At 60.3% G+C, this 86,315-nt stretch carries 69 protein-coding genes and 3 tRNA genes; 50 read left to right on the forward strand and 22 right to left on the reverse strand.

Features of this window, described 5'->3' with window-relative positions; all coding sequences use genetic code 11:
• Window positions 1-298: 298 nt before the first annotated feature.
• The 8 genes from M6G53_RS16210 to recD all read left to right on the forward strand — a co-directional run bounded on the left by M6G53_RS16210 (window position 299) and on the right by recD (window position 14,082).
• Window positions 299-802: a prepilin peptidase-dependent protein gene (locus M6G53_RS16210; protein WP_070913906.1), complete on the forward strand. Its 504-nt coding sequence runs from the start codon at window positions 299-301 to the stop codon at window positions 800-802.
• Window positions 796-1,374, forward strand: coding sequence for a prepilin peptidase-dependent protein (locus tag M6G53_RS16215; RefSeq protein ID WP_253332963.1), 579 nt, complete (start codon window positions 796-798; stop codon window positions 1,372-1,374). Before M6G53_RS16210 ends, M6G53_RS16215 begins: the two co-directional genes overlap by 7 nt.
• Window positions 1,371-1,817 (forward strand): YgdB family protein, encoded by a 447-nt coding sequence (locus M6G53_RS16220; protein WP_253332965.1) that lies wholly within the window; start codon window positions 1,371-1,373, stop codon window positions 1,815-1,817. Before M6G53_RS16215 ends, M6G53_RS16220 begins: the two co-directional genes overlap by 4 nt.
• Complete coding sequence (locus M6G53_RS16225; RefSeq protein WP_253332967.1) at window positions 1,807-2,163, forward strand: prepilin-type N-terminal cleavage/methylation domain-containing protein; 357 nt, start codon at window positions 1,807-1,809, stop codon at window positions 2,161-2,163. Before M6G53_RS16220 ends, M6G53_RS16225 begins: the two co-directional genes overlap by 11 nt.
• 32 nt (window positions 2,164-2,195) lie before the next feature.
• Complete coding sequence (recC, locus tag M6G53_RS16230; RefSeq protein ID WP_253332969.1) at window positions 2,196-5,567, forward strand: exodeoxyribonuclease V subunit gamma; 3,372 nt, start codon at window positions 2,196-2,198, stop codon at window positions 5,565-5,567.
• Window positions 5,568-5,798: 231 nt separating this feature from the next.
• Entirely contained in the window at window positions 5,799-8,687 is a 2,889-nt protein-coding gene (gene ptrA, locus M6G53_RS16235) for a pitrilysin (RefSeq protein WP_253333042.1), read from the forward strand.
• On the forward strand, window positions 8,684-12,235 hold the full coding sequence (recB, locus tag M6G53_RS16240) for an exodeoxyribonuclease V subunit beta (RefSeq protein WP_253332971.1): 3,552 nt from the start codon (window positions 8,684-8,686) through the stop codon (window positions 12,233-12,235). The genes ptrA and recB overlap by 4 nt, the downstream gene beginning before the upstream one ends.
• On the forward strand, window positions 12,232-14,082 hold the full coding sequence (gene recD, locus M6G53_RS16245) for an exodeoxyribonuclease V subunit alpha (protein ID WP_253332973.1): 1,851 nt from the start codon (window positions 12,232-12,234) through the stop codon (window positions 14,080-14,082). The genes recB and recD overlap by 4 nt, the downstream gene beginning before the upstream one ends.
• 38 nt (window positions 14,083-14,120) lie before the next feature.
• On the opposite strand, the gene argA is transcribed toward recD, so the two are convergent.
• Window positions 14,121-15,464, reverse strand: a complete 1,344-nt coding sequence (gene argA / locus M6G53_RS16250; RefSeq protein ID WP_253332975.1) for an amino-acid N-acetyltransferase — start codon at window positions 15,462-15,464, stop codon at window positions 14,121-14,123.
• Between the two features lie 221 nt (window positions 15,465-15,685).
• On the opposite strand from argA, the gene amiC reads away from it, so the two are divergent.
• Window positions 15,686-16,939: an N-acetylmuramoyl-L-alanine amidase AmiC gene (gene amiC, locus M6G53_RS16255; protein ID WP_253332977.1), complete on the forward strand. Its 1,254-nt coding sequence runs from the start codon at window positions 15,686-15,688 to the stop codon at window positions 16,937-16,939.
• Window positions 16,940-17,036: 97 nt separating this feature from the next.
• Here amiC and M6G53_RS16260 read toward each other — a convergent pair.
• The 3 genes from M6G53_RS16260 to M6G53_RS16270 form a co-directional block, all read right to left on the reverse strand.
• Window positions 17,037-17,113: transfer RNA gene (locus M6G53_RS16260), tRNA-Met, on the reverse strand.
• A 65-nt stretch (window positions 17,114-17,178) separates the two neighbouring features.
• A tRNA-Met gene (locus M6G53_RS16265) sits at window positions 17,179-17,255 on the reverse strand.
• Between the two features lie 58 nt (window positions 17,256-17,313).
• Window positions 17,314-17,390: transfer RNA gene (locus M6G53_RS16270), tRNA-Met, on the reverse strand.
• A gap of 216 nt (window positions 17,391-17,606) precedes the next feature.
• Between M6G53_RS16270 and mltA the strand changes: the two genes are divergently transcribed.
• Window positions 17,607-18,743, forward strand: coding sequence for a murein transglycosylase A (gene mltA / locus M6G53_RS16275; protein WP_253332979.1), 1,137 nt, complete (start codon window positions 17,607-17,609; stop codon window positions 18,741-18,743).
• An 84-nt stretch (window positions 18,744-18,827) separates the two neighbouring features.
• On the forward strand, window positions 18,828-19,634 hold the full coding sequence (gene tcdA / locus M6G53_RS16280) for a tRNA cyclic N6-threonylcarbamoyladenosine(37) synthase TcdA (RefSeq protein ID WP_253332981.1): 807 nt from the start codon (window positions 18,828-18,830) through the stop codon (window positions 19,632-19,634).
• On the opposite strand, the gene csdE is transcribed toward tcdA, so the two are convergent.
• Both csdE and csdA read right to left on the reverse strand, forming a co-directional pair.
• The gene (csdE, locus tag M6G53_RS16285) at window positions 19,625-20,059 is read right to left on the reverse strand and encodes a cysteine desulfurase sulfur acceptor subunit CsdE (RefSeq protein WP_253332983.1); all 435 of its coding nucleotides are present in this window, start codon (window positions 20,057-20,059) and stop codon (window positions 19,625-19,627) included. The two genes, tcdA and csdE, sit on opposite strands and share 10 nt — an antisense overlap.
• Before the next feature lie 19 nt (window positions 20,060-20,078).
• Window positions 20,079-21,284 carry a cysteine desulfurase CsdA gene (gene csdA / locus M6G53_RS16290; RefSeq protein WP_253332984.1) on the reverse strand — a complete coding sequence of 402 codons (1,206 nt, stop codon included), beginning with the start codon at window positions 21,282-21,284 and terminating at the stop codon, window positions 20,079-20,081.
• A gap of 195 nt (window positions 21,285-21,479) precedes the next feature.
• Between csdA and M6G53_RS16295 the strand changes: the two genes are divergently transcribed.
• The 4 genes from M6G53_RS16295 to rlmM all read left to right on the forward strand — a co-directional run bounded on the left by M6G53_RS16295 (window position 21,480) and on the right by rlmM (window position 24,550).
• Entirely contained in the window at window positions 21,480-21,704 is a 225-nt protein-coding gene (locus M6G53_RS16295; RefSeq protein WP_253332986.1) for a YgdI/YgdR family lipoprotein, read from the forward strand.
• A 385-nt stretch (window positions 21,705-22,089) separates the two neighbouring features.
• A complete protein-coding gene (locus M6G53_RS16300; RefSeq protein ID WP_025304049.1) occupies window positions 22,090-23,007 on the forward strand; it encodes a transcriptional regulator GcvA in 918 nt (305 codons plus the stop codon).
• A 51-nt stretch (window positions 23,008-23,058) separates the two neighbouring features.
• On the forward strand, window positions 23,059-23,454 hold the full coding sequence (locus M6G53_RS16305; protein ID WP_004931896.1) for a DUF423 domain-containing protein: 396 nt from the start codon (window positions 23,059-23,061) through the stop codon (window positions 23,452-23,454).
• On the forward strand, window positions 23,447-24,550 hold the full coding sequence (gene rlmM / locus M6G53_RS16310; RefSeq protein WP_253332987.1) for a 23S rRNA (cytidine(2498)-2'-O)-methyltransferase RlmM: 1,104 nt from the start codon (window positions 23,447-23,449) through the stop codon (window positions 24,548-24,550). The genes M6G53_RS16305 and rlmM overlap by 8 nt, the downstream gene beginning before the upstream one ends.
• A gap of 39 nt (window positions 24,551-24,589) precedes the next feature.
• Here rlmM and xni read toward each other — a convergent pair whose 3' ends face one another.
• The 3 genes from xni to queF all read right to left on the reverse strand — a co-directional run bounded on the left by xni (window position 24,590) and on the right by queF (window position 27,805).
• Complete coding sequence (gene xni, locus M6G53_RS16315) at window positions 24,590-25,348, reverse strand: flap endonuclease Xni (protein WP_253332990.1); 759 nt, start codon at window positions 25,346-25,348, stop codon at window positions 24,590-24,592.
• Between the two features lie 54 nt (window positions 25,349-25,402).
• Window positions 25,403-26,767, reverse strand: a complete 1,365-nt coding sequence (gene ppnN / locus M6G53_RS16320) for a nucleotide 5'-monophosphate nucleosidase PpnN (RefSeq protein ID WP_038878760.1) — start codon at window positions 26,765-26,767, stop codon at window positions 25,403-25,405.
• 192 nt (window positions 26,768-26,959) lie between these two features.
• The gene (queF, locus tag M6G53_RS16325) at window positions 26,960-27,805 is read right to left on the reverse strand and encodes an NADPH-dependent 7-cyano-7-deazaguanine reductase QueF (protein WP_253332991.1); all 846 of its coding nucleotides are present in this window, start codon (window positions 27,803-27,805) and stop codon (window positions 26,960-26,962) included.
• A gap of 63 nt (window positions 27,806-27,868) precedes the next feature.
• On the opposite strand from queF, the gene syd reads away from it, so the two are divergent.
• A complete protein-coding gene (syd, locus tag M6G53_RS16330; protein WP_253332993.1) occupies window positions 27,869-28,417 on the forward strand; it encodes a SecY-interacting protein in 549 nt (182 codons plus the stop codon).
• A 608-nt stretch (window positions 28,418-29,025) separates the two neighbouring features.
• On the opposite strand, the gene M6G53_RS16335 is transcribed toward syd, so the two are convergent.
• Window positions 29,026-30,264, reverse strand: coding sequence for an MFS transporter (locus M6G53_RS16335; protein WP_253332995.1), 1,239 nt, complete (start codon window positions 30,262-30,264; stop codon window positions 29,026-29,028).
• 178 nt (window positions 30,265-30,442) lie between these two features.
• Between M6G53_RS16335 and M6G53_RS16340 the strand changes: the two genes are divergently transcribed.
• The 5 genes from M6G53_RS16340 to M6G53_RS16360 all read left to right on the forward strand — a co-directional run bounded on the left by M6G53_RS16340 (window position 30,443) and on the right by M6G53_RS16360 (window position 40,605).
• The gene (locus tag M6G53_RS16340; RefSeq protein WP_028127529.1) at window positions 30,443-30,769 is read left to right on the forward strand and encodes a YqcC family protein; all 327 of its coding nucleotides are present in this window, start codon (window positions 30,443-30,445) and stop codon (window positions 30,767-30,769) included.
• Between the two features lie 146 nt (window positions 30,770-30,915).
• Entirely contained in the window at window positions 30,916-36,891 is a 5,976-nt protein-coding gene (locus M6G53_RS16345; RefSeq protein ID WP_253332997.1) for an alpha-2-macroglobulin, read from the forward strand.
• 49 nt (window positions 36,892-36,940) lie between these two features.
• Window positions 36,941-39,289: a penicillin-binding protein 1C gene (gene pbpC / locus M6G53_RS16350; RefSeq protein WP_253332999.1), complete on the forward strand. Its 2,349-nt coding sequence runs from the start codon at window positions 36,941-36,943 to the stop codon at window positions 39,287-39,289.
• A 60-nt stretch (window positions 39,290-39,349) separates the two neighbouring features.
• Window positions 39,350-40,120 carry a tRNA pseudouridine(65) synthase TruC gene (gene truC, locus M6G53_RS16355; RefSeq protein WP_253333001.1) on the forward strand — a complete coding sequence of 257 codons (771 nt, stop codon included), beginning with the start codon at window positions 39,350-39,352 and terminating at the stop codon, window positions 40,118-40,120.
• Between the two features lie 32 nt (window positions 40,121-40,152).
• Complete coding sequence (locus M6G53_RS16360) at window positions 40,153-40,605, forward strand: flavodoxin (RefSeq protein ID WP_047729983.1); 453 nt, start codon at window positions 40,153-40,155, stop codon at window positions 40,603-40,605.
• A 57-nt stretch (window positions 40,606-40,662) separates the two neighbouring features.
• Here M6G53_RS16360 and M6G53_RS16365 read toward each other — a convergent pair whose 3' ends face one another.
• From M6G53_RS16365 to map, 4 genes are all read right to left on the reverse strand, one after another.
• Complete coding sequence (locus M6G53_RS16365) at window positions 40,663-41,052, reverse strand: DUF3461 family protein (RefSeq protein ID WP_004931929.1); 390 nt, start codon at window positions 41,050-41,052, stop codon at window positions 40,663-40,665.
• Between the two features lie 129 nt (window positions 41,053-41,181).
• A complete protein-coding gene (dapD, locus tag M6G53_RS16370; protein ID WP_004931932.1) occupies window positions 41,182-42,006 on the reverse strand; it encodes a 2,3,4,5-tetrahydropyridine-2,6-dicarboxylate N-succinyltransferase in 825 nt (274 codons plus the stop codon).
• 42 nt (window positions 42,007-42,048) lie between these two features.
• Window positions 42,049-44,712, reverse strand: a complete 2,664-nt coding sequence (gene glnD / locus M6G53_RS16375; protein ID WP_253333003.1) for a bifunctional uridylyltransferase/uridylyl-removing protein GlnD — start codon at window positions 44,710-44,712, stop codon at window positions 42,049-42,051.
• A gap of 73 nt (window positions 44,713-44,785) precedes the next feature.
• Window positions 44,786-45,580 carry a type I methionyl aminopeptidase gene (gene map / locus M6G53_RS16380; RefSeq protein WP_004931936.1) on the reverse strand — a complete coding sequence of 265 codons (795 nt, stop codon included), beginning with the start codon at window positions 45,578-45,580 and terminating at the stop codon, window positions 44,786-44,788.
• Window positions 45,581-45,925: 345 nt separating this feature from the next.
• Between map and rpsB the strand changes: the two genes are divergently transcribed.
• From rpsB to M6G53_RS16505, 25 genes are all read left to right on the forward strand, one after another.
• On the forward strand, window positions 45,926-46,651 hold the full coding sequence (gene rpsB / locus M6G53_RS16385) for a 30S ribosomal protein S2 (protein WP_004931937.1): 726 nt from the start codon (window positions 45,926-45,928) through the stop codon (window positions 46,649-46,651).
• Window positions 46,652-46,780: 129 nt separating this feature from the next.
• On the forward strand, window positions 46,781-47,632 hold the full coding sequence (tsf, locus tag M6G53_RS16390; RefSeq protein ID WP_033644872.1) for a translation elongation factor Ts: 852 nt from the start codon (window positions 46,781-46,783) through the stop codon (window positions 47,630-47,632).
• Between the two features lie 151 nt (window positions 47,633-47,783).
• Window positions 47,784-48,509 (forward strand): UMP kinase, encoded by a 726-nt coding sequence (gene pyrH / locus M6G53_RS16395; protein WP_004931940.1) that lies wholly within the window; start codon window positions 47,784-47,786, stop codon window positions 48,507-48,509.
• 118 nt (window positions 48,510-48,627) lie between these two features.
• Window positions 48,628-49,185, forward strand: coding sequence for a ribosome recycling factor (gene frr, locus M6G53_RS16400; RefSeq protein ID WP_004931943.1), 558 nt, complete (start codon window positions 48,628-48,630; stop codon window positions 49,183-49,185).
• Window positions 49,186-49,342: 157 nt separating this feature from the next.
• A complete protein-coding gene (gene ispC / locus M6G53_RS16405) occupies window positions 49,343-50,539 on the forward strand; it encodes a 1-deoxy-D-xylulose-5-phosphate reductoisomerase (RefSeq protein ID WP_253333005.1) in 1,197 nt (398 codons plus the stop codon).
• A 279-nt stretch (window positions 50,540-50,818) separates the two neighbouring features.
• A complete protein-coding gene (gene ispU, locus M6G53_RS16410; RefSeq protein ID WP_253333007.1) occupies window positions 50,819-51,577 on the forward strand; it encodes a (2E,6E)-farnesyl-diphosphate-specific ditrans,polycis-undecaprenyl-diphosphate synthase in 759 nt (252 codons plus the stop codon).
• A gap of 9 nt (window positions 51,578-51,586) precedes the next feature.
• A complete protein-coding gene (gene cdsA / locus M6G53_RS16415) occupies window positions 51,587-52,429 on the forward strand; it encodes a phosphatidate cytidylyltransferase (protein ID WP_253333009.1) in 843 nt (280 codons plus the stop codon).
• A gap of 27 nt (window positions 52,430-52,456) precedes the next feature.
• Window positions 52,457-53,812 (forward strand): sigma E protease regulator RseP, encoded by a 1,356-nt coding sequence (rseP, locus tag M6G53_RS16420; RefSeq protein WP_253333044.1) that lies wholly within the window; start codon window positions 52,457-52,459, stop codon window positions 53,810-53,812.
• Between the two features lie 35 nt (window positions 53,813-53,847).
• A complete protein-coding gene (gene bamA, locus M6G53_RS16425; RefSeq protein ID WP_253333010.1) occupies window positions 53,848-56,274 on the forward strand; it encodes an outer membrane protein assembly factor BamA in 2,427 nt (808 codons plus the stop codon).
• A 154-nt stretch (window positions 56,275-56,428) separates the two neighbouring features.
• The gene (gene skp / locus M6G53_RS16430; protein WP_004931958.1) at window positions 56,429-56,926 is read left to right on the forward strand and encodes a molecular chaperone Skp; all 498 of its coding nucleotides are present in this window, start codon (window positions 56,429-56,431) and stop codon (window positions 56,924-56,926) included.
• A gap of 3 nt (window positions 56,927-56,929) precedes the next feature.
• The gene (gene lpxD, locus M6G53_RS16435) at window positions 56,930-57,952 is read left to right on the forward strand and encodes a UDP-3-O-(3-hydroxymyristoyl)glucosamine N-acyltransferase (protein ID WP_060441358.1); all 1,023 of its coding nucleotides are present in this window, start codon (window positions 56,930-56,932) and stop codon (window positions 57,950-57,952) included.
• 164 nt (window positions 57,953-58,116) lie between these two features.
• Complete coding sequence (gene fabZ / locus M6G53_RS16440; RefSeq protein WP_004931962.1) at window positions 58,117-58,572, forward strand: 3-hydroxyacyl-ACP dehydratase FabZ; 456 nt, start codon at window positions 58,117-58,119, stop codon at window positions 58,570-58,572.
• A gap of 3 nt (window positions 58,573-58,575) precedes the next feature.
• On the forward strand, window positions 58,576-59,364 hold the full coding sequence (gene lpxA, locus M6G53_RS16445) for an acyl-ACP--UDP-N-acetylglucosamine O-acyltransferase (protein ID WP_253333012.1): 789 nt from the start codon (window positions 58,576-58,578) through the stop codon (window positions 59,362-59,364).
• Window positions 59,365-59,367: 3 nt separating this feature from the next.
• The gene (gene lpxB / locus M6G53_RS16450) at window positions 59,368-60,516 is read left to right on the forward strand and encodes a lipid-A-disaccharide synthase (protein ID WP_253333014.1); all 1,149 of its coding nucleotides are present in this window, start codon (window positions 59,368-59,370) and stop codon (window positions 60,514-60,516) included.
• On the forward strand, window positions 60,513-61,106 hold the full coding sequence (rnhB, locus tag M6G53_RS16455; RefSeq protein WP_025304028.1) for a ribonuclease HII: 594 nt from the start codon (window positions 60,513-60,515) through the stop codon (window positions 61,104-61,106). Before lpxB ends, rnhB begins: the two co-directional genes overlap by 4 nt.
• Window positions 61,107-61,188: 82 nt before the next feature.
• Window positions 61,189-64,677 (forward strand): DNA polymerase III subunit alpha, encoded by a 3,489-nt coding sequence (gene dnaE, locus M6G53_RS16460; RefSeq protein ID WP_253333017.1) that lies wholly within the window; start codon window positions 61,189-61,191, stop codon window positions 64,675-64,677.
• 12 nt (window positions 64,678-64,689) lie between these two features.
• On the forward strand, window positions 64,690-65,649 hold the full coding sequence (gene accA / locus M6G53_RS16465; RefSeq protein ID WP_004931972.1) for an acetyl-CoA carboxylase carboxyl transferase subunit alpha: 960 nt from the start codon (window positions 64,690-64,692) through the stop codon (window positions 65,647-65,649).
• 111 nt (window positions 65,650-65,760) lie between these two features.
• A complete protein-coding gene (locus M6G53_RS16470) occupies window positions 65,761-67,905 on the forward strand; it encodes a lysine decarboxylase LdcC (RefSeq protein ID WP_253333019.1) in 2,145 nt (714 codons plus the stop codon).
• Window positions 67,906-68,010: 105 nt separating this feature from the next.
• Window positions 68,011-68,400: a VOC family protein gene (locus M6G53_RS16475; protein ID WP_253333021.1), complete on the forward strand. Its 390-nt coding sequence runs from the start codon at window positions 68,011-68,013 to the stop codon at window positions 68,398-68,400.
• 89 nt (window positions 68,401-68,489) lie between these two features.
• Entirely contained in the window at window positions 68,490-70,043 is a 1,554-nt protein-coding gene (cadC, locus tag M6G53_RS16480; protein WP_253333023.1) for a lysine decarboxylation/transport transcriptional activator CadC, read from the forward strand.
• Between the two features lie 369 nt (window positions 70,044-70,412).
• Window positions 70,413-71,756, forward strand: coding sequence for a cadaverine/lysine antiporter (gene cadB, locus M6G53_RS16485; RefSeq protein ID WP_253333025.1), 1,344 nt, complete (start codon window positions 70,413-70,415; stop codon window positions 71,754-71,756).
• Window positions 71,757-71,851: 95 nt separating this feature from the next.
• Entirely contained in the window at window positions 71,852-73,990 is a 2,139-nt protein-coding gene (cadA, locus tag M6G53_RS16490; protein ID WP_194572711.1) for a lysine decarboxylase CadA, read from the forward strand.
• 68 nt (window positions 73,991-74,058) lie between these two features.
• The gene (dtpD, locus tag M6G53_RS16495) at window positions 74,059-75,510 is read left to right on the forward strand and encodes a dipeptide permease DtpD (RefSeq protein WP_253333027.1); all 1,452 of its coding nucleotides are present in this window, start codon (window positions 74,059-74,061) and stop codon (window positions 75,508-75,510) included.
• A gap of 56 nt (window positions 75,511-75,566) precedes the next feature.
• Complete coding sequence (gene tilS / locus M6G53_RS16500; RefSeq protein ID WP_253333029.1) at window positions 75,567-76,898, forward strand: tRNA lysidine(34) synthetase TilS; 1,332 nt, start codon at window positions 75,567-75,569, stop codon at window positions 76,896-76,898.
• A complete protein-coding gene (locus M6G53_RS16505) occupies window positions 76,898-77,212 on the forward strand; it encodes a c-type cytochrome (protein ID WP_253333046.1) in 315 nt (104 codons plus the stop codon). The genes tilS and M6G53_RS16505 overlap by 1 nt, the downstream gene beginning before the upstream one ends.
• 50 nt (window positions 77,213-77,262) lie before the next feature.
• Here the strand turns inward: M6G53_RS16505 and rof are convergent, their stop codons facing one another.
• Window positions 77,263-77,526 carry a Rho-binding antiterminator gene (rof, locus tag M6G53_RS16510; RefSeq protein ID WP_004931991.1) on the reverse strand — a complete coding sequence of 88 codons (264 nt, stop codon included), beginning with the start codon at window positions 77,524-77,526 and terminating at the stop codon, window positions 77,263-77,265.
• A complete protein-coding gene (locus tag M6G53_RS16515; RefSeq protein WP_004931993.1) occupies window positions 77,513-77,713 on the reverse strand; it encodes a YaeP family protein in 201 nt (66 codons plus the stop codon). Before M6G53_RS16515 ends, rof begins: the two co-directional genes overlap by 14 nt.
• 214 nt (window positions 77,714-77,927) lie before the next feature.
• Between M6G53_RS16515 and M6G53_RS16520 the strand changes: the two genes are divergently transcribed.
• The 3 genes from M6G53_RS16520 to nlpE are packed head-to-tail and all read left to right on the forward strand — an operon-like array spanning window position 77,928 to window position 79,606.
• On the forward strand, window positions 77,928-78,476 hold the full coding sequence (locus M6G53_RS16520; protein ID WP_253333032.1) for a YaeQ family protein: 549 nt from the start codon (window positions 77,928-77,930) through the stop codon (window positions 78,474-78,476).
• Between the two features lie 3 nt (window positions 78,477-78,479).
• Complete coding sequence (arfB, locus tag M6G53_RS16525) at window positions 78,480-78,893, forward strand: alternative ribosome rescue aminoacyl-tRNA hydrolase ArfB (RefSeq protein WP_253333034.1); 414 nt, start codon at window positions 78,480-78,482, stop codon at window positions 78,891-78,893.
• A 29-nt stretch (window positions 78,894-78,922) separates the two neighbouring features.
• Window positions 78,923-79,606, forward strand: coding sequence for an envelope stress response activation lipoprotein NlpE (nlpE, locus tag M6G53_RS16530; protein ID WP_033649820.1), 684 nt, complete (start codon window positions 78,923-78,925; stop codon window positions 79,604-79,606).
• Window positions 79,607-79,666: 60 nt separating this feature from the next.
• On the opposite strand, the gene proS is transcribed toward nlpE, so the two are convergent.
• The 6 genes from proS to metN all read right to left on the reverse strand — a co-directional run bounded on the left by proS (window position 79,667) and on the right by metN (window position 85,261).
• Window positions 79,667-81,385 (reverse strand): proline--tRNA ligase, encoded by a 1,719-nt coding sequence (proS, locus tag M6G53_RS16535; RefSeq protein ID WP_253333036.1) that lies wholly within the window; start codon window positions 81,383-81,385, stop codon window positions 79,667-79,669.
• 120 nt (window positions 81,386-81,505) lie between these two features.
• Window positions 81,506-82,213, reverse strand: a complete 708-nt coding sequence (tsaA, locus tag M6G53_RS16540) for a tRNA (N6-threonylcarbamoyladenosine(37)-N6)-methyltransferase TrmO (RefSeq protein ID WP_253333038.1) — start codon at window positions 82,211-82,213, stop codon at window positions 81,506-81,508.
• The gene (gene rcsF / locus M6G53_RS16545; protein WP_073533757.1) at window positions 82,210-82,614 is read right to left on the reverse strand and encodes an Rcs stress response system protein RcsF; all 405 of its coding nucleotides are present in this window, start codon (window positions 82,612-82,614) and stop codon (window positions 82,210-82,212) included. The genes tsaA and rcsF overlap by 4 nt, the downstream gene beginning before the upstream one ends.
• A 114-nt stretch (window positions 82,615-82,728) precedes the next feature.
• On the reverse strand, window positions 82,729-83,544 hold the full coding sequence (locus tag M6G53_RS16550; protein ID WP_253333040.1) for a MetQ/NlpA family lipoprotein: 816 nt from the start codon (window positions 83,542-83,544) through the stop codon (window positions 82,729-82,731).
• A gap of 39 nt (window positions 83,545-83,583) precedes the next feature.
• On the reverse strand, window positions 83,584-84,237 hold the full coding sequence (locus tag M6G53_RS16555) for a methionine ABC transporter permease MetI (RefSeq protein ID WP_004932010.1): 654 nt from the start codon (window positions 84,235-84,237) through the stop codon (window positions 83,584-83,586).
• Window positions 84,230-85,261 (reverse strand): methionine ABC transporter ATP-binding protein MetN, encoded by a 1,032-nt coding sequence (metN, locus tag M6G53_RS16560; RefSeq protein WP_019455782.1) that lies wholly within the window; start codon window positions 85,259-85,261, stop codon window positions 84,230-84,232. The genes M6G53_RS16555 and metN overlap by 8 nt, the downstream gene beginning before the upstream one ends.
• A gap of 188 nt (window positions 85,262-85,449) precedes the next feature.
• Here metN and gmhB point away from each other — a divergent pair, with 188 nt between their 5' ends.
• The gene (gene gmhB / locus M6G53_RS16565) at window positions 85,450-86,013 is read left to right on the forward strand and encodes a D-glycero-beta-D-manno-heptose 1,7-bisphosphate 7-phosphatase (RefSeq protein ID WP_038874480.1); all 564 of its coding nucleotides are present in this window, start codon (window positions 85,450-85,452) and stop codon (window positions 86,011-86,013) included.
• Window positions 86,014-86,315: the final 302 nt, after the last annotated feature.

Here is an 86,315-nt window from a genome sequence, read left to right on the forward strand (position 1 = left end):
CGACCTGTTCGACAACGGCTAATTTAAAGGATAGAGAATAATCGCGTTGTGTGCGTTTAACATACTGGTTCATCACATTTTCCTCTGTGCGTGAGTAAAATGTGTCAACGCTATTTAGGACGGGTCACGTCCAACTTATGGGGGGCAGTTCACGATTGCGCCCCTTTTTTTATCCGCATTGCGCACCGCGCCGCATTTTTTTGTCGCCGTCTGCCGTCGTAGAGGAAACATTGCGCAGCTTGCCGCAGCGCTTGCGCATGCGGCTTTACCGCGTTGTTACGGCCCTTACACTGGCGGCATGAACGACAATACTCTCTCGAACATCGATGATCGCCAGCGTGGCATGACGTTGATTGAGCTGTTGGCGGCGATATTGATCGCCGCCATGCTGACCGGCTGGGGCGTCGGGCAATGGCGCTATCATCAGCAAGCGTTGCGGCTGGAACACACGGCCCAACAGCTGCTGGCGTTTCTGCTGCGCTTGCAGGCGGACGCCAACTGGCGTAACCGCACGACGCTGCTGTGGTTCAAGAACGGCACGCCCTGGTGTCTGGGCGGTGGCGTGCCGCCGCCGGATTGCGCTTCCGCCGAAGGCTCTGTCTTCTCGCCGTCTTATCGCGACGTTGCGCTGAGCGGCTACACCGGCAAAGAGATTGGGTTTTACGGTTTGCGCAATACCGCACAGGCGGGGCACATCCTTCTCAGCAACGACGCAGGCAGCCTGCGGTTGGTGCTGTCCGCCCGTGGGCGGCTGCGTTTGTGCAGCGAAGGGCAGCGGCTCAGGGGCATGGCGCTATGTTGACTTTAGAACGCGGCTTTACCTTGCCGGAGGTGATGTTGGCGTTGGTCTTCGGCAGTATAATCGCGCTCGGCGCGGTGAAAACTTACCCGCTGTTGCGCCAGCAAAGCGTGGCCGTCGGCCAGCACTTTCGGCTGGAGTCAACGCTGCGGCAGTTGGCGTTCGGTATTGAGAAAGATCTGCGCCGCGCCGGTTTTTGCGCCGGGCAGTGCGCCGGCCGCCCGCTGCTGATCGGCCAGGCTGCGGGAGAAGCGGCGGGCAGCTGCGTTATCGTCGCCTACGATATTGCTCGCAGCGGGCAATGGCTCACTTCGGGTGAGGATGCCGGCTATTTCGGCTATCGGCTGCGCAATGGCGGGCTGGAAGGGCAGCGCGGCGTAAGCCAATGCGACGGCGGCGGCTGGGAGCGGCTGCTCGATCATGACGAAGTGCGCATTGAGCGGTTTCATGTGGCGATAGCGCGGGGCAATCACGGCGCGACCTTGGCTCGCCTGACGCTGGCGGGGCGCTCCGCCAGCGATGCACGCATCAGGCGCAGCCTGAGCGGGAGCGTCGAAATGGCGGCGCTGCCATGAATCGGCAAACCCAGCGAGGCGGTAGCACCCTGGCGGCGGTGATGTTGCTGTTGGCGCTGGGGCTGATGTTGCTTAACGCTCAGCATCGGCAGTTGGATAACGCGCTGTTACTGGCTGCCGATCAGCAGCGTTACCTTCAGGCTTACAATCAGGCCGCTTCGGCGCTGAGTTGGGGCATGAGCCAGCGCTGGCCACGTGCCGAGCTGAGTGCGGCGGCCTGGTTATGCCGGCAGCGCGCGGAGCTGACGGCCTGCGCCCGGTTGTCTGCCAGAGCAGGCGTTGTGACGGTACGCGGCCTTGGCGAGATGCGCGGCGGTGAACCGCTATGGTTGTATCAATGGGGCACCTTTAACGGCGCGGAGGCCGCTGGCAAGGTGCAACCACAGCCGGGCGGCCGGCTGGATTTTTGCCCCGAGAAAAGGCTGGCCGACTGTGACGGCTAACGCTCGGGCTGGGCGGATATCCCGCAACGGCTTCAGCCTGCCGGAAGTGTTGGTGGCGGCCTTGCTGTTCTCGGTGTCGCTGATTGGCTTGTTACAGTATCATCAGGTGCTGTTGCAGTCGTTTCAGCGCCAGTGGCACTACCGGCAAGCCTGGGCGCTGGCGCATCAGCAGTTGGAGGCGTACGCCGTCACCGGGCGGCTCGAGGCCGAACTGCCGCCGGAAGGCTGGCGACGCGAAACCGCGCTCGACGATGCGGAGAGTGATTGCCGCCGATTGACGGTCAGGATCCAAACGCCGCAGCGGCAGTGGGCAACGCTGAGCCGCTGGTATTGTCCCCGTTTTTGAGCCGGCACGAATCTTGTTTTAAAGGAGCCTTGATGTTCACGGTTTATCATTCCAATCAGCTGGATTTGTTGAAAACGCTGACCAGCGCGCTGATAGCCAGAGATCCGTTGGCCGATCCTTTTCAACAGGAAGTGGTGCTGGTGCAGAGCCCTGGCATGGCGCAATGGCTGCAGATGCAGTTGGCGGAACAGTTTGGCATCGCTGCCAATGTCGCATTTCCGCTGCCGGCGACCTTCATTTGGGACATGTTCACCCGGGTGTTGCCGGATATCCCGAAAGAGAGCGCCTTCAGCAAGGACGCCATGACCTGGAAGCTGATGTGGTTGCTGCCGGAGATGCTGAGCGAGCCGGCGTTTGCGCCGTTGCAGCACTATCTGACCGATGACGGCGACAAGCGCAAAATCCACCAGTTAGCCGGCCGGGTCGCCGACCTGTTCGACCAATATTTGGTTTACCGCCCGCAGTGGCTGGAGAGTTGGCAGCGCGGTGAGCGCATCGACGATCTGGCAGAGGCTCAACAATGGCAGGCGCCGCTCTGGGCGCGGTTAGTGGAGTACACGCGCGAGCTGGGTCAGCCGGAATGGCACCGCGCCAATCTGTACAGCCGCTTTATCCACGCGCTGGAGCAGGCAAAAGCCTGCCCGCCCGGCTTGCCGCCGCGGGTGTTTATCTGCGGTATCTCAGCGTTGCCGCCGGTTTATCTGGAGGCGCTGCAGGCACTGGGGCGGCATATCGATATCCACCTGATGTTCACCAATCCCTGCCGCTACTATTGGGGCGATATCCAGGATTACGCCTTTTTGGCCCGTTTGCAGAGCCGCAAGCGCCGCCACTTCCATCAGGCGCGCGAGCAGGGGCTGTTCCGCGAGCCGGATGACGCGGCGCGCCTGTTTGACGCCGAAGGGCAGCAGCAGCTCAGCAACCCGCTGTTGGCCTCTTGGGGCAAGCTGGGGCGCGATCACCTCTATCTGCTGTCGCAGATGGAAGGGGCGCAAGAGGTCGACGCCTTTGTCGATATCCCGGCCGATACCATGCTGCACGCCGTTCAGCGCGATATGTTGGAGCTGGAAGATCACGCGGTGATCGGCATTACCGCGGAAACGCTGGAAAGCAGTTTCAGCAAACGTCCGCTGGATGAGAACGACCGATCTCTCAGCCTGCACGCCTGTCACAGCCCGCAGCGGGAAGTGGAGGTGCTGCACGATCAACTGCTGGCCATGCTGGAGGAGGATCCGTCGTTGACGCCGCGCGACATCATCGTGATGGTGGCGGATATCGACAGTTACACGCCTTACATTCAGGCGGTGTTCGGCAACGCCCCCGCCGAACGCTACCTGCCGTTCGCCATTTCCGACCGTAAAGCGCGCCAGGCGCATCCGGCGCTGCAGGCGTTCATTTCACTGCTCGATCTGCCGCAAAGCCGCTTTACCTCGGAACAGGTGTTGGCGCTGCTGGAGGTGCCGGCGCTGGCGGCCCGCTTCGCCATTGGCGAAGAGGGGCTGCGTCTGCTGCGTCACTGGGTCGGTGAGTCCGGCGTACGTTGGGGGCTGGATGACGATAACGTGCGCGAACTGGATCTGCCCGCGACCGGCCAGCATACCTGGCGTTTCGGGATTACGCGCATGCTGCTTGGTTACGCGATGGACAGCAATGCTGGCGATTGGCAGGGCATTTTACCTTACGACGAATCGAGCGGATTGGTCGCCGAGTTGGCGGGGCAGTTGGCGCAGCTGCTGGCGCAACTGAGCCACTGGCGGCAAATTTTGAGCGAAGCGCGCTCGCTCGACGCGTGGCTGCCGCTGTGCCGGCAACTGCTGGATGCCTTCTTCGACGCTGACAGCGACACCGACGTGGTGCTGGCACTGATCGAACAGCAGTGGCAGCAGGCCATCAATTTTGGCCTGGCGGCGCGCTATCCCGACGAGGTGCCGTTGACCATTCTGCGCGACGATCTGGCAGCGCGACTCGATCAGGAGCGCATCAGCCAGCGCTTCCTCGCCGGGCAAATCAACTTCTGTACGCTGATGCCGATGCGTTCCATTCCGTTCAAGGTGGTGTGCCTGCTGGGCATGAACGACGGCGTGTATCCGCGCACGCTGCCGCCGCTGGGGTTCGATCTGATGGCGCAGCAGGTCAAACGCGGCGACCGCAGCCGTCGCGATGACGACCGCTATCTGTTCCTGGAGGCGATTTTGTCCGCTCAGCAGCGGCTGTATATCAGCTTCATCGGCCGTTCCATTCAGGACAACAGCCCGCGCTACCCTTCGGTGCTGGTTACCGAGCTGCTGGAGTACCTGGAGCAAAGCTATTGCCTGCCGGGAGACGAGAAACTCAGCGCAGACGACAGCGCCCGGCGGGTTGGTGAGCACCTGCTGAAGTGGCACGCGCGCATGCCGTTCGCCGCCGAGAATTTTTTGCCGGGCTCGGAAGAGCAAAGCTACGCCGCCGAGTGGCTGCCCGCCGCCGATGGGCGCGGGGCGGCGCATCCGGCGTTCAATCAGCCGTTGCCCGCCGAAGCGCTGCAGCAGATATCGTTGGATGAGCTGCTGCGGTTTTATCGCCATCCGATTCGCGCCTTCTTCCAGCTGCGGCTGGGCGTCAGCTTTATCCTGGAAGAGACCGAGTTGCCGGACGAAGAACCCTTCACGCTGGATAACCTCAGCCGCTATCAGTTCAACAGCCAACTGCTGAATACGCTGATCGACGGCGACGATCCCGAACGGCTGTTCCAGCGGGTGCGCGCCGCCGGCGGCTTGCCCTATGGCGCCTTCGGCGAAATCTATTGGCAAAAGCAGCAGGAAGAGATGAGCGAACTGGCCGAGCAGGTGCGTGCGGAACGCGCTGAGAGCCATAGCCTGGAGCTGGATATCGATATCGCCGGCGTGCGCCTCAGCGGCTGGCTGCATCAGGTGCAGGATGACGGCCTGTTGCGCTGGCGGCCCGCTACGCTGTCGGCGGTGGACGGCATATTGCTGTGGCTGGAACACCTGGTGTACTGCTGCGCCGGCGGCACCGGCGAGAGCCGCATCTACGGCCGCAAGAATTCCGCCTGGCGCTTTGCCGCGCTGGCGCCAGAAGAGGCACAGGCACAGCTGGCGGAACTGCTGGCGGGCTATCAGCGCGGTCTTTGTCAGCCGCTGCTGTTGCTGAACAAGAGCGGCTGGGCGTGGCTAAGTCAGTGCTATCTGCCGGAAACGCAGGAAATCGACTGGGAGGAAGAAGCGCAAACCAAGGCCCGTGCCAAACTGCTGCAGGCCTGGCAGGGCGATCAGCGCATTCCCGGAGAAGGGGAAGATCCCTACGTGCAGCGAGTGTTCCGCCAATTGGACAACGACTACTTGGCGCAAATACTGGCCGAAACAGCGCGTTATCTGCTGCCGGTGGCGCGGCATAACCTGGGGTAACAATCCCCCGGTGGTGCTGTGTGGCGGGAGGTGGTAAAAATAACGCAGGTTATATTCAACCATTGGGGTAATTCCCGGTCTTACATAACGCACAGGTATATACCCGCCGTTTTTCGCCTGCCGCATTGGCGGAGGACCCAGCGAGTAAAGATTTGGTTATGTGGTTTTGATGCACGTTGTCAACGTCAGGGAACGGGCGTAGCGACGTCAGAATAGGGGTTTATTTTGGATATGCGCAGACAGTTGGCCCGTATCACCGGGCTGTTATTCCTGGCCCTATGTTGGGCGCCGTTGAGTTGGGCCGCGCAAGGATGGCAACCGCTGGCGGAGAAGATCAACAAGAGCGAACACGATCCGCGTCAGTATGAGGCGATCAAGTTGGCTAACGGCATGACGGTGTTGCTGGTGTCCGATGTTCAGGCACCGAAATCGCTGGCGGCGCTGGCATTGCCGGTCGGCTCGCTCGAAGATCCGAACAGCCAACTGGGGCTGGCGCACTATCTGGAACATATGGTGCTGATGGGCTCCAAACGCTATCCAGAGCCGGAGAACCTGTCTGAATTCCTGAAAAAGCACGGTGGCAGCCACAATGCCAGCACGGCCTCGTATCGCACCGCCTTCTATCTGGAAGTGGAAAATGATGCGCTGGAGCCGGCGGTCGACCGCATGGCCGACGCCATTGCCGAACCGCTGCTGGATCCGGGCAATGCCGACCGTGAGCGCAACGCGGTGAATGCCGAACTGACGATGGCGCGTTCGCGCGACGGCATGCGCATGGCGCAGGTGGGCGCGGAAACCCTTAACCCGGCGCACCCGAGCGCGCGTTTCTCCGGCGGCAATCTCGACACGCTGAAAGACAAGCCGGGCAGCAAGTTGCACGATGAGCTGACCGGCTTCTATAAGCGTTACTACTCAGCCAACCTGATGATGGGCGTTTTGTACGGCAATCAGCCGCTGTCGCAGCTGGCTGACATTGCGGCGAAAACCTTTGGCCGCGTGCCGAATCACGATGCCAGCGTGCCGCCGATCACCGTGCCGGCCGCTACGCCGGAACAGCAGGGCATCATCATTCATTATGTGCCGGCGCAGCCGCGCAAGCAGCTGAAGATCGAGTTCCGCATCGACAACAACAGCGCCGCGTTCCGCAGCAAAACTGATACCTACATCAGCTACCTGATCGGCAACCGCAGCAAAAATACCCTGTCTGACTGGCTGCAGAAACAGGGGCTGGCGGACGCCATCAATGCCGGCGCCGATCCGATGGTCGATCGCAACGGCGGCGTGTTCGCCATCAGCGTGTCACTGACCGACAAAGGCCTGGCCCAGCGCGACGAGGTCGTTGCCGCCATTTTCAACTACCTGAAAATGTTGCGCAGCGAAGGCATCAAGCAGAGCTACTTCGATGAGATCTCGCATGTTCTGAACCTGGACTTCCGTTATCCGTCGATCACGCGCGACATGGACTACATCGAATGGCTGGTGGACACGATGCTGCGCGTGCCGGTGGAGCATGCGTTGGATGCGCCTTACCTGGCCGACCGTTATGATCCTAAGGCGATCGCCGAACGTCTGGACGCCATGACGCCGCAAAATGCGCGTATCTGGTTCGTCAGCCCGGATGAACCGCACAACAAGACGGCCTATTTCGTCAACGCGCCTTACCAGGTCGACAAGATCACGCCGCAGCGCTTTGCGCAGTGGCAGCAGTTGGGCAGCGGCATTTCGCTGTCGTTGCCGGCGCTCAACCCGTACATCCCGGATGACTTTACCCTGACCAAGCCGTCGCACGAGTTCAAAAAGCCGGAAATGGTGGTGGATAAACCCGGCCTGCGCGTGCTGTATATGCCGAGCCGTTACTTCGCCGACGAGCCGAAGGCCGACGTCACCGTCGCTTTCCGCAACGCCAAGACCATGGATTCCGCGCGTAACCAGGTGCTGTTCTCGCTGACGGATTATCTGGCCGGCCTGGCGCTGGATCAGCTGAGCTATCAGGCATCGGTCGGCGGGCTGAGTTTCTCGACCTCGCCGAACAACGGCCTGATGTTCAACGCCAACGGTTTTACCCAGCGTTTGCCGCAGCTGCTGACGGCGCTGATCGAGGGCTATTCCAGCTTCATGCCGACGGAAGATCAGCTCGCTCAGGCCAAATCCTGGTATCTGGAGCAGTTGGACGCCGCCGAAAAGGGCAAGGCGTTTGAGTTGGCTATTCAGCCGGTGCAAATGGTTTCCCGCGTGCCGTATTCCGAGCGCAGCGAGCGCCGCGAAGTGCTGAAGACGCTGACGCTGAAAGACGTGCTGGCCTATCGCGACAGCCTGCTGGCCGAGGCCACGCCGGAGCTGCTGGTGGTGGGCAACATGAGCAAGCAGCAGGTCGATACGCTGGCGTCGACGCTGAAACATCGCCTGGGCTGCACCGGCATCGAGTGGTGGCACGGCGAAGACGTGGTGGTGGACAAGAATCGGTTGGCCAACCTGCAGCAGGTGGGCAGCAGCACCGACTCGGCGCTGGCGGCAGTCTACGTACCGACCGGCTACGACGAAGTGACCGGCATGGCCTACAGCTCGCTGCTGGGGCAGATTATTCAGCCGTGGTTCTATAGCCAGCTGCGCACTCAGGAGCAATTGGGGTATGCGGTCTTTGCCTTCCCGATGTCGGTGGGTCGCCAGTGGGGCGTAGGCTTCCTGCTGCAGAGCAACAGCAAGCAGCCGGCCTACCTGTACCAGCGCTATCAGGATTTCTACCCGAAAACCGAGAAACGTCTGCGTGAAATGAGCGAGGCCGATTTCGAGCAGTACAAACAGGCGCTGATCAACGAACTTAAGCAGCGGCCGCAAACCCTGAGCGAAGAGGCCAGCCGGTTCGCCAACGATTTCGATCGCGGCAATTTCGCCTTCGATACCCGTCAGAAGCTGATCGCGCAGGTGCAACAGCTGACGCCGGCCAAGCTGGCGGATTATTTCCACCAGGCGGTGATCCAGCCGCAGGGGCTGGCGGTGCTGTCGCAGGTGAGCGGCAGCGGGCAAGACAAGGCGGATTACGCGGCGCCTAAGGATTGGGTCACCTATCCAAACGCGTCTGCACTCCAGCAGATCCTGCCGCGCAAAGTGGCGACGCCATGACGGAAACTGCCCCGCAGAGGCTGGAGCCGCTGACGCTGCCGCTGTTCGGCGAACGCCTGATCGAAGCATCGGCGGGCACCGGCAAAACCTTTACCATCGGCGCGCTGTACCTGCGTCTGCTGCTGGGGTTGGGCGGTGAAGCGGCGTTTCCCCGCCCGCTGACGGTGGAAGAAATCCTGGTGGTGACCTTTACCGAGGCTGCCACCGAGGAGCTGCGCGGGCGTATCCGCGACAATATTCACGGATTACGCATTGCCTGCGTGCGCGGTGTCAGCGCCAACCCGCTGTTTACGGCGCTGATGGCTGAAATTGACGATTTGACCGACGCCGCCTCGCAGCTGCTGGCGGCGGAGCGGCAGATGGACGAAGCGGCGATCTACACCATTCACGGCTTTTGCCAACGAATGCTGACGCACAACGCCTTCGAATCCGGCATGCTGTTTGAACAGACGCTGGTGCAGGACGAGCTGCCGCTGCGGCGGCAGGCCTGTGCCGATTTCTGGCGTCGCCACTGCTATCCGTTGCCGCTGGGCGTCGCCCGTGCGGTCAGCCAGGAGTGGAGCGGCCCGGAAGCGTTGCTGGCCGATCTTTCCGGCTATCTGCACGGTGAGGCGCCGGCGCTGCGTCGGCCGCCGAAGGATGAAGAAACCGTCCTGATGCGCCATGAGCAGATCGTCGCGCGCATCGACGCCATCAAGGCGCAATGGCGGGCGGCGGCGGGCGATCTGGAGGCGTTGATCGTCCAGTCCGGCGTCGATAAGCGCAGTTACAGCAGCAAACACCTGCCGAACTGGCTGAACAAGGTCGGCGAATGGAGCGGGCAGGAGACTCAGGACTACCAGCTGCCGAAGGAACTGGACAAATTTCGCCAGTCGGTGCTGCTGGAGAAGACCAAGAAAGGCGAGCCGCCGCGGCATGCGCTGTTCACGGCGATCGACGAGCTGTTCGATGAGCCGTTGACGCTGCGCGACCTGATCATGGCGCGCGCGCTCAGCGAGATCCGCACTTCCATTCAGCAGGAAAAGCGCCAGCGCGCCGAGCTGGGGTTTGACGACCTGCTCAGCCGGCTGGACGGTGCCCTGCAAAGCGGCGGCGGCGAACAGCTGGCGCAGGCGATCCGTCAGCGCTACCCGGTGGCGATGATCGATGAATTCCAGGATACCGATCCGCAGCAATACCGTATTTTCCAAAAGCTTTACGTCGGCCGGCCCGATTGCGGCCTGCTGCTGATCGGCGATCCCAAGCAGGCAATTTACGCCTTTCGCGGCGCCGACATTTTTACCTACATGCGGGCGCGTTCAGAGGTGAGCGCCCACTATACGCTGGAGACCAACTGGCGCTCGTCGCCGTCGATGGTCGCCAGCGTCAATCACCTGTTTTCTCAGGTAGAAAAGCCTTTCCTGTTCGGCCAAATCCCCTTTATCGAGGTCAGCGCGGCGGAAAAGAACCAAGGGCTGGCGTTTGACCTGCACGGCAAGCCGCAACCGGCGATGCAGTTCTGGCTGCAGCAGGGAGAAGGCGCCGGTGTAAGTGATTACCAACAGCTGATGGCGCGCCTGTGCGCCACGCAAATTCGCGACTGGCTCAGCGCCGGGCAGCAGGGCCAGGCGTGGCTGCAGGGTGGCAAGGAGCCACGGCCGGTACAAGCCTCCGATATCACGGTACTGGTGCGCAGCCGCAATGAGGCGGCGTTGGTGCGCGATGCGCTGAGCGCGCTGTCCATTCCGTCGGTATATCTGTCCAACCGCGACAGCGTGTTTGACACCCCGGAGGCCAAAGATCTGCTGTGGTTGCTGCAGGCAGTGTTGGCACCGGAGCAGGAGCGCACGCTGCGCAGCGCCATGGCCACCGGGCTGCTGGGGTTGGACGCGCCGACGCTGGACGGCCTGAGCCGCGATGAGCGCGCCTGGGACGCGCTGGTCAGCGAGTTCGACAACTACCGCACGCTCTGGCTGCGCCGCGGCGTGTTGCCGATGCTGAGTGAGGTGATGAAAGCGCGCCAGCTGGCGGAGAACCTGCTGGCCAGCGCCGGCGGCGAGCGTCGTTTGACCGACGTGCTGCACCTGGGGGAGCTGTTGCAAGAGGCGGCGGCGCAGCTCGACAGCGAGCATGCGCTGGTGCGCTGGCTGGCGCAGCAGATTGCCCAGCCCAATCGCCAGTCCGACAATCAGCAGCTGCGGCTGGAGAGCGATCGGCATCTGGTGCAGGTGATCACCATCCACAAGTCCAAGGGGCTGGAATTCGATCTGGTGTGGCTGCCGTTCGTCGGCAATTTCCGCCAGCAGCAGCAGGCGTTGTATCACGATCGCCACAGCTTCCAGGCGTTGCTGGATCTCGACGCCAATGAAGAGAGCCAGGCCTGGGCGGAGGAGGAGCGGTTGGCGGAAGATCTGCGTCTGCTGTACGTGGCGCTGACCCGTTCGGTGTACCACTGCAGCATCGGCATCGCGCCGCTGTTCCAGGGCACGCGCAAGAAACAGGGCGATACCGATCTGCACCGCAGCGCATTAGGCTATCTGGTGCAGGGCGGGCAGGCCGGCGACGCTGTGTATCTGCAGGAGCGGCTACAGCAATTGGCGGGCGGCGGTATCGCGCTGTCGCTGGTGGAACCGCCGGACGAGGCGCCCTGGCAACCCCAGGCAGCACTGGCTGAAGCGCTGGCGGCGAAAAGCTTTACCCGGCGGATCCAGGATTCTTGGCGGGTGACCAGCTATACCGGTTTGCAACAGCACGGCGCGAGCCTGATGCAGGATCTGCTGCCGCGTCTGGATGTCGACGCCGCCGGTGAGCGCGGAGAAGAAAGTGAGCCAGCGCTCACACCGCATACTTTCCCGCGCGGCGCAACGCCCGGCACCTTCCTGCACAGCCTGTTTGAAACGCTGGATTTCACTCAGCCGCTGGACGAACAGTGGCTGCTGGCACAGCTGCAGCAGCAAGGGTTCGCCGAACACTGGCAGCCGATTTTGCTGGCGTGGATGCAGGTATTGCTCAGCACGCCGCTCGACGACAGTGGCGTGACGCTGGCGGCACTGACGCCGCAGCACAAGCAGGCCGAGCTGCAGTTCTATTTACCGATCAACCGGCTGTTGCAGGCGAAGGAACTCGATGCTCTGGTGAAGCGTTACGATCCACTTTCCGCCCGCTGCCCGGCGCTGGATTTTCATCAGGTGCAGGGCATGCTGAAAGGCTTTATCGACCTGGTGTTCTGCTGGCAGGGCAAATACTACCTGCTGGACTACAAGTCCAACTGGCTGGGGGAAGACAGCAGCGCCTATACCCGGCCGGCGATGGAGCAGGCGATGGCGGAGCATCGTTACGATCTGCAATACCAGCTGTATACGCTGGCGCTGCATCGTTATCTGCGTCATCGGTTGCCGGATTACGATTATCGGCGCCATTTTGGCGGGGTGATTTATCTGTTCCTGCGCGGCGTGGATGCGGCGCACCCGGGCAACGGCATTTTCACCTGTCTCCCCGAGTTTGAGCTGGTGGCGGGGATGGATCGCTTGTTCAGCGGCGAAGCTGCGGCGACGGAGGAAGGATCATGATCGCACTGCTGGAGCAGGCGGTGGCGCTTGGCGTGCTGCGCCCGCTGGACGTGCAGTTCGCCCGCGTGGTGGCGAACGAAGACGAGCCCGATATTTTACTGGCCGCCGCCTGCCTGAGCGCAGAGGCGGGGGCCGGTCATGTCTGCCTGATGCTGGAGCAGCTGCAGGCGGACACGTTGTTTGAAGGGCGCCAGCCGGCGCTGGCGCTGGCGCTGTGGGAGGCGGCCGAGCGGCCGGATAGCGCGCGTTGGCAGCAGCGTTTGGCGGCCAGTGCAGCGGTCGGGAACGGCTGCGGCGCAACGCCGCTGGTGCTGCGCGGGCAGCGTTTATATCTGCAGCGCATGTGGCAAAACGAAGGCGAAGTGGCGGCGTTTATCGGCGGCGAAGGCGAGTCGCTGGCGGTACCGGAGGCCGAGCTGCGCAGCATTCTCGACCGTTTGTTCGGCGCGGCGAGCGACGAACCCGACTGGCAGAAGATCGCCGCGGCGGTGGCCGCGACGCGGCGCATCGCGGTGATTTCCGGCGGGCCGGGCACAGGTAAAACCACCACCGTCGCCAGGCTGTTGGCGGCGCTGGTGCAGCTGGATGAAGGCGCGCGCTTGCGCATTCAGCTGGCGGCGCCGACCGGCAAGGCGGCGGCGCGTCTGACGGAGTCGCTCGGCAAAGCCAGCCGTCAGTTGGGGCTGACCCCGGCGCAGCAGGCGCTGTTCCCGACCGAGGCGGCGACGTTGCACCGTCTGTTGGGGGCGCAGCCGAACAGTCAGCGTATGCGCTATCACCGCGGCAACCGGCTGCATTTGGACGTGCTGGTGGTGGACGAGGCCTCGATGGTCGATCTGCCGATGATGGCGCGCCTGATTGCCGCATTGCCCGATCGGGCGCGGGTGATTTTCCTCGGCGATCGCGATCAGCTGGCCTCGGTAGAGGCCGGCGCGGTGCTGGGGGATATTTGCCGTTTTGCCGAGCAGGGATACAGCGACGCGCGTGCCGCAGAGCTGAGCCGCCTGACCGGTTGCGCGATTGAAGGGCAGCAGGCCGACGCGGAAGCGGTGGTGCGCGACAGCCTGTGTTTGCTGCGCAAGAGCTACCGCTTCGACGCCCGTTCCGGCATCGGTCAGCTGGCGTTGGCGGTTAATGCCGGTGCGGGGGATCGCGCGCTGGCGGCATTAAACGGCAGTTTCGGCGATGTCACGGGCTATGCGCTGGCGACGAGCGAAGAGTATCAGGCGCTGCTGGATGCCTGCGTGGCGGGCTATCGCGACTATTTGCGGCTGACCACCGAAGGCGCGGACGCGGTGGCGGTGCTGGCGGCCTTCGGCCGTTTTCAGGTGCTGTGCGCGCTGCGTGAAGGGCCGTTCGGCGTTGCCGGCCTGAACGAACGCATTGAGCTCGGGCTGCAGCGTGCGGGCCTGATCGATCGCAAACCGGGCGTGCTCGGCCGCTGGTATCGGGGGCGGCCGGTGATGATTGGCCGCAACGACAGCGCATTGGGGCTGTTCAATGGGGATATCGGCATTACGCTGCCGGATGAGCACGGCGATCTGCGCGTGCATTTTCAACTGCCGGACGGCAGCATCAAGTCGGTACAGCCGAGCCGTTTGCCGGCGCATGAAACCGCCTATGCCATGACGGTGCACAAATCTCAGGGATCGGAGTTTGACCATACGGTTCTGGTGTTGCCGAACCACTTCCTGCCGGTGCTAACGCGTGAGCTGGTGTATACCGCGATCACTCGTGCACGTGAGCAGCTCTCGCTGTATGCCACGGAGGCGGTGCTGCTGCGGGCCATTCGTATGCCGACCCAGCGGCGCAGCGGATTGGCTGAACGGCTGCAGACAACGGAATAAACGCCGCAGGGGCGCGGCAACGGCCGCGCCCAATGGGATTACAGATCGGCCAGCAGGATTTTGGAACGGCGCTGGTAGTTGTACAGCGCCTGTTTCTGCATCGGCAGCACGTCGACTTCCGCCGGGGTGAATCCGCGTTCCTGGAACCAGTGGATGCTGCGGGTGGTCAGCACGAACAGCTTCTTCAGCCCCATCTGCCGCGCCTGGTTTTCCACCCGCTGCAGCAGCATCTCGCCGCGCGAAGAGCTGCGGTAATCGGGATGCACCGCCACGCAGGCCATCTCACCGATTTTTTCCTCCAGGAACGGATACAGCGCCGCGCAGGCGATGGTCAGGTTGTCGCGTTCGATAATGGTGAACTTGTCGATCTCCATCTCCAACTGTTCGCGCGAACGGCGCACCAGAATACCCTGCTGCTCGAGCGGCCGGATCAGCTCCAGAATGCCGCCGATGTCGTTGATCGTCGCCCGGCGCACCTGTTCGGCGCTCTCCATCACGATTTGGGTGCCGATGCCGTCGCGCGAGAACAGCTCCTGTACCAGCGCACCGTCCTCCTGGTAGCTGATCAGGTGGCTGCGGCGCACGCCGCTGCGGCAGCCTTTCACCGCCCCGCGCAGGAAGCGCACGGTGCCGGAATGGTAATCGCCGCCTTCCTCCAGCTCTTCAAGGCGTTTTTGCGCATCGTTGGGGAACAGCTCGGAAAGGATGTGGCCTTCCGCATCGGTCACGCCCTGCGAGGAGCAGAAACCGATCATTTTTTCCGCTTTCAGCTTGATCGCCAGCTGGGTGGCCACTTCTTCCGAAGTCAGGTTGAAGCTCTCGCCGGTGACCGAAACCGCGACCGGGCCGATCAGCACGATGGCGTTGCTGTCGAGCTGGCGGTGGATCGCGTCTTCATCGATGCGGCGAATGCGGCCGCTGTGACAGTAGTCGATGCCGTCATCCACGCCCAGCGGTTGCGCGATGATGAAGTTGCCGCTGACCACGTTAATATGTGCGCCCTGCAGCGGCGTGTTGTTGAGGCTCATCGACAGCCGGGCGGTGATATCGAGCTGCAACAAACCGGCGGCCTGCTTGACCAGTTCAAGCGTATGGGCATCGGTCACGCGGGTGTGTTTGTGGTAGATCGGCTCATAGTTGTGCTGCGCCAGATTGGCGTCGATCTGCGGCCGTGCGCCGTAAACCACCACCAGGCGAATGCCCAGACTATGCAGCAGCCCAATATCGTTGACGATGTTGGAGAAATTCTCGTGTTCGATGGCTTCCCCGCCGAGCATGATGACAAACGTCTTGCCGCGGTGGGCATTGATATAGGGGACTGAGTGACGGAATCCTTGCACCAGCTCTGTACTACGTTCCTTCACGACAAACCTCTTTTGCATATTTATACGGTATTTTTGTATTTTTATTCTTTTATTGCGCCGATGGCAAGCGGGAAATCGTCATGAAGAGTGCGCTAAGGGTGCTAAATCGTTAATAAATTGAAAAACCATAAAAAGATTTTCTGATGACAGGGCTGGAATGATTGGTTAAAGTTTTCGGCATCCCCATTTAATTGGTGTTTTTTTCATCTGTTGTAAACAGCTATTACTGCCGGAGCCGCATGCCAAACTCAAATCACAATCTGGGCCGCCGTCGTTTATTACAGGGCGTTGCCGCCAGCTGGTTGCTGAGTGTGAGTCGTACGGGCTTCGCCACGTCATCGCACGTGATCGCCGTGCGCGTCTGGCCATCCTCCACCTATACCCGCGTCACGCTGGAATCCAACGTCGAGCTGAAATACAAGCAGTTTGCCCTGACCAATCCCGATCGCGTGGTGGTGGACATCGAAGGCGTTCACCTTAACAGCGTGCTGAAAGGCATCGCCGGGCAGGTGCGTGCCGACGACCCTTATCTCAAGCAGGCGCGCGTCGGCCAGTTCGATCAGAATACCGTGCGGCTGGTGCTGGAGCTCAAGCAGAGCGTCAGCCCGCATATTTTCACGCTGGCGCCGGTGCCGGAGTATCGCAACCGTCTGGTCATGGATCTCTACCCGACCAAGGCCGGCAGCGGCGGCGAGGAGTATGATCCGCTACTGGCGTTACTGGAAGATTACAACAAGGGCGATCTGGAGCGCACGCTGCCGCCGGAAGCGCCGCAGGCCGGTAAAGCGGGGCGCGATCGGCCGATCGTCATCATGCTGGATCCCGGCCACGGCGGTGAAGATCCCGGCGCCATCGGTAAATACAAGACGCGCGAGAAAGACATCGTATTGCAGATTGCCCGCAAACTGAGCGCCATGATCAAGCGCGAGCCAAACATGAAAGTGTTCATGACGCGCAACGAAGACGTGTTTATCCCGCTCAAGGTGCGCGTCGCCAAGGCGCGCAAGCAGCGCGCGGATCTGTTCGTTTCGATTCACGCCGATGCCTTTACCAGCCGCGCGGCGCGCGGTTCATCGGTGTTCGCGTTGTCCACCAAGGGCGCCACCAGCTCGGCGGCCAAGTTCCTGGCGCAGACGCAGAACGCCTCGGACCAAATCGGCGGCGTCAGCAAGAGCGGCGATCGTTATCTCGACCACACCATGTTCGATCTGATCCAGACCGCGACCATCAACGACAGCCTGAAGTTCGGCAAGGAAGTGTTGAATCGGATGGGGAAAATCAACCGGTTGCACAAGAATCGCGTCGATCAGGCCGGTTTTGCGGTGTTGAAGGCGCCGGATATCCCGTCGATCCTGGTGGAGACGGCGTTTATCAGCAACATCGAAGAGGAGCGCAAGCTGCGCACCAGCCATTTCCAGCAGCAGGTGGCGGAGTCGATTCTGGCGGGCATCAAGGCTTATTTCGCCAACGGCGGCGCGCTGGCGAGCCGATAACGGCTAATGGCAGGGCCGGGCGTGCGTCCGGCCAGTTTCGCGGATTGCAGATACAAAAAAACACCCGTCAGGGTGCTTGTCTGTTGTCATCAAGAGTTGGTTGCGGAGGCCGGATTTGAACCGACGACCTTCGGGTTATGAGCCCGACGAGCTACCAGGCTGCTCCACCCCGCGTCCGTCTTGATGCTGTATTACTACGAAACCACCGTTCATGTGATGCCGCTGGTACGACATTCGGTTGGTTGCGGGGGCCGGATTTGAACCGACGACCTTCGGGTTATGAGCCCGACGAGCTACCAGGCTGCTCCACCCCGCGTCCGTATAATACTTTTTTATCGAAACCAAACCAAAAATACCGCCAATGCGGCATCGGTTGGTTGCGGGGGCCGGATTTGAACCGACGACCTTCGGGTTATGAGCCCGACGAGCTACCAGGCTGCTCCACCCCGCGTCCGATGGATGCGCACTATACTCTCCGTGCGTTTTGTTGCAAACCCTTTTTGCACTTTATTGGCCTAAACCCGTTTTTCTGCTGAATTTGCCCGCAATTTGCCTTCTTTTTCATCACCATCTCCCGTGCGGCTTTTTTTATTTGCAGCGATTCCTTTATCAATGGGCGTTTGTTATCGTTCAGCCGGTAGATCATATCAGTGTGAGAGTGTGCGCGATGAAAGGACGTTGGGGTAAATACCTGCTGGGCGGGTTGATGGTGGCGGTGTTGGCGGGCTGCTCGTCCAAGCCGACCGATCGGGGTCAGCAATATAAAGATGGCCGTCTGGATCAATCGCTGGAGCTGGTCAATCAGCCCAATGCCAAAGGGTCGCCGGTCAACGCCAAGGATTACTCGGATCAACTGATGGAGATCAAATATGCGTCTCCTTCGCTGTTTAACCGCAACAACAGCACCTATCAGGCGGTGCAAAGCTGGATGGCGTCCGGCGCCGACACCCGCCTGCTGAGCCAGTACGGCCTCAGCGCTTACCAGATGGAAGGCGTCGACAATTACGGCAACGTGCAGTTTACCGGCTATTACACGCCGGTGGTGCAGGCGCGTTATACCCAACAGGGCGAGTTCCGCTATCCGCTGTACCGCATGCCGCCGAAGGGCAGAGGCCGCTTGCCGGATCGCGCGGGCATCTATTCCGGCGCGCTCGACGATCGCTATATCATCGCTTACACCAACTCGCTGATGGACAACTTCATGATGGAAGTCCAGGGCAGCGGCTACGTCGACTACGGCAACGGTCAGCCGCTGGTGTTCTTCGGCTACGGTGGCAAAAACGGCCACGCCTATCGCAGCATCGGCAAGGTGTTGATCGATCGCGGCGAAGTGGCCAAGGCAGACATGTCGATGCAGGCGATCCGTCAGTGGGCGGATACCCACAGTGCCGCAGAGGTGCGTGAGCTGCTGGAACAGAATCCGTCGTTCGTCTTCTTCCGCCCGGAGGCTTTTGCGCCGGTGAAGGGCGCCAGTGCAGTGCCGCTGGTCGCCAAAGCCTCGGTGGCCTCCGATCGTTCGCTGATCCCGGCGGGCACCACGCTGCTGGCCGAAGTGCCGCTGCTGGACAACAAGGGTAAATTCACGGGAAAATACGAGATGCGCCTGATGGTCGCGCTCGACGTGGGCGGCGCCATCAAGGGCCAGCATTTTGATATGTATCAGGGCATCGGGCCGGAAGCAGGCCACTCGGCGGGGTACTACAACCACTACGGCCGCGTCTGGGTGCTGAAAAACAACGGCGGCGGCCAGTTGTTCAGCGCCAATCAATCCACCGGCGGCGGTGCGTTGCTGGCCACCCGGTAAATGCACACGGCGTGAAAAGAGTGACCCGCAAGGGCCGGATTTTCCGGCCCTTATCATTTGCATTATGAAGGTAATTAAAGCGTTATGAGCACAGCTTATTCGGAAGCCTATCTGCAGCGTTTCGGCGGCACGGCGCGGTTGTATGGCCAGCAGGCGCTGGCGGTGTTCGCGCAGGCGCACGTCTGCGTGATCGGCATCGGCGGCGTGGGTTCCTGGGCGGCTGAGGCACTGGCGCGCACCGGCATCGGCGCCATCACCCTGATCGATATGGATGATGTGTGCGTCACCAATACCAACCGCCAGATCCACGCCTTGCGCCAACACGTCGGGCAATCGAAAACCGAGGTGATGGCGGAGCGTATCCTGGCGATCAACCCGGAATGCCGGGTGACCTGCATCGATGACTTCATTACCCCGGACAACGTCGCCGAGCTGCTGGACCAGAACTTCAGCTACGTCATCGATGCGATCGACAGCGTGCGGCCGAAGGCGGCGCTGTTGTCATACTGCCGCCGCTTCAAGATCCCGGTGGTGACCACCGGCGGCGCCGGCGGGCAGACTGACCCGACCAAAATCGAAGTGGCCGATCTGGCGAAAACCATCCAGGATCCGCTGGCCGCCAAGCTGCGTGAGCGGCTGAAGCACGATTTCAACGTGGTGAAAAACGGCAAGGGCAAGCTGGGCATCGACTGCGTCTTTTCCAGCGAGCCGCTGGTTTACCCGCAGCCGGACGGTTCGGTGTGCGCTTCGCGCAGCACGGCGGAAGGGCCGAAAAGAATGGATTGCAGCGCGGGATTCGGCGCGGCGACCATGGTTACCGCCACTTTCGGCTTCGTCGCCGTGTCGCACGCACTGAAAAAGATGGTGGCAAAGGCGGCGCGTCAGGCATAACGGGTGGCAATCGCCTGCACGGTGGCGGCCAGGGCCGCCAGGCCGCTGGCGCGAGTGGCGCTCAGCTGCGCGCGCAGCGCTAACCGGTCGAACAGCGCCAGCGGATCCAAGGCGGCGATCTGCTGCGGCGTTTTCCCTTCCACTTCGGTCAGCAGTACCGCCAGCAGACCGCGCACGATACGGCCTTCGCTGTCGCCATAGAAGTGCAGCGTGCCGTCCTCCAGCAACTGGTGCCCCAACCAGACGCGGTTTTCACACCCGCTCAACGCTATTTCTTCACGGCGCAAGGCCTCCGGCAGCGGCGGCAGCCGTTTCGCGAGCATAATCAGCTGGCGGTAGCGGTCTTCCCACTGTTTTAGCGTGCTGAAGGTGGCAATCAACGCTTCGGCGGTGATCTCTCGGCCAAAAGGATGGGGGGCGAGCATAGCGTCTCCGGGAGTCAAGTCAGTCGGCCAGCAGATCGAGGGCGTGAGTCAACGCGCTGACCAGCGTATTGACGTCCTGTTGCGTATTGTAGGGAGCGAACGACGCGCGCAGCGTGCCACTGACGCCCAACGCCGCCATCAGCGGCTGCGCGCAATGTTGGCCGGCGCGCAGCGCAATGCCTTGCTCCGCCAGCAGCGTGACGATGTCGCTGTGGTGTACGCCGGCGATGTCGAACGCCAGCAGGCTGGAGCCGGAGCTACGGAAGCTGCGAAAGCCCGGCAGCTGCGCCAAACGCTGTTCCGCCTGGTTTGCCAGCTCGCGGCTGTAGCGTTCCGCCGCCGCCATATCCTGTTCGCTGAGCCAGGTGAGCGCGGCGGCCAATCCCAGCACGCCGGCGATGTTTGGCGTGCCGGCTTCGAAGCAGTGCGGCGGTTTTTGCGGGGTAAAACCGTCGAACGACGCCTGGGTCAGCATCTTGCCGCCGCCTTGCCAGGGGGCCATCTGCGCCAGCAGTTCGGCTTTGCCGTACAGCGCGCCGATGCCGGTCGGGCCATACAGCTTGTGGCCGGAGAAGGCGTAGAAGTCGATGTCGAGCTGCCGTACGTCGGCCGGGCCGTGAACCACGCCCTGGGCGCCGTCGATCATCACGCGTGCGCCGGCGGCATGTGCCTGAGCGATCGCCGGCGCCAGATCCGGGCAGCCGCCGGTGACGTTGGACATTTGCCCTAGCGCCAACAGGCGGGTTTTGTCGTTGAGCAGGGCGGGCAGCTGCGTCAGATCCGGCAGCCGATCGGCGCCGATAGGCAGTTTCACCACCCGCGCGCTGGTTTGTTCCGCCACCATCAGCCAAGGGATCAGGTTGGCGTGGTGTTCTGCTTCGCTCACCAGAATTTCATCGCCCGGCTGCAGGCGCGGACGCAGGTAGCTCTGCGCCACCAGGTTGATCGCCTCGGTGGTGCCGCGCGTCCAGACGATGTCGTCGGCCGACGGCGCATTGATCAGCTGCGCCACCTGGCCGCGCGCCCGTTCGAAACGGGCGGTCAGATCCTGCGCCGCCCGGTGCTGGCTGCGGTGCACGGTGGCGGCGTCATCGCGATAAAATTGCTGCGTGGCGTCGATCACCGCCTGCGGTTTCAACGCGGTGGCGGCGCTGTCCAGATAGATGCCGTCCTGCGCGAGCGCGGGAAACTGTTGGCGAAAAAGGCTGGGGTTAAAAGGCGTCATACCCTGATTGTCACTGGCTTGAGTCGATGGGTGATCCTGTCCTATTTTGCCGCCGGAGACAAGCGCTCCGCCTATTAGGACTTATCGCCTGGCAAAATTTGGAAAGTTTGTTATGCTATTAAATGTGCGCTAACTAATCGCATCTATACACATAAAAGGTATTTATCAGCATTTAAAACTACAAAGGAGTCCTCAATGAAGAAAACAGCCGCAGTTCTTTCTGCCCTGATGCTGACGTTCACCCTGGCCGCCTGTTCCAGTAACTACGTGATGCATACCAATGATGGACGCACCATTGTCGCTGACGGCAAGCCTAAAGTGGACAACGATACCGGCATGATCCGCTATAAAGACGCCAATGGCGTCGAGCAACAGATCAACCGCGCCGATGTGAAAGAGATGGTTGAAAGCAACCAGTAACCGTCAGGCAAAAAAAAGCACCGCAAGTTTTGCGGTGCTGCATAAAATCACTATGGACAGACAGGGTAAATGTACAGGAAGTGAAAAAACAGTAGCCTAGCTACCATGTCCGGAATCGCCGGACAATTTGCAAACACAACATCACAACCACAAGCCAAAAGTTCATCGGCGTCCTCGACACCCACTCCCTTTTCGTTCCGGCCCGGGAAGTGCCGCCACTATAGGTATTTGCTGGCGCATCCTCAACGGACAAATTATAATGGCTCGGATAAAAAAAACTAATGGCAATACGCCGTTAGCGTTTACCGATGGCTTGCCACGTAAAGCCGCCCGATTTTCGGCGCCGAATCATTCGGATTAATGTTACACAAAAGTAGCTAATTTAATGTCTAAACGCTTACCTCCCCTCAATGCGCTGCGCGTGTTCGATGCGGCCGCTCGCCACCTGAGTTTCACCAAGGCGGCGGAAGAGCTGTTCGTGACTCAGGCCGCGGTGAGCCACCAGATCAAATCGCTGGAGGACTTCCTCGGGCTGAAGCTGTTTCGCCGGCGCAACCGCTCGCTGCTGCTGACCGAAGAGGGGCAAAGTTATTACCTCGATATCAAGGAGATCTTCTCTTCGATCAACGAGGCGACGCGCAAGCTGCAGGCACGCAGCGCCAAGGGGGCATTGACCGTCAGCCTGCCGCCGAGCTTCGCCATTCAGTGGCTGGTGCCGCGCCTGTCCGGCTTTAACTCAGCTTATCCGGGGATCGACGTGCGCATCCAGGCGGTGGATCGCGAAGAAGACAAGCTAGCGGACGACGTCGACGTGGCGATTTTCTACGGCCGTGGCAACTGGCCGGGGCTGCGTGCCGAGCGCCTGTATGCGGAATATCTGCTGCCGGTGTGTTCGCCGAGCCTGCTGACCGGCGATCATCCGCTGAAAACCGCCGAGGATCTGGCTTATCATACGCTGCTGCATGACGTTTCGCGCCGCGACTGGCTGGCCTATACGCGCCAGCTGGGGTTGCAGCACATCAACGTGCAGCAGGGGCCGATCTTCAGCCACAGCGCCATGGTGGTGCAGGCGGCGGTACACGGCCAGGGCGTGGCGCTGGTGAACAACGTGATGGCGCAAACCGAGATTGAGGCCGGTCGCCTGGTGTGCCCGTTCAACGATGTGCTGGTCAGCAAAAACGCTTTTTATCTGGTATGTCATGACAGCCAGGCAGAACTGGGTAAAATAGCCGCCTTCCGGCAGTGGATCCTGGCGCGCGCCGCCAGCGAACAAGAGAAGTTCCGCTTCCGCTACGAACAATAAGGCCGGCCGCCGCCTTGCTGCGGCCGGTGATTTTTAATGGGATAGATCACGATGAGCAGCCGTTCCATGCTGGTTTTCGCCGCTATCAGCGGCTTTGTGTTTGTCGCGTTGGGCGCATTCGGCGCGCATGTGTTAAGCGGTACGCTCGGCGCCAACGAAATGGCCTGGATCCGCACCGGGCTGGAATATCAGGGATTCCACACCCTGGCCATCCTGGCGCTGGCGGTCGCGATGCAGCGCCGCGTGAGCCTGTGGTTTTACTGGAGCGGGGCGCTGTTGGCGTTCGGCACCGTGTTGTTCAGCGGCAGCCTCTATTGCCTGGCGCTGTCGCACCTGAAGGTCTGGGTTTATATCACGCCGGTTGGCGGCGTGTGCTTCCTGATCGGCTGGATATTGATGTTGATTGGCGCTTTGCGTCTGAGGAAAAAGGCCGAGCGCCATGAATAAGATTGCGTTGTACTGCCGCCCCGGCTTTGAAAAAGAGTGTGCGGCGGAGATCACCGACAAAGCCGCCCAGCGGGAGATTTACGGCTTTGCACGGGTAAAAGAGCACAGCGGTTACGTGCTGTTCGAATGCTATCAGCCGGACGATGCCGACCGCCTGGCGCGGGAAATTCCGTTCCGCGAACTGATTTTCGCCCGCCAGATGATCGTGGTGGGCGAGCTGCTGCGCGATCTGCCGCCGGAAGATCGGGTATCGCCGATCGTCGGCATGCTGATCGGCGTGGTGGATCGTGGCGGCGAGCTGCGGGTGGAAGTGCCGGACACCAACGAAAGCAAAGAGCTGATGAAGTTCTGCCGCAAGCTGACGGTGCCGCTGCGCGCCGCGATGCGCGAGCAGAAGGTGCTGATGGCGCGTGAGAACCCGACTCGCCCGGTGGTGCACGTGTTTTTCATCGCGCCGGGCTGCTGCTACGTCGGCTACTCCTACAGCAACAATAACTCGCCGTTCTACATGGGCATTCCGCGTCTGCGCTTCCCGGCTGATGCGCCGAGCCGTTCGACGCTAAAGCTGGAAGAAGCGTTCCACGTGTTCATCCCCGCCGATGAGTGGGACGAACGCCTGGCCAGCGGCATGCACGCGGTCGATCTGGGCGCCTGCCCGGGCGGCTGGACCTATCAGCTGGTGAAACGCAGCATGATGGTGCACTCGGTGGATAACGGCCCGATGGCGCCGAGCCTGATGGAAACCGGCCAGGTGACGCACCACCGCGCCGACGGCTTCAAGTTCGAGCCGAACAGCAGCAAGATCTACTGGCTGGTGTGCGACATGGTGGAGAAACCGGCGAAGGTGACCAGCCTGATGATTCAGTGGCTGGTGAAAGGCTGGTGCCGCGAAGCGATCTTTAACCTCAAGCTGCCGATGAAAAAGCGCTATGAGGAAGTGTCGCAAAACCTGATGAGCATCCGCGAAGCGCTGGGCGCCGCCGGCATCAGCGCCGAAGTGCACGCCAAGCAGCTGTATCACGACCGCGAAGAGATCACCGTGCACGTGCGCCGCATGTGGTCGGCGACGCCGGGCCGGCGCGACGAGCGCGATTAATCGCGTTAAGCTTGATGAAGGGCGCTGCTTGCAGCGCCCTTATTGTATCGGCAGGCGCAGCTGCTGCAGGTTGCCGTCCAGCGACAGATCGGTGCGCAGCGTGGCGACTTGCTTGCTGACGTAGGCCAGCTCGCGGTGCTGCTCCAGCTTACCTCGCCATTTCTCCGGCACCTGCTCCAGGTGCTGATAAATCCCGTCCAGGCTGCCCGACTGCTGCAACAGCAGCACGGCGGTTTTCGGCCCGATGCCGGCCACGCCGGGGATCTTGCTGCTGCCGATCCCCGCCAGCCCCCAGTAGTCCGGCAGCTGTTGCGGCTGCACGCCGAATTCCTGCTGCACGAAGGGCATATCCAGCCAGCGTTTCTGGAAGTAGTCGCGGATCTGCACGTTCGGCGCCAGCAGCTGGCAGTAGCCTTTGTCGGTGGAGACGATGGTCACCTGGTGGCCGCCGCCGGCGACCTTCGCCGCCAGCGTGGCCGCCAGATCGTCCGCCTCGTTGCCGGGAGAATGCCAGCTGGCGACGCCCAGTTCGGCGAAGGCCTCGCGCAGCTGCGGCATCTCCTGCTGCAGGTTTTCCGGCATCGGCGAGCGCCCGGCCTTGTAGTCCGGCAGAATTTGGTGGCGCCAGCTGTCGCGGCGATCGTCCTCGTCGAAGACCGCCACCGCGTGGGTCGGGCGGCTGTGCTGTATCAGCTGCTGCAGCGCGTGGCGGCAGGCGTTGACGCAAGGGGAGCCCTGCACGGCGTGAATGCGGCGGATGAGGTTCAGGGCGTCGACAATCAGTAGGTGTATCATCATGGGCGGTAAGGTCAGAAAAAACAGGGCGGCTGTTACGCCGCCCGGGATTGAGGGTCAGGCTACGATTTCGTAGCAGGGCACATAGGCGCTGCCCGGCAGCTTCATGCGGTGCTGGGCGACAAAGCCCTGCAGCAGGCTGTCCATCTGCTTCATCATCTGCGGTTCGCCGTGCAGCTTGTACGGGCCGAACTGCTCGATGGCGTGGATGCCGTTTTCCTTCACGTTGCCGGCCACGATGCCGGAGAACGCGCGGCGCAGCGCGGCGGCCAATTGCTCCGGCGGCTGATTCGGATACAGGTTGAGGTTCGCCATGTTCTCATGGGTCGGCTCAAACGGCAGCTGCAGATCCGGCGCGATACGGATCGACCAGTTGAAGCTGTAGGCGTCGCCGGTGTTGCGGCGGTTTTCCTTCACCAGCGGCATGGCTTGCTTCATCTGCCGCGCCACTTCCGCCGGATCGTCGATGATGATGGTGTAGTGGCGGCGTGCTTCGTCGCCCAGCGTGTTCATGATGAACTCGTCCAGCACGCGGAAGTAATCGGCGCTCTCTTTCGGCCCGGTCAGGATCAGCGGCAGCACCTGTTCGCTGTTTTCCGGGTTCATCAGGATACCCAGCAGGTACAGCAGCTCTTCGGCGGTGCCGACGCCGCCCGGGAAGATGATGATGCCGTGCGCGATGCGCACGAAGGCTTCCAGGCGTTTTTCGATGTCCGGCATGATCACCAGCTCGTTGACCAGCGGGTTAGGCGGCTCGGCGGCGATGATCGACGGCTCGGTCATGCCGATGAAGCGGCTGTTGCGGTAACGCTGCTGCGCGTGACCGACCGCCGCGCCTTTCATCGGCGCTTCCATGGCGCCCGGCCCGCAGCCGGTACAGATGTTCAGCTCGCGCAGGCCCAGCTGGCTGCCGACCTTGCGCGCGTACAGGTATTCGTTTTCGTTGATCGAATGGCCGCCCCAGCACACCACCATATTGGGATCTTCATCCAGATGCAGCGTGCGTGCATTGCGCAGGATCGAAAACACCAGGTTGGTGATGTGGGCCGAGTTTTCCAGGTTCAGGTGCTGGAAACGGCCGGCGCTGGCGATTTGGCCGTGCACGAACAGGATATCGCGCAGCACGGCGAACAGGTTGGCCTGCAGCGAGCGGATGATACGGCCGTCGACGAATGCCTCTTCCGGCGGGTTGACCAACTCCAGTTTCACCCCGCGCTCACGGCGCAGCACGTTGATGTCGAAGGTTTCATAGCGCGACAGCAGCTGCTTGCTGTTGTCGGTTTGGCTGCCGGAGTTCAACACGGCCAGCGAACAGTTGCGAAACAGGCGGTACAGGTCGCTGCTGGCGGTGCGCTTCAGCATGTCTACTTCCAGCTGCGACAATAAATCCATAGAGCCAAGCGGGCTGATGTGTGTAATCAAGGTAACTCCTTTGCACCCGGTGCGGGGCGGTAGTAATCCATACGCAGCAAAACAGCATCTCGTTATGGTTGGCGTGCTGCGGCAAAGCGGGCGCTCTGCCCGGCCGCAGCCTCGTTTTAACCTTACCGCCGTCCCTGTACTTTTACCAACATAAACCGCTCGTTAGCTCAGTTGTTGAGCAATGTTTCGCACTTATTGGCGCGCCAGGCGGCCGTGCCCGGGAGCGAAGGCGACGTTGCTGCGCCACGGGTTGATATCCAGCCCGCCGCGGCGGGTGTAGCGGGCGTAGACCGTCAGGCTTTGCGGCCGGCAATAGCGCAGCAGATCGTTGAAGATGCGCTCGACGCACTGCTCGTGGAATTCGTTGTGGTGGCGGAAGGAAACCAGGTAACGCAGCAGCGCTTCGCGATCAATCTTACCGCCGCAGTAGCTTATCTGCACCGAGCCCCAGTCCGGCTGATGAGTGATCAGGCAGTTGGACTTCAGCAGATGGCTGACCAAGTGCTCTTCCACCACCTCTTCACCGGCGGCGTCCAGCAGGTAGTCGGCGTTGAACGCATAGTTGTCGATGCGGATATCCTGCTGGTCGATGCAGTCGCCGGCCAGACGGGCGATCGGCGTGCCTTCCAGCTGCTCGACGCTGAACAGGGTGACGCTCACCTCGCCCTGGGCGCAGGCGGACAGATCGCGCTGCAGCGTGCTGCGTACCGTTTCCCAATCGGCAAACGGGGTCTGGTTGAAGCTGTTGAGGTACAGCTTGAAGCTTTTCGATTCGATCAGGTTCAGGCTGTCGGCGTTGAGGCTGATTTCGCCGACCGCCACCTGCGGCAGTCCGTTGGCGTTCAGCCAGGAGAGCTCGTACAGCGTCCAGATGTCCGCGCCGTGGAAGGGCAGATTATCGGAGTACAGCCCCAGCGGCTCGCGGTTCATGCTGCGCGGCACCGCCTGCAGCAGCGAGGCGTCGTAGCGATCGCGGTAGGCGGTAGGTTTGCCCAACGTCAGCCCCGACAGGGCCTGGTGGTCTTGATAGGAGGACATCTGCTGTCACCTCGGTCAGAGATAGGTACAATGGCCGTCAGTTTAACGTATGCGAGAAAGAATATGGACCATGATGTATCGCACGCTCTGCGTGAATTCACTCAACGCTATGTCGAGTTGTGGCAGCAAGAGCGCGGTCACGCGCCGGCCAGCCAGGCGCTGTATGGCGTACCGTCGCCCTGCATCGTGGAGAACCGCGAGGACGAAGTGCTGTGGCTGCCGCGGCCTTTCGAACCGGCGGCGACGCTGGAGAAAGTTGAAACCGCGCTGGAGCTGCGTTTGCAGCCGGACGCTCACCGTTTCTACACGCAGCAATACGCCGGCGACATGGGCGCGCAGTTCGGTGAGCATCGCCTGAGCCTGCTGCAGGTCTGGAGCGAAGAGGATTTTATCCGCCTGCAGGAGAATCTGATCGGCCATCTGGTGACGCAAAAACGTCTCAAGCTGTCGCCGACGCTGTTCCTGGCGACCACCGAATCCGAGATGACGATGGTGTCGCTGTGCAACGTCAGCGGCAATGTGGTGTTGGAACAGTTCGGCAGCGATAAGCGCACCCTGCTGGCGGCGACGCTGGGGAATTTCCTTGATGCGCTGCGCCCGGTGTTGGACTGAATCGCGACGGATTCGCCGCCGCCCGTGTGAGAGATCTCTCACACGGTCTGTGAGAGATCGCTCTTAATTTTTCCCGCCTTTCTTCAGGCTATGAGATTATTGTTATCCAGATCAATTGGTTAGAATTTCTTTAGGATAACTCTTAGTCTTAATTTGGTGTGAGACAGCGCCCAAACCCTTGTGATTCCGGGAAATTTAAGCGATCTTATCCTTACCGGAACGGAACCGGCGGAGCAGGAAAGCATCAGGATGATGCAGCTTCAGGAAGAAGAAAGGGATGCGCTCAGGCAAGAGCGAAGGATGGCGTCAGGAGATGCCCAGGATGTTTCAGGATAGAAACCAGGGACACCTCCAGGACGGAGATTGAGAGCCGGCACAGGACTGTCGGCGGGTCAGGAAGGCTGAGGAACCGCGTCAGGACGATGCTGCAGGATGATGCAAGGACCACTTGGTCAGGATGGCCGCAGGAAAAGTTTTCAAGGATTGAGCAGGGAGCACGCTGTGTAGCGGGATTGCTATAAAACGAACCGGGGGCACTGTTAACGCAGTGCCCCCAACTTTTGTTTTATCCCGCCGCGCGTGCGCCCCGTCTTAATTCCTCTTCAGCGTTAACCAATCGCGCCCAGCGTATCGCCTGCGCCCTGTTTTTTCGGCAGCAGGAACAGCGTGGCGTAGATATCCAGCAGGTAAATTGCCGCCAGCAGGCTGATGGCGGCGGTAAACGACACCTGCGTCACCAGCGCACCGATCACCAATGGCCCCAGGCCGCCGACGCCGCGCCCCAGATTGAACAGGATGTTTTGTGCGGTGGCGCGCGCCTGTACCGGATAGGTGTCGGAAATCAACGCGCCGTAGCCGCCGATCATGCCGTTGACGAACATGCCCATGACGGCGCCGGCGAACAGCATCAGCGTCGGGTCGCTCAACTGAGCGTAACCGATCACCATCACCACGGCACCGATCTGATAAAGCACGAAGATCTTCCAGCGGGCGAAGCGGTCGGCCAGCACGCCAAACAGCCAGATGCCGAACGTCATGCCCACTACCGTCACCGCTGTCCACAGGCCGGACTTGGTGAGCGAGAAGCCAAAGTTTTTCGCCAGGTAAGTCGGCATCCAGATCATCAGCCCGTAATAACCGAAGTTTTGCACCGAACAGAGAATAAAGATGCCGATGCTGGCCCTGCTGGTGGCGCGATCCTTAAACAGCAGGCGCAAACGCTGCAGGAAGGAGAGCGGTTGCCCGGTGTCTTTCTGCCGCACGAACGCCTCCGGCTCGCCCAGGGTACGGCGGATCAGGAATGACGCCAGCGCCGGCAGCAGGCCGACCAAAAACATGCCGCGCCAGCCGATATGTTCCAGCAACAGCGGCGTCAGGAAGGCGGCCGCCAGCACGCCCAACTGCCAGCCCATGCCGACGTAAGCCGAGGCGCGGTTGCGCTTCTCCGCCGGCCAGGCTTCGGCGATCAGCGCCATGCCGATGCCGAACTCGCCGCCCAGCCCGATGCCTGCCAGGGTGCGGTAGGCCAGCAGATCCCAATACCCTTGCGCCACGGCGCACAGGCCGGTGAACAGTGAAAACATCAGGATGGTAATCGTGAGCACCCGGATACGGCCGAAGCGATCGCTGAGATGGCCGAAGATCACGCCGCCCAACACCGCGCCGATCAGCGTCCAGGTGACCAGCGAACCGGCGGCCGCTGAGGTTAATCCCAATTCGATGCTGATGGCCGGCAGCATAAAGCCGAGGATCAGCAGGTCAAACCCGTCCATGGCGTAACCGGTGACCGAGGCCAGCATGGCCTTACCGGGCGTCGCGTGGTTTTTTTTCTCTGTTATTACGGACATGAATCTTTATCTGTGTGGTGAACTCGGTGGGCCTATTGTGCCGCGTGGCGGCGAACGTCACCAGATAAAAGCGGCGGGCTGTCTCAGGCGCGCCGTTTTTAGGCTATAAAAATGCTATGCTTTGCCGCCTTTCAGCCAGCGCGCTGAATACCATGATGAAAAGAGATCGGGAATGCAGATGAGTATACATAACCAGGTGCGCCGCAGTTTGCAGGCGATTGAACAATCCATGCGCGATCTGGCGCTGTGGCAGGCTGCGCCGCCTGAACATGAGGCTTTCTCCAGCACCGAGCCGTTTTGCATCGACAGCATGTCGGCCGAAGCCTGGCTGCAGTGGGTATTCTTGCCGCGCATGTATGCGTTGCTGGACGCCGAAGCGCCGCTGCCGACGCGCTTCGCCATCACGCCTTATTTCGAAGAGGCGTTGAAAGATCGTGAACCGAGCAGCCTGCCGCTGCTGGTGCTGCTGCAACAGCTGGATTTGATGTTGAATAAAGAGCCGTAATTCGCCGGCGGCGCGCAGATTTTTGCCGCCCGGCAGTGTAGAGTACTCGCGCGGATGCCGGGCAGGAGAGCCGACGGCGTCTTTCGGCTCGGTTGAACCGCGGCGGTTGACCGGGGGCTGCATTAGGATGATGAGGTGCTGCAATAATGGATTTATTAAGGTTTATCCTGCGTTTGCCTTTTACCCTGGTTAAGGGCGTTTGCCGTCTGCTGGCGGGGGGATTGTCGCTGTTGGGGCGGTTGCTGAGACCGCTGGTCGGCAACCTCAGCTGGCGCGCGCCGGCCTGGTGGGCTGCGCTGCCGCGCGGTTTTTTGCGGCTTGAAAACGGCGTGGATAAACACCCGAAAGCGATCGGTTTGGGGCTGTTGCTGCTGGCAGGCGCCGCGGGCGGCGCGTTTTACGGCTGGCACTGGTGGCAAAACCGGCCCCAGCCCATTGAGCCTGCGCCGATGGTGGTTCAGGAGGTCAGCGCATCGCTGGCCAACCCCGCGCCGATAGATTACGCCGCCGCCCGGCAGGTGCCGCAAACGGTGAGCCTGGCCTTTAGCGGGTCGGTTGCGCCGATCGCCGCAGTGGGTAAAACCCTGAGCGCCGGTATCACCCTCAAGCCGGCTGCCGAAGGGCAGTGGGCGTGGCTCAATGAGTCGACGCTGGTCTTCACGCCGAAAAAGCCGCTGCCGATGGGCGCGAAATATGACGTGACCCTCGAGCCCGCCACCTTGCTGGCGCCGCAGATCAAACTGGCCAAAACCCGCTATGCCTTCAGCGTGCCTGCGTTCGATTACCGCCTGGGGCAGGCCGAGTACTACCGCGACCCGCAAGATGCGCAGAAACGCAGCGCGATTTTCAATTTGCAGTTCAACGCGCCGGTCGACGTCGCCAGCTTTGAAAAACAGATTTCGCTGGGATTGAAGGAAGGCAGCACGTCCTCCGAGAAAAAGCTGAACTTCTCTCTGGTCTATGACGAGAAAAAACTGAATGCCTGGGTGCATTCCGAGCCGTTGCAGGCGCTGGATCAGGGCGGCGCGGTGCATCTGACCGTCGGCAAGGGCGTTAAATCGACGGCGGCCGGCAATGCGGTCGACGAGGCGAAAAGCAACTGGGTCAAGGTGCCGACGCTGTACAGCCTGGCGCTGAGCGACGCCAGCGCCCAGGTCGTGGACACCGACGGCGGCCAAGGGCAGCGTGCGCTGGTGGTCAGCTTCAGCGATGCGGTGAAGGATAAAGAGCTGGCACGGGCCACCAAAGCCTGGCTGCTGCCGCAGCACGATCCGAGCGATGCCGAGGCCGCCAACGATGCCGAAGATTTCTATCAGTGGACGGTCGACAGCGTCAGCAAGAATGTGCTGGCGCAGGCGACGCCATTGCCGCTGACGCTCAACGAGGCGGAAGAAGCCTACCAACCGCAGTTCAGCTTCCGCTTTGAAGCCCCGGCGCACCGCTTTGTGCTGCTCGAAATAGACAACCAGCTGGTCTCCGTCGGCGGTTACAAAATGCCGAAGAAGGTTTACCGGGTGGTCGACGTGCCGGAGTTTCCGAAATCGCTGCAGTTCATGTCGCAGGGCTCGCTGCTGTCGGTTAACGGCGACAAGCAGATCAGCGTGGCGGCACGCAACGTGGCGGGCCTGAGGCTGGATATTAAACGGGTGATCCCAAGCCAGCTGCAGCACATCGTCTCCTTCAAAAGCCGGGAATACTCGTCCACGGAATTCAACCGGCTCAACGACGAGTATTTCACTGAGCATTTCAAATACCAGACGGCGCTCAACAACGAGCGGCCGGGGGAAGTGAACTATCAGGGCATCGATCTCTCCCGTTATCTCTCCACTAACGCCAGTTCCCATCGCGGGGTGTTCCTGCTGACGCTGTCTGAATGGCAGCCGAACCGGAAACCGGCGGCGGAAGAGGCGGGCGCCGAACCAGAACAGGAACCGGACGAGAGCACCGGGGATGATCAGCCCGAGGTCGGCGATTCGCGTTTTGTGGTGGTGACCGATCTGGGCATCGTCGCCAAGAGCTCGCAGGATAAGACGCGCGACGTCTTCGTGCAGTCGATTCAAAGCGGCGCGCCGGTCAGCGGCGCCAAGGTGTCGGTGGTGGCCAAAAACGGCGTGACGCTGCTCAGCCAAACCACCGGGGCCGACGGCCATGTGCGCTTCCCGGCGCTCGACGTGTACACCAATGAGCGCCAGCCGGTGATGTTCCTGGTGGAAAAGGAAGGGGATGTCTCTTTCCTGCCGACCGGCAGCGCTAACGATCGCGGGCTGGACTTCTCGCGCTTCGACGTCGCCGGTGAACAAACGCCGACCGATCCGCGCACGCTCGGCAGCTACCTGTTCTCCGATCGCGGCGTTTATCGACCGGGGGATACTTTCAATATTGGCCTGATCACCCGCGCCGCCGACTGGCGCGTTGGCCTGGCCGGCGTGCCGGTGCGTGCCGAAGTCCGCGATCCGCGCGACAAGCTGATGACCACCGTGCCGCTGACGCTGGGCGCCAGCGGTTTCAACGAGCTGAGCTATACCACCGATGAAAACTCGCCCACCGGCGAGTGGAACGTCTATCTGTATCTGATCGGCAAAAACAACGATACCTCCACGCTGCTCGGCCATACCGCGGTCAATGTGAAGGAGTTCGAGCCGGATCAGCTGAAAGTGAAGCTGGCGCTGACGCCGAACCGCCAGCAAGGCTGGGTCAAACCGTCCGAGCTGAAGGCCAGCATCGATGTGCAGAACCTGTTCGGCACCCCGGCGCAGGATCGCCGCGTGACCACCAAACTGACGCTGCGGCCGATGTATCCGAGCTTCGATCGCTTCCCGGATTATGCGTTCTATGAAAACCGGCAAAACAGCGACGGGTTCGAAACCGAGCTGGAAGATCGCACCACCGATGAGCACGGCGCGGCCGAAATCCCGCTCGATCTGAAATCCTACGCCGATGCCACCTATCAGCTGCAGCTGCTGTCGGAGGCGTTCGTCGCCGGCGGCGGGCGCTCGGTGGCGGCTACCGCCCGCACGCTGGTTTCGCCTTACGATTACCTGATCGGCGTGAAGGCGGACGGCGATCTGGGCTACATCAACCGCGACGCGGAGCGGCATCTGAACGTGATCGCCATCGATCCGAATCTGCAGCAGATCGCCATGCCGAACCTGAAGCAGGTGTTGATCGAGCAGAAATACATCTCGGTGCTGACCAAACAGGATTCGGGCGTTTACAAATACCAGTCGAAGATGAAGGAAGTGCAGCTGTCGGAACAGCCGCTGGCGCTGAGCGAGCAGGGCGCGGATCTGCGGCTGGCGACCGATAAGCCGGGCGACTTCGTGCTGGTGATTGAAGATGCGCAGGGCAAAACGCTCAACCGCGTCGCCTACAGCGTGGCCGGCAACGCCAACCTGAGCCGTTCGCTGGATCGCAACGCCGAACTGAAGCTGAAACTGAACCAGGCGGAATATCAGCCGGGCGAGGAGATCGAGGTGGCGATCAACGCGCCTTATACCGGCAGCGGCTTGATCACCATTGAGAAGGACAAGGTTTACGCCTGGCAGTGGTTCCACACCGATACCACCAGCTCGGTGCAGAAGATCCGCGTGCCGGCCGGCATGGAGGGCAACGGCTACATCAACGTGCAGTTCGTGCGCGACATCAACTCCAGTGAAATCTTCATGAGCCCGCTGAGCTATGGCGTGATGCCGTTCAAGATCAGCACCCAGGCGCGGCAAAACAGCCTCGAGGTGACGGCGCCGGAAGTCATCAAGCCGGGTGAAAACCTGACGATGACGGTCAAGACCGACGCACCGCAGCAGGTGGCGCTGTTTGCCGTCGATGAGGGCATTCTGCAGGTGGCGCGCTACCGCCTGAAGGATCCGCTGGAGTTCTTCTTCAGCAAGCGTGAACTGAACGTGAGCAGCTCGCAGATCCTCGACCTGATCCTGCCGGAGTTCAGCAAGCTGATGGCTCTGACCGCGGCGCCGGGCGGCGATGCGGGCGAAGGGCTGGATCTCAACCTCAACCCGTTCAAGCGCAAGCGCGACAAGCCGGTGGCCTACTGGTCCGGCATTACCGAAGTCAGCGGCGAGAAGCAGTTCGTCTACCCGGTGCCGGACTACTTCAACGGCAAGATCCGCGTGATGGCGATTTCAGTGACGCCGGAGAAAATCGGCAAGGCGCAAACCGCCGCCACGGTGCGCGACAACTTCATCATGACGCCGAACGTGCCGGCGATGGTGGCGCCGGGCGACGAGTTCGACGTCAGCGTGGGCGTCAGCAACAACCTCGAAGGGCTGAACGGCCAGTCGGTGGCCATCAACGTTCTGTTGACGCCGCCGCCGCAGTTGGAGGTGGTGGGCAACGCGACGCAAAGCCTGACGCTGGCGGAAAAACGCGAAGGCGTGATCGCCTTCCGTCTGCGCGCCAAAGCCGTGCTGGGCGATGCGCCGCTGGTGTTCGACGCCCGTTACGGTGACCAGGCCAGCCGCCGCACCGTCAGCACCTCGGTGCGGCCGGCGGCGCCGTACCGTACCCAGTCGGTGATGGGGCGCATGAACGGCAGCAGCCAGAACGTCGATGGCCTGCGCCAGATGTTCGACGCTTTCGCGCAGCGCCGGGCGGCGGTGTCGAATTCGCCGCTGGTGCTGACCAGCGGGCTGGCGCAATACCTGGCGGATTATCCGTATTACTGTTCCGAGCAGATTGTCAGCCGCTCCATTCCGCTGATGCTGCAGAGCCGCCATCCAGAGATGAAAAGCAGCCTGAGCCAGGCGGAAGTCAGCAAGCAGCTGCGCAACCTGCTTGGCGTGCTGCGCGCGCGCCAGAATGACAGCGGTGCGATCGGCGCCTGGCGTTCGTCGCCGGATGCCGATCCTTTCATCACGCCTTATGTGGTGCAGTATCTGCTCGAAGTCAAAGCGGCGGGCTACGCCCTGCCGGAAGGCATGCTGGACGAGGCCAACGGCGCATTGCGCGAGCTGGCGGCCAGCGGTTTCGACGATCTGTATCTGCTGCGCCTGCGCAGCTGGGCGGTTTACCTGCTGACGCTGCAGGGCGAAGTGACCACCAACTCGCTGGCGGCGGTGCAGGATACGCTGCAAAAACGCTATGGCGAAGGCTGGAAAACCGATCTGAGCGCGCTGTATCTGGCGTCTTCCTACCGCCTGTTGAAGATGGACGACGAAGCCGCCGCGTTGCTGCAACCGAGCTGGCAGCAGCTGAGCAAGGCGTATGACAGCGCCTGGTGGACGCAGAACTATTTCGACCCGCTGGTGCAGGATGCGACGCGGCTGTATCTGATTACCCGTCACTTCCCGGAGAAGGTGGCGTCGATCCCGCCGCAGGTGCTGGAGAATATGGTCAAGGCGCTGAAAGAAGAGCGTTACACCACCTACTCCTCCGCGATGAGCATTCTGGCGCTGGAAAGCTATTCGGCCCAGGTGGCGGCGCAATCCGCCAATGCGGGCGCCTTGGGCATCGCGCAGGTAGGCAAGGCAGGCGGCGAGCCGCAGCGCATCAGTGAGCTGCAGGGGTTGTTCGTTCAGGGGCAGTTCAACGCCGATGCTACCGCCGTGCGCTTCACCAACGGCGGCAATGCGCCGGCCTGGTATGTGGTGACGCAGGCCGGTTACGACCTGAATGCGCCGCAAAAAGCGCTGTCGCGCGGGATTGAGATCGTCCGCGATTACACCGACGAGCAGGGCAAACCGGTGACGCAGGTGACGTTGGGGCAGAAGATCAACGTCCATCTGAAGGTGCGCGCCAACTCGAAAGAGGGGCAGAGCAACCTGGCGATCGTCGATCTGCTGCCGGGCGGCTTCGAAGTGGTGCAGCAGACGCCGCCGGAACCGAGCGATGCCGGCGAGGAGAGCGACGATCGCGGCGGTTGGCAGTCGCCGCTGGCCGCCTCCGGTTCCACCTGGGCGCCGGATTACAGCGATATCCGTGAAGATCGGGTGATTATCTACGGCAGCGCCGGCACCGAGGTGCAGGAGTTCGTCTATCAGATCAAGGCCACCAATACCGGCAGCTTTATTGTTCCACCGGCCTACGGCGAAGCCATGTACGACCGTGAAGTACAGGCCATGTCGGCCGGCGGCGGCAAGCTGGTGGTGGTGCCGGCGGGCAACGACTAGGCCGGATCCGGCGCCAGGCCAGCGTCTGGCGCCGGGGTGGTGAGAACGTATGAAGATCCTGACCGGGCGCGTGCTGCAAAACGGCTTGATGGCGGCGTTTTTACTGGCGCTGCTGCTGACCGCGATCCGGCTGTGGCCGCACCCGCCCATGTGGCAGGGGCTGCCGCAGTCTTCCGTCTATTACGACAGGCACGGCGCGCTGCTGCGCATCACGTTGGCCAACGACGACCGCTACCGGCTGTGGACCCCGCTGGAGCAGGTGTCGCCGCTGGCGGTGCGCGGGTTGCTGCTGCACGAAGATCGCTGGTTCTATTACAACCCTGGCTTTAACCCCGTCAGCCTGATGCGCGGCTTCTGGCGCAGCTATGTCGCCGGCGGCAAAATGCAGGGCGGATCGACCATCAGTATGCAGCTGGCGCGCATGCGCTGGCACCTCAATACCCGCACGCCGGGCGGCAAACTGCTGCAGGTGCTGCGTGCGGTGCAGCTGGAACTCAGCTACTCCAAGCGCGATATCCTGGAGGCCTACCTGAATTACGCCCCCTACGGCCGCAACATCGAAAGCATCGGCGCCGCCAGCCTGATCTATTTCGCCAAGTCGCCGAAGGATTTGACCCTGCCGGAGGCGCTGACGCTGGCGGTGTTGCCGCAGTCGCCCAGCTACCGTCTGGAGCCGAAAACCGGCGTGCTCGGCGCTGCATTGACGCAGGCGCGCAACCGTCTGTTCCAGCGCTGGCAGCGGGTTTACCCCACCGACGCCAGCCAGCAAACGCTGTTCCGCCTGCCGCTGGCGCTGCGGCAGCCTGAGCAAGTGCCCTATATTGCGCCGCACTTTATCGAGCAGCTGCGCCTGCAGACGCAGCAACTGGTGCAGCGCGAGACGCGCGTCGACACCACGCTGGACGCCGGGTTGCAGCGGCTGGTCGAGCGGCAGGTCAACGCGTTTATCGCCCGTAACCGCAGCCGCGGCATCCAAAACGCTGCGGTGCTGCTGGTGGACAGCCGCGATATGGGGGTGCGCGCGCTGGTGGGATCGGCGGACTATTACAATCGGCCGATCCAGGGGCAGGTGAACGGTACCCACGCCAAGCGCTCGCCGGGTTCGACGCTGAAGCCGTTCATCTACGCGCTGGGCATGGAGCAGGGCGTGTTGCATCCGATGACCATCCTGAAAGACGTGCCTTCGTCGTTCGGCGCCTATGCGCCGGAAAACTTCGACCGGCGCTTTCTCGGCCCGGTGACCGCCACTGATGCGCTGAATTTCAGCCGCAACATTCCGGCGGTGTATGTCGCCTCGCAGCTACGCCAGCCGACCTTTTATCAGTTTTTACGCCTGACCGGCGTGGCCAATATGGCCAATGAGAGCCACTACGGGCTGTCGCTGGTGCTGGGCGGCGGCGAAGTGACGGCGCAGGAATTGGCGAAGCTGTATGCGCTGCTGGCGAATCGCGGCGAACTGCGGCCGCTGCGCATGCGGCTGAACGAGGCCGAATCGACGCCGGTGCGGCTGCTGAGCGAGGAGGCCAGCTTCATTACGCTGGATATGCTGCGCCAGCATCGGCGGCCGGGCGATACGCTGGCGCAGCGTTCTTCTGCGCTGCCGGTGTACTGGAAGACCGGCACCTCCTGGGGCTTTCGCGACGCCTGGAGCGTCGGGATTTTCGGCCCTTACGTGCTGGTGGTGTGGGAGGGCAACTTCGACGGGCGCGGCAACAATGCGTTGGTCGGCGCCGAGGCGGCAGCGCCGCTGTTCTTCAATATCATCGACAGCGTCAACGCCAGCTACCCCGGCCTGCGGGAACCGAAGCACCCGTTCCCCAAGCGGCTGCGGCGGGTGGAGATTTGTCTCGCCAGCGGCGATCTGCCCACGCCGTGGTGCCAGCAGAAGGGCAAGACCTGGTTCATTCCCGGCAAGTCGCCGATCAAGGTCGACAGCGTCTATCGGCCGGTGGTGCTGGATATTCACAGCGGCGAGGTCGTCTGCCCGCCGTATGACGCGGCGCAGACCCGCACCGAAATCTTTGAGTTCTGGCCTTCCGATTTGGCCAACGTGTTCGCCCAGGCCGGGCTGCCGAAACGCACGCCGCCGGTCAATCGCTGCAAGGACAACGGCGTCGCCGTCGGCGGCAACGCGCCGCGCATCACTTCGCCGCTGAAAAACACCACCTATACCCTGCGCCAGTCGCAGCAGGGGCGAGATAAAATCGCCTTCAACGCGGTGACGGACGCCGACAGCAAGACGGTGTACTGGTTCGTCGACGACATCTACCTCGGCAGCAGCGCCAGCAAAAAGCCGATCGACTGGCGGCCGATCAACAACGGGCGCTACCGCATTCGGGCGGTGGACGATCGCGGCCGCGCCGATACGCGCCTGGTGACCATCGAATGGGTGAACTAGCGCTGAGCCGCACGCCTGTTATACTCGCGCCCGAAACGGCTATTTACCTGGGAAAGCGATGTGATTGAGATTTTGTATCAGGATGAACACCTGGTGGCGGTGAACAAGCCGTCAGGCTGGTTGGTACACCGCAGTTGGCTGGACCGTCATGAAACTCGCTTTATGATGCAGACGGTGCGCGATCAGCTCGGGCAGCACGTCTTTACCGTGCACCGTCTCGATCGCCCGACCTCCGGCGTATTGCTGATGGCGCTCTCCAGCGAGGTGGCGCGCCTGCTGTCGCAGCAGTTCGAGCAACATCAGGTGCAGAAAACTTACCATGCGGTGGTGCGCGGCTACGTGCAGGAGGGGGCGACCCTCGACTACCCGCTGACGGCGGAGCTGGACAAAATCGCCGATAAACACGCCGATGCCGATAAGGGGCCGCAGCAGGCGGTGACGCACTACCGGCCGCTGGCGCAGGTTGAGATGCCGGTGGCCGTCGGCCGCTACGACAGCGCGCGTTACAGCCTGGTGGAGCTGCAGCCGGAAACCGGCCGCAAGCACCAGCTGCGGCGCCACATGGCGCATCTTCGCCACCCGATCATCGGCGACAGCAAGCACGGCGATCTGCGGCAAAACCGCGGTATGGCGCAGCATTTCGGCTGCCCGCGCCTGATGCTGCACGCCAGCCATCTGCAACTGACGCACCCGATAACCGGCGAGCCGCTGCGGGTGACGGCGCGCTGGGACGAAGACTGGCAAGGGGTGATGGCGCAGTTCGGCTGGGCGGGGGTATTCCCTGAACTTGCCGGGGTTGAGTTTAGCGCGGCTAACGGTCAGGATAGCTGACAATTTTTAAAGGTAATGAAGGGAGTAGGAGCATGGCTCAGGTTGGTATCTTCGTGGGAACGGTCTACGGCAATTCGCTGCTGGTGGCGGAAGAAGCGCAAAACATCCTCAGCGAGCAGGGCCATGAGGTCAAACTGTTTGAAGAGGGCACGCTGGAGGCCTGGCAGTTTTATCGTCAGCACTACGCGCTGGTGATCACCTCCACCACCGGGCAGGGCGATCTGCCGGACAGCATCGCGCCGCTGTTCCACGCCATTCGCGATCGGGTCGGCTACCAGCCGGAGCTGCGCTATGGGCTGATCGCCCTCGGCGACAGCAGCTATGACAACTTCTGCGGCGCCGGGCGCGCATTCGACGCGCTGCTGCAAGAGCAGGGCGCCACCCGCGTTGGCGAAGTGCTGGAGATCGATGCGATGGAACAGCCGGAGCCGGAAGTGGCCGCCTGCCCGTGGGTTGAGCAGTGGGGCACGCTGCTGCAATCGTAAAGTAAAAAGGCGCCGCGTAAGGGCGCCTTGGCGATGATGCGGGTCAACCGATCCGCATTATTTGCCGCGGGTGAGTTTTTCCAGATCGGCTTCGATCTCGGCAATCTTGTGCGACACCACGCCTTCGAGATGGCGCAGGTCGTCGAGGATTTTACGCTTCAGATCCACTTCCACCTGATCGCGCTGGCACAGCTGATCCAACTCGTCGATCACGTAGCGCAGGTTCGGGTTGATCTCGTGAATTTCCTTGTAGCCCTGGCCGGCGTTGTCTGCCACCACGGTTTTACGCTGGCGCGGGTACTTGAACTTCACGCTCTTGGCGAAGAACTCGCCCTTGTCCTTGCGGAAATAGATCTTGAGGATGTCGTTGTTGGCCTCTTGACGCAGGCTATAGCGATCGACGTCTTCCGGTTGATTGATGCCCAAACTCTTCAAGTTATCGTACATACTGCGCCCTCTTTAGCGGTGATCGTTATATTCCACGACTGCGATTATGGCGGAAAGCGAGATCTGCGACTGTGACTGCCAGCGAAACGCAGACAAAAAAATAGCGGGTGAATCACCCGCTATTTCAATTTAGTCGATAGTGCGCAATAACTCATTAATGCCGACTTTACCGCGCGTTTTGGCATCGACCTTCTTGACGATCACCGCGCAGTACAGGCTGTAAGAGCCGTCTTTCGACGGCAGGTTGCCGGAAACTACCACCGAACCTGCCGGCACGCGGCCGTAATGGATTTCGCCGGTTTCGCGGTCATAGATGCGGGTGCTCTGGCCGAGGTACACGCCCATCGAAATCACCGAACCTTCTTCCACGATCACGCCTTCCACCACTTCGGAACGCGCGCCGATGAAGCAGTTGTCTTCGATGATGGTCGGGTTGGCCTGCAGCGGCTCCAGCACGCCGCCGATGCCAACGCCGCCGGACAGGTGAACGTTTTTGCCGATCTGCGCGCAGGAACCGACGGTGGCCCAGGTGTCGACCATGGTGCCTTCGTCGACGTAGGCGCCGATGTTAACGTAAGACGGCATCAGCACGGTGTTGCGCGCGATGAACGCGCCCTGGCGCACGGTGGCCGGCGGTACGACGCGGAAACCTTCCTTCTGGAAGCGCGCTTCGTCGTAGTCGGCGAACTTCATCGGCACCTTGTCGTAGTAGCGGGTTTCCGCGCCGTCCATCACCTTGTTGTCGTTGATGCGGAAAGAGAGCAGCACGGCTTTCTTCAGCCACTGATGGGTGACCCATTGACCGTCGATCTTCTCGGCGACGCGCAGGGCGCCGCTGTCCAGCAGGCCGATCACCTGGTTTACCGCTTCGCGCGTTACGGTGTCTACGTTCGCCGGGGTGATGTCCGCACGGCGCTCGAAGGCGCTTTCAATAACGTTCTGTAATTGCTGCATGCTGTTCTCTTTCCTGATGTTGTCGGTAAAAAGTTACTTGTATCACATTTTATCGTTTGGGGTGAGGGCCTCTGTCAACCGTTGCTCCAACTTTCTGCGCGTTTCCTGATCGAGCGCGCGCCGCTCGCCGTCGGCCAGGATAAACAAATCCTCGACCCGCTCGCCGATGGTGGAAATGCGCGCGCCGTGCAGCGACAGCCCCAGATCGGCGAACACTTCGCCCACTCGCGCCAGCAAGCCGGGTTGGTCGAGCGCGGTCAGCTCCAGGTAGCTGCGGCGGTCGGTATGGGTCGGCAGGAAGGTGACTTCGGTCGGCACGCTGAAGTGGCGCAGCTTGGAGGACGGCCGGCGCACGCGCGGCGGCTGGTACTCTCGCTGGGTGATGGCCTGCACCAGCGCCTGGCGGATCGCCGCGTGGCGATCCTGCGCCAGCGGGCTGCCGTCCGGCTCCAGCACGATAAAGGTGTCCATCGCCATGCCGTCGCGGTTGGTGAAGATCTGCGCATCGTGCACGCTCAGGTTGCGGCGGTCCATCTCGCCGGCGACGGCGGCGAACAGATAGGGGCGATCCGGGCTCCAGATGAAGATTTCGGTGCCGCCGCGCGTCGCCTGGCGGCTAACCAGCACCAGCGGCTGGGTGGAGTCGTGGGCCAGCAGGTGGCGAGCGTGCCAGGCCAGCTGATTCGGCGAGTGGCGCAGGAAATAGTCGGCGCGGCAGCGGCTCCAGATGCGGTGCAGCGCCTCTTCGTCAATGTTGTCCATGCGCAGCAGCGCCAACGCCTGCAGGCGATGGTGGCGCACGCGTTCGCGCAGATCCGGGCTGTTTTGCATGCCGCGACGCAGCTGCTTCTCGGTGGCGAAATACAGCTCGCGCAACAGGCTCTGTTTCCAGCTGTTCCACAGGGTTTCGTTGGTGGCGCAGATATCCGCCACCGTCAGGCACACCAGGTAGCGCAGGCGAGTTTCGCTCTGCACTTCGCTGCTGAACTGCTGGATCACCGTCGGATCCTGGATATCGCGGCGCTGCGCGGTGACCGACATCAGCAGGTGGCAGCGCACCAGCCAGGCCACCAGCTGGGTTTCACGCGAGTTGAGGCCATGCAGCTCGGCGAACTCCACCACGTCTTCCGCGCCGAGGATCGAGTGATCGCCGCCGCGCCCTTTGGCGATATCGTGAAACAGCGCCGCCAGCAGCAGCAGTTCCGGATGCGGCAGGCGCGGGTACAGCTCCACGCACAGCGGATGGCGCGGCCGGGTTTGCGCATCGGCGAAGCTCTCCAGCTTTTGCAGCACGCGGATGGTGTGTTCATCGACGGTATAGGCGTGGAACAGGTCGAACTGCATCTGCCCGACGATCTTGCCCCACTGCGGCATATAGGCCCACAGCACGCTGTGACGGTGCATCGGTACCAGCGCGCGCGACACCGCGCCGGGGTGGCGGAGAATGGCCATAAACAGATCGCGCGCTTCCGGGATGGTGCACAGCGGCTGTTTCAGATGGCGGCGCGCGTGGCGCAACTGGCGCACGGTGGTGGAATAAATGCCCTTGATCTCGCGGTTGCGCACCATCAGGTAGAACATGCGCATGATGGCCTGCGGCTCGCGGATAAACAGCGTTTCGTCGCGCAGATCGATCAGATCGCCGCGCAGCTGGAAATCGTCGTTCAGCGGGCGCGGCTTCTCGGTGGCGTCCAGCGCCAGGATGGCTTCGTCGAACAGCTGCAGCAGCATGTGGTTGAGCTCGCTGACGCGCCGCGTCATGCGGTAAAAGTCTTTCATCATGCGCTCGACCGGTTCGTTGCCTTCGCCCTCATAGCGCAGCAGCTGCGCCACGCTCAGCTGGCGATCGAACAGCAGGCGGTTGTCGTAACGCGGCAGCACCAGGTGCAGCGCGAAGCGAATGCGCCACAGGAAGCTCTGACACTCGTTCAACTCGTTGCGCTCGGCCTGGGTGAGGAAACCGAAGCCGACCATTTCGTCCAGCGAGGTGGCGCCGAAGTGGCGGCGCGCCACCCACAGCAGGGTGTGGATGTCGCGCAGGCCGCCAGGGCTGCTTTTGATATCCGGCTCCAGGTTATAGCTGGTGCCGTGGTAGCGCTGGTGGCGCTCCTGCTGTTCGTTGACCTTGGCGTGGAAAAACTGCGGCGAGGGCCAGAAGCCGTCGCTGAAGATATGTTTTTGCATCTGCAGGAACAGCGCGACGTCGCCGCAGATCATGCGCGATTCGATCAGGTTGGTGGCCACGGTCAGATCCGCCAAGCCCTCCAGCAGACATTCTTCCAGGGTGCGCACGCTGTGGCCCACTTCCAGCTTGAGATCCCACAGCAGGGTGATGAATTCGCCGACCCGCTGCGACTGTTGCTCCGTCAGCCGGCGCTGGCTGAGCACCAGCACGTCGATGTCCGACAGCGGGTGCAGTTCGCCGCGGCCGTAGCCGCCAACCGCCACCAGCGCGGTTTCCGGGATATCTTCGAAGCCGTAGAAGGTCCACAGCCGGCGCAGCAGGCGATCGATGAAGTCGCTGCGCGCCGCCACCAGGCTTTCGGCGCTGGCACCGGCGTCGAACGCCGCCGCCAGCCACAGGTGGAACTGCTCCAGCCGCTGTTTCAGCACCGGACAGGTGAGCTCGTCGTTGCCGTAGGTGCTGGGGGAGGCGGGCGGCATCGGCACGGCCGGGGCCGCTTGTTGAAGGAGATTGTCAGACATAGTGCGCAGCCCATAAAAAAGGCCGGCAAAAGCCGGCCTGGTGATATTCTGCACGCAGCGTTCGCCGCGGTGCTTACATCTCGTGCGTAATGATGTTGGGGATGGTGTCATCCTTGCGCAACGTCATTATCTCGCAGCCGTTATCAGTGACCACAATAGTATGCTCATACTGCGCCGACAAGCTGCGATCTTTGGTTTTTACCGTCCAGCCGTCTTTCATGGTGCGGATGCGGTAGTCGCCGGCGTTGACCATCGGCTCGATGGTAAAAGCCATGCCCGCCTGCAGCACCACGCCGCCGTCATCGGCGTCATAGTGCAGCACCTGCGGCTCTTCGTGGAACACTTCGCCGATGCCGTGGCCGCAGTACTCGCGCACCACGGAGAACTTCTCGGCCTCGACGAACTGCTGGATAGCCTTGCCCAGGGTGCGCAGGCGGATACCCGGTTTGACCATCTTCAGCGCCAGGTACAGGCTTTCCTGAGTGACGCGGCACAGGCGCTCGCCCAGGATGGTCGGTTTGCCGACGATAAACATCTTCGAGGTGTCGCCGTGGAAGCCGTCTTTAATGACGGTCACGTCGATATTGACGATGTCGCCGTCTTTCAGCGTTTTGTCGTCGCTCGGGATGCCGTGGCACACCACTTCGTTCACCGAAATGCACACGGATTTCGGGAAGCCGTGGTAGCCGAGGCAGGCGGAGATGGCCTGCTGTTCGTTGGTGATGTACTCGTGACAGATACGGTCCAGCTCGCCGGTGGTCACGCCAGGTTTGACGTGCGGCTCGATGATCTCCAGCACTTCGGCGGCCAGGCGGCCGGCCACGCGCATTTTTTGGATGTCATCAGGTGTTTTAATTGAGATTGCCATGAAATTCGTCCGCAGGTGTCGTTATCGTCGACAATAAGAAGCAGTGACTTATGGTATCAGCCCGGCCGGGGGCTGCCAAATTTCATTTCCCGACGTCCGGCGCCAGGCAACAAAAGTTGGTGTCTACGGCGGGTTTATGGTATAAAGCGCGCCGGCGATCCGCGACTTGGTTCTTGTGACCTGGCGGAAATTGGCCGAAAATACTTTAACTGCACTCATTTTGTGTAAATAACACACACGTATCGGCACATCCGCCGGGGTGCCCTGAGGTGACTTGTCGCCGCCAGGGTCGGCGTTATGGGATACGTGGAGGCATAACCCCAATTAATCTATAGAGGTTTAATCATGGCAACTGTTTCCATGCGCGACATGCTCAAGGCTGGTGTTCACTTCGGTCACCAGACCCGTTACTGGAACCCGAAAATGAAGCCTTTCATCTTCGGCGCTCGTAACAAGGTTCACATCATCAACCTGGAGCAGACCGTACCTATGTTCAACGCCGCTCTGGCTGAACTGACCAAGATCTCTTCCCGTAAAGGCAAGATCCTGTTCGTGGGTACCAAGCGCGCAGCAAGCGAAGCGGTAAAAGACGCTGCCAACAGCTGTGACCAGTTCTTCGTGAACCACCGCTGGTTGGGTGGCATGCTGACTAACTGGAAAACCGTTCGTCAGTCCATCAAGCGTTTGAAAGATCTGGAAATCCAGTCTCAAGACGGCACCCTGGACAAGCTGACCAAGAAAGAAGCGCTGATGCGCACTCGTGAACTGGCCAAGCTGGAAAACTCCCTGGGCGGTATCAAAGATATGGGCGGTCTGCCAGACGCACTGTTCGTTATCGATGCCGATCACGAGCACATCGCGATCAAAGAAGCCAACAACCTGGGTATCCCGGTATTCTCTATCGTTGATACCAACTCCAACCCAGACGGCGTTGACTTCATCATCCCTGGTAACGACGACGCAATCCGTGCAGTAAACCTGTACCTGACTGCCGTTGCTGCCGCTGTGCGTGAAGGTCGTTCTCAAGATCTGGCCGTTCAGGCGGAAGAAGGCTTCGTAGAAGCTGAATAATAAGGCAAGCTCGTCACTGAGCCCTTATTAACCAGGTATTGACATATGTTGGTTAGGGGGGCCTGTAAAGGCCCCCTTTGCTTATCTGAATGAGAACTGTCTCTACGCGAGATAACCGAGGAAAAATAAATGGCTGATATTACCGCTGCCCTGGTAAAAGAACTGCGCGAGCGTACCGGCGCAGGCATGATGGATTGCAAGAAGGCGCTGGTTGAATCCAACGGCGACATCGAGCTGGCAATCGAAAACATGCGTAAGTCCGGTGCGATCAAAGCCGCTAAAAAAGCAGGTAACGTGGCTGCTGACGGCGTGATCAAAACCAAGATCGAAGGCAACTACGGCATCATCCTGGAAGTTAACTGCCAGACTGACTTCGTAGCGAAAGACGCCGGTTTCCAGGCATTCGCCGACAAAGTGCTGGATGCCGCTATGGCCGGCAAAATCACTGACGTTGACGTGCTGAAAGCGCAGTTCGAAGAAGAGCGCGTAGCGCTGGTGGCAAAAATCGGCGAAAACATCAACATTCGTCGCGTTGCTTCCCTGGAAGGCGACGTGCTGGGCAGCTACCTGCACGGCGCGCGTATCGGCGTTCTGGTTGCGGCTAAAGGCGCTGACGAAGAGCTGGTCAAGCAAATCGCAATGCACATTGCGGCAAGCAAGCCAGAGTTCGTGAAGCCAGAAGACGTGTCTGCTGAAGTGGTAGAAAAAGAGTACCAGGTTCAGCTGGACATCGCCATGCAGTCCGGCAAGCCGAAAGAAATCGCAGAGAAAATGGTTGAAGGCCGCATGAAGAAATTCACCGGCGAAGTTTCTCTGACCGGTCAGCCTTTCGTTATGGATCCGAGCAAATCCGTTGCTCAGGTGCTGAAAGAGCACAACGCTGACGTGACCAACTTCATTCGCTTCGAAGTGGGCGAAGGCATCGAGAAAGTCGAAACCGACTTCGCTGCTGAAGTTGCCGCGATGAGCAAACAGTCTTAATGACTGTCGATGGAACCGCCGTCTGGCGGTTCCATACTATCCAGCCAGAATTACACCGGTGGCAGGCCCTGCGGCGTGATACTCCTCACCTCAGGCGCGTTTCATCGGCTGAAACCCCCAATACTAATACTGCTTCTTAGGACAGAACACCATGGCAACCAATGCAAAACCCGTATATCAGCGTATTCTGCTTAAACTGAGTGGCGAAGCCCTGCAAGGTGCAGAAGGTTTTGGTATCGACGCCAGCGTTTTGGATCGCATGGCTCAGGAAGTGAAAGAGCTGGTCGAATTGGGAATTCAGGTCGGTGTAGTTATTGGCGGCGGGAACCTGTTCCGCGGCGCGGGCCTGGCGCAGGCCGGCATGAACCGCGTAGTGGGCGACCACATGGGAATGCTGGCTACCGTGATGAACGGCCTGGCTATGCGTGATGCACTGCACCGTGCCTATGTGAACGCCCGCCTGATGTCGGCGATCCCGCTGAACGGCGTGTGTGACAATTACAGCTGGGCAGAGGCGATCAGCCTGCTGCGCAACAACCGCGTGGTGATCTTCTCCGCCGGTACCGGCAACCCGTTCTTCACCACCGATTCCGCCGCTTGCCTGCGCGGTATCGAGATCGAAGCGGACGTGGTGCTGAAAGCCACCAAAGTGGATGGCGTATACTCCGCCGATCCGGTGAAAAACCCGGATGCGACGCTGTATGAACAATTAACCTATCAGGACGTGCTGGAGCGCGAGCTGAAAGTGATGGACCTGGCGGCGTTTACGCTGGCCCGCGATCACGGCTTGCCGATCCGCGTGTTCAACATGAACAAGCCTGGCGCGCTGCGCCGCGTGGTGATGGGTGAAAACGAAGGTACGCTGATCAGCAAATAAGGCTGTTCGCACCCATTTGCGGAGCGTGCGGCGCCGGGCGCCGCGCGTTTTCCGAGTACGATTACGGGCTATACTTGAGTATCGCCTGCCAAGTAACCAGCTTCCAAGGGTTTGCAACGTGACTAATGAAATCAGAAAAGATGCTGATTCACGCATGGAAAAAAGCGTAGAAGCATTCAAAAACCAAATCAGCAAGATCCGCACCGGCCGCGCTTCTCCAAGCATTCTGGACGGCATCATGGTGGAATACTACGGTGCCGCTACGCCGCTGCGCCAGCTGGCCAACGTGACCGTGGAAGACTCCCGCACGCTGAAAATCAACGTGTTCGACCGCAGCCTGAGCCAGGCCGTTGAGAAAGCGATCATGAGCTCCGATCTGGGCCTCAACCCGTCTTCCGCCGGTTCCGACATTCGCGTTCCGCTGCCTCCACTGACCGAAGAACGCCGTAAGGATCTGATCAAGATCGTGCGCGGCGAAGCCGAGCAGGGCCGCGTAGCGGTCCGTAACGTGCGCCGCGACGCCAACGACAAGGTCAAGGCGCTGCTGAAAGACAAAGAGATCAGCGAAGACGAAGAACGTCGTTCACAAGACGAGATTCAGAAAATGACCGACGCTTACATCAAACTGGTCGATGCCGCGCTGGCAGAGAAAGAAAAAGAGCTGATGGATTTCTAATCAGCATCGCGCAGAAAAAAAGCGTCGCCTGGGCGGCGCTTTGTTTTTTGTGGCGCAGATCCCGTTTCATCGTACTGAAAGATCATGGACAAGCGGTGTCCAAGGTTCCACACTGGAGCACCTCCGATCTCATCAGACAGTTATTCAGAGTGAACTCATGAAGCAACTGACCATTCTTGGCTCGACCGGCTCGGTAGGGACCAGCACCCTGGCCGTGGTCAGGGCGAATCCCGACCGTTTTGCGATCAAAGCGCTGGTGGCCGGCCGCAACGTCGCGGTCATGGCGCAGCAATGCCTGGAATTCCGGCCCGCCTTTGCGGCAATGGCGGAGGAAAGCGCCGCGCGCGAACTCCGCACCATTCTGGCGGAAAACGGCGTCGCTACCGAGGTATTGGCCGGGGAACAAGCGGCCTGCGAACTGGCGGCGTTGGCTGACGTCGATCAAGTGACGGCGGCGATCGTCGGCGCGGCAGGGCTGCTGCCGACGCTGGCGGCGATCCGCGCAGGCAAGCAGGTGCTGCTGGCCAACAAAGAGTCGCTGGTCACCTGCGGCCGTTTGTTTATGGACGCGGTGCGGCAAAGCCAGGCGCAGCTGCTGCCGCTCGACAGCGAGCACAATGCGATTTTTCAGAGTTTGCCTGAGAGTATTCAACGTCAGTTGGGATACTCTTCACTGGACAGTCATGGTGTTTCGCGCATCGTGCTTACCGGTTCCGGCGGCCCGTTCCGCACCACGCCGTTGGAACAGTTTGCTGCGATGACGCCGGATCAAGCCTGTGCCCATCCGAACTGGTCGATGGGGCGCAAGATCTCGGTGGATTCCGCCACCATGATGAACAAAGGTCTGGAATACATTGAGGCCCGCTGGCTGTTTAACGCCTCGGCCGAGCAAATGGAAGTGATCCTGCACCCGCAGTCGGTGATTCACTCGATGGTGCGCTATGCCGACGGCAGCGTGCTGGCGCAGCTGGGCACGCCGGATATGCGCACGCCGATCGCTCATGCGATGGCGTATCCGCAGCGCGTGAACTCTGGCGTGGCAGCGCTGGACTTCTGCCGCATCGGTTCACTGACCTTCGCCGAACCGGAGCGCGAGCGTTATCCTTGCCTGTATTTGGCGATCGAAGCGTTCGATGCCGGCCAGGCGGCGACTACCGCGCTGAACGCGGCCAACGAAGTCGCCGTGGCGGCATTTTTGCAGCAGCAGATTCGCTTTACCGATATCGCTGCGGTCAACCGCCGGGTCCTCGAGCGCCTCGCGCTACAGGAACCGACCTGCATCGAAGCGGTCTTAGACATTGACCGCCAGGCGCGGGCTGCCGCCGAGGCAGGGGTTCGTGCACTGTGCGGCTGAGCACGGCGATTATCCGATTTTGCTCGTAATTCGCGCGTGCCGCAGCGGGGCCGTTTGTTCATGCCCTGCTGAGGTGGTATAGTCTGCGCCACCTGTCAGCGGTTATACCGTTGAATTATGGCCCGATTGGCGCTTCGTGCGCCAATGGCGAGACCTGGCTGTGCCGGGCATCGCGCGGGCAGGCTGAAAGCCGTGTCGGGCACACGGCTTTTTTTGCGCGTAAGGGCCTGATGTTCCGGAAAGGCAGTTATATTTCTATTGAGGAAATAAGTACGAGTTATGTCGTCCGCAAACCAACAAGAGGCTAATCCATCTTTCCCGGGGCCGCGCCATGTCGCCATTATCATGGACGGTAACGGACGCTGGGCCAAACGTCAGGGCAAGTTACGTGTCTTCGGTCATAAAGCAGGGGTGAAATCGGTTCGCCGCGCGGTCAGTTTTGCCGCCAGCCACCATTTAGATGCACTCACGCTTTATGCCTTCAGCAGCGAAAACTGGAACCGTCCGGTGCAGGAAGTCTCCGCACTGATGGAGCTTTTTGTCCGCGCCCTGGATAGTGAAGTAAAAAGCCTGCATAAACATAACGTCAGGTTGCGGGTGATCGGCGATATCAGCCGATTCAGTTCGCGTTTGCAGGAGCGGATCCGCCGCTCTGAAGCCCTGACGGAAAATAACGATGGCCTGACGCTCAATATCGCTGCCAACTACGGCGGCCGTTGGGATATCATTCAGGGAGTAAGGGAGCTGGCCGAACAGATACGGGTAGGGGAGTTGCACCCGGATCAGATCAGCGAAGAATTATTGAGCGATCGGGTTTGCATGAGCGACCTGGCGCCGGTGGATCTGGTTATCCGCACCGGTGGCGAGCATCGCATCAGTAACTTCCTGCTGTGGCAAATCGCCTATGCTGAACTTTACTTTACTGATGTACTCTGGCCTGATTTCGATGAACTTGTCTTTGAAGGTGCGCTGAATGCATTTGCACAACGTGAGCGCCGCTTCGGGGGAACAACACCTATCGGCGCCGATGCGTCCTAGGGAGAACTTTTGCTGAAGTATCGCCTCATAACTGCTCTGATTTTAATCCCGATCGTTATCGCGGCGCTGTTCCTGTTGCCGCCGCTGGCCTTTGCTCTGGTAACGCTCGTCGTGTGCATGTTAGCAGCCTGGGAGTGGGGCCAGTTGGCCGGCTTCACCTCCCGTTCGCAGCGTATCTGGTTGGCGATACTGTGCGGTTTTCTGCTGGCGCTGATGATGCTCAGCGTCCCCGCTTACCATCAGTCCGTGCCGCAGATAAGCGGCTCGCTGTGGCTGTCGCTGGGCTGGTGGCTGGCGGCGCTGCTGCTGGTGCTGTTCTACCCCGGTTCGGCCGCTATCTGGCGCAATTCGCGCCCGCTGCGCCTGCTGTTCGGCCTGCTGACCATCGTGCCGTTCTTCTGGGGCATGTTGGCGCTGCGCCAGTTCGGCTATGAGCAAAACCCGTTTACCGGTGCCTGGTGGCTGCTGTACGTGATGCTGCTGGTGTGGGGCGCAGATTCCGGCGCCTACATGTTCGGCAAGCTGTTCGGCAAGCATAAGCTGGCGCCGAAGGTTTCGCCGGGCAAAACCTGGGAAGGGTTGATCGGCGGGTTGTTGACGTCGGCGCTGATCTCCTGGCTGTTCGGCCGTTATGCGCCGCTGAACGTGGTGCCGACCACCCTGTTGGCCTGTTCGGTGCTCGCCGCGCTGGCTTCAGTGCTGGGCGATCTGACCGAAAGCATGTTCAAACGCGAAGCGGGCATCAAGGACAGCGGTCATTTGATTCCCGGTCATGGCGGCATACTGGATCGTATCGACAGTTTGACCGCGGCGGTGCCGGTGTTCGCCTGCCTGATGCTGTTGGTGTTTTAATCCGTCGATGACGGAAAGTGAGGGATGATGGTCAGCGTGCTTTGGAACCTGGTGGCGTTTCTGATTGCGCTCGGTATCTTGATTACCGTGCACGAATTCGGACACTTTTGGGTTGCCCGTCGTTGCGGCGTACGCGTTGAACGCTTCTCCATCGGTTTCGGCCGGGCGCTGTGGCGCCGCACCGATCGCCAGGGCACCGAGTACGTCATCGCCTTGATTCCGCTCGGTGGCTACGTGAAGATGCTGGACGAGCGCGTGGAGTCGGTGGCACCGGAAATGCGCCACCAGGCCTTCAACAACAAAACCGTCTGGCAGCGCGCGGCCATCATCAGCGCCGGTCCCATCGCCAACTTCCTGTTTGCCATCCTGGCCTACTGGCTGGTGTTTATCATCGGCGTGCCGAGTTTCCGTCCGGTGATCGGCGAAATCGCGCCGCAATCGATCGCCGCCCGGGCCGAAATTTCGTCTGGCATGGAACTAAAGTCGGTTGACGGCATCGAAACGCCTGATTGGGAGTCAGTTCGTCTGGCGCTGGTGGCGAAGATTGGCGATGCGCAAACCGAAGTCGGCGTCGCGCCGTTCGGCTCTTCGCAGGTGGTGACCAAAACCCTGGATTTGCGCCAGTGGAGCTTTGAGCCGGACAAGCAGGATCCCGTGGTCGCGCTGGGCATTATGCCGCGCGGCCCGCAGATAGAATCCGTGTTGGCGGAGGTGCAGCCGAACTCGGCAGCGCAAAAGGCGGGTTTACAAGCGGGGGACAGGATCGTTAAAGTCGATGGTCAGCCGCTGGGGCGTTGGCAGACGCTGGTGAAGCGTATCCACGATGGCCCGGGGCAACCGCTGGCTTTAGAGATTGAAAGAAACGGCGCCCCCTTGTCTTTGGCGCTGATACCGGATACAAAGCCGGTGGGAAAAGACAAATCGGTGGGGTTTGCAGGCATCGTTCCAAAAGTGCTGCCGCTGCCGGACGAGTATAAGACGATTCGCCAGTATGGACCGTTCCCGGCGCTGTATCAGGCCGGCGACAAGACCTGGCAGCTGATGCGGCTGACGGTTAACATGCTGGGCAAATTAATAACCGGTGATGTAAAGCTGAACAACCTGAGTGGCCCGATCTCGATTGCACAGGGAGCAGGGGCGTCAGCCGGAGTCGGGTTCGTGTATTATCTGATGTTCCTGGCGTTGATTAGCGTCAACCTGGGGATCATCAACCTGTTCCCATTACCGGTGTTAGATGGTGGGCATCTCCTCTTCCTGGCGATAGAAAAGCTGAAGGGGGGGCCGGTTTCCGAGCGAGTACAGGACTACAGCTACCGCATAGGTTCGATCGTGCTGGTGTTGTTGATGGGTCTTGCACTTTTCAATGATTTTTCCCGTCTCTAGGGGCGGGGATAGGTTAGGAAGAACGCATAACAACGATGGCGATGAAAAAGTTGCTCATAGCGTCGCTGCTGTTTGGCAGCGCCACCGTATACGGTGCAGACGGGTTCGTAGTGAAAGACATTCATTTCGAAGGCCTGCAGCGAGTCGCCGTCGGTGCGGCGTTACTCAACATGCCGGTTCGCGTCGGCGATACCGTCACTGACGATGACATCAGTAATACCATCCGAGCCTTGTTTGCCACCGGCAACTTCGAGGACGTGCGCGTACTGCGCGATGGGAATACGCTGATCGTGCAGGTGAAGGAACGTCCTACCATCGCCAGCATCACCTTCTCCGGCAACAAGTCGGTGAAGGATGACATGCTCAAGCAGAACCTGGAAGCCTCCGGCGTCCGGGTGGGCGAGGCGCTCGACCGCACCACGATCTCCAGCATTGAAAAAGGGCTGGAAGACTTCTACTACAGCGTCGGTAAATACAGCGCCTCGGTGAAAGCCGTGGTCACGCCGTTGCCGCGCAACCGTGTCGACCTGAAGCTGGTGTTCACGGAAGGGGTCTCTGCCAAGATTCAACAAATCAACATCGTCGGCAACCATGCCTTCACCAACGACGAGCTGATCTCGCGCTTCCAGCTGCGTGATGAAGTGCCGTGGTGGAACCTGGTCGGCGATCGCAAATACCAGAAGCAAAAACTGGCGGGCGATCTTGAAACCCTGCGCAGCTTCTATCTGGATCGCGGCTATGCCCGTTTCAACATCGACTCTACCCAGGTGAGCCTGACGCCGGATAAAAAAGGCATCTACATCACCATCAACATCACCGAAGGCGAACAGTACAAGCTTTCTGATGTCGTCGTGAACGGCAACCTGGCCGGCCACTCGGCGGAAGTTGCCCAGATCACCAAAATCGAGCCGGGCGAGCTGTACAACGGCAGCAAGGTAACCAAAATGGAAGACAACATCAAAACGATGTTGGGCCGTTATGGTTACGCCTACCCGCGCGTCGGCACTCAGCCGGAGATCAACGACGCGGATAAAACCGTCAAGCTGCACGTCAACGTTGACGCGGGCAACCGCTTCTACGTGCGCCGCATCAAGTTCGAAGGCAACGACACCAGCAAGGATTCCGTACTGCGTCGCGAAATGCGCCAGATGGAAGGGGCCTGGCTTGGCAACGAGCAGGTCGAGCAGGGTAAAGAGCGCTTAAACCGCCTGGGCTACTTCGAAACGGTTGACGTGGAAACCCAGCGCGTGCCGGGCACCGCCGATCAGGTCGACGTGACCTACAAGGTGAAAGAACGTAACACCGGTACCTTTAACTTCGGCGTCGGCTACGGCACCGAGAGCGGCGTCAGCTTCCAGGCCGGCGTGCAGCAGGACAACTGGTTGGGTACCGGCTACTCGGTCGGCATCAGCGGCACCAAGAACGACTACCAGACCTATACCGAATTCTCGGTCACCAACCCGTACTTCACCGTTGACGGTGTGAGCCTGGGCGGCCGCGTGTTCTACAACGACTTTAAAGCGGATAACGCGGATCTGTCGGACTACACCAACAAGAGTTACGGCGTCGACGGCACGCTGGGCTTCCCGATCAACGAAAACAACTCGTTGCGCACCGGCCTGGGCTACGTCCACAACGGCCTGTCTAACATGCAGCCGCAGATCGCCATGTGGCGTTATCTCGACTCGATGGGCCAGGATCCGAACAAAACCGACCGTGCCAGCTACTCGACGGACGACTTTACCCTGAACCTGGGCTGGACTTACAACAACCTGGACCGCGGCTACTTCCCTACCTCGGGTAACCGCACCACGTTGAACGGCAAGGTCACCATTCCGGGCTCGGACAACGAGTACTACAAACTGACGCTGGACAGCGTGCAGTATGTGCCGATCAACGACGACCGCACCTGGGTGCTGTTGGGCCGCGGCCGTCTGGGCTACGCGGATGGGCTGGGCGGCAAGGAAATGCCGTTCTATGAGAACTTCTACGCCGGTGGTTCGAGCACCGTGCGCGGCTTCCAGTCCAACACCATCGGTCCGAAGGCGGTGTACTACAATTCCAACTCGTACCAGTGCCAGTTCAACGCCGGCAGCACGACTACGCGCCAAAACATCTGTAACTCGGATGACGCCGTGGGCGGCAACGCCATGGCGGTGGCCAGCCTGGAGCTGATCACCCCGACGCCGTTCATCAGCGAAAAATACGCCAACTCGGTGCGGACGTCGCTGTTCATCGATGCGGGCACCGTGTGGGATACCAAGTGGAAGAATACCGACGAGACGCTGATGTACGGCGTACCGGACTACAGCAAAGCGGGCAATATTCGCTCCTCCGCCGGTATTGCGCTGCAGTGGATGTCGCCGCTGGGGCCGTTGGTGTTCTCTTACGCCAACCCGATCAAGAAATACGAAGGCGACAAGTCCGAACAGTTCCAGTTTAACATCGGTAAGACCTGGTAACGGGTCTCGCCTCTGGGCATAACAGTTATTAAGAATCGCAATGGCCAGGCGCCCGCCGGCAGAGAGATGAGTCTCATTGTTGGGTGGGGTAAGTCTGGCAAATTGTGTACTTCAGTGTCATATGACACAAATGGGTGATGGTAAGGAGTTTATAGTGAAAAAGTGGTTGTGTGCCGCAGGCCTCGGTTTAGCAATGGCTGCTTCAGCTGGCGTTCAGGCAGCAGATAAGATCGCTGTCGTTAACGTCTCCAGCATTTTCCAACAGCTGCCGGCCCGCGAAGCGGTCGCCAAACAGCTGGAAAACGAGTTTAAAGGCCGTGCAAGCGAACTCCAGAACATGGAACGTAGCCTGCAGACCAAAATGCAACGTCTGCAGCGTGACGGCGCTACCATGAAAGCCAGCGATCGCAGCAAATTGGAAAAAGACGTGATGGCGCAGCGCGAGCAGTTCTCTCAGAAAGCGCAGGCTTTCGAGCAGGACAACCGTCGTCGCCAGATGGAAGAGCGTAACAAGATCCTGAGCCGCATTCAGGACGCGGTGAAATCTGTCGCCAGCAAAGGCGGCTATGACGTGGTGATCGACGCCAACGCCGTTGCCTATGCAGACTCTTCCAAAGATATCACTGCTGACGTGCTGAAACAGGTTAAATAACACATGCTTTCAATTCGACTGGCTGATTTAGCGCAGCAGTTGGATGCACAATTGCACGGTGATGGCGATCTCGTCATCACCGGCATTGCTTCTATGCATTCGGCACAGCCTGGCCAAATCACGTTTTTGTCAAACAGCCGCTATCAAGAGCAGCTGTCTTCCTGCCAGGCAAGCGCCGTGGTGCTTACCGAAGCGGATTTACCACACTGCCGTACTGCGGCGCTGGTGGTTAAGAACCCTTACCTGACCTACGCGCGCATGGCGCAGCTGATGGACACCACGCCGGCGCCGGCGCAGGATATCGCGCCAAGCGCGGTGATCTCGCCTGAAGCGCAGCTGGGGCACAACGTCGCCATTGGGGCGAACGCAGTGATCGAGTCGGGTGCAGTGCTGGGCGATAACGTGGTTATCGGCCCGGGCTGCTTCATCGGCAAACACGCCCGTATCGGCGCGGGAACGCGTCTGTGGGCGAACGTCACGATTTATCATGCGGTCGAAATCGGCCAGCGCTGCCTGATCCAGTCCGGCACCGTGATCGGCGCGGACGGTTTCGGCTATGCGAACGAGCGCGGCGAGTGGATCAAGATTCCTCAGTTGGGCACGGTGATTATCGGCGATCGCGTCGAAATCGGCGCTTGCACCACCATTGACCGCGGCGCTTTGGATAACACCCAAATCGGGAATGGTGTTATCATCGACAACCAATGCCAGATTGCACATAACGTCGTGATTGGCGACAATACCGCCGTCGCCGGCGGTGTGATCATGGCCGGCAGCCTGAAAATCGGCCGCTACTGCCAGATCGGCGGCGCCAGCGTGATCAACGGTCACATGGAAATTGCCGACAAGGTTGTTGTTACCGGAATGGGAATGGTTATGCGACCAATCACCGAACCTGGGGTATACTCTTCGGGCATTCCGTTGCAGCCTAACAAGGTTTGGCGTAAAACCGCTGCGTTGGTGATGAATATCGATGAGATCAGCAAGCGCTTGAAAGCTGTCGAACGTAAAGTCGGAAAAGACTAATCATTGCCGCCCGCCCTCCTTGGCGGGGACAAAACGAAACGCGTTGGTCGTGAGACCAAAAGCGCAAAGAGATGTTAATTTGCGGCCTGCATGATGATCTCCTTTTGGGGTCAGCGCAGGCCGTGTTGTTGATGCCATCAGTTTTTAGAGACAGGAAGAGTATTTTGACTACTGACACTCATACTCTGGATATTGCAGAAATTTTGGATCTGCTTCCTCACCGTTACCCGTTCTTGCTGGTCGACCGCGTCCTCGAGTTTGAAGAGCACAAATATCTGCGTGCGGTGAAGAACGTATCGGTGAACGAACCGTTTTTCCAGGGCCACTTCCCTGGCAAACCGATTTTCCCAGGCGTATTGATTCTGGAAGCCATGGCGCAGGCCACCGGCATTCTGGCGTTTAAGAGCGTCGGCAAACTGGAGCCGGGCGAACTGTATTACTTTGCCGGTATCGACGAAGCTCGCTTCAAACGCCCTGTGGTGCCAGGCGATCAGATGGTCATGGAAGTCACCTTCGAGAAAACTCGCCGCGGCCTGACTCGCTTCAAAGGCGTAGCGACCGTTGACGGTAAAATTGTCTGCGAAGCAACCATGATGTGTGCCCGCAGCCGGGAGGCTTAATCCGTGATTGACCAAACCGCCTTTATCCATCCTAGCGCGATAGTCGAAGAAGGCGCCGTGATCGGCGCCAACGTGCATATCGGCCCATTCTGCTACGTCGGCTCCCAGGTGGAAATCGGCGCCGGCACGGTGCTGAAATCCCACGTGGTGGTGAACGGCATTACCAAGATTGGCCGCGATAACCAGATTTATCAGTTCGCCTCTATCGGTGAAGTGAACCAGGATCTGAAATACGCGGGCGAACCGACGCGCGTTGAAGTGGGCGATCGCAACCGCATTCGCGAAAGCGTCACCATTCACCGCGGCACCGCGCAGGGTACCGGTGTGACCAAAGTGGGCAGCGATAACCTGCTGATGGTCAACACGCATATCGGGCATGATTGCGTCGTCGGCAATTTCTGCGTGCTGGCCAACAATGCTACGCTTGGCGGACACGTGGAAATCGACGATCACGCCATCATCGGCGGCATGACGGCGATCCACCAGTTCTGCATTATCGGTGCGCATGTGATGGTAGGCGGTTGTTCCGGCGTTGCTCAGGACGTGCCTCCATTCGTCATCGCTCAGGGTAACCACGCGACGCCGTTCGGCGTCAACGCGGTCGGCCTGAAGCGTCGCGGTTTCGACAAGGATGAAATGCAGGCGATCCGCAACGCCTACAAGATCCTGTATCGCAGCGAGAAAACGCTGGATGAAGCGAAAGCGGAAATCGAAGCCCTGGCCAAAGAACAGCCGGTGGTGCAGCTGTACCTCGATTTCTTCACCCGTTCCACCCGCGGCATCATTCGCTGAGTTATGTCGAATCGTCCATTGACTATCGGATTGGTCGCCGGAGAAACCTCCGGTGACATTCTCGGCGCCGGTTTGATCCGCGCGCTCAAGGCGCAGATCCCCGACGCGCGTTTCGTTGGCGTCGCCGGCCCGCTGATGCAGGCCGAAGGGTGCGAAGCCTGGTACGAAATGGAAGAGCTGGCGGTCATGGGCGTAGTGGAAGTGCTCGAGCGCTTGCCACGCCTGTTGACGATCCGCAAGGATCTCACCCGCCGTTTCGGCGAGCTGCGGCCGGACGTGTTTGTCGGCATCGACGCGCCGGACTTCAACATCACGCTGGAAGGCCGCCTCAAGCAGCGCGGCATCCGCACCATCCATTACGTCAGCCCTTCCGTGTGGGCCTGGCGGCAAAAGCGCGTTTTCAAAATTGGCAAAGCCACCGATCTGGTGCTGGCCTTTCTCCCTTTCGAAAAAGCGTTTTACGATCGTTTCAACGTGCCTTGCCGGTTTATCGGCCACACCATGGCGGACGCCATGCCGTTGCAGCCCGATCGGCTGGCGGCGCGCGCTCAGCTTGGCATCGCTCCGCAGGCGCGCTGTCTGGCTTTGCTGCCGGGCAGCCGCGGCGCCGAAGTCGAGATGCTGAGCGCCGACTTCCTCAAAACGGCGCAGCTGCTGCGCACGCGTTATCCTGAACTGGAAGTGGTGGTGCCGCTGGTCAACGCCAAACGGCGCGAGCAGTTTGAGCGCATCAAGGCGGAAGTGGCGCCGGATCTGACGGTGCACCTGCTGAACGGCCAGGGGCGCGAGGCGATGATCGCCAGCGACGCGGCGCTGTTGGCGTCCGGCACGGCGGCGCTGGAGTGCATGCTGGCCAAGTGCCCGATGGTGGTGGGCTATCGCATGAAGCCGTTCACTTTCTGGCTGGCGCAGAAGCTGGTGAAAACGCCTTACGTTTCGCTGCCGAATCTGCTGGCGGGGCGCGAGATCGTCACCGAGCTGCTGCAGCATGACTGCGTGCCGGACAAACTGGCCGCCGCCGTGATGCCGCTGCTCGAAGAGAGCCCGCAAACCGAAGCGCTGAAACAGACTTTCCTTACCTTGCATCAAAGCATCCGTTGCGGTGCGGACGAACAGGCCGCTCAGGCTGTGTTGGAACTGGCGAAAGCATGATTGAACCCTTTATCTATCCCGCTGCCACACTGATTGCCGGTGTGGACGAAGTGGGCCGCGGCCCGTTGGTTGGCGCGGTGGTCACCGCCGCGGTGATCCTCGATCCGGCGCAGCCGATCGTCGGGCTGGCGGACTCCAAAAAGCTCAGTGAAAAGCGCCGTCTGGCGCTGTATGACGAAATCGTCGCCAAGGCGCTCTCCTGGAGCCTGGGGCGCGCCGAGCCGGCGGAAATCGACCAACTGAACATTTTGCACGCCACCATGCTGGCGATGCAGCGCGCAGTGGCCGGGTTGCATATCGCGCCGGACATGGTTTTAATCGACGGTAACCGTTGCCCGAATTTGCCGATGCGTTCGCAGGCGGTGGTGAAGGGCGATAGCCGCGTGGCGGAGATCAGCGCGGCGTCCATTCTGGCGAAGGTCACGCGCGATCGCGAAATGGCCGAGCTGGACAGCGAGTTCCCGGACTACGGTTTCGCGCAGCATAAAGGCTACCCGACCGCCCTCCACCTGGAGCGGCTGGCCGCGCTGGGCGCCACCGAGCACCACCGCCGCAGCTTCGCGCCGGTGAAAAGGGCGCTGGCGCTGTAGCCTGCGGGCCTGGTTGACCAGGCTCGACGATAGCATTAACCCGGGTTCAGCCTGCTGAACCCCTTCAATCAGGTATCTGGAGATGGCCGAACCTCGTTTTATTCACCTGCGCGTCCACAGTGACTACTCCATGATTGATGGATTGGCCAAGACGGCGCCGCTGGTGAAAAGAGCCGCCGCGTTAGCCATGCCTGCTCTGGCAATCACCGATTTCACCAACCTGTGCGGGCTGGTGAAGTTTTACGGCAGCGCGCACGGCGCCGGGATCAAACCGATCATCGGCGCGGATTTTCATGTGCAAAGCGAAGAGCTGGGCGACGAGTTGGCTCAGCTGACGGTGCTGGCCAGCAACAACGAAGGCTACCAGAACCTGACGCTGCTGATTTCCCGCGCCTATCAGCGTGGCTACGGCGCCGCCGGCCCGACCATCGATCGCGACTGGCTGATTGAACATCGCGAAGGGCTGATTCTGCTCTCCGGCGCGCGTCAGGGCGACGTCGGCAAGTTTCTGCTGCGCGGCAACCAGGCGCAGGTGGATCAGTGCCTGGACTTTTACCAGCAGCACTTCCCGGACTGTTACTACCTGGAACTGATCCGCACCGGCCGCCCGGACGAAGAGAACTACCTGCATACGGCGGTGGCGCTGGCCACCGAACGCGGTTTGCCGGTGGTGGCCACCAACGACGTGCGCTTCCTGGTGGAAGACGATTTCGACGCCCATGAGATTCGCGTCGCCATCCACGACGGCTTTACGCTGGACGATCCCAAGCGGCCGCGTAACTACAGCCCGCAGCAATACATGCGCAGCGAAGACGAGATGTGCGAGCTGTTCGCCGACATTCCGGAAGCGCTGCTGAACAGCGTCGAGATCGCCAAGCGCTGCAACGTCACCATTCGCCTCGGCGAATACTTCCTGCCGCAGTTCCCGACCGGCGACATGAGCACCGAGGACTTCCTGGTACTCAAATCGAAAGAAGGGCTGGAAGAGCGTCTCGAGTTCCTGTTCCCCGATCCTGACGTGCGCGCGCAGCGCCGCCCGGAATACGACGAGCGTCTGGACGTCGAGCTGAAGGTGATCAACCAGATGGGGTTCCCCGGCTACTTCCTGATCGTGATGGAGTTTATCCAGTGGTCGAAGGACAACAACGTACCGGTGGGGCCGGGGCGCGGCTCCGGCGCCGGTTCCTTGGTGGCCTATGCGTTGAAAATCACCGACCTCGATCCACTGGAGTTCGACCTGCTGTTCGAACGCTTCCTGAACCCGGAACGTGTCTCGATGCCCGACTTCGACGTCGACTTCTGCATGGAGAAGCGCGACCAGGTGATCGAGCACGTGGCGGAGATGTACGGCCGCGAAGCGGTATCGCAGATCATCACCTTTGGCACCATGGCGGCGAAAGCGGTTATCCGCGACGTGGGCCGCGTGCTGGGGCACCCGTACGGCTTCGTCGATCGTATCTCCAAGCTGGTGCCGCCGGATCCAGGCATGACGCTGGAAAAAGCCTTTGCCGCCGAACCGCAGCTGCCGGAAATTTACGAGGCCGACGAAGAGGTCAAGGCGCTGATCGACATGGCGCGCAAGCTGGAAGGGGTGACGCGCAACGCCGGTAAACACGCCGGGGGCGTGGTGATCGCGCCGACCAAAATCACCGACTTCGCGCCGCTGTACTGCGATGCCGAAGGGCACCACCCGGTGACCCAGTTCGACAAGAACGACGTGGAATACGCCGGGCTGGTGAAGTTTGACTTCCTCGGTCTGCGTACCCTGACCATCATCGACTGGGCGCTGGAGATGATCAACGCCCGGCGCGCCAAGACCGGGCTGGAGCCGATCGATATCGCCGCCATTCCGCTCGACGACAAGAAAAGCTTCGACATGCTGCAACGCTCGGAAACCACGGCGGTGTTCCAGCTTGAATCGCGCGGCATGAAAGACCTGATCAAACGTCTGAAGCCCGACTGTTTCGAAGACATGATCGCACTGGTGGCGCTGTTCCGCCCGGGGCCGCTGCAGTCGGGCATGGTGGATAACTTCATCGACCGCAAGCACGGCCGCGAAGAGATCTCCTACCCGGATATCCAGTGGCAGCACGAGTCGCTCAAGCCGGTGCTGGAACCGACCTACGGCATCATCCTGTATCAGGAACAGGTGATGCAGATTGCCCAGGTGTTGGCGGGCTATACCCTGGGCGGCGCGGACATGCTGCGCCGTGCAATGGGTAAAAAGAACCCGGTCGAGATGGCCAAGCAGCGCGGCGGCTTTGAAGACGGCGCCAAATCACGCGGCATCGACGGCGAACTGTCGGTAAAAATCTTCGACCTGGTGGAGAAATTCGCCGGTTACGGCTTCAACAAATCGCACTCCGCCGCCTATGCGCTGGTGTCGTATCAGACGCTGTGGCTGAAGGCGCACTACCCGGCCGAGTTTATGGCGGCGGTGATGACCGCCGATATGGACAACACCGACAAAGTGGTGGGGCTGGTGGACGAATGTTGGCGCATGGGGCTGAAGATCCTGCCGCCGGACATCAACAGCGGCCTGTATCACTTCCACGTCAACGACGACGGCGAGATCGTTTACGGCATCGGCGCCATCAAGGGGGTGGGGGAAGGGCCGATCGAAGCCATTATCGAGGCGCGCAACAGCGGCGAGCAGGGCTACTTCAAAGACCTGTTCGACCTGTGCGCGCGCTCCGACATCAAGAAACTGAACCGCCGCATTTTGGAAAAACTGATCATGTCCGGGGCGTTCGATCGCCTTGGGCCGCACCGCGCCGCGCTGATGAATTCGCTCGGCGACGCGTTGAAAGCGGCGGATCAGCATGCGAAAGCCGAAGCGATCGGCCAGGTGGATATGTTTGGCGTGCTGGCGGAAGCGCCGGAGCAGGTGGAGCAATCCTACGCCAATATCGCGCCCTGGCCGGAGCAGGTGGTGCTGGACGGTGAGCGGGAGACGCTGGGGTTGTACCTGACCGGCCACCCGATCACTCAGTACCTGAAGGAGATCGAACGTTACGCCGGTGGCCAGCGTTTGAAAGACATGCACCCGACGGATCGGGGCAAAATGACCACCGCCGTCGGGCTGGTGGTCGCCGCGCGGGTGATGGTAACCAAGCGCGGCAACCGCATCGGCATCTGTACATTGGATGACCGTTCGGGCCGTCTGGAAGTGATGCTATTCACCGAAGCGTTAGAAAAATACCAGCATTTGTTGGAAAAAGACCGTATCCTTATCGCCAGTGGACAGGTCAGCTTTGATGACTTTAGCGGCGGGCTTAAAATGATGGCCCGTGAGGTAATGGACATCAGTGAAGCCCGGGAAAAATACGCTCGCGGGCTTGCTATCTCGCTGACTGACAGGCAAATTGATGACCAGCTTTTGAACCGTCTCCGTCAGTCGTTGGAACCCCATCGATCGGGGACGATTCCAGTGCATCTCTACTATCAACGGGAAGATGCGCGAGCCAAGCTGCGTTTTGGCGCAACCTGGCGCGTGACGCCCACCGACCGCTTGTTGATAGACTTGCGGACGTTGGTAGGCAATGAGCAGGTGGACTTGGAATTTGACTAAAATAGGAATGCTATGAGTCTGAATTTTCTTGATTTTGAACAGCCGATTGCAGAGCTGGAAGCGAAAATTGACTCGCTGACTGCAGTCAGCCGTCAAGACGAAAAATTAGATATTAATCTGGACGAAGAGGTTCAGCGCCTGCGTGAAAAGAGCGTTGAGCTGACGCGCAAGATTTTTGCCGATCTTGGGGCCTGGCAGATTGCCCAATTGGCACGCCACCCGCGCCGTCCTTATACCCTGGATTATATCAAACACATCTTTACCGACTTCGAAGAGTTGGCGGGCGATCGCGCTTACGCCGACGACAAAGCGATCGTCGGCGGTATTGCGCGCCTGGATGGCCGCCCGGTGATGATCATCGGGCACCAGAAAGGCCGTGAGACCAAAGAGAAAATCCGCCGCAACTTCGGCATGCCGGCGCCGGAAGGCTACCGCAAGGCGCTGCGCCTGATGGAAATGGCCGCGCGCTTCAAGATGCCGATCATCACCTTTATCGATACCCCGGGCGCTTATCCGGGCGTGGGCGCGGAAGAACGCGGCCAGTCCGAAGCCATCGCGCGCAACCTGCGTGAGATGTCGCGTCTGAACGTACCGGTCATCTGCACCGTCATCGGCGAAGGCGGCTCCGGCGGCGCGCTGGCGATCGGCGTGGGCGATAAGGTGAACATGCTGCAATACAGCACCTACTCGGTGATTTCGCCGGAAGGCTGTGCTTCCATCCTGTGGAAGAGCGCCGACAAGGCGCCGCTGGCTGCAGAAGCGATGGGCATTACCGCGCCGCGCCTGAAAGAGCTGAAGCTGATCGACTCGGTGATCCCGGAGCCGCTGGGTTCCGCGCACCGCGACGTGCCGGCGATGGCCGCCGCGCTGAAAGCGCAGCTGCTGGCCGATCTGAAAGATCTGGACGGTCTGAACGACGAAGAGTTGCTCAACCGTCGCTACCAGCGTCTGATGAACTACGGCTACTGCTGAGTTCTGTGTTTCGCTGCAAGAAACCGCCTCAGGGCGGTTTTTTTTTGGCTACACACCGCCGGATTTTCGTGGTGTTATAGAGACTTGGCCGTTAACTGACAGGAGCTGCCGATGAATATCATCGCCATCATGGGCCCGACGGGCGTCTACTACAAAGATGAGCCGATCCGCGAGCTCCATGCTGCGCTGGCCGCCATGGGATTCCAGCTGGTGTACCCCAAAAACAGCGGTGACCTGCTGAAGCTGGTCGAAGCCAATGCCCGCATCTGCGGGGTGATCTTCGACTGGGACGACTACAGCCTGGAGCTGTGCAGCGAGATCAACGAGCTGAACGAATACCTGCCGTTGTATGCCTTTATCAATACCCACTCGACCTTTGACGTCAGCCTGCATGAAATGCGCATGGTGCTCTATTTCTTCGAGTATGGCCTGAACGCGGCGGACGATATTGCGCAGCGCATCCAGCAGTACACCGCAGAATATATCGACACCATTACGCCGCCGCTGACCAAGGCGCTGTTCAACTATGTGCGTGAAGGGAAGTACACCTTCTGCACGCCGGGCCACATGGCCGGCACCGCGTTCCAGAAAAGCCCGGTGGGCTGCCTGTTCTATGACTTCTTCGGCGCCAATACCCTGAAGGCCGACATCTCGATTTCGGTCACCGAGCTTGGGTCGCTGCTGGATCACACTGGGCCGCACCTGGAGGCCGAAGAGTATATCGCGCGCACCTTCAACGCCGAGCAGAGCTATCTGGTCACCAACGGTACCTCCACCGCCAACAAGATCGTCGGCATGTATTCGGCGCCGGCCGGCAGCACGGTGCTGATCGACCGCAACTGCCACAAATCGCTGTGCCATCTGCTGATGATGAGCGATATTGTGCCGATCTATCTGCGCCCGCTGCGCAACGCCTACGGCATCCTCGGCGGCATTCCGCAGCGCGAGTTTACCCGCGCCAGCATCGCTGCCCGGGTGCAGGAGATCCCGAACGCCACCTGGCCGGTGCACGCGGTGATCACCAATTCCACCTACGACGGCCTGCTGTACAACACCGACTTTATCAAGAACACCCTGGACGTGAAGTCGATCCATTTCGATTCCGCCTGGGTGCCTTACACCAACTTCCATCCGATTTACGACGGCAAGAGCGGCATGAGCGGCGAGCGGGTGCCCGGTAAGGTTTTCTACGAAACCCAGTCGACGCATAAGCTGCTGGCGGCCTTCTCGCAGGCTTCGATGATTCATATCAAGGGCGATTACGACGAGAGCACCTTCAACGAAGCTTACATGATGCACACCACCACCTCGCCGCACTACGGCATCGTGGCGTCGATGGAGACCGCCGCCGCCATGCTGCGCGGCAACCCGGGGCGCCGCTTAATCAACCGTTCGGTGGAGCGTGCGCTGCATTTTCGCCGTGAAGTGCAGCGGCTGCGCGAGGAGAGCGACAGTTGGTTCTTCGACATTTGGCAGCCGGAAGAGATCGATGAGGCGCAGTGCTGGCCATTGGATCCGGACGACAACTGGCACGGTTTCGGCCAGACCGATCGCGATCACATGTACCTCGATCCGATCAAGGTGACGATCCTGACGCCGGGCATGAACGAGCTGGGCACGCTGGAAGAGGAGGGGATCCCGGCGGCGCTGGTGGCGAAGTACCTCGACGAGCGCGGCATCGTGGTGGAGAAGACCGGGCCGTACAACCTGCTGTTCCTGTTCAGCATCGGCATCGACAAAACCAAGGCGATGAGCCTGCTGCGCGGCCTGACCGATTTCAAGCGCGCCTACGATCTCAACCTGCGGGTGAAGAACATGCTGCCGGATTTGTACGCCGAGGATCCGGATTTCTATCGCCATATGCGCATTCAGGATCTGGCCGCCGGCATTCATCGTCTGATCTGCCAACACGATCTGCCGCGGCTGATGCAGCGGGCGTTTGACGTGCTGCCGGAAATGAAGCTGACGCCGCACCAGATGTTCCAGGAGCAGGTGCGCGGCAACGTGGAAACCTGCGAGCTGGATCAGCTGGTGGGCAAGGTGGCGGCCAATATGATCCTGCCGTATCCGCCGGGCGTGCCGCTGGTGATGCCGGGGGAAATGATCACCGAAGAGAGCCGGGCGGTACTCGATTTTCTGCTGATGCTGTGCTCGATCGGCGAACGCTATCCCGGTTTCGAAACCGACATCCACGGCGCCAAACTGACGGAAGACGGGCGCTATCTGGTGAAGGTGTTGAAGGCCCCGCAGCCGTAATGCATAACACGCCCGGCGGTTTGGAAGATATGCCGGGCGTTCTCATTGACGGCATCGCCGCCGCCGGATACCTTGCCTCATCAGACCGAACAGGAGAGGGTTTCTATGCTGGCGTTACGTCAGGTACACCATATCGCGATCATTGGCGCGGACTACGCCGCCAGCAAGCGTTTTTACTGCGACATTCTCGGATTTACCCTGCTGAGTGAAATTTACCGCGAGGAGCGCGATTCCTGGAAAGCGGATCTGGCGCTCAACGGGCAATACACCCTTGAGCTGTTTTCTTTCCCCTCGCCGCCGGCCCGCGTCAGCCGCCCGGAGGCCTGCGGCCTGCGCCATCTGGCGTTCAGCGTTGACGATATCGAGCAGGCCATCGCCCATTTACAAGCGGCCGGCGTCAACTGCGAACCGGTACGCATCGATCCTTATACCCAATCCCGCTTTACCTTTTTCAGCGATCCTGATGGTTTACCGTTAGAATTATATGAGAGATAAATGCTTAATCACCCTCCGGCGGCCACAGCCGGGGGCGGTTATGCTATGATCGCGCCCTTGCCCTACATGCCTACAGAGTTATTTCCGCCATGCAAGAGCCTGCTTTTCGCGTCGGGGAGTGGCTGGTTACCCCTGCCGACAACACCATCAACCGCGACGGACGCCAAAAAACGCTGGAACCGCGCCTGATCGACATGCTGTGCTATTTCGCCCGGCATCCCGATGTGGTGCTGAGCCGCGACGAGCTGATCGACAACGTCTGGAAACGCAATATCGTTACCAACCACGTGGTGACCCAATGCATTTCAGAACTGCGCAAGTACCTGAAGGACGGCGACGGCGACAGCCCGGAATACATTATCACCGTGCCCAAGCGCGGGTATAAGCTGGCGGCATCGGTGATCTGGTGTGAAGAGGGGGAGACGCAACCCGCTCCCGCAACGGCGCCGCAGATTGCGGTGATCATGCATGAACCGGAAGACGGCAGCGAGGAAGAGGAGACGCCGTATGTGCCGCCGCGCCGAACCAGCGCACCGCCTGCCGCGCCTGGCGAAAAGAAGCCGCGCTTTTATCGCCGCTCGACTTTCTGGGTGTGGCTGGCGTTTCTCAGCGCCCTGAGCGTCTGCGTGGCGTTTGTCGGCATCGCCACGCTGTCGCAGCGTGTGCCGGTATCGACCATGCCGGTGTTGCTCAACCCGCGCGATATCGATATCCGCATTCAAGGCGGCGAGAGCTGCAGTAACTGGATGCCGCAGCTCTCTTATGTGGTGGGCGTCAGTGAGCTGGTCACCGATTCGCTGAACACCTACTCGACCTTCCTGGTGCATGATCAGACCAATTACAATTATTCCGGCCCCAGTAACTCGGGCAAGTCGCTGTATATCGAGTTCGTCAATCAGCGCCACTACCGCGCCCAACAGTGCTTCCTGTCCGTGCGGCTGGTGGATAACGCCGACAGCTCAGTCATGCTGGACAAGCGTTACTTCATCACCGCCGATAACCAGCTGAAGATCCAGACCGACTTTCTCTCCAGCCTGTCCACGGCGCTAAAGCAGCCCTGGCCGCCGCAGCTGGAGCAGCGTCTGGCTCAGCTGCTGCCTGACAACGGGCCGTTGCTGCAGCGTTTCTACCAGGCGCATCAGTTGCTGATCCACGGCGACGCCGATTCATTGACCCGCGCCAGCGCTCAGCTGAGCGAGCTGATTAAAAGCGCGCCGAACTTCCACTATCTGCTGGCGGAAAAAGCGCTGGTGGATCTGCTGCGCAATTCTTATCAACCGTTCGACAGCCAGGCCCTGGCACAATTGCGCGCCGATATCAGCCATCTGGCGACGATCCCCGAATTGAAGAACACGCCGATCATGCAACAAGTTCTGGCGGTAGATGCGTTGGCGCAGGGGCGCATTGACGAAGCGCACCGGGCGATCGATCTGGGGATTGAATTGCAAATGTCGTGGCTGAATTATGTGCTGCTGGGCAAGGTATATGAAATGCAGGGGCAGAATCATTTGGCGGCGGATTCTTATATTACCGCATTCAATCTTCGCCCCGGCGAAGATACATTGCATTGGATCACCAATGGCGTATTCCAGACGTCATTGACCAACGTAGTGCCTTATTTAAATAACTACCAGCGCCAATAAGTAACCGATATCACGCCGCCATGATTCTCCGGCAATCATGGCGGCGTTATTTATTGGTGAAAGCATGTTGCGCGATTGTGTTATTTTGCTGCGTGGTATTGTTCTTTTTTTTCCGTTTGTTATGCGTAATTAACGTGTGCATATATTTGTTTTTTAACGATGTTTATCTTTTCTTTAGCTAACCTTTTTATCTTGATGTGTTAATAAAAAACCTCAGGTTATCATTTGTATGATCATGAGCGTAATCTCACTTTATCTTTAGGACTTTATTCCCGCCGATGGTTAGCATCCTGACTATCAAGCCGGCTCATTAAAATTTTTTATTTATGGGTGCGGCTTATAAGAAACGTAAATCAGGAGAAACTGACCATGGCTTCACCCAAGAAAATAGGGCTTATTGCCTGCACCGGCGTCGTCGCCGGTAATATGATGGGGAGCGGGATTGCCTTATTGCCCGCCAACCTGGCGAGTCTCGGATCCATCGCCATTTGGGGATGGGTGATCTCGATTATCGGGGCGATGTCGCTGGCCTATGTGTATGCCCGCCTCGCCACCAAAAACCCGCAGCAGGGCGGCCCTATCGCCTACGCCGGCGAAATTTCCCCGGCCTTCGGTTTCCAGACCGGCGTGCTTTATTACCATGCCAACTGGATCGGTAACCTGGCCATCGGCATTACCGCCGTTTCTTATCTCTCTACCTTCTTCCCGGCGCTGAACAACCCGGTCCCTGCCGGCATCGCCTGTATTGCCATCGTCTGGGTCTTCACCTTCGTGAACATGCTGGGCGGGACCTGGGTCAGCCGTTTGACCACCCTCGGCCTGGTGCTGGTGCTGATCCCGGTGATCGTGACCGCCACCATCGGCTGGCACTGGTTTGACGTCGCCACCTATCAGGCTAACTGGAATACCTCCGGCACCACCGACAGCCATGCGGTCATCAAAAGTATCCTGCTGTGCCTGTGGGCGTTTATCGGCGTGGAATCCGCGGCGGTCAGCACCGGCATGGTGAAAAACCCGAAACGCACCGTGCCGCTGGCGACCATGCTCGGCACCGGCCTGGCGGGCATTATCTACATCGCCGCCACCCAGGTGATCAGCGGTATGTTCCCGGCGTCTGAAATGGCCGCCAGCGGCGCGCCGTTCGCCATCAGCGCCTCGGCGATTATGGGCAACTGGGCCGCACCGATGGTTTCCGCCTTCACCGCCTTCGCCTGCCTGACCTCACTCGGTTCGTGGATGATGCTGGTCGGCCAGGCCGGGGTCCGCGCCGCCAACGACGGCAACTTCCCGAAAGTGTACGGCGAGCTGGATAAAAACGGCATTCCGAAGAAAGGCCTGCTGCTGGCCGGCTGCAAAATGACCGCGCTGATGGTGCTGATCACCCTGATGAGCTCCGCCGGCGGTAAAGCGTCCGACCTGTTCGGCGAGCTGACCGGCATCGCGGTGCTGTTGACCATGCTGCCTTACTTCTACTCTTGCGTAGACCTGATTCGCTTCGAAGGGGTTAACGTGCGCAACCTGCTGAGCCTGATCGCTTCGGTGTGCGGCTGCGGCTTCTGCTTCATCGCGCTGATGGGCGCCAACTCTTTCGAACTGTCCGGCACCTTTATCATCAGCCTGATTATCCTGATGTTCTACGCCCGGAAAATGAATACCCGCCAGGCTGCCAGCGCAGCGGCGGTCGATGAAAACACCACGGCCAAAGCGCACTGATTCGCGTCCGCTGACCGACTGAACTTACCCAGCCCCTTTCTTTCCGACCTGTCAGCCGCGACGGGAAGGGGCTTGCTTTGCCAGGAGAAATGCATATGAACGTTATCGCCATCATGAATCACATGGGTGTCTACTTCAAAGAAGAGCCTATCCGTGAACTGCATCAGGCGTTGGAAAGCCTGGATTTCCGCATCGTTTACCCTAACGATCGCGAAGACCTGCTGAAACTGATCGAGAACAACGCCCGTCTGTGCGGGGTGATCTTCGACTGGGACAAATACAACCTGGAACTGTGCGAAGAGATCAGCCAGCTGAACGAGTACATGCCGCTGTATGCGTTCGCCAACACCTATTCGACGCTGGACGTCAGCCTGAACGATCTGCGCATGCAGGTGCGCTTCTTCGAATATGCGCTGGGCGCGGCAACCGACATCGCCGCCAAGATCAAACAGAATACCGATGAGTATATCGACACCATCCTGCCGCCGTTGACCAAGGCGCTGTTCAAATACGTGCGCGAAGGCAAATACACCTTCTGTACGCCGGGCCACATGGGCGGTACCGCGTTCCAGAAAAGCCCGGTGGGCAGTATCTTCTACGATTTCTTTGGCCCGAACACCATGAAGTCGGATATCTCGATTTCGGTGTCCGAACTGGGATCGCTGCTGGATCACTCCGGCCCGCACAAAGAGGCGGAAGAGTACATTTCCCGCGTATTCAACGCCGAACGCAGCTACATGGTCACCAACGGCACCTCTACCGCCAACAAGATCGTCGGCATGTATTCGGCGCCGGCGGGCAGCACGGTGCTGATTGACCGTAACTGCCACAAGTCGCTGACTCACCTGATGATGATGAGCGACATCACGCCGATCTACTTCCGCCCGACCCGCAACGCCTACGGCATCCTCGGCGGTATTCCGCAGAGCGAGTTCCAGCGCGCCACCATCGCCAAACGCGTGAAGGACACCCCGAACGCCACCTGGCCGGTGCACGCGGTGATCACCAACTCCACCTATGACGGCTTGCTGTACAACACCGACTTTATCAAGAACACCCTGGACGTGAAGTCTATCCACTTCGATTCCGCCTGGGTGCCTTACACCAACTTCCACCCGATCTATAAAGGCAAGTGCGGCATGAGCGGCGGCCGCGTGGAGGGCAAGGTGATCTATGAAACCCAGTCCACCCACAAGCTGCTGGCGGCCTTCTCGCAGGCTTCGATGATTCATGTGAAGGGCGACATCAACGAAGAAACCTTCAACGAAGCCTACATGATGCACACCACCACTTCGCCGCACTACGGCATCGTGGCGTCGACCGAAACCGCCGCGGCGATGATGAAAGGCAACGCCGGCAAACGCCTGATCAACGGCTCTATCGAGCGTGCGATCAAGTTCCGTAAAGAGATCAAACGCCTGAAAGTCGAGTCCGACGGCTGGTTCTTCGACGTCTGGCAGCCGGAGCATATCGATGAGCCGGAATGCTGGCCGCTGCGTTCCGACAGCGCCTGGCACGGTTTCAAAAACATCGACAATGAACACATGTACCTCGATCCGATCAAGGTCACCATCCTGACGCCGGGGATGAGCAAGGAAGGCGAGATGCAGCCGTTCGGTATCCCGGCCAGCATCGTAGCGAAATACCTCGACGAGCGCGGCATCATCGTCGAGAAAACCGGGCCGTACAACCTGCTGTTCCTGTTCAGTATCGGCATCGACAAAACCAAGGCGCTCAGCCTGCTGCGCGCGATGACCGACTTCAAACGCTCGTTCGATCTGAACCTGCGGGTGAAAAACATGCTGCCTTCGCTGTATCAGGAAGCGCCTGATTTCTATGAAAACATGCGCATTCAGGATCTGGCGCAGAACATTCACCGTCTGGTGGAGCAGCACAACCTGCCGGATCTGATGTACCGCGCGTTCGAAGTGCTGCCAACCATGGTGATGAACCCGTACCAGGCGTTCCAGAAAGAGCTGCACGGTGAAGTGGAAGAGGTCTATCTGGAAGAGATGGTCGGCAAGGTCAACGCCAATATGATCCTCCCATACCCACCGGGTGTACCGCTGGTGATGCCGGGCGAAATGCTGACCGAGGAAAGCCGGCCGGTGCTCGAGTTCCTGCAGATGCTGTGCGAAATCGGCGCGCATTATCCGGGCTTTGAAACCGACATTCACGGCGCCTACCGTCAGGCGGACGGACGTTATCGGGTGAAAGTGCTGAAGGCGAAATAACCGCAGCCAATAAGAGGGGAGGCGTTCGCGCTTCCCCTTTGTCGTTCACCGACTGATGGGAGACCACCATGAAAACACCCTCACAGCCGCGCGCAATCTACTATGTCGTAGCCATACAAATTTGGGAATATTTCAGCTTTTACGGCATGCGTGCGTTACTGATTCTCTATCTGACCCACCAACTCGGCTATACCGACAGCCGCGCCATCGATCTCTACAGCGCTTACGCTTCGTTAGTTTATGTCACTCCTATTCTTGGCGGCTGGCTCGCCGACCGTCTGCTGGGCAACCGCGTCGCGGTGATCGCCGGCGCGGCGCTGATGACGCTGGGGCATATCGTGCTCGGCCTGAGCGCGGTCTCTGCCCAGTCGCTCTATCTGGCGCTGGCGATCATCATCTGCGGCTACGGCCTGTTCAAATCCAATATCAGCTGCCTGCTGGGCGAGCTGTATCCGGCGCAGGACTCGCGCCGCGAAGGGGGCTTCTCGCTGCTGTACGCCGCCGGCAACGTCGGCTCCATTCTGGCGCCGATCGCCTGCGGGTTGGCGGCCGAGCGCTATGGCTGGCATGTCGGCTTTGCTCTGGCCGGGATCGGCATGTTCGCCGGCCTGGCGATCTTCCTGCTCGGCGGGCGCCACTTCCGCCACACCCGCGGCGTGAACGCGCCGCTGATGCGCGCCAAAAGCCTGGGTTTGCCGCACTGGGGTTGGTTGCTGGCGGCGCTGCTGGCATCGCCGCTGTTCTTCACGCTGCTGTTTGTGCACGACTGGGCCGGCTATTTGCTCGGGCTGGTATGCGTGGCGGCGGTGGTGCTGGTGGCGCGCATCATGCTGCGTGCGGACGCCGGCCAGCGCCGGGGGCTGTGGCAGATCGTTGTGCTGATGCTGCTGGGCACGCTGTTCTGGGCCTTTGCCCAGCAGGGCGGCAGCTCCATCAGCCTGTTTATCGATCATTTCGTCGACCGGCGCTGGTTCGGTTGGACGGTGCCGACCGCGCTGTTCCAGTCGGTTAACGCCTGCGCGGTGATGCTGGGTGGCGTGGCGCTGGCGTGGCTGGCGAGCGGCGACGGCGCGGGCGACCGCACGCTGCGTATCTGGTGCAAGTTCGCCTTCGGCCTGTTGCTGATCGGCATCGGCTTTACGCTGATGGCGCTCAATGCGCGGTTGCACGGGGCGGGATCGATGGGATTGATGATCGCCGGTCTGGCGGTGATGGGTTTTGCCGAACTGTTTATCGATCCGGTGGCGATGGCGCAGATCACCCGGTTGAACATCCCCGGCGCCACCGGTGTGTTGACCGGTATCTATATGCTGGCGACCGGTTCGATCGCTAACTATCTGGCGGGCATTATCGCCAATCAGACTGCGGAAGATCACATCGAAGGCGCGGCGATGCAGGCCTATGGCCGCGTTTTTGCCCAAATCGGTTGGGGGGCAGCGGGCTGCGCGCTGGCGGTAATTGCGGCGCTGGCGGGCTGGTGGCTGCTGACGCGGCGCCAGGCCCGCACGGTTAATGCTTGATTGATGACGGTAGGCGGAGTTAACGTGCAGCTATGTAGAAGTGACAAAGCCTACCGATGGATACTGATCAATTAACGACGCGGCTGGCAGACCAGTTGGGTGCACAGCAGCGGCTGCTGGTGGCGTTCAGCGGCGGCCTGGATTCCAGCGTGCTGCTGCATCTGCTGGCGGCGTTGCGCCGTCAACGCCCGGCGCTGCAGCTGCGGGCACTGCATGTGCATCACGGCCTGAGCGCCTTTGCCGACCGCTGGGTTGAGCATTGCCGCCGCCGCTGTGCCGACTGGCAGATCCCGCTGACGGTGGCGCATGTGCAGGTGGACGCCCGTCAGGGCGGTATCGAAGCGGCGGCGCGTGTGGCGCGCTATGCCGCCTTCAGCGCCGCCCTAACGGAGGGGGAAGCCCTGCTCACCGCCCAACACCTCGACGATCAAAGCGAAACCTTTTTACTGGCGCTCAAACGCGGCAGCGGGCCGGCGGGGCTGTCGGCGATGGCGGCGCGTGCGACGCTGGGCGAGCACCTGCTGTTGCGGCCGCTGTTGGGCTGCTCGCGCCAGACGCTGGAAAGCTACGCGCAACGCCATGCCTTGACCTGGATAGATGACGACAGCAATCAGGACACGCGCTTCGATCGCAATTTCCTGCGTTTACAGGTGTTGCCGCAGATCAATCAACGCTGGCCGCACTTTGCCTCGGCGGTGGCGCGCAGCGCCGGCCTGTGCGCCGAGCAGGAGCAGCTGCTGGACGAGCTGCTGGCGCAACCGCTGCAAAACCTGTTGGCGGCGGATCGCTCATTGGCGATCGACGGCCTGACGGACTGCTCGCCGGTGCGGCGCTTCGCCTTGCTGCGGCGCTGGATTGCGTTGTTTAACGTCACCATGCCGGCGCGTGAGCAGCTGCAGCGCCTGTGGGAGGAGGTGGCGCTCAGCCGGGAGGATGCCGAGCCGCAGCTGCAGCTCGGTGCCTATCAGATTCGCCGTTTCCGCGGCCGGCTGTACCTGTTGCCACCGCTGGCGGTGCTGCGCGATGTGCATCTGCCCTGGCAACCTGACGAGCCGCTGACGTTGCCGGACGGATTGGGGCGGCTGATCGCCGGTGAGGGTGAACTGGCGCTGCGTGCGCCGCCGCCGTCGCAGCGGATCAGCATTCGTTTCGGCGGCGTGCAGGGCGCGGTGCGCATCGTAGGGCGCGCCCATTCGCGGCCGATAAAAAAACTGTGGCAGGAGTTGGGGATTCCCCCCTGGCAGCGTGAACGCATCCCGTTGATTTATTATGATGAGCAGCTGATCGCCGCGCTGGGCGTATTTGTCTGTGAGGCGGGGCAGGTACCGGAAGGCGAACGCCCTTGGCGGCTGCGCTGGGAAAAAAATAATAATCGTGAGGAGCAATGATGAAGTTTGTGGGGATCACGCTGTTGGCCGCCGGCCTGTTCAGCCTGCCGGCGACGGCGGCGGGGGATGTGGCCGCCGGCCAGGCGAAAGCCGCCGCCTGTGCGGCGTGCCACGGCGCGCAGGGCAAGGTGACGGTGCCGATGTACCCGAATCTGGCCGGGCAGAACGCCATGTACCTGCAGCACGCGCTGCAGGCGTATAAGAAAGGTGAGCGCAACGGCGGCCAGGCCGAAGTGATGAAAGCCTATGTGTCGGGGCTGTCGGATGATGATATTGCCGATCTGGCGGCCTATTACGCCAGCCTCAAGCCTTAAATGACGAGGGCAGCCGTTGGGCTGCCCTGTTGGGATGGGGTTACCGCTGCTCAGTCCGACAGACTGACGACCACGGTACCGATTTCCGGATGACTGAAACTGCTGATATGGTCCAGGCGCAGGTCGCGCTGCTGGCCGTTCTGTTCGATGGTCAAATACTCAACGCGTTTCTTTTGCAGCAGGTCGATCGCCTTGGCCTCGATCACTTCTCCGTCGCGTAACTCCAGCTTCAGAATAAGTTTATGCTGACAGGCGAGTTCCAGGTTGTCGTAGTCATCGCAATTGATGGGTTGGTACTCATCATTCATCAACATAGTCGCTCACCAATAAGTTAGCGGCGGCAAAGGCCGCCTGTTCCCTAACGGAGGACGGTAGCGCGTCGTTCGCTGCGACATCGTCCAATGCCTTTAACGCACAAGCCAGCGCATCAGGCACGTAGCCAAGATCTCCACTGCCAATCTCGGCGTAAGTACGGCGTACTAACTCACAGTATTGTTGCACAGTTTCCTCCCTTAAGAACCTCTGCATCATCAAGACCGCTCTCGCGATGAGGCGCAGGCTCTCGGAGTTTTATCCTATCCCTGACGACTATAGCACAGCTGTTATGGAGTTATCAGCACCCCGACACGCCTTTCGCACTGCGCCGGGCCGGGCCGTGCTGGCGGCGTTCGGCCCTGATCAAGTACACTGTCGCCGGATAATAACGAGGTCACCCATGGCGCTGAAAGCAACCATTTATAAAGCCGCGGTCAATATCGCTGATATGGATCGTCACTTCTACCACGACGCCGCACTGACGCTGGCGCAACACCCGTCCGAAAACGAGCAGCGCATGATGCTGCGCCTGCTGGCCTGGATCTGCCATGCCGACGAACGGCTGGTGTTCACCAAAGGGCTGAGCGCCGACGACGAGCCGGAGATCTGGCAGCGCAACGACCACAACGGGCTGGAAATGTGGATCGAGATGGGATTGCCCGACGAGAAGCGCATTCGCAAGGCCTGCAACCAGTCGCCGCGCGTGGTGCTGTACGCTTACGGCGAGCGCGCCGCGCACGTGTGGTGGCAGGGAATGCAGAGCAAGGTAGCCGGCTACAAGAACCTGAGCGTGCGTTTCCTCGACGATGAACAGCTGGCGCGGCTAACCGCGCTGGCCAGCCGCACCATGGCGCTGCAGGCGACGTTGCAAGAGGGAACTATTTGGCTGTCCGATGCTCAGAATAGTCTGGAAATCCAGTTCGCCGAGTGGCAGCGGGCGCAGGTGTGACCGGTGCTGGAACTGTCAAGAAACGTCGCCATACCGGATAGTGAGCTGGAATTGACGGCGATCCGCGCGCAGGGCGCGGGCGGCCAGCACGTGAACAAAACCTCAACGGCGATCCATTTGCGCTTTGACATCCGGGCATCCAGCCTGCCAGAGTATTATAAGGAACGGCTGCTGGCGCTGAATCATCATCTTATTACCGCTGATGGCGTGGTGATTATCAAGGCGCAAGAGTATCGCAGCCAGGAATTGAATCGCGAAGCGGCGTTGGCCAGGCTGGCCGCGCTGATTCGGCAGGCGATGGTGGTGGAAAAAACGCGCAAGGCGACCAAGCCCACGAAAGGGGCCAAACTGCGTCGCCTGGAGGGCAAGGCGCGTAAAGGCGCCACCAAGGCGCTGCGCGGCAAGGTTCGCACTTAGGAATACATGAACACAGTAGGAGAATAACTGTGAAAAAAATTACGGTAGCCCTGTTCCTCGCGGCAGGCGCACTCTCGTTGTTGGGATGCAACAATCATTATCAACCGAAGGAACAACCGCTGCAGCCGATGCCGCAGAGCTATCAAGGGGTGTTGCCTTGCGCCGATTGCGGCGGTCTGGATACGGCGCTGTTCCTGGATGAGGACGGCACCTTCGTGCTGCAGGAAACCTATCGCGGCACCAAAGACGGCGATCAGACCTTTGCCGATTACGGTAAATGGGCGCGCACTGCGGATAAACTGGTGCTGACCGACAGTAACGGCGAAAAACGCTACTTCCGCCCGGTGGGCAAGAGCCTGGAAATGCTGGATCGCAGCGGCGTGCCGATCGAGTCCAAGCTGAATTACCGCCTGGATCCGGTTGAGAAACCGTTGCCTAAAACGCCGATGACGTTGAAAGGCAGCTACACCTATATGGCGGACGCGGCAGTCTTCAAGGACTGCGCTACCGGCAAAACCTTCCCGGTGGACAACAACATCGCGCTGGAGCAAGGTTACGCCAAAGCATACAAGACCGCCGGTGAGCCGGTATTCCTGACGTTCAGCGCACACTTCAGCGTGCAGCCGTCGATGGAAGAAGGTCTGACCGAGAAGGCGCTGGTGCCGGACGGTAAAATCGCCTTCGACCGCAGCAAGAACTGCAGCAGCAAATAAGCGATTTCGGATATAAAAAAACCCGCCTGAGCGGGTTTTTTATTTTCTGACGTTCGTCGCTTAGCGTTTGATCTGGCCCAGCAGGAAATCAACGATTTCGCCGGTTTTGATCATTTGCTTCTCGCCGACGCGGCGGTTCTTGTACTCGATCTCTTCGTTGTCGAGGTTACGGTCGCCGATAACGATAGAGTGCGGCACGCCGATCAGCTCCATATCCGCGAACATCACGCCCGGGCGCTCTTTGCGGTCATCGAGGATCACGTCGATACCGTGGGAGCGCAGGGTGTTGTACAGCTCTTCGGCCAGCGCCTGCACGCGGAACGACTTGTGCATATTCATCGGCAGAATAGCGACCTGGAACGGCGCGATGGCGTCCGGCCAGATGATGCCGCGTTCGTCATGGTTCTGCTCGATGGCGGCGGCCACGACGCGCGTAACCCCGATGCCGTAGCAACCCATGGTCAGCACCTGGTTACGGCCGTCTTCGCCCTGCACGGTCGCTTTCATCGCTTCCGAGTACTTGGTGCCGAGCTGGAAGATATGGCCCACTTCGATGCCGCGTTTGATCAGCAGCGTGCCCTGACCGTCCGGGCTGGCGTCGCCTTCCACCACGTTACGGATATCGGCCACCTGTGGCAGCGGCAGATCGCGCTCCCAGTTGATGCCGAAGTAGTGTTTGCCGTCAACGTTGGCGCCGGCGCCAAAGTCGCTCATCGCCGCTACGCTGCGGTCAGCCACCACCGGCATCGGCAGGTTGACCGGGCCGAGTGAACCCGGGCCGGCGCCGACGATGGCGCGAATTTCTTCTTCGGTGGCGAAGGTCAGCGGCGCGGCAACCTGCGCCAGCTTCTCGGCCTTGATTTCGTTCAGCTCGTGATCGCCGCGCACCAGCAGGGCAACCAGCTTGTGGCCGCTCTCTTCGGTGGCGCGCACCATCAGCGTCTTCACGGTTTTTTCCACCGGCAGCGGGAACTGCTCGATCAGCTCGGCGATGGTTTTGGCGTTCGGCGTATCCACCAGGCGCAGCGCTTCGCTGGCCGCCGCGCGTGGAGCCGCCGGCGCGACCGCTTCCGCCAGCTCGATGTTGGCGGCGAAGTCGGAACCGGTGGAGAACACGATATCGTCTTCACCGCTGTCTGCCAGCACCTGGAATTCGTGCGAGGCGCTGCCGCCGATCGAGCCGGTATCGGCCTGCACCGGGCGGAAATCCAGGCCCATGCGGTTGAAGATTTTGCTGTACGCTTCGTACATCGCGTCGTAAGTCTCCTGCAGAGACTCCTGCGAGGTGTGGAAGGAGTAGGCATCCTTCATCAGGAACTCACGGGAACGCATTACGCCGAAACGCGGGCGCACTTCATCACGGAACTTGGTCTGAATCTGGAAGAAGTTCAGTGGCAGCTGTTTGTACGAGCTGATCTCGTTGCGGATCAGATCGGTGATCACTTCTTCATGCGTCGGGCCCAGCACGAACGGACGATCGCCGCGATCGACGAAGCGCAGCAGCTCGGGGCCGTATTGCTCCCAACGGCCGCTTTCCTGCCACAGATCGGCAGGCTGAACCACCGGCATGGAAACTTCGATCGCGTTAGCATTGTTCATCTCTTCGCGAACGATGTTTTCAACCTTTTTCAGAACGCGCAGGCCGGTCGGTAGCCAGGTGTAAAGACCGGAGGCCAGCTTGCGGATCATCCCGGCGCGCAGCATCAGCTGGTGGCTGATCACTTCGGCGTCGGCAGGTGTCTCCTTCAGAGTGGAGAGCAGATATTGGCTAGTACGCATGGTGTTTTGGTTCCGTTAGAACTGCAAATTGCATCGGGCTGCCAGAGTGGCGGCCAAAAGTGACAAAAGTGGTTTAGTTTACCAGCGCGAGCGGGTCGCCAAAAGAGAGGCGGCGGAATTTTAACGCGGGTCGAGCGCCAACACTTCGGTATGGCCGTCCACGACGCGCCAGCGCACGTTGAAATCCAGCAGCCAGACGGCGTAGTCCCGTTCGACGTCCTCTCCTTTACGATAGGCGGGACGGGGGTCCTGCGCCAGCACCTGGCTGATAAAACGCCGTAATTGCGGGTAACGCGCCTGATGCTGCTGCAGCTGCTGCTCGGCCTGCGGCGCGAAGCACACCGGCATATCGCCGGCGGGCGCGGCCTGGGCAAAACCGGCGCGGGCCTGCGGCTGGTTCTCGGCGAACGGCAGATAAGGCTTGATGTCTACCACCGGTGTGCCGTCGACCAGATCGAGGCTGCCCAGCTCCAGCACCACTTCGCCATTTTTCACCCGCACGCCTTTCAGCTCAATGAGGGACATGCCGAGCGGATTGGGGCGGAAGGTGGAACGGGTGGCGAACACGCCCATGCGGGCATTGCCGCCTAAACGCGGTGGGCGCACCGTCGGCCGCCAGCCGCCTTCCAGGGTTTGATGGAAAATAAACATCACCCACAGATGGCTGAAATCGCTGAGGCCGCGCACCGCCTCTGCCTGGTTGTAGGGCGGCAGCAGCAGCAGTTCGCCGCCACCGTCTTCGACCAGCCCCGGCTGGCGGGGAACGGCGAATTTTTCTTTATACGGCGAGCGGATCACGCCGATCTGCTCGAAAACGAATTCGGTCATTTGGACGAGACGTTAAGCGCCGAACCCTGGCAAACGGCCTGCTGGTAACAACCGGCGACGCCGCTGACAATCTGGCAGTCGTGCAGCAGCACGGCGTTGGCCTTCATGTAAGACGCACGGATTTGCATGCGTTTACGGGCGGTGGCCAGGTTTGGTGGGGAGTCTTGTACGGTGGTTTGGCAAGATTCGCCGGACACTTCACCCAGATCGCGGAACGGCTTGCCCACGAGCTCTTCTGCACTCTTGTACAGTTTTACCGGGGCGGGGCGCGCGGCCGGCGTGGTTTTGGCCGGGGCGGTCGCGGTCGGCTTGCTGGTGCTGCTTGTTGAGGACGGCGCGATACGTTGCGATGAACATCCGGCCAGCGCGAGCGCTAACAAACAGAGAGGTAAAACACGCATTGAGATTCCTCTGCCTTAATGAAAGTGGCGCTATTGAAGCAATCTATGGCGGAAATAACAAGACGGGCCTTGGCCCGTCTTGCAATTATAGGAATAAAATGGGTGAATAAGCGCTTACCAGCCTTTCACCGCTCCGCCGTTGAAGATTTTGTTGGCGGCGGCGTCAACTTCGTCAGACTGGTAGGCCTGCACGAATTTCTTCACGTTTTCCGCATCTTTGTTATCTTCGCGCGCAACCAGCAGGTTGACGTAAGGCGAGTCTTTATCTTCCACGAACAGGCCGTCTTTCGCCGGCGTCAGGCCGATCTGGCTGGCGTAAGTGGTGTTGATCACCGCCAGTGCGATCTGCTGATCGTCCAGAGAACGTGGCAGCTGAGGCGCTTCCAGCTCAACCAGCTTCAGGTTTTTCGGGTTCTCGGTCACGTCCAGCACGGTTGGCAGCAGGCCAACGCCGTCTTTCAGTTTGATCAGACCGACTTTCTGCAGCAACAGCAGCGAACGGCCCAGGTTGGTCGGATCGTTAGGCAGTGCGATCTGAGAACCGTCCTTCAGCTCGGCCAGCGATTTGATTTTCTTGGAGTAACCGGCGATCGGGTAAACGAAGGTGTTGCCGACCGGCACCAGCTTGTAGCCGCGATCTTTAATCTGCTGATCCAGGTACGGTTTGTGCTGGAAGGCGTTCAGGTCGATATCGCCTTTACTCAGCGCTTCGTTAGGCAACACGTAGTCGTTGAAGGTCACCAGCTCAACGTCCAGACCGTATTTCTCTTTCGCCACTTTCTGAGCCACTTCAGCTACTTGCTGTTCAGCGCCGACGATTACGCCGACCTTGATGTGGTTCGGATTCTTTTCATCCTGGCCACAGCCCGCCAGGGCCAGAGTGCCGATCAGTGCGCCAATTGCCGCGATGGATTTAAATTTTAACGACATATCCCTTCCTCATTAGACTCGCATTAATATGCGGTGAAACTATTTATGGGTAACGGCTTTGACGATGCGATCGCCGCAGAACTGGATCAGATAAACCAAAACTACCAGTAATACTAATACGGTATTCATCACTGTGGCGTTATAACCGATATAACCGTATTGGTAACCGATTTGGCCCAGACCGCCGGCGCCCACCGCGCCGCCCATGGCGGAGTAGCCCACCAGGGTGATCAGCGTGATGGTTGCGGCGTTGACCAGGCCCGGCAGGGCTTCCGGCAACAACACTTTTTTGATGATCTGCATCGGCGTGGCGCCCATGGCGCGCGCCGCTTCCACCAGACCGGACGGGATCTCCAGCAGGGCGTTTTCCACCATGCGAGCGATGAACGGTGCGGCGCCCACGGTCAACGGCACGATCGCCGCCTGCAGACCGATCGAGGTGCCGACGATCATGCGGGTAAACGGTATCATCCAAACCAGCAGGATAATGAACGGGATGGAACGGAAGATGTTCACCAACCCGGACAGGATTTTATACAGCGAGTTGTTGGCGATGATCTGCCCCGGGCGGGTGACATACAACAGCACGCCTACCGGCAGGCCGAGCACGAAACCGAAGAAGCCGGAGACAAAGGTCATCATGACGGTTTCCCACACGCCGCGCGCCATCAACCACATCATTGCCTCAGACATAACCCAAAACCTCTACTTTTACCTGATTTTCCTGCAGGAACTTAATCGTCGCCAGCGCGTCTTCATCGCTGCCGTGCAGCTCCGCCAGCATCACGCCGAATTTCACGCCGCCGGCATAATCCATCTGGGCGCTGATAATGTTGTTGTTCACGTTGAAGCGGCGAGCGGCTTCAGACAGCAGCGGCGCGTCGACCGACTGGCCGGTGAACTCCAGGCGCAGCAGCGGCTGGCGGCCGCCCTGACGCTCCGGCGACAGGCGCGCGGCGTAGTCGTCCGGGATATCCAGATGCAGCGTGGACTGAATGAACTGTTGCGCCAGCGGGGTTTTTGGGTGCGAGAACACTTCGCTGACGCTGTCTTTTTCGATCAGCTGCCCCTGGCTGATGACCGCGACCTGGTCGCAGATGCGTTTCACCACGTCCATTTCATGGGTGATCAGCAAAATGGTCAGGCCCAGGCGGCGGTTGATGTCTTTCAGCAGCTCCAGGATGGAACGGGTGGTAGCCGGATCCAGCGCGCTGGTGGCTTCATCACACAGCAGCACTTTAGGGTTGCTGGCCAGCGCACGGGCGATAGCCACACGCTGTTTCTGGCCGCCGGACAGGTTGGCCGGGTAGGCGTCGTGCTTGTCCGCCAGGCCGACCAGCTCCAGCAGTTCTGTCACGCGCTTTTTAATCTCGGCGCGCGGCGTGTTGTCCAGCTCCAGCGGCAGCGCCACGTTGCCGAACACCGTGCGGGAAGAGAGCAGGTTGAAGTGCTGGAAGATCATGCCGATTTGGCGACGGGCGCGCGTCAGTTCGCTTTCCGACAGCGAGGTCAGATCCTGGCCATCGACCAGCACCTGGCCGGACGTCGGGCGCTCCAGCATGTTGGCGCAGCGGATCAGCGTGCTTTTACCGGCGCCGGAAGAGCCGATAACGCCATAGATTTGCCCGGCAGGGACGTGAAGGGTCACGTCAGAGAGCGCGGTAATGGTGCGCGAACCCTGCTGGAACACTTTAGTGATGTTAGAAAGTTTAATCATATTTTTCTTATTTTAGCGTGGTTGCCCGTGGCTAGATAAAAGTAAACCTCGGCGTGGAACCAAGGCATGGATCAGATGTTAAGGCGTCTAGACGTCTAAGTCAACGGCCAACGACGTTCTCCGGCGTTCTCAGTGCGGGGTAAAACATGCGATACTGTCAGCGTATACAGGCCCTCAGGAGCAAAGCGGTGACACAAAGCGTTCCAGCAATTTTTCTCGATCGTGACGGTACGATTAACGTTGACCATGGCTATGTCCATGAGATCGACAACTTCCACTTTATTGACGGCGTGATTGACGCCTGTCGCGAACTCAAAAAGATGGGCTTCGCGTTGGTGATGGTGACCAACCAGTCCGGCATTGCGCGCGGCAAGTTCAGCGAAGACCAATTTATGTACCTGACCGAGTGGATGGACTGGTCGCTGGCCGATCGCGACGTCGACTTCGACGGCATCTATTTCTGCCCGCATCATCCAGAGGCAGTAATAGAAGAGTATCGTCAGGTGTGTGACTGCCGTAAACCGCAGCCGGGCATGCTGCTGCAAGCGCAGCAGGAATTGAACATCGATATGGCCGCTTCTTATATGGTGGGCGATAAACCGGAAGATATGCAGGCGGCGATCGCGGCCGGCGTTGGTACCAAGGTATTGGTGCGCACCGGCAAGCCGGTGACCGAGCAGGGCGAACAGCTGGCCGATTGGGTGCTAAATAGCCTGGCGGACCTGCCGGCAGCCATCAAAAAGCGGGTTTAATAAGCGTTACGAGTGAATAGTGAGCGGTCAGATAAAAAATGCATATTATCGCTTGTCATTCTGAACCGGCTCCCTATAATGCGCCTCCATCGACACGGCGCAAGTGATTCACTTCACGCAGCGGCCGGGAAGAAAGAGAAAAAATCCTGAAAATTAGGGTTGACTCTGAAAGAGGAAAGCGTAATATACGCCACCTCGAGTTAGCAAGCGAAAGCGCCTAACTCACTGCTCTTTAACAATTTATCAGACAATCTGTGTGGGCACTCCACAAGACGATATCCAGCATCTTCGGATGCAAAAAA

The sequence above is a fragment of the Serratia nevei genome (genome assembly GCF_024160145.1).
GTDB classification, from domain to species: Bacteria; Pseudomonadota; Gammaproteobacteria; order Enterobacterales; family Enterobacteriaceae; genus Serratia; species Serratia nevei_A.

Excerpts from the sequence above, each read along its gene's own strand:
- M6G53_RS16210 (WP_070913906.1), top strand. The coding sequence starts at position 299 with ATGAACGACAATACTCTCTCGAACATCGATGATCGCCAGCGTGGCATG.
- M6G53_RS16215 (WP_253332963.1), top strand. The coding sequence starts at position 796 with ATGTTGACTTTAGAACGCGGCTTTACCTTGCCGGAGGTGATGTTGGCG.
- M6G53_RS16220 (WP_253332965.1), top strand. The coding sequence starts at position 1,371 with ATGAATCGGCAAACCCAGCGAGGCGGTAGCACCCTGGCGGCGGTGATG.
- recC (WP_253332969.1), top strand. The coding sequence starts at position 2,196 with ATGTTCACGGTTTATCATTCCAATCAGCTGGATTTGTTGAAAACGCTG.
- ptrA (WP_253333042.1), top strand. The coding sequence starts at position 5,799 with ATGCGCAGACAGTTGGCCCGTATCACCGGGCTGTTATTCCTGGCCCTA.
- recB (WP_253332971.1), top strand. The coding sequence starts at position 8,684 with ATGACGGAAACTGCCCCGCAGAGGCTGGAGCCGCTGACGCTGCCGCTG.
- recD (WP_253332973.1), top strand. The coding sequence starts at position 12,232 with ATGATCGCACTGCTGGAGCAGGCGGTGGCGCTTGGCGTGCTGCGCCCG.
- argA (WP_253332975.1), bottom strand. The coding sequence starts at position 15,464 with ATGCAAAAGAGGTTTGTCGTGAAGGAACGTAGTACAGAGCTGGTGCAA.
- amiC (WP_253332977.1), top strand. The coding sequence starts at position 15,686 with ATGCCAAACTCAAATCACAATCTGGGCCGCCGTCGTTTATTACAGGGC.
- mltA (WP_253332979.1), top strand. The coding sequence starts at position 17,607 with ATGAAAGGACGTTGGGGTAAATACCTGCTGGGCGGGTTGATGGTGGCG.
- tcdA (WP_253332981.1), top strand. The coding sequence starts at position 18,828 with ATGAGCACAGCTTATTCGGAAGCCTATCTGCAGCGTTTCGGCGGCACG.
- csdE (WP_253332983.1), bottom strand. The coding sequence starts at position 20,059 with ATGCTCGCCCCCCATCCTTTTGGCCGAGAGATCACCGCCGAAGCGTTG.
- csdA (WP_253332984.1), bottom strand. The coding sequence starts at position 21,284 with ATGACGCCTTTTAACCCCAGCCTTTTTCGCCAACAGTTTCCCGCGCTC.
- M6G53_RS16295 (WP_253332986.1), top strand. The coding sequence starts at position 21,480 with ATGAAGAAAACAGCCGCAGTTCTTTCTGCCCTGATGCTGACGTTCACC.
- M6G53_RS16300 (WP_025304049.1), top strand. The coding sequence starts at position 22,090 with ATGTCTAAACGCTTACCTCCCCTCAATGCGCTGCGCGTGTTCGATGCG.
- M6G53_RS16305 (WP_004931896.1), top strand. The coding sequence starts at position 23,059 with ATGAGCAGCCGTTCCATGCTGGTTTTCGCCGCTATCAGCGGCTTTGTG.
- rlmM (WP_253332987.1), top strand. The coding sequence starts at position 23,447 with ATGAATAAGATTGCGTTGTACTGCCGCCCCGGCTTTGAAAAAGAGTGT.
- xni (WP_253332990.1), bottom strand. The coding sequence starts at position 25,348 with ATGATGATACACCTACTGATTGTCGACGCCCTGAACCTCATCCGCCGC.
- queF (WP_253332991.1), bottom strand. The coding sequence starts at position 27,805 with ATGTCCTCCTATCAAGACCACCAGGCCCTGTCGGGGCTGACGTTGGGC.
- syd (WP_253332993.1), top strand. The coding sequence starts at position 27,869 with ATGGACCATGATGTATCGCACGCTCTGCGTGAATTCACTCAACGCTAT.
- M6G53_RS16335 (WP_253332995.1), bottom strand. The coding sequence starts at position 30,264 with ATGTCCGTAATAACAGAGAAAAAAAACCACGCGACGCCCGGTAAGGCC.
- M6G53_RS16340 (WP_028127529.1), top strand. The coding sequence starts at position 30,443 with ATGAGTATACATAACCAGGTGCGCCGCAGTTTGCAGGCGATTGAACAA.
- M6G53_RS16345 (WP_253332997.1), top strand. The coding sequence starts at position 30,916 with ATGGATTTATTAAGGTTTATCCTGCGTTTGCCTTTTACCCTGGTTAAG.
- pbpC (WP_253332999.1), top strand. The coding sequence starts at position 36,941 with ATGAAGATCCTGACCGGGCGCGTGCTGCAAAACGGCTTGATGGCGGCG.
- M6G53_RS16360 (WP_047729983.1), top strand. The coding sequence starts at position 40,153 with ATGGCTCAGGTTGGTATCTTCGTGGGAACGGTCTACGGCAATTCGCTG.
- M6G53_RS16365 (WP_004931929.1), bottom strand. The coding sequence starts at position 41,052 with ATGTACGATAACTTGAAGAGTTTGGGCATCAATCAACCGGAAGACGTC.
- dapD (WP_004931932.1), bottom strand. The coding sequence starts at position 42,006 with ATGCAGCAATTACAGAACGTTATTGAAAGCGCCTTCGAGCGCCGTGCG.
- glnD (WP_253333003.1), bottom strand. The coding sequence starts at position 44,712 with ATGTCTGACAATCTCCTTCAACAAGCGGCCCCGGCCGTGCCGATGCCG.
- map (WP_004931936.1), bottom strand. The coding sequence starts at position 45,580 with ATGGCAATCTCAATTAAAACACCTGATGACATCCAAAAAATGCGCGTG.
- rpsB (WP_004931937.1), top strand. The coding sequence starts at position 45,926 with ATGGCAACTGTTTCCATGCGCGACATGCTCAAGGCTGGTGTTCACTTC.
- tsf (WP_033644872.1), top strand. The coding sequence starts at position 46,781 with ATGGCTGATATTACCGCTGCCCTGGTAAAAGAACTGCGCGAGCGTACC.
- pyrH (WP_004931940.1), top strand. The coding sequence starts at position 47,784 with ATGGCAACCAATGCAAAACCCGTATATCAGCGTATTCTGCTTAAACTG.
- ispC (WP_253333005.1), top strand. The coding sequence starts at position 49,343 with ATGAAGCAACTGACCATTCTTGGCTCGACCGGCTCGGTAGGGACCAGC.
- ispU (WP_253333007.1), top strand. The coding sequence starts at position 50,819 with ATGTCGTCCGCAAACCAACAAGAGGCTAATCCATCTTTCCCGGGGCCG.
- rseP (WP_253333044.1), top strand. The coding sequence starts at position 52,457 with ATGGTCAGCGTGCTTTGGAACCTGGTGGCGTTTCTGATTGCGCTCGGT.
- bamA (WP_253333010.1), top strand. The coding sequence starts at position 53,848 with ATGGCGATGAAAAAGTTGCTCATAGCGTCGCTGCTGTTTGGCAGCGCC.
- lpxD (WP_060441358.1), top strand. The coding sequence starts at position 56,930 with ATGCTTTCAATTCGACTGGCTGATTTAGCGCAGCAGTTGGATGCACAA.
- lpxB (WP_253333014.1), top strand. The coding sequence starts at position 59,368 with ATGTCGAATCGTCCATTGACTATCGGATTGGTCGCCGGAGAAACCTCC.
- rnhB (WP_025304028.1), top strand. The coding sequence starts at position 60,513 with ATGATTGAACCCTTTATCTATCCCGCTGCCACACTGATTGCCGGTGTG.
- dnaE (WP_253333017.1), top strand. The coding sequence starts at position 61,189 with ATGGCCGAACCTCGTTTTATTCACCTGCGCGTCCACAGTGACTACTCC.
- accA (WP_004931972.1), top strand. The coding sequence starts at position 64,690 with ATGAGTCTGAATTTTCTTGATTTTGAACAGCCGATTGCAGAGCTGGAA.
- M6G53_RS16470 (WP_253333019.1), top strand. The coding sequence starts at position 65,761 with ATGAATATCATCGCCATCATGGGCCCGACGGGCGTCTACTACAAAGAT.
- M6G53_RS16475 (WP_253333021.1), top strand. The coding sequence starts at position 68,011 with ATGCTGGCGTTACGTCAGGTACACCATATCGCGATCATTGGCGCGGAC.
- cadC (WP_253333023.1), top strand. The coding sequence starts at position 68,490 with ATGCAAGAGCCTGCTTTTCGCGTCGGGGAGTGGCTGGTTACCCCTGCC.
- cadB (WP_253333025.1), top strand. The coding sequence starts at position 70,413 with ATGGCTTCACCCAAGAAAATAGGGCTTATTGCCTGCACCGGCGTCGTC.
- cadA (WP_194572711.1), top strand. The coding sequence starts at position 71,852 with ATGAACGTTATCGCCATCATGAATCACATGGGTGTCTACTTCAAAGAA.
- dtpD (WP_253333027.1), top strand. The coding sequence starts at position 74,059 with ATGAAAACACCCTCACAGCCGCGCGCAATCTACTATGTCGTAGCCATA.
- tilS (WP_253333029.1), top strand. The coding sequence starts at position 75,567 with ATGGATACTGATCAATTAACGACGCGGCTGGCAGACCAGTTGGGTGCA.
- M6G53_RS16505 (WP_253333046.1), top strand. The coding sequence starts at position 76,898 with ATGAAGTTTGTGGGGATCACGCTGTTGGCCGCCGGCCTGTTCAGCCTG.
- rof (WP_004931991.1), bottom strand. The coding sequence starts at position 77,526 with ATGTTGATGAATGATGAGTACCAACCCATCAATTGCGATGACTACGAC.
- M6G53_RS16520 (WP_253333032.1), top strand. The coding sequence starts at position 77,928 with ATGGCGCTGAAAGCAACCATTTATAAAGCCGCGGTCAATATCGCTGAT.
- proS (WP_253333036.1), bottom strand. The coding sequence starts at position 81,385 with ATGCGTACTAGCCAATATCTGCTCTCCACTCTGAAGGAGACACCTGCC.
- tsaA (WP_253333038.1), bottom strand. The coding sequence starts at position 82,213 with ATGACCGAATTCGTTTTCGAGCAGATCGGCGTGATCCGCTCGCCGTAT.
- rcsF (WP_073533757.1), bottom strand. The coding sequence starts at position 82,614 with ATGCGTGTTTTACCTCTCTGTTTGTTAGCGCTCGCGCTGGCCGGATGT.
- M6G53_RS16550 (WP_253333040.1), bottom strand. The coding sequence starts at position 83,544 with ATGTCGTTAAAATTTAAATCCATCGCGGCAATTGGCGCACTGATCGGC.
- M6G53_RS16555 (WP_004932010.1), bottom strand. The coding sequence starts at position 84,237 with ATGTCTGAGGCAATGATGTGGTTGATGGCGCGCGGCGTGTGGGAAACC.
- metN (WP_019455782.1), bottom strand. The coding sequence starts at position 85,261 with ATGATTAAACTTTCTAACATCACTAAAGTGTTCCAGCAGGGTTCGCGC.